Raw genomic sequence first — 113,746 nt, forward strand, 5'->3', positions numbered from 1 at the left:
TTGCTGGCTGGCATCCTGGCTTTACTGTTGCTGGCCCTGCGGGTCAGTGGCCTGTCGGCCAGCCCCACCGCCGACACTTATAAACTTTACGCGTACTTCGACAATATCGCCGGTTTGACGGTCAGAGCTAAAGTGACCATGGCTGGCGTAACCGTCGGCAAGGTCACGGCAATCGATCTGGATCGCGACAGCTTCACCGGGCGAGTGACGATGCAAGTGGACAAGAAGGTGGACAATCTGCCGACGGACTCCACCGCATCCATCCTCACTGCGGGTCTGCTGGGCGAGAAGTACATCGGTCTCAGCGTTGGCGGGGAAACAGCCCTGCTCAAGGATGGTTCGACAATCCACGACACACAGTCGTCGTTGGTACTTGAAGACTTGATCGGTAAATTCCTGCTCAACACGGTCAATAAAGACGCCAAATGAGGAATCTGTTCATGATCTCTACCTTGCGACGCGGCCTTCTGGTGCTGCTTGCAGCGCTGCCGTTGATGGCCAACGCAGCCGGTTCCGCCCACGAACTGGTGCAGGACACCACCAACAAAATGCTGGCTGACCTGTCGGCCAACAAGGAAAAGTACAAACAGGACCCGAGCCTGTTCTACAACGCGCTCAACAGCATTGTCGGTCCTGTGGTCGATGCCGAAGGCATCTCCCGCAGCATCATGACCGTCAAGTATTCGCGCAAGGCCACGCCTGCGCAGATGCAGCGTTTCCAGGAAAACTTCAAGCGCGGGCTGTTCCAGTTCTACGGCAACGCCTTGCTTGAATACAACAACCAGGGCATTACCGTGGCTCCGGCCGGGGATGAGTCGGGTGACCGCACCAGCGTCAACATGAGCGTCAAGGGCAACAATGGCGCCGTGTACCCTGTGCAGTACACCCTGGAGAAGGTCAAGGGCGAGTGGAAGCTGCGCAACGTGATCATCAACGGCATCAATATCGGCAAGCTGTTCCGTGATCAGTTCGCCGACGCGATGCAGCGCAATGGCAACGACCTGGACAAGACCATCGATGGTTGGGCCGGTGAAGTGGCCAAGGCCAAGGAAACTTCCGATAAGGAAGCCGGGAAGCCAGCGCAATGACCGAGTCGGCTGTTCGTATCGGCGACGCCGGCGAGCTGTTGCTCAGCGGCGTGCTCGATTACCGCACCGGGCCTGACCTGCGCAAGCAGGGCCAGGCACTGATCAAGGCCAGCAGCGCGCCTGCGCTGGTGGTCGATTGCTCGGCGGTGACCAAGTCCAGCAGCGTCGGGCTGTCGTTGCTGCTGTGCTTTATGCGTGATGCCGAAGCGGCAAAAAAGCCACTCAGTATCCGTGCATTGCCTGAAGACATGCGCGAGATTGCCGAGGTTTCCGGTCTGACCGAGCTGTTGGCACACCCTTAATACACATTTATCAAAAAAGCCCCCCGTCAGAGTCCTGCTATGCGGGGTTCGCAGGCGCGGGGCTTTTTTGTATGATGTGCGACCCGTGCGCACTGGGCGCCGATAGAGGTTGAGCATGCAGGCCCTAGAAGTTAAGAGCTTCCTTGAAGGAAAGCTGCCGGAAACGACTGTAGAAGTTGAAGGCGAAGGCTGCAATTTCCAGCTGAACGTGATTAGCGATGAACTGGCGGCATTGAGCCCGGTCAAGCGTCAGCAGCAGATCTATGCCCATTTGAACCCATGGATCACCGATGGCAGCATCCATGCGGTCACTATGAAATTTTTCAGCCGCGCGGCCTGGGCCGAGCGCACCTGAGCCCCCAAGGCGTCGAGATTCTTATGGATAAATTGATTATTACCGGTGGTGCCCGCCTTGATGGCGAAATCCGCATTTCCGGTGCGAAAAACTCTGCCTTGCCGATCCTGGCGGCGACCCTGCTGTGCGACGGCCCTGTGACTGTGGCCAACCTGCCGCACCTGCACGACATCACCACCATGATCGAGCTGTTCGGTCGCATGGGTATCGAGCCTGTGATCGACGAGAAATTGTCCGTCGAAATCGACCCTCGCACCATCAAGACCCTGATCGCGCCGTACGAACTGGTGAAAACCATGCGTGCGTCGATTCTGGTACTCGGCCCGATGGTCGCGCGTTTCGGTGAAGCCGAAGTGGCCCTGCCTGGCGGTTGCGCCATTGGCTCGCGTCCGGTCGACCTGCACATCCGTGGCCTGGAAGCCATGGGCGCGGTCATCGACGTCGAAGGCGGCTACATCAAGGCCAAGGCGCCGGAAGGCGGCCTGCGTGGCGCGAATTTCTTCTTTGATACCGTCAGCGTGACCGGTACCGAGAACATCATGATGGCCGCTGCCCTGGCCAACGGCCGCAGCGTCCTGCAAAACGCCGCGCGCGAGCCGGAGGTGGTCGACCTGGCCAACTTCCTCAACGCCATGGGCGCGAAGGTTTCCGGCGCCGGCACCGACACCATCACTATTGATGGTGTAAAGCGTCTGCACACCGCCACCTACAAAGTCATGCCTGACCGCATCGAGACCGGCACGTACCTGGTTGCCGCTGCCGTGACCGGTGGTCGCGTGAAGGTCAAGGACACCGATCCGACCATCCTCGAAGCCGTCCTGGAAAAACTCAAGGAAGCCGGCGCTGAAATCACCACCGGTGAAGACTGGATCGAGCTGAACATGCACGGCAAGCGGCCAAAAGCCGTCAATGTGCGTACGGCCCCGTACCCGGCATTCCCGACCGACATGCAGGCGCAGTTCATTTCCTTGAACGCGATCGCTGAAGGCACCGGCGCCGTGATCGAGACCATCTTCGAAAACCGCTTCATGCATGTGTACGAACTGCACCGCATGGGCGCCAAGATCCAGGTCGAGGGCAACACCGCCATCGTTACCGGCATCGACAAGCTCAAGGGCGCGCCAGTGATGGCCACCGACCTGCGTGCCTCGGCCAGCCTGGTGATTTCGGCACTGTGCGCTGACGGCGACACCCTGATCGACCGCATCTACCATATAGATCGCGGCTACGAATGCATCGAAGAAAAACTGCAGATGCTCGGCGCTAAAATTCGCCGCGTTCCGGGCTAGTCCCTGCTGCTCTGTAGGAGCGAGCTTGCTCGCGAAAAACGTCAACGATAACGCGTATATCCAGAATGAACGCGGTGTCCATGAGTTCTTCGCGAGCAAGCTCGCTCCTACACACACACTGGTTTGTTTCAAATCGAGGCTGTAACGGCCTCGATCTGTGTCTGGCGCCGTTTGCGACCGGACAGCAATAGCCTGATGAAGGACTGACATTTCCCATGTTGACCATCGCACTGTCCAAGGGCCGCATCCTTGACGACACGTTGCCGCTTCTGGCTGAAGCGGGCATCGTGCCGACCGAGAATCCGGACAAGAGCCGCAAGCTGATCATCCCCACGACCCAGGACGACGTGCGCCTGCTGATCGTGCGGGCTACCGACGTGCCGACCTATGTTGAACATGGCGCCGCCGACCTGGGTGTCGCCGGCAAGGATGTGCTGATGGAATACGGTGGCCAGGGTCTCTACGAGCCATTGGACCTGCGTATCGCCCTGTGCAAACTGATGACCGCCGGCCGTGTCGGCGATGTCGAACCCAAGGGCCGCCTGCGCGTGGCGACCAAGTTCGTCAACGTCGCCAAACGCTACTACGCCGAACAAGGCCGCCAAGTCGATATCATCAAGCTCTACGGCTCGATGGAGCTGGCGCCGCTGATTGGCCTGGCCGACAAGATCATCGACGTGGTCGACACCGGCAACACCCTGCGCGCCAACGGTCTCGAACCCCAGGATTTCATTGCCGACATCAGCTCGCGCCTGATCGTCAACAAAGCATCGATGAAGATGCAGCACGCCCGTATCCAGGCGTTGATCGACACCCTGCGCAAGGCAGTGGAGTCTCGACACCGCGGTTGACTCACCCGCGTAGCCCAAAGGCTGCGCCCGTCTATCCGCCTCATAGCCAGAATTCTCAGGTGCCCAAGCGGAGCGAACGGTAGTTTAGGGCGCCTGAGTTTTTTGCCAATCCTATGAGGCCCTCGCTATGACCACGTCCACTGCAATTGCCCGACTCAACGCTGCCGACCCGGATTTCGCCCATCATCTGGATCATCTGCTGAGCTGGGAAAGCGTGTCCGACGACTCGGTCAACCAGCGGGTGCTCGACATCATCAAAGCCGTGCGCGAGCGCGGCGATGCGGCACTGGTGGACTTCACCCGTCAGTTCGACGGCCTGGACGTCAAGTCCATGGCCGACCTGATCCTGCCCCGTGAACGCCTGGAACTGGCCCTGACGCGTATCACTGCGCCCCAGCGTGAAGCGCTGGAAGTGGCGGCGGCGCGGGTGCGCAGCTATCACGAAAAACAGAAGCAGGATTCCTGGAGCTACACCGAGGCCGATGGCACCGTGCTGGGCCAGAAGGTCACGCCGCTGGACCGCGCCGGCCTGTATGTGCCGGGCGGCAAAGCCTCGTACCCGTCGTCGGTTTTGATGAACGCGATCCCGGCCAAAGTGGCGGGGGTGACCGAGGTCGTCATGGTGGTGCCGACCCCGCGTGGCGAACTCAACGAACTGGTATTGGCCGCCGCCTGCATCGCCGGTGTCGACCGGGTGTTTACCATCGGCGGCGCCCAGGCAGTGGCTGCCCTGGCCTATGGCACTGAAAGCGTGCCGAAGGTCGACAAGGTGGTAGGCCCGGGCAATATCTACGTGGCCACCGCCAAGCGCCATGTATTCGGCCAGGTCGGTATCGACATGATCGCCGGGCCTTCGGAAATCCTCGTGGTGTGTGACGGCCAGACCGACCCGGACTGGATCGCCATGGACCTGTTCTCCCAGGCCGAGCACGACGAAGACGCCCAGGCGATCCTGGTCAGCCCCGACGCCGACTTCCTCGACCAGGTTGCCGCCAGCATCGACAAGCTGTTGCCGACCATGGAGCGCGCCGAGATCATCGAGAAATCGATCAATGGCCGCGGCGCGCTGATTCTGGTGAGCGACATGGAGCAAGCCATCGAAGTGGCCAACCGTATCGCGCCGGAGCACCTTGAGCTGTCCGTGGCGGACCCACAGGCCTGGCTGCCGTTGATTCGTCACGCCGGCGCGATCTTCATGGGGCGCCACACCAGTGAAGCCCTGGGCGACTACTGCGCAGGCCCGAACCACGTACTGCCGACCTCCGGCACCGCACGTTTTTCGTCGCCGCTGGGGGTGTATGACTTCCAGAAGCGCTCGTCGATCATCTTCTGTTCGCCCCAGGGCGCGTCCGAACTGGGCAAGACCGCGTCGGTGCTGGCCCGTGGCGAGTCGCTGAGCGCCCACGCGCGCAGTGCTGAATACCGCATTCTTGAAGAGGGGAAATAAGGCATGAGTAAATTCTGGAGCCCTTTCGTCAAGGATCTGGTGCCATACGTGCCCGGTGAACAGCCGAAGCTGACCAAACTGGTCAAGCTCAACACCAACGAAAACCCCTACGGCCCATCGCCCAAGGCGCTGGCGGCGATGCAGGCCGAGTTGAACGACAACTTGCGTCTGTACCCGGACCCCAACAGCGACCTGCTCAAGCAGGCCGTAGCCAGCCATTACGGGATCGATGCGGGCAAGGTCTTCCTCGGCAACGGTTCCGACGAAGTCCTGGCGCACATCTTTCACGGCTTGTTCCAGCACGACCTGCCGCTGCTGTTTCCGGATATCAGCTACAGCTTCTACCCGGTGTATTGCGGCCTGTATGGCATCACCTTCGACGCGGTGCCATTGGACGAGCAGTTCCAGATTCGCGTGGCCGACTATGCGCGGCCCAACGGCGGGATCATTTTCCCCAACCCGAACGCGCCGACCGGCTGCGTGCTGGCGCTGGACGCCGTGGAGCAGATCCTCAAGGCCAGCCCGGACTCGGTGGTGGTGGTCGATGAAGCCTATATCGACTTCGGCGGCGAGACGGCCATCAGCCTGGTGGACCGCTACCCCAACTTGCTGGTGACCCAGACACTGTCCAAATCGCGCTCACTGGCCGGTTTGCGGGTGGGCCTGGCCGTGGGCCACCCGGACCTCATCGAGGCGCTTGAGCGGGTCAAGAACAGCTTCAACTCCTATCCGCTGGATCGGCTGGCGATTGCAGGCGCGGCGGCGGCGTTCGAGGACCGTGAGTACTTCGAGAAGACGTGCCAATGGGTGATCGACAGCCGCAACAAGGTGGTCGCACAACTGGAAGATAAAGGCTTCGAAGTGCTGCCGTCAGCGGCCAACTTCATCTTCGCTCGTCACCCGCGACACGACGCTGCCGGCCTGGCGGCCAGGTTGCGTGAGCAGGGTGTGATCGTGCGGCACTTCAAGCAGGAACGGATTGCCCAGTTCCTGCGGATCAGCATCGGAACGCCGGAGCAGAACCAGGCGCTGATTGATGGCCTGGGCGAGCTCTAAGCCACACTGGAGATAAAAATGTGGGAGGGGGCTTGCCCCCGATGGCGGCCTCTGTGCCGACCAGGATGTTGGATCAGATCGAGTACATATCCGTTTCTGCGGTAACGGCCACTTAGGGTTCCGCCCTGACGGCGGCTCACTTTGGAAAAGCCCCAAAGTAAGCAAAGGGCTCTTGCCCCACCACTCGGCACCTCGCTTAGGCTCGGTGTGCCCTCACTCCGGCTTGAATCCGTGGGCCGCCGCAATGGGCCATCCATGGCCCAGTGCGGCTAACCCGGCGTCCTGCCGGGTTACCCACGGATTCAAGCCTGCGTTCGGCCAGCGTGGTTTAACGGGGCGCCTGAGATCAAGATCAAAAGCAGATCAAGATCAAGAGCGACTCGCTGCGCATCGTGGTTACGGTTGAGCGTTACAGAGTTGTGTAGATACCTAGGCCCCGATGGCAGTGTGTCAGTCAATAGATGTATTGACTGACACACTGCCATCGGGGGCAAGCCCCCTCCCGCATTTAGTTAGAGCAGCGGTTCGTCAGGTTTCTTGTTCTTCCAGCCATCGTTGCCCGGCAGCAGCAGGTTCAAACCAATCGCCACCACCGCACACAGGGCGATGCCCTTGAGGCCGAAATCGTCCGGGCCGGTGCCGGTGCCTACCAGCACACCACCAATCCCGAACACCAGGGTCACCGACACAATCACCAGATTGCGCGCTTCACCCAGGTCGATCCTGTGGCGGATCAACGTATTCATCCCCACCGCCGCAATCGAGCCGAACAGCAGGCACAGAATCCCGCCCATTACCGGCACCGGAATGCTTTGCAGCAGCGCGCCGAACTTGCCGATGAACGCCAGGCTGATCGCGAACACCGCGGCCCAGGTCATGATTTTCGGGTTGTAGTTCTTGGTCAGCATCACCGCGCCCGTCACTTCGGCGTAGGTGGTATTGGGCGGGCCGCCAAACAGGCCGGCGGCCGTCGTGGCAATCCCGTCACCCAGCAAGGTGCGATGCAGGCCGGGCTTCTTCAGGTAGTCGCGACCGGTCACGCTGCCTACCGCAATCACGCCACCGATATGTTCGATCGCAGGGGCCAGGGCCACCGGCACGATAAACAGGATCGCCTGCCAGTTGAACTCTGGCGCGGTGAAGTGGGGCAGGGCGAACCACGGTGCGGCGGCGATCTTCGCCGTGTCGACCACGCCGAAGTAGAACGACATGGCAAAACCCACCAGCACGCCGGAGATGATCGGCACCAGGCGGAAAATGCCCTTGCCGAACACGGCCACGATCAAGGTGGTCAGCAGGGCGGGCATCGAGATCAGCATGGCCGTCTGGTAGTGGATCAACTCGGCGCCGTCGCCGGACTTGCCCATGGCCATATTGGCGGCAATCGGCGCCATGGCCAGGCCGATGGAAATGATCACCGGGCCGATGACGACCGGCGGCAGCAGTCGGTCGATGAAACCGGTGCCTTTGACCTTCACGGCAAGGCCCAGGAAGGTATAGACGAAACCCGCCGCCATCACCCCGCCCATGGTCGCCGCCAGGCCGAACTGGCCCTTGGCGAGAATGATCGGGGTGATGAACGCAAAGCTCGATGCCAGGAACACCGGCACCTGCCGTCCCGTCACCACCTGGAACAACAACGTGCCCAGGCCTGCGGTGAACAGTGCGACGTTTGGATCAAGACCTGTGATCAGCGGCATCAACACCAGCGCGCCAAATGCTACGAAGAGCATCTGTGCGCCAGACAGGATCTGGCGCCAAAGCGGGTCGTTGAATTCATCCTGCATGGTCACGCGTCCTTCTGCTTGGTGCCGAAGATCTTGTCACCGGCATCGCCCAGGCCCGGGATGATGTAGCCGTGTTCATTCAGGCGTTCGTCGATGGAGGCGGTGTAGATCTGCACGTCAGGGTGCGCTTTCTCGACGGCGGCGATGCCTTCGGGGGCGGCCACCAGCACCATGGCGCGAATGTCGCGGCAACCGGCTTTTTTCAGCAGGTCGATGGTGGCGACCATGGAACTGCCGGTGGCGAGCATCGGGTCGATGATCATGGCCAGGCGCTCGTTGATTTCCGGGACGAGTTTTTCCAGGTAGGTGTGGGCCTGCAGGGTTTCTTCATTGCGGGCCACGCCCACGGCGCTGACCTTGGCGCCCGGGATCAGGCTGAGCACGCCTTCGAGCATGCCGATACCGGCGCGCAGGATCGGGACTACGGTGATTTTCTTACCGGCGATTTTCTCCACTTGTACGGGACCGGCCCAACCGGGGATCTCGTAGGTCTCCAGGGGCAAATCCTTGGTGGCTTCGTAAGTGAGCAGCGCTCCGACTTCCTGAGCAAGCTCACGGAAGTTCTTCGTGCTGATGTCGGCGCGGCGCATAAGGCCGAGTTTGTGTCGGATCAGCGGGTGGCGGATCTCGCGAGTGGGCATGGGAAAGGCTCCGGCGGCGGGCAAAAAAACCGGCCTAGATTAATCTATCCGAGGGTGTTGTCCTATAGACATCAAGTACGTTAGTCCATAAAGGCTTGATTGGAGCGCAGTAGAAGCGTACCTTCGCCCGCTTTTCTTGCCACAGCACCCCCTGGAGAGCGCCATGTCCGCTGATCTCGAGCATATCCGTCAAATCATGCACGAGGCTGACTGCCTGTACACCGAAGCGCAGGTCGAAGCAGCGATTGCCAAGGTCGGCGCGCACATCACCCGCGAAATGGCCGACACCAACCCAGTGGTTTTCTGCGTGATGAACGGTGGCCTGATCTTCGCCGGCAAATTGCTTACCCATCTGCAATTTCCGTTGGAAGCTTCTTACCTGCACGCCACCCGCTATCGCAACGAAACCAGTGGCGGCGATCTGTTCTGGAAAGCCAAGCCGGAAGTGTCGTTTATCGACCGTGATGTGCTGATCATCGACGACATCCTCGACGAAGGGCATACCCTGGGCGCGATCATCGACTTCTGCAAACATGCCGGCGCGCGTAAAGTGCACACCGCCGTGCTGATCGACAAAGACCACGATCGCAAGGCGCGCCCCGAGCTGAAAGCCGATTTCGTCGGGCTGCCGTGCATCGACCGCTATATCTTCGGTTATGGCATGGACTATAAGGGCTACTGGCGTAACGCCAATGGCATCTACGCCGTTAAAGGAATGTAATCGATGGCCCGTTTTCTTGATCAGACCTTATTTGCAGAGTTGGCCGAGAAAGCGGGCGACAGCCCCCGTGGCCGGCACCATCACAACTTCCACCAGATGGAAGAGCCGTGTCATCGCCTCGCCGTGGCCCTGCAACCGAGTACCTATGTGCCGCCTCATCGGCACCTGAGCGCGGACAAGGCGGAAACCTTGCTGGTGCTCAAGGGCCGCTTGGGTTTGCTGATATTCAGCGAAACCGGTGAAGTCCTCGCCAAGCGCGTCATGCAGGCGGGCGGCGAGTGCGCGGGCGTCGACCTGCCGCCCGGCGTATTCCATGGCCTGGCGGTGCTGGAACCCGATACGGTGATGTTCGAATGCAAGGCCGGGCCTTATCGGCCGGTGGGTGAGGGTGAGCTGGCCACCTGGGCACCGCGCGAAGGCGATGCCGGTGTGGCCGACTACCAACGCTGGATGCTCGCTCAGTTCGATTGAACTGACCAAAATCCAAATGTGGGAGGGGGCTCTTCAACGCTTTCGAAGCCTGTGCACCACAGGTAGACTTCAAACCCCGTGTCAATGTCTGCAGGCTGGAGTCGGTAATGCGTAAAGATAAAATACAGGTGATCGGTGACGAGATCGGCGACGACCAGATCAAGTTGTTCCTGAACTTCGAACCGATCGATGCGACTTCTCCGTCCCTGCACAAACTGATCAAGGCCTATCGCGGCCTGCGTATCGACGACTTCGAGCGCTTCCTGGGGTTCTTCAAGGAAGCTGGCCTGGACCTGGACGGCAAGGACGAGCAGGGCCAGACCTTTGTCGACCTGATCAAGGACCAGCGCCACGCCGCCGAGTACATCGCGCTGATCGACAACGCTCGCGGCTGATTAGCCGAAGCAATAAAAAACGCCCCGGCCTCATAAGAGTCCGGGGCGTTTCGCTTTTAACGGTAGGCGCGAGCTTGCTCGCGAAGAACCTGAGAGCGCCGCGTTAATCCACTTGCGCTGCGTTATCGTTGACGTTTTTCGCGAGCGAGCTCGCTCCTACAGGCTCCACCAGCTCAAGGCTGATGTTGTTCTGCGTATTGATCGTGCGATACAGCTCGGCATCCGTCTCCAGCACTTTTTCGCGTGCCGGGAAGATCTCGTGCAGCTTGGTCGCCCATTCACCGTTGGCTTTCTCCGGGAAGCAGCGCTCGATCAAATCCAGCATGATCGACACCGTCACCGAAGCGCCCGGCGAGGCGCCCAGCAGCGCCGCCAGCGAACCATCCGCGGCGGCAACCAGCTCGGTGCCGAATTGCAGCACGCCGCCTTTCTTCGGGTCCTTCTTGATGATCTGCACGCGTTGGCCGGCCACTTCCAGGCGCCAGTCTTCGGCTTTCGCTTCGGGGTAGAAGCGGCGCAGGGATTCCAGGCGCTGCTCCATGGACTGGCGCACTTCGCTGACCAAGTACTTGGTCAGGTCCATGTTGTCGCGAGCCACCGCCAGCATCGGGCCGATGTTGCCGGCGCGGATCGACATCGGCAGGTCCAGGAACGAGCCGTGCTTGAGGAACTTGGTGGTGAACCCCGCGTAGGGGCCGAACAACAGCGACTTCTGGCCATCCACCACGCGGGTGTCCAGGTGCGGCACGGACATCGGTGGCGAACCCACGGCCGCCTGGCTGTAAACCTTGGCCTGGTGCTGCTTGACCACTTCCGGGTTATCGCAGCGCAGCCACTGGCCGCTGACCGGGAAACCGCCGAAGCCTTTGCTTTCTTCGATGCCCGAAGCCTGCAGCAGCGGCAGGGCCGCGCCACCGGCGCCGAGGAACACGAAGCGGGCATCCACTTCGCGGCTGTTGCCGCTGTTGACGTCCTTGATGCTGACGGTCCAGCCCGCACCATTGCGCTTGAGGTCGGTGACGCGCTTGCAGTACTTGACCTGAGCGTCCGGCGAACTGGTCAGGTGGTTGAGCAGTTGGTTGGTCAGGGCGCCAAAGTTGACGTCGGTGCCATTGATCACGCGGGTGGCGGCGATTTTTTCGTCGAGCGGGCGGCCCGGCATCATCAGCGGCATCCACTCGGCCATCTCGCTGCGGTCTTCGGTGTAGTGCATGTCCGAAAACGCATGATGCTGGACGAGGGTTTCAAAACGCTTCTTGAGAAAGGCAACGCCGTTGTCGCCCTGCACGAAACTCAAGTGCGGGACCGGGCTGATAAAGGACTTGCACGAACCAAAGGTGCCCTTTTTGGCCAGGTACGCCCAGAACTGTTTTGACACCTCGAACTGGGTGTTGATGTGCACGGCTTTCTTGATGTCGATGGAACCATCGGCGGCCTGCGGCGTGTAGTTCAGCTCACAGAGCCCGGCATGGCCGGTACCGGCGTTGTTCCACGGGTTGGAACTCTCCGCGGCACCCGAGTCCATCAGCTCAACGACTTCCAGCTTGAGGCCGGGGTCGAGCTCCTTGAGCAGTACGGCCAGGGTGGCACTCATGATGCCGGCCCCTACCAGAACTACGTCGACTGCTTCGTTATGCGCCATTTAACGCGTCTCCAAAATCTGCAGCACCAAATTGACGGCATGGCTGCCAGGAGTGACGGGGCGGTTCACGTGTTGCCCCAGGTTACCCATGGCCAGGATCGCCATGTCCGTTTCGCAATTCTTTGCAACTTCAGCGCACGCTTCCTGCCCGGCTAATCTGCCTATGAACGCATTCATGGGCGCCTGTGGCAATTCGACTTATGGTCAAAGCGTGCGATTCGTGCAACCAATCCGTAGCGGACAGGCTCAAGCTCCGGTTATTGAGGAACGCTCGGTCCTGTGTTGGGCTGTTTCAGACGCTGATGGTGCTTGTACAAACGCCAAACTATTCATTTGCTCGCCACACTCTTGTGAAGTTGTGAAAACCCGTTTTTTTCACGCTCTTTTGAAGACGTGAACCTCAAAAAAGGGCTGCCCCAGCCTGGCACCTGGCCCGCAAAACGGGCAAACAACTCAAGTGGCCGAGCGCAATGGCAGCTCTGGCAGATTCGATAAAGACGGGTGGTTTGCACAGGAAACAGCAAGCACGCCAGCTTCACTCGATCTGTGTGGGCGGCTCTCTGTGGGCGATTTGGAGGTTAATGCCGAGGCAATAACGATGCTGCGGGGCCCGATCAGGAGACGTCCTTATAATCGGGGGGAGATTGTAGCGAAGAACGCCAGGGAAATGGGCGTGTTTTATGACTTTTATTAGTGCGCCGGTCAGGAGGCCAACGCTTGGTGCGATTGTGCGCGTACAAACTGAGGGCTGACCCTGGCACTGGCCGGCAGCGGGCGGTGCATCCAGCCCAGATGCGTCTCCGCGACTTCGACCCAGCCTTCACCGACGGGCGGCAGGCTGCATTGCTTGAACGCCAGGCAATGACCGTGGGCATCGAGCAGCGCAAAGTGGCGGTGGCGGCTGTGTGACAGGAACAGTGACTTGAGAAGGCGCATGGCTGTGTACCGGTTGCGTTACATGCTTGAAGGTTGTCAGTCTGGCATGACAGGGGAATGACGTTTTGATGGGAAATTGTAATTTGCCGATGTCTTCAGCTGCGGTTCAGGATCGCTGGTGGGTGATGCGCGTGCACCGTTATACTGGCGGCCTGTGTGCGCCTAGTCCTGGAGAAATGAGTATGTTGCAACGCCTGTTGTTCGGTTTGATCACTGTGACCAGTTTGGCTTTGGTTGGCTGCGCCAACAGCCCGCAACAACTCAGCCCGCAACCTAAAGTCACGGCGCAGTTGGCCCCGGTCGGTCACGGCCAGCCTGTATCGGTGCGTGTAGTGGACGGTCGCCCGTCACCGACCCTCGGTTCGCGTGGCGGCCTGTACCCGGAGACCGCGCTGATTTCGGTGACCGGCCAGGACGTGCTGCCCAAGCTGCAGGCCCAGGCTGAAGCCGCTGTGCGCCTGCTGGGCTTTACCCCGACCAATTCGCCCGGTGCGCCGCAACTGACCGTTACCCTGGCCGAACTGAAATACCAGTCGCCCAAGGAAGGCCTGTATGTGACCGAAGCGTCCATCGGCGCTACCTTCAAGTCCGACGTCAGCGCCGGTACCCGTCGCTACAGCGGCCGCTATGCCGCCTCCCTCAACCAGCGCTTCGGCATGTCGCCGAACCAGGAAACCAACACCAAGCTGGTCAGCGACGTGCTCAGCGATGCCTTGACCCGACTGTTCAAGGACCCAAGCATCGGCCAGTTGCTCAGTTCGCAATAAGCTGTTCACGCAAAACCGGGCTCATCGCTGAGCCCGGTTTTTTTATGCCTGTCGCTTTCAGGCGGCGGTATCGACGTAAAAATCCAGCATGCTCACGCCCGTGAGTAAGTCCAGCTCCGGCAAGTCGGCATGCGGGTGCCCGGCGAGGGCGCAATACACCAGCCAATGGCGGTCCTGGACATTGAAGGCAAGGCCGCCGATCAGGGCTTCCTGTTCATCGCTCGGGGCGATCAGATACAGCCGGTCCTGGTTTTGCGCGTGCAGCATGACAAGCTCCTCAAGCGTCGAAGGGCAACAGAGTGGCCTGTTAAGGTGACGTTCAGGTGACGCTGTAAATTACTGGATACATTAAACCGTCAACGGGGAGGGAGCATTAAAGGCGCAGGGAGCCACTATCGTTCAGGTTCGTATCTGGACCGATACCCGAATACTGTTTCGCCGAGGTTTTGCGATGGCGCTGCTGATCAATGCTGTTGCCCTGATGGTTGCCTGCTGCGGCGCCATACTGCTGTTCATCACTCGCCTGCGGGCGCAACGGGCGATGGCCGAACTCACCGCGCAAAGTGAAGAACGCGCCATTGACCAGCCGATGTTGTTTCTGGACACGCGCACCGAACGGGCGCATCGCCAGGCTTACCGTGTCGGCTTCGCTATGCTGGGGTTGGCGCTGGCCATTTCCTGGCTCAGTACCCACTTCTAGGAACACTTGGGATTCAAATGTGGGAGGGGCGGTGCGACGATTCGACTTGCTCCCTCCCACATTTTGATCGAAGTCTACAGAGGGATCCCGGCCTTGACCCGGTATTGATTACGCACCGGCGTCGCGTATTGCGTCACCAGGTACGGACGATGCTCGGACGGGCATTCATTCAAGCGCCGTTCCCACTCGGCCTTCGCCTTGGCCAGTTCATCGGCCGGGAATACGTCTTCGGCCTTGGGCACGTCCAGTTGCGGGTCGGCATCGTTCCATTGGGCGTAAGCCAGGTAGTGCACCGGGAACAGCCGATAACCGCCGAGAATCTGCCGGTCCATTTCGACCGCCAGCAACTTGGTGTCCTCGAAGCGCTCGGTAATCGGTGGCGCGAAATTCACGTGCACCCGGCCTTTGTAGCCGGTGATGCCCAGCGCAATGCTCACGTCATCCTCGCCCGGCGCCTTGCTGTAGGTGCCGGTGGTGGCGCGGATATACAACTCGCGCGCCTTGGCGGCGTCGCACGGATCATACTCATAGCTGATCGACACCGGCGTCAGGTTCAACGACTGGATGACTTCGGCGAACGGCTCGTCCTTGCGGCTGACGTGGAACATCTTGAGGATCGCCGATTCGGTGCGATCATCCCCATCCTTGGCCCGGCCTTCCGCCTGGGCGATCCAGATCGACTGGCAGTCGTTGCGGATCGAATGGTTGATGTAGGCCGACAGCAACTGGTAGGCCGCCATCTTTTCCTTTCGCCCGGTGATCGAGCGGTGCACGATGAAGCTCTTGTTCAAGCGCATCAGGTCGCTGACAAACGGTTTTTGCAGCAGGTTGTCGCCGATGGCGATGCGCGGCGTCGGCAGGCCGGCATGGTAGACGGCGTAGTTGACGAAGGCCGGGTCCATCACGATGTCACGGTGGTTGGCCAGGAACAGGTAGGCGGTGCCGGACTTCAATTGCTCGACGCCGGTGTAGGTCACGCCGTCGGTCGCGCGGTCGATAGTATGGTCGACGTAATACTCGACTTTATCCTGCAGCGTCGCCACGGTGGTGACGCCGGCGAACTCACGGCGCAGTTTGCGCGCGATCATCGGCTTGAGCAGCCAGCCCAGCGCGCCGGCAAAGCGCGGGAAGCGAAAGTGAGTCAGGATGTCCAGAAAGGCCTTGTCACTGAACAGTCGGTCCAGTACTGCGGGGACTTCGCTGTCGTTGTAAGGTCGGATGGTATCGAATTCGCCCATCATGCTCTCTTGTTAGAAACGGCTAGGGTAAGTAAAGGAAATACCAGGGGCGGCGTGAGTAAACGGGCTCAGCCGGCAATAGCCCTGTCAATAGACCGGCGATTATACGCACAAGTCACCTGGGAGACTGCGATGCTGGAAACTGCGCTGTACGATTGTCCTTATTGTGGGGAAACGGTCGAAACGACGGTGGATTTGTCCGGCGGTGATCAGGTTTATATCGAGGACTGCCAGGTGTGTTGCCGACCGATCACCTTCGACCTGCAGGTCCATGGTGAAGAGTGGATGCTCGAAACCCGCAGCGAGAATGACTGACAGGTATATCCATGCAGCGAATCTACGAACCGGAAAACCTCATGGAAGGCGAGCTGCTGCAACAGATGCTTGCCAGCGAAGGCATCGAGGCGCACCTGGTGGGCCGCCATTTGCTCGGTGGGACGGGTGAGCTGCCGATCTTCGGCTTGCTGGGACTGGAGGTCGATAATGATCAAGCCGCTTGCGCACGCGAGCTCATAACCGCCTATAACGGCGCGCAGCCCTTACCCTTTGATGACGCCGACAGCTTGCCCGACGTATTGGTCTGTTAGGCTGTCGGTCGGTTTACCCCAAGAGTCGTGTTGCCCCATGTGTGGACGTTATGCCCTGTTTCGCTGGAACCCCGCCTTTGCTGCCTTGCCGGGTTTCCCGGCCGACCAGCAGGCCCAGTGGAATATCTCCCCCAATGATTCGGTGCTGATCCAGCGTGCCATCGATGGCCAGCTCAGCCTGGCGCGTGCGCGCTGGGGGCTCACACCGCCGTGGCTCACCGACCTCTCCCGCACACCCGCCCACGCCCGCGCCGAAACCGTGGCCGAACAGCCGATGTTTCGCGAAGCGTTCCGCCAGCGCCGCTGCCTGCTGCCCGCCAACGGGTTTTACGAATGGCGCGGCACCCAGCGCAAGCGCCCGTACTGGCTGACACCGGGGGAAGGCTCCACGCTGTTTTTTGCGGCGATCTGGGAAGCGTACCCGGTGCAGGAGCAGGTGTGGTTGAGCACGGCGGTCATCACTCAAGCGGCGCAGGCCCAGCGCCGACCGTTGATCCTGGACGAGGCGGGGCAGGCTGCCTGGCTGGACCCCGAGACGCCGCTGCATGTGCTGCAAAGTCTGCTGGCCGCTGAGCCTGCCGCGTTGCGCGAGCGGGTGCTGGCCAATATGGTCAACGATCCCAAGCTCAACGGGCCGGAGTGCCTGACCCCGGCTTGAGCCTGAGCTTATCGGCCGGCACGTGGGATGGATCCGAAATACACCCGTTAAACGTCTGATGTATCTGGCGCGGATACAAATGTCCGCCTACGATACGCGCCATGTTTCCAGGGAGCGTGTTCATGAAGAAGTCATTGGCGGTAAGTGGGTTGGTTGCAGCGATGCTGCTGGCCGGGTGTCAGTCGGTCAACACTACCAGCGGCGGCGCGGTGGGGGTTGAGCGCAAGCAGTACATGTTCAGCATGCTGTCGAGCCAGGAAGTCGACCAGATGTACGCCCAGTCCTACCAGCAGACCCTGGGTGAGGCCAGTGGCAAAGGGATTCTGGACAAGACCAGCGCCAACGCCAAGCGTGTGCAGGCCATTGCCAATCGCCTGATTGCCCAGGCACCGACCTTCCGCCCGGATGCGGCGCAATGGAAGTGGGAAGTGAACCTGATCAAAAGCGACGAGATGAACGCCAACTGCGGGCCGGGTGGCAAGATCCTGGTGTACAGCGCATTGATCGATAATCTCAAGCTCACCGATGATGAACTCGCCGCCGTGATGGGCCATGAAATCGCCCACGCCTTGCGCGAACACGGCCGCGAAGCCATGTCCAAGGCTTACGGCATCGAGATGGCCAAACAGGGCGCCGGTGCAATATTCGGGCTCGGCCAGGACAGCCTGGCGCTGGCCGATACCGTGGCCAACTATGGCATGACCTTGCCCAACAGCCGCAGCAATGAGAACGAAGCCGACCTGATCGGCCTCGAACTGGCCGCCCGCGCCGGTTACAACCCGAACGCGGCCATCACGCTGTGGAACAAGATGGCCAAGGCCTCGGAAGGCGCGCCGCCGGAGTTCATGAGCACTCACCCGGCGTCTGACAGCCGCATTGCCTCGTTGCAGGCGGCGATTCCGAAGGTCATGCCGCTGTACCAACAGGCCAAAAAATCCTGATATTCCAAGCCTGGTAAAGATCCAAATGTGGGAGGGGGCTTGCCCCCGATAGCGGTGGGTCAGCTGAGGAATGCTTAGCTGAAGCACCGCTATCGGGAGCAAGTCGAATCGTCGCACCGCCCCTCCCACATTGGATTGGGTTTACAGCCCTGGTTCCTTAGATCCAGCCACTGCTCTGCATGGCCTTGTACACCGCCACAATCGCCAGTACAAAAAACGCCGTAGCCGCCAAACGCCGAATCAAGGTCAACGGCAGCTTCTCCGCCGCAAAATTCCCCGCCAGCACCACCGGTACGTTGGCAATCAACATGCCTAGGGTGGTCCCGATAATCACCAGCCACAACTCCGGATACTGGGCCGCCAGCATCACCGTGGCGATCTGGGTCTTATCACCGATTTCCGCGAGGAAGAATGCAATCAGCGTGGTCAGGAACGGCCCGAACTTGCGCGTGGTGCTGGCTTCGTCATCGTCGAGTTTGTCCGGCACCAGGGTCCACAGCGCCGTGGCGCAGAAGCTCGCCGCGAGAATCCAGTGCAGCACCGCGTCGGAGAAGAAACTTCCGAACCAGGCTCCCACTGCACCGGCAGCCGCATGGTTGGCCAGGGTCGCGGCGACGATGCCGGCAATGATGGGCCAGGGCTTGCGAAAGCGGGCAGCGAGAATGAGTGCGAGCAGTTGCGTCTTGTCGCCGATTTCGGCCAGGGCAACGATTGCGGTAGGTACGAGCAATGAATCCAGCATCAGTTAGGTTTCCAGGGGCGGGTCGACACGGCTATGACACGTACAGCCTTCCCGCCCCGGGTAAGGTGTGCGTGTCATAGGTCTTGTCAGACCCCGGTCCGTCTGTGCGGACTCCTGGGTCGCATACGCCATGGTCTGCTGACCAAGTATGTTGACGTATGCCGGACGAGCATGGCGCTCGTGGGAGACTACTCCCCTAGGACGCTGCGGATTCTGCCTAGGCAAAACCCTTTCGGCAAGCGTTCTTTTTCAAACCCTCGTCAGGGGCGCTTGGCCCGGTAGATGCGAAAACCATTGCCCTCGGCCTTGATCGCGCAGACGCCCAGATGCTCTTCGATCAGCGGCTGGTATTTCAGGAAGCTGTTGGCGACCAGGCGCAGTTCGCCGCCTTTTGCCAGATGTTTGCCTGCTTTTCGCAGCAGGTTTTCCGTGGCGAAGTAATCCGTGTGCACCCCGACATGGAACGGCGGGTTGCTTAAAATCGCATTCAAACCCATCGGTGCGGCGTCGATGCCGTCACCGGTCAGTACTTCGGCTTCCAGGTCATTGGCAGCCAGGGTCAGGCGGCTGCTGGCGGCGGCGAAGGCGTCCACATCAAGCAGGGTCACGGTGTTGTGCGGGTAGCGACGTTTCACCGCTGCTCCCAATACGCCGGCGCCGCAGCCGAAGTCGAGCAAATGCCCGCTGGGCAGCTTGTCGAGGTGTTCCAGCAACAGCTCGGTGCCCCGGTCCAGGCGACCATGGCTGAACACGCCCGGCAGGCTCACCACCTTGAGCGGCCCGTCGACCAGCGGTACCTCGAAGGTCTGCGCCAGGCTATCCAGGTCGGGCGCCTGCGGCGCGTTGCCCACCGTGACCTGCCAGAGCTGGCAGTGCCGCGCGTTATCCAGCTTGCGCGGTTTGCCGAAACGGGTCATCTGCTTGGCGGCGCTTTCGATGCCGGCCTTTTTTTCGCCCACCAGGAACAGCTCGGCGCCGGGCAGGCGCGCGGCCACGGCGTTGAGCAGGTAGTCGGTGAGGTCCTTGGACTTGGGCAGGAAAATCACCGCGGCATCAAATGCGCGTTCGGGCACCTTCACGCCGAATTGGCTGCGCTCGGGAAAACGCGCCTCCAACGCCGCCTGATCGCCGGCGTGCCAGCTCCAGCCGTGGGCGTTGGGCAGGCGGCCGAGCAAATCGTCGGCAGGCAAACCGACCAGCAGCAGGTTGCCTTGAAAAAGTTCGGCCTGGCGAAGCAGTACTTCACTGCGCGGATCCATGGTCTGCTCCTTGAAAAGGGGCGCAGTTTATCAAGCGACGACGCGCAGCGGGGCACCGTTGAAAAAGCCCAAGGCGTTTTCGCGCAATTGCGCGACGATCCGCTGCCGCGCTTCACGGCTGCCCCAGGCATTATGGGGCGTGACGATCAGCCGAGGAATATCACCGGCCAGCAGCGGGTTGCCGTTTACCGGAGGCTCGACACTCAACACATCGGTGGCCGCACCACCCAGGTGGCCGTTGCGCAATGCATCCGCCAGGGCCTGTTCGTTGATCAAGCCGCCGCGTGCGGTGTTGACGATAAAGGCGCCGGGCTTGAGCAAGGCCAGTTCGCGAGCCCCGATAAAATCGCGGGTGTGCTCGTTGAGCGGGCAGTGCAAGGTCAGCGCGTCCACCTGCCCCAGCAGTTCATCCAGCGGCATGCGGTCGGCGCGGGCAGGGCGCCCGGGAATCGCGCCCAGCACCACGCGCATGCCAAAGGCTTCGGCCAGACGTGCCACGGCACTGCCCAGTTCGCCATGGCCGAGCAGGCCCAGCGTCTTGCCTTCCAGCTCGACAATCGGGTAGTCCAGCAGGCAGAACTGCCTGGCCTGCTGCCATTTGCCGGCTGCCACATCGCGCTGATAGTCCTTCAAGCGCGTGGCCAGGTTGAGCAGCAGCATGATCGTGTGCTGGGCCACCGACGGCGTGCCGTAGCCCTGGCAGTTGCTCACGGTGATGCCCTGGGCGCGGGCGGCTTCAAGGTCGATGTTATTGGTGCCGGTGGCCGACACCAGGATCAGCTTGAGGTCGGGGCAGGCCGCCAGGATCTCGGCGCTGAGCGGGACTTTGTTAGTGATGGCGACTTGAGCACCCTGCAAGCGTTCGCGCACATTCTGCGGCGTGGTCTGCTCGCACAGCTGCAGCTCGCTGAAGCAGTCACGCAATCCGCTGAGGTCGAGGTCGCCGAGGTCCAGGGAGGGGTGATCGAGGAAAACGGCGCGGCGCTTGTTCATCATCAACTGTACCTTTTGCGGCGGAGTTCGAAGGCGTAATCTGCTGAGCCTATCAGATGAAATAATCCGTTACTTAATGGAGTGAGTATGTACGTCGCCGAGTTTTTGACCGTAGCTTTGATTCACTTGTTGGCGGTCGCCAGCCCCGGGCCTGACTTCGCCGTGGTGGTGCGTGAAAGCGTGACCCATGGCCGTCGCGCCGGCACATGGACTGCGCTGGGCGTCGGTTCGGCGATTTTCCTCCACGTTGGTTACTCGTTGCTGGGCATCGGCTTGATCGTGTCCCAGTCCATCGTGCTGTTCAATGCATTGAAATGGGCGGCGGCGGCGTACCTGCTGTATATCGGCTTCAAGGCGCTGCGCGCGCAACCGGCCAAGCCACCGGTGGAAGGCGAGCTGCATCGCGAGGTGGGCGAGCGCACCCCGCGTGGCGCGTTTACCGCAGGTTTTGTGACCAACGGTTTGAATCCCAAGGCCACGCTGTTTTTCCTCTCGCTGTTCACCGTGGTGATCAACCCGCACACACCGCTGGCGGTGCAGGCCGGTTATGGCGTGTACCTCGCGGTGGCGACAGCGCTGTGGTTTTGCCTGGTGGCCATGCTGTTCAGCCAGCAGCGCGTGCGCGCCGGGTTTGCGAAGATGGGGCATTGGTTCGATCGCACCATGGGCGCGGTGTTGATTGCGATTGGGGTGAAGTTGGCGTTCACGAGCATGAAGTAATCGCTGCCCTTGAGCGGGCACGGTAAAAAATGTGGGAGGGGGCTTGCCCCCGATAGCCATAGGTATCGACACACCTGCGTAGCACCCAACCGCAACCACGATGCGAAGCGAGCCGCTCTTGATCTTGATCTGCTTTTGATCTCAGGCGCCCCGTTAAACCACGCTGGCCGAACGCAGGCTTGAATCCGTGGGCAACCCGGCAGGACGCCGGGTTAGCCGCCCCGCGCCATGGATGGCGCGTGGCGGCGGCCCACGGATTCAAGCCGGAGAGAGGGCACACCGAGCCTAGGCGAGGTGCCGAGTGGTGGGGCAAGAGCCCTTTGGTTACTTTGGGGCTTTTCCAAAGTGACCCGCCGTCAGGGCGGAACCCTAAGCAGCCGTTACCGCAGAAACGGATATGTACTCGGTCCAATCCAACATCCTGGTCGGCTCTGAGGCCGCCATCGGGGGCAAGCCCCCTCCCACATTGGATCTGTATGCGTCCGAGATCATGGCTAAAAGCTAGCATTTATCGGACCCTGCAAATCATTCCTTTGGCTGATTTAGCTGCAACATAACCTCTCTACAGTGCAGGTCTTCACGCCAAGACCGCGCAGTCATAAAAGGGAGTCGTATGTTGCAGACCCGTGTTATCCCACCCGCCGAAGGCGCTTACCAATACCCGCTGTTGATCAAACGCCTGTTGATGTCCGGGGCGCGTTACGAGAAAACCCGGGAAATCATCTACCGCGACAAACTGCGCTACACCTACCCGACGCTGATCGAGCGCGTCGCGCGCCTGGCCAATGTGCTGACCGAAGCGGGGGTCAAGGCCGGTGATACGGTGGCGGTGATGGACTGGGACAGCCACCGTTACCTGGAGTGCATGTTCGCCATCCCGATGATCGGCGCGGTGATCCACACCATCAACGTGCGCCTGTCGCCGGAACAGATCCTCTACACCATGAACCACGCCAACGACCGCTTTGTGCTGGTCAACAGCGAGTTCGTGGGGCTTTACCAGGCGATCGCCGGGCAGCTCACCAGCGTCGACAAGACCGTGCTGATCACCGACGGCGACAGCAAGACGGCCGACCTGCCCAACCTGGTGGGCGAGTACGAAACCCTGCTGGCGGCGGCGAGCCCGACGTACCACTTCGAGGATTTCGACGAGAATTCCGTGGCCACCACCTTCTACACCACCGGCACCACCGGCAACCCCAAGGGCGTGTATTTCACCCATCGCCAACTGGTGCTGCACACCATCGGCGTGGCGACCATCATGGGCAGTGTCGACAGTGTGCGTTTGCTCGGCACCAACGACGTGTACATGCCCATCACACCGATGTTCCACGTGCACGCCTGGGGCCTGCCTTACGTGGCGACCATGCTAGGTTTGAAGCAGGTCTACCCCGGCCGCTACGACCCCGAATACCTGGTGGAGCTATGGCGCAAGGAAAAGGTCACCTTCTCCCATTGTGTGCCGACCATCCTGCAAATGGTGCTCAATGCCAAGGCCGCTCAGGACGTGGATTTCGGCGGTTGGAAAATCGTCATCGGCGGCAGCGCCCTCAACCGTTCGCTGTACGAAGCCGCCAAGGCCCGCGGCATCCAGTTGACGGCTGCGTACGGCATGTCCGAGACCGGGCCGCTGGTGTCCTGTGCTCATCTCAATGACGAGCTGATGGCCGGCAGCGAAGACGAACGCACCACCTATCGGATCAAGGCGGGTGTGCCCGGGCCGCTGGTGGAGGCGGCGATCATGGACACCGATGGCAACTTCTTGCCTGCCGACGGCGAATCCCAGGGCGAGCTGGTACTGCGCGCACCCTGGCTCACCGAGGGCTATTACAACGAGCCGCAAAAGGGCGCCGAGCTGTGGGCCGGTGGCTGGATGCACACCGGTGATGTCGCCACCCTGGATGCGTTCGGCGTGATCGATATCCGTGACCGCATCAAGGATGTGATCAAGACCGGTGGCGAGTGGGTCTCGTCCCTGGCCCTGGAAGACCTGGTCAGCCGCCACCCGGCGGTACGCGAAGTAGCGGTGGTGGGGATGGCCGACCCGCAGTGGGGCGAGCGCCCGTTTGCCCTGTTGGTGTTGCGTGATGGCCATGTGATAGGGGCTCGTGAGCTCAAGGAACACCTCAAACCGTTCGTTGAATTGGGCCACTTGAGCAAGTGGGCGATTCCGAGCCAGATCGCCGTTGTTACTGAAATTCCCAAGACCAGCGTCGGCAAGCTCGACAAAAAACGTATCCGTATCGACATCATCGAATGGCAGGCCAACAACAGCACGTTCCTGTCGACCCTCTGACGCCGCTTGCCGTCCCCGTTCGGGGGCGGCAATGCTCTATCTCAGGCCTTTACTTGTGATTTGTGGAATTTCAGCCATCCTTGCCGCGTCGACCTTCGTCGGCGTGGCGAAAGGGTCGGGGCAGACGGGTTGGTGATGCAAATCACACTTTAGAGGGATCAAGCACTACCCCCTGCTGGCTATAGTCCCTTCCAGAGTTTTTCGCGGATGTTGCGCTTCGGGTGAAGGTGGCCCGGTTGTCGCTCGGCATTGGAATCGTTGTATCCCGGCCGTTACATGCATCTTCCGAAAGAGCTCACTGCCATAACAATAAAATGCACATGGAGTAGCGTCGATGACCTCAGTAAACCAGTTCTGGCGCCGGGCACGTCTGCCCCTGGCCGTCAGTCTCGCTTCTACGCTCGCCGGGCCCGCATTCGGCGTCAGTTTCAACATTGGTGAAATCGAAGGGAGTTTTGACTCATCCCTGTCGGTAGGCGCCAGTTGGAGCACGTCCAAGGCCAATCGCGACCTGATCGGCGCCAACAACGGCGGCAGGGGCCTGTCCCAGACCTCCGATGACGGCCACCTGAACTTCAAGCGCGGAGAAACCTTTTCGAAGATCTTCAAGGGCATCCACGACCTGGAACTGAAGTACGGCGACACCGGTGTGTTTGTGCGTGGCAAGTACTGGTACGACTTTGAACTCAAGGACGAAAGCCGTCCGTTCAAGGACATCAGCGACAACAACCGCAAGGAAGGCGCCAAGTCTTCCGGCGGGCAGATCCTCGATGCGTTCGTCTACCACAACTATTCGATCGCCGACGCGCCGGGTTCCGTGCGTTTCGGCAAGCAGGTCGTGAGCTGGGGCGAGAGTACCTTCATTGGCGGCGGTATCAACTCGATCAACCCGATCGACGTGTCGGCGTTTCGTCGTCCGGGGGCCGAGATCAAGGAAGGCCTGATTCCGGTCAACATGTTCTACGTGTCGCAGACGCTGACCGATAACTTGTCGGCCGAGGCGTTTTACCAGTTGGAATGGGACCAGACCGTCACCGACAACTGCGGCACCTTCTTCTCGCAGCCGGACGTGATTTCCGACGGCTGCAGCAACAACCTGCGGGTACTGAACAAGCGCTCGACCATCCCTGCCGCAGCGCTGCCGACCCTGGGTGCGCTGGGTGTGGACGTCAACAGCGAAGGCGTACTCGTGCGCCGTGGCCCGGACCGTGATGCCCGCGACAGCGGCCAGTTCGGCGTGGCCATGCACTATAACTTCGAGCCGCTGGATACCGAATTCGGCGCCTACTTCATGAACTACCACAGCCGTGCGCCGATCTTCAGCGCACAGGGCGCGCCATCGGCAGCCTACACCCGTCCGCTGGGCCCGCTGGGGGCATTGCGTCCGCTGATCGTGGCGGGCAGTTCGAACTACTTCGTCGAGTATCCGGAAGATATCCGCCTCTACGGTCTGAGTTTCTCCACCACATTGCCCACCGGCACCGCGTGGAGCGGTGAGTTGAGCTACCGGCCGAATGCGCCGGTGCAGTTGAGCACCACCGACATTCTGTTCGCCGGTGTCACGCCGATCCCGGGCTTTGGCAATGCGTCCGTGCTCAAGGGCACGCCGGGCCAGGACCTGCACGGTTACAACCGCAAGGAAGTGACCCAGTTCCAGACCACCTTCACGCACTTCTTCGACCAGGTGATGGGCGCCAGCCGCCTGACCACTGTCGGTGAAATCGGCGTGACCCATGTGGGTGGCCTGGAAAGCAAATCCCAGGCCCGCTATGGCCGCGACCCGGTCTTTGGCCCTGGCAGCTTGCCAGGTGGGTTCTGCAACGCCCTCAACAATTCAACCGCAACCGGTGCGGGCCTGCCCAACGCAGCCGGCCTGAACACCAACTGCAACAACGACGGCTACACCACCGCAACGTCCTGGGGCTACCGCGCCCGTGCCATCTGGGAATACCCGGACGTGTTCGCCGGCGTCAACCTCAAGCCCAACGTGGCCTGGTCCCATGACGTCAAAGGTTACTCGCCAGGCCCCGGCGGCAACTTCGAAGAGGGGCGCAAGGCGGTCAGCCTGGGCCTGGATGCCGAATACCAGAACACCTACACCGCCAGCCTGGCCTACACCAACTTCTTTGGTGGCAAGTTCAGCACGGTGAATGACCGCGATTTCGTCGCCCTGAGCTTCGGCGCCAACTTCTAAGCACACTCTTTTCAAGTGGTATGTATTCAGGAAGTCCAGAACATGAAAATAACTAAAAGTCTGTTGCACGTGGGTGTGCTTGGGCTGTCGATCCTGGCGAGCAACGTCATGGCGGCGGTGTCGGCGGATGAAGCCGCCAAGCTGGGCACCAGCCTGACCCCGATGGGCGCCGAAATGGCCGGGAACGCAGCCGGTACCATCCCCAAATGGTCGCCGATGCCGGTGAACGCAGGAGCGGTGGATGCCAAGGGTTTCCTGGCCAACCCGTACGCCAGCGAACAACCGCAGTTCACCATCACCGCGCAGAACGTCGAGCAATACAAAGACAAACTGGCCCCCGGGCAGTACGCGATGTTCAAGCGTTACCCGGACAGCTTCAAGATGCCGGTGTACCCGACCCATCGCGGCGCCACGGTGCCGGCTGACGTGTTCGCCTCCATCAAGAAAAACGCCACCACGACCAACCTGGTGTCCGGCGGCAACGGCCTGGAAAACTTCGAGACGGCGGTGCCGTTCCCGATTCCGAAAAGCGGCGTCGAGGTGATCTGGAACCACATCACCCGTTATCGCGGCGGTAGCGTCACGCGCCTGGTGACCCAGGCCACCCCGCAAACCAACGGTTCCTACAGCCTGGTGTACTTCCGCGACCAATTCGTGTTCCGCGACAAAATGAAGGACTTCGACCCGAAAAACCCCGGCAACGTACTGTTCTACTTCAAGCAGCAAGTCACCGCGCCGGCGCGTCTGGCCGGTGGTGTGCTGCTGGTGCACGAGACCCTGGACCAGGTCAAGGAACCGCGTTCGGCGTGGGTCTACAACGCCGGGCAACGCCGCGTGCGCCGGGCGCCGCAGGTGTCCTATGACGGGCCGGGCACGGCCGCCGATGGCCTGCGCACCTCCGACAACCTCGACATGTACAACGGCGCGCCGGACCGCTACGACTGGAAACTGGAAGGCAAGAAGGAAATCTACATCGCCGCCAACAGCTACAAGATCGACGATCCGAAGTTGAAATACGCCGACATCATCAAGGCCGGCCACATCAACCAGGACCTGACGCGCTACGAGCTGCGCCGTGTCTGGCATGTGGTCGCGACCTTGAAGGAAGGCCAGCGCCACATCTATGCCAAACGTGACTTCTACATCGACGAGGACACCTGGCAAGCTGCGGTGATCGACCATTACGACGGCCGTGGCCAACTGTGGCGCGTCGCCGAAGCCCATGCCGAGAACTACTACGACAAGCAAGTGCCGTGGTATGCCCTGGAAACCCTCTACGACCTGCAATCGGGCCGCTACCTGGCCCTGGGCATGAAGAACGAAGAGAAGCAGGCGTATGACTTCGGCTTCACCGCCACCACCAGCGACTTCACCCCGGCAGCCCTGCGCCAGGACGGCGTTCGCTAACCTGCGCTGATCCTCAAATGTGGGAGGGGGCTTGCCCCCGATAGCGGCGCGACAGTCGATGCATGTATTGACTGACCCACCGCCATCGGGAGCAAGCTCCCTCCCACATTTTGTTTGGGGTGTCTGTAGGGATATTTTTTGTCGCAGTTCTTTTTCAGACATTTGTTGCAAAGATCTACAATCCCGCCGCTTTTACCGCTAGTCTGCGGACATCTGCAATGCCGACAACAGCCTTCTACAAGAGCCCGGCGATGACTGATCTGTCCCGAATCCAGGGGCCTGCCGGCGCGGTAATTCCGAGCCTGGAAGGCCGTTTCTACAGGCCGCCGTTGCCCGACGGTTACGTGCTGCGCCCACGCCTGTGCGAACGCCTGGGCGCCGGCCTTGAGGGGCGGCTGTTGCTGGTCAGCGCGCCGGCGGGGTTCGGCAAGAGTTCCCTGGCGGTCGAGTTCTGCCAGAGCCTGCCGGCCCACTGGCAAAACCTGTGGCTGGGCCTGAGCCCACGGGACAACGACCCTGGCCGTTTTCTCGAGCGCCTGCTCGAAGGCTTGCGCGCGTATTTCCCGCAACTGGGTGCCCAGTCCCTGGGCTTGCTGAAAATGCGTCAGCGTCACCAACCCTTCGCCTTTGAAGAATGGCTCGATGGCCTGCTCGATGAGCTGACGGTGCATTTGTCTGTCCACGCGCCGCTGCTGCTGGTGCTCGATGACTACCATTTGGCCCAGGGGCCGGTGCTGGACCGTTGCCTGCAATTTTTCCTCAATCATTTGCCCGATGGCCTGGTGATGCTGGTTACCAGCCGCCAGCGTCCGGACTGGCACCTGGCGCGCCTGCGCCTGTCGCGGCACCTGCTGGAACTGCATGAGCAGGACCTGCGCCTGACCCATGACGAATCCCTGGCCGTGCTGCACCGGCACAGCAGTTCGCTGCGCGGTGAGGCCCTGGAGAACCTGATCCGACGCAGTGAGGGCTGGGTCGCCGGCCTGCGCTTCTGGCTGCTGGCGGCCTCCGAAGCCGGCAGCGACGGTGCCTTGCCCCAGGGCCTGAACGGCGGCGAAGGACTGATTCGCGATTATTTGCTGGAAGAGGTCATCGACTGCCTGCCTGCGCAGGTGCAGGCGTTTCTGTATGACACCGCGTCCCAGGAGCGTTTCTGCAGCGAGCTGTGCGACGCGATCCGCGAGGCCCATGACAGCCCGGAAATCCTGCGCTACCTGCAGGCCCACCAGGTATTTCTGGTGCCGTTGGATGAACAGGGCCACTGGTACCGTTACCACCATTTGTTTTCCGACCTGCTGCGCGCGCGCCGCGAGAAGAGCGCCACCTTGCCCCTGGCCAGTCTGCACCTGCGGGCCTGTCGCTGGTTCAACGCCCAGGGGCTGATCGATGAGGCGGTGGAGCAGGCGCTGCGGGCCGGTCATCTGGATGTGGCGGCGAACCTGGTGCAGAACCTGTCCGAGGAGCAACTGCTGGCGGAACAGAATATCGGCATGTTGCTGCGCTGGAAAATGGACTTGCCCGACAGCCTGTTGATCAGCACGCCGCGCTTGATCGTGCTCTACAGTTGGGCGCTGGGGTTGGCGTGCCAGTTGGACGCGGCGCAGGAATTATCCAGCTACCTCAGTCGTTTCCTGCCGGCGCCGTCGGCCACCGCGCAGAAATCCATGCTGGCCCAATGGCTGGCACTGAGCGGGATCATCGCCCGCGGGCGAGGGGACCGTGAATTGACCCAGCGCTATTGCAGCGAAGCCCTGGAAAGCCTGCCCCACAAGCGTTATGGCCAGCGCCTGATGTGCCTGTCGACCTTGTCCAACCTGGCGATCGTCGATGCCGATCTCTGGCGTGCCCGTGGCCTGAATCGTGAGTCCCTTGAATTGGCGCAGCGTGTCGGTAACCCGCTGTTTGAAGCCCTGGCCCATTACGACCGCGCCCGGGTGCTGCAGGCGCGCGGCGAGGTCCTGCGTGCCCTGGACGAAGTGCGCCAGGGCCTGCAGCGCCTGCACGGGCTGGCGGCTCAGCGGCTGTATGCCGTGCGCGCGCGGTTGTCGCTCTATGAAGGTTTCCTGTTGCTGCTGCGTTACCAGCCCGAAGCCGGCCTTGCGCGGTTGCGCGCCGGCCTGACTGAAGCCCGCGCCTGCCGGGATATCAGCGTGCTGATCGGACATTGTGTGATCGCCAGCTTCGAAGGCCGGCGTGGCGATTTTTCCACGGCCTTTGCCGAACTGGCCGAGGCTGAACGCCTGATGCACATCTGGGACGTGCCGCCGATCTACTACCTGGCGATGATCACCCTGATCAAATGCGAGCTGTGGCTGGCCCAGGGCCGTACCGACCTGGCCGAGGCCTGGCTGGCCCGGCTGGGACAGACCTACACCGGTGAGCAGGCCGCCGCCGCACCGGAGTTTCACCCGCACTTGCCGCAACATGTGGAGCTGCAACAGGCCGCGCTGGATGCCATTCGCCAACAGCCCGACAAGGCGCTGCAACGGCTTGAGGACGTGGCGCAACAGGCGCTCAACAGCGGTCGCCAGATAATCGCCCTGATCGCCCTGGCCCAGCAGGCGCATTTGTTGCTGGCGTGTGGTCAGCAAACCAGGGCCGGGTTGGTGCTGGCCCGCGCCCTCGAAGCCGGCACCGGGGGCGCACTGCAACCGTTCCAGCGGTTGCTGGAGCAATACCCGCAGTGGATGCGCGAGCAGTTGGGCAAGCATCCACACGTTCTGCTGAACCAGGCCTTGCTGGCGTTGCTACCGGCAGTCACCTGTGTTGAAAGCGCGCCTCATCATGAAACCCTGAGCACACGTGAGCTGGCGGTACTGCAACTGATCGCCCAGGGCTGTTCCAACCAGGAGATCAGCAACCAGCTGTTCATTTCCCTGCACACCGTGAAAACCCACGCCAGCCATATCAACAGCAAGCTCGGCGTGGAGCGCCGTACCCAGGCGGTGGCGCGGGCCAAGTCGATGGGGCTGTTGGGCTGATGGCGCTGCGCATTGTGCATCGTTTAATTAAACGACCCACCGCTGTCGGGACCACGTACCTCCCGAACCTGAATGATCCATGGCCTGGCTCCGGTTTGCGCCTCGCTCACGGAATTTTTACCGCTTGTCGTGTTCCAAACCCGGCACAGGCCCGTTGCCCACGTCCTCTGCATCACCGAATGCAAAAAGTAGGAGCTTCCTTCATGTTCACTCCGCGTCGTCTGCTTGTTGTTGCTACCGCCGTAGCCCTTTTATCCGGCTGCGCTTCACCTAATCCTTATGATGGCAGCCAGGGACAGGCCGGCAATGGTTCCGAGAGCGGCATGAGCAAGACCGCCAAGTACGGCGGCCTCGGCGCGCTGGCCGGGGCATTGGCCGGTGCGGCCATCGACCATAACAACCGTGGCAAGGGCGCGCTGATTGGCGCAGTGGTCGCGGGCGCCGGCGCTGCAGGCTATGGCTACTACGCCGACCAGCAAGAGAAAAAACTGCGCGAAAGCATGGCCAATACCGGCGTTGAAGTGCAACGCCAGGGTGACCAGATCAAGTTGATCATGCCCGGCAATATCACCTTCGCCACCAACTCCGACGCTATCGCCAGCAGCTTCTACCAGCCGCTGAACAACCTGGCCAACTCCCTCAAGCAGTTCAACCAGAACACCATCCAGATCGTTGGCTACACCGACAGCACCGGCAGTCGCCAGTTGAATATGGACCTGTCCCAGCGCCGTGCGCAGAGCGTGGCCAACTACCTGACTTCCCAAGGCGTCAGTGCCGCCAACCTGAGCGCACGCGGTGCCGGCCCGGATAATCCGATTGCCAGTAACGCCGACGTCAATGGTCGTGCCCAGAACCGTCGTGTAGAAGTGAACCTTGGTCCGATCCCGGGCCAGCAGTACGGCCAGCCGGGCGCCCAGCAACAGGCGCCGCAGCAGAACAACCAGTTCCAGGGCAACCCGTACTCGCAATACCAGTAAACAACCGATACAAAAAAGGGCGCCGTGCAGTCAATGCACGGCGCCCTTTTTCATGGCTGACGATCACCTGGGCACTGACGGTTACATCAGTCGATGTATTCGAACACCTTCACGATTTTCTGCACACCCGACACGCCCTGTACCAGATTGGCCGCGCGAGTGGCTTCAGCCTGGGTCAGCAGGCCCATCATGTAGACGATGCCGTTGTCGGTGACGATCTTGATGCGCGAGCCCGGCACGGCGCTGTCGGTAAGCATCTGCGCTTTGATCTTGGTGGTCAGCAACGCATCGTTGCTGATCGCCAGCAGGGTGATCGGGTCCATGACCTGCAGTTCGTTGTGCACCTTCTTGACCCGCTGCACCGTCGAGGCAGCCTGTTCGGCCTGGGCCTTGAGCTCTTCGCGCGGAGTCTGGCCGGCCAGCAGCACGACGCCGTTGAAGCTGGTCACGACGATGCGCGATGCGCCATTACCCAGGTCCGTGGCCGCTTTGGCGACGTTGACCTTGACCTTGGTTTCGATCAGCGAGTCATCGATGGTGCTGCCGAATGTGCGTGTGCCCCGGTCGTCCTGGATGGGGGTGTCCCGTGTTGCGGTGATTGCCGTGCTGCAACCGCTGATGGCAAGGCACAGCGTGATGGCCAAAAGGCTAAGGCGGTTAACGGTCATTCTTCACTCCCGAACAGTTGGCTGTCGATCAGATCGCACAGGCAGTGGATCGCCAGCAGGTGGACTTCTTGAATGCGTGCAGTGACATTGGCCGGGACGCGAATCTCCACGTCCTCAGGCAGCAGCAATGAGGCCATGCCGCCGCCGTCGCGCCCGGTCAAGGCTACGACAATCATTTCGCGATCATGTGCGGCCTGGATCGCTTGAATGATGTTCGCCGAGTTGCCGCTGGTGGAAATCGCCAGCAACACATCGCCCGGCTGGCCGAGGGCGCGGATCTGTTTGGAGAAGATTTCGTTGTAGCTGTAGTCGTTGGCGATCGAGGTGATCGTCGACGTGTCGGTGGTCAGGGCGATCGCCGGCAGGCTCGGGCGCTCGCGCTCGAAGCGGTTGAGCAGCTCGGAGGAAAAATGCTGGGCGTCACCGGCCGAGCCGCCGTTACCGCACGAAAGCATTTTGCCTTCGTTGAGCAAGGCATTGACCATGACCTGACTGGCTTGCTCGATGTGCGGTGCAAGTACGTCCATCGCCTGTTGCTTGGTGTCGATGCTGGCCTGGAAAAGCTGGCGAATTCGGGATTGCATGTCCATCTGTGTGACCTTAATTAGCGCGGCTGTTTGACACGGAAATGTGCAGCCCGCAAAGCAAAGAGCAAAAGTGTGTGGTGAAGGTGCCGGGTGAGTCAGCTGTCGAAGGCATCTTTGAGCCAGTTCAGATCAGCAGGGCCCGACGGTGTGCTTTCTATGGCAACCACATCGAAACGGCAGGGGGAATTGGCCCAGCGATGCTCTTTTAACAGGAAAAACTGCGCGGCGAGTATCAGCTTCTGACGCTTGCGCCCATCGATACTGGCGAGCGCGCCACCCCATTGTGCGTGTTTTCTGTAGCGGACTTCGACGAATACTACTGTATCGCCGTCAAGCATGACCAGATCAAGCTCACCGCGTTTACATAACCAGTTCTGCGCCAGAAGACGCAGACCCTGTTGCTGCAGGTAGCTCAATGCTTGGTGTTCGGCATCCTTGCCGCTTTGTGCGCTGGACCGCTCGGGCATCAGCGCGGGGTGTCCGGCAGGCGTTGGATTTCGCCGCCGACAAACTTCGCCCAAGGCATCTGGCGGTCAACGCGCTGGTTGGCGCCGATGCCCAGGTTACCGGAGAGACCGTCGACCCGGGTGTCCGGCAGCGCCTTGAGCTGGCCCAGGCGTGGCGCCAGGCGATAGGCATCGACGCCCATCGCGTAGAGCCGGCCCAGGCTGCCATTGGCTTGCGGCCATTGTGCGGCAACCTGGTTGCGCAGCGGGTCGGTGGTGTTGAGCAACCAAGGGGTTTCGCAGAACATCACGTTGGTCATGTCCAGGTACTGGTTGCGGTCGCCGCTGGCGCTGAATACGTGGGAAGTCGCGTAGACAGGCACATCACCGGCGTATTGGAAGTTCAGGGTCGGCTTGATCTGCTGGGCCAGTTGCGGGGTCACGGCCAGGAAGATGAACTCGATGTCCTGGCGACGCGACGGCTGGGCGGCAACGTCAGTACCGACGGTGCTTTGCAGGCTCTTGGCGCGGCCTTCGCTCTTGCGCAGCTGGAACAGGTCAGCGATCTGCTGGGCCAAAGCCACCGGCTGATCGACGTACTCGACGCCCATGACGGTGCCGCCGTTGGCTTCCCAATCCTGACGGAACGCTTTGTACACACGCTCGCCCCATTCGCCACGGGGCACCATGGCGGCGGCGCGGTGCAGGCCGTCGGCCCGGGCGCGGCGCGACACTTCACGGGCTTCGTCTTCAGCGGCCAGGCCGAACTGGAACAGTTGCGCCGGGCCTTGATCGGTTTCGCTGTAGTTCAGCGCCAGGGTGGTGATGGGGAGTTGCGGGCGAGCACTGAGCTGTTTGACCAGCGGCTTTTCCAGTGGGCCGACCACCAGTTGCACGCCGGCGGCCTGGGCCTTGGCGTAGAAGTCGTCGATGGAGGTCAGGCGCGAGCTGTCGTAAAACTCAATCACGGGCGGTTTCTGCCCGGCCTGTTCGGCCTGGTAGTGCGCGGCCATGAAGCCTTCACGCAACGCCTTGCCGACGGCCGCCAGGGCGCCTTCCTGCGGCAGCAACAGGGCGATCTTGTTGAGCGGCTGGCTGGCCAGTTCCTTGAGTTTGGTCAGCGGCGTCGGCAATTGCACCGCCGCCGGATGGCCCGGGTTGCGCGCACGCCAGGTGTCGATGGCGGTTTGCTGTTGTTCCAGTGTGCCGGCGCCCTTGACCGCCTGGGCCAGGGTGATCCAGCCGTCCAGCGTCGGGTTGCCGGTCGCTTGCAACTGCTCGGACGGCAGTGCGGCAATCAGCGCCCAGATCGCTTCGTGATTGTTGTTGGCCGCGTCGCCGCTGAGCAGAGGCGCCATGGCGACACGCTCGCGCGCCGCAGCCAGGGTCTGGCCGTCGGCTTCATAGGCGCGGGCATGCACGGTGCCGGTGCGGACCTGCTGATCGGCCGGCAGCTCCTTCAGGCTTTGCAGGCTGGGATGGTCCAACGCCGTCAAGGCAGCCTTGGGCTGGTTGCGGGTCATCGCCAGTTCCGCTGCCAGGGTGCTGGCAAATATCTGCCCGGCTGGCTTCAGCACATTCAGGGGCACCTGGGCCAGGATCTGCGAGGAACGGCCAGCATTGTTCTGCCGGTAGGCCAGGTCAGCCGCACTCAGGCGCAGCAATGCGGCCTTTTCCGGCGTGCTGGCGGCCGTGGCCTGTTCAAGCAATTGCTCGATACTGGCATCCGGGGTGCGTGGAAGGTCGCCAAGACTCGACGAGGGCGAGCTGGCGCAAGCGGCCAGCAAGGCAGCGAGGCAGAGGGCGGAGAGCAGCCGCAGGCAAGCGATCATGTAAGTGTTCCTGATACCGATCAAATTAGCGTGGAAGTGTACCCAAGCACTGGCTCAGGCGCGATGTTCGTGGCGTGAAACCGTGGATTTAGGTCGTGCAATTGTTGCCGGTTGCTAACAATGGCTGAAACGACATCCGCCGTGACGGCATATTTTCAGCGCGTCGACGCGCTACAATGTGGCTTTTGCCAATCATCGAGGTGTGCGTTTTGACTGCTCCAGGTCCTTTGAATTCCACTGCAGGCTCGCTTTTTGTCGTGGCGACGCCGATTGGCAACCTGGACGACATCAGTGCGCGGGCATTGAAGGTGTTGCGCGAGGTCAAATTGATCGCGGCGGAAGACACGCGGCACTCCCAACGGTTGATGCAGCATTTTGGTATCAGCACGCCACTGGCGGCGTGCCATGAACACAACGAGCGCGAGGAGGGCAGCCGTTTTATCACCCGTTTGCTGGCGGGTGATGATGTTGCGCTGATCTCCGATGCGGGCACGCCGCTGATTTCCGACCCCGGGTACCATCTGGTCCGCCAGGCGCGCGCCGCAGGTATCAATGTAGTGCCTGTTCCGGGAGCGTGCGCGCTGATTGCTGCATTATCTGCAGCCGGCTTGCCGTCGGACCGTTTTATCTTCGAAGGCTTCCTGCCCGCCAAGACCGTAGGGCGTCGCGCCCGTCTCCAGGCGTTGAAGGAAGAGCCGCGCACCCTGATTTTCTACGAAGCCCCGCACCGCATCCTGGAATGCCTGCAGGATATGGAGCTGGTGTTCGGCGGCGAGCGCCTGGCGCTGCTGGCGCGTGAGTTGACCAAGACCTTCGAGACCCTCAAGGGCCTGCCCCTGGAAGAGCTGCGCGGGTTTGTCGAAGGCGACAGCAATCAGCAGCGTGGCGAGTGCGTCGTGCTGGTGGCCGGCTGGACGGCTCCCGAGAGTGAGGACGCAGTCGGTAGCGAAGCCATGCGCATCCTCGATTTGCTGTTAAAGGAAATGCCGCTCAAGCGCGCCGCTGCCCTGGCGGCGGAAATTACCGGGGTGCGCAAGAATGTGTTGTATCAAGCCGCGCTCGATAAACAGAAAGCCGAATAGTTCCGGGGCCGGGCCGGTGTTTCGTCCGAACGTGATGGCAATGCTGCACTTTTAATACTTGTCCTGAAGCCGTCGTGCCGTTAACCTGCGCGGCGGAGAGTCGATTGGACAGTCGCTGCCTTCTATGAAAATTAGGGGGGGGAGGAAAGTCCGGGCTCCATAGGGCGAAGTGCCAGGTAATGCCTGGGAGGCGTGAGCCTACGGAAAGTGCCACAGAAAATAACCGCCTAAGCACTTCGGTGCCGGTAAGGGTGAAAAGGTGCGGTAAGAGCGCACCGCACGACTGGCAACAGTTCGTGGCTAGGTAAACCCCACTTGGAGCAAGACCAAATAGGGTCCCAAGGCGTGGCCCGCGCTGGGACCGGGTAGGTTGCTAAAGATGTCCAGTGATGGCCATCGTAGACGAATGACTGTTCAAGACAGAACCCGGCTTACAGATCGACTCTCCACCTTTTTTCCTTCCATCCGTACCTCGGGTGGAAACCGGTAGTAACGCAAGAATCCCTCCCTGCCAAATCATTGGCAGATGCGTCTTCGTAATACCAAAAAAATCTTACTCTTAATAAATTACTTTAACTTTGAGCCTCAGCTCTTTGAGTTGGCTGCGCTTGTTGAGTCAAAAACAACGCTGAAGTCGGGTTTCTCCTCTCTTTACGCTCGTAAATCTCCGTTCTGTAAGGCTTTTCCTTCTATCCGCGCCTTGACGGTGTGGTGGGCGCATTCCTATAGTGTGCGCAAGTGGCGGAAAGTGGCACAAAGTGGGTTTTTTGAACGTAAAACGCTAAAATTTGGAGAAACGCATCTGTGTTTCGCGGAGCTAACGCTATCAGTCTCGATGCAAAAGGCCGTCTCGCTATGCCGAGCCGGTATCGTGACGAGCTCATTTCGCGAAGTTCAGGGCAGTTAATCATCACGATTGACGCTGTTGACCCTTGTTTATGTGTTTACCCCCTCGATGAGTGGGAGTTGATCGAAACCAAGTTGCGCGCGCTGCCTTCATTGCGTGAAGAAAACCGCCGCCTGCAGCGTTTGCTGATCGGTAATGCCGTCGACCTTGAACTCGATGGCAGCGGTCGTTTCCTGGTGCCTCCGCGGTTGCGCGAATACGCCAGGCTCGACAAGCGCGCGATGCTGGTAGGCCAATTGAACAAGTTCCAATTGTGGGACGAAGATGCCTGGGATGCTGTTTCTGCAGCTGACCTGGCTGCTATTCAACAACCGGGCGCCATGCCTGATGAACTGCGTGATTTGATCCTGTGACTATTGATAGCGGCTTTAACCACATCACCGTACTGCTTGACGAAGCCGTTGAGGCTCTCGCCGTACGCGCGGATGGCTGCTATCTGGATGGCACCTTCGGCAGGGGCGGGCACAGTCGGTTGATACTCAGCCAGCTCGGGCCCGACGGTAAACTCCTCGGGTTCGACAAAGACCCTCAAGCGATTGCCACCGGGCAAGCGCTAGCGGCCGAAGACGGCCGCTTTGTCGTTGTGCAGCGCAGCTTTGCCGAGCTTGGCGCCGAAGTCGCCGAGCGCGGCATGGCGGGCAAGGTGGCCGGGGTTCTGCTCGACCTGGGCGTGTCTTCGCCGCAGCTCGATGACCCGGAGCGCGGCTTCAGCTTCATGAACGACGGCCCCCTCGACATGCGCATGGACCCGACGCGTGGCGTCAGCGCCGCGCAGTTCATCGCCACCGCGCCAGTCGAAGAAATCGCCCGGGTGTTCAAGGAATACGGTGAAGAGCGCTTCGCCGGCCGCATGGCCCGCGCCGTGGTCGAGCGCCGCGAGATCCAGCCGTTCGAACGCACCGCCGACCTGGCCGAAGTGCTCAAGGTCGCCAATCCGGCCTGGGAGAAGGGCAAGAACCCGGCGACCCGTGCGTTCCAGGGCTTGCGCATTCACGTCAACAACGAATTGGGCGATCTGGAGGCCGGCCTCGAGGCTGCCCTCGAGGCGCTGGAAGTGGGCGGTCGCCTGGTGGTGATCAGTTTCCATTCCCTGGAAGACCGCATCGTCAAACTGTTCATGCGGCGTCTGGTCAAGGGCGAATCGGACAACCTGCCGCGCAACCTGCCGGTGCGTTTCGAAGCCTTTGTGCCGAAAATCAAAATCCATGGCAAAGCGCAGTTCGCCTCTGAAGCCGAACTCAAGGCCAACCCACGTTCCCGTAGCGCCGTCATGCGCGTCGCGGAGAAGTTGCGGTGAGCAAGCTTTTCGCCAAACCCCTGCCGGGCGGCAGCTTCTTTATGTTGCTGCTGTTTGTCGGCGTGCTGGTGTCCGCGATTGCGGTGTCCTACAGCGCGCATTGGAACCGTCAGTTGCTCAATACCCTCTACGGGGAATTGAGCGTGCGCGACAAGGCGCAGGCGGAATGGGGTCGGCTGATCCTGGAGCAGAGCACCTGGACGGCCCATAGCCGTATCGAAGTGCTGGCCACAGAACAACTGAAAATGCACATTCCGGGCGCTGCCGACGTTCGCATGGTGGCGCCATGATGAAGCTCGAGGGCGCACTCTACCCATGGCGCTTCCGTCTGATGCTCGGCTTGCTGGCGTTGATGGTAGGCGCGATCGTCTGGCGGATCTTCGACCTGCAGGTGGTCGACCGTGACTTCCTGATCGGCCAGGGCGACGCCCGTAGCTTGCGACATATCCCGATTCCCGCGCACCGCGGCCTGATCACCGACCGTAACGGCGAGCCCCTGGCCGTGAGTACGCCGGTGACCACCCTGTGGGCCAACGCCAAGGAATTGCAAGTGGCCAAGGACAAGTGGCCCGAACTCGCCGCTGCCCTGGGGCAGGATCGCAAAGCCCTGACCGAGCGCCTGGAAGCCCAGGCCAATAAAGAATTCATCTACCTGGTTCGCGGGCTCACCCCTGAGCAGGGTCAGCAAGTGCTCGACCTTAAAATTCCCGGTGTCTACGGCATCGAGGAATTTCGTCGTTTCTACCCGGCCGGGGAAACCACTGCGCACATGGTCGGTTTTACCGATATCGATGACCATGGCCGCGAAGGCGTCGAGTTGGCCTACGACGAATGGCTGGCCGGGGTTCCGGGCAAGCGCCAGGTCATCAAGGACCGGCGCGGCAGACTGATCAAGGATGTACAGGTCACCAAGAACGCCAAGGCCGGCAAGCCCTTGGCGTTGTCGATTGACTTGCGCCTGCAGTACCTGGCCAACCGTGAGCTGCGTAACGCGATCATCGAGAACGGCGCAAAAGCCGGCAGCCTGGTGATCATGGACGTGAAGACCGGCGAGATCCTCGCCATGGTCAACCAGCCGACGTACAACCCGAACAACCGTCGCAACCTGCAACCGGCGATGATGCGCAACCGCGCCATGATCGACGTGTTCGAGCCGGGTTCGACCATGAAAGCCATCTCCATGAGCGCCGCACTGGAAACCGGACGCTGGAAGCCCAGCGACAAGGTCGAGGTGTATCCAGGTACGTTGCAGTTGGGCAAATACACCATTCGTGACGTGTCCCGTACCGAGGGCCCGGTGCTGGACCTGACCGGCATCCTGATCAACTCCAGTAACGTGGGCATGAGCAAGGTCGCCTTTGATATCGGCGGCGAGACCATCTACCACCTGGCGCAAAAAATCGGCCTGGGTCAACCCACCGGGCTCGACTTCCCCGGTGAGCGCGTAGGCAACCTGCCGAACTACCGCGACTGGAAAAAAGCCGAGACCGCCACGCTATCCTACGGCTACGGCCTGTCGGTGACCGCGATCCAGCTGGCCCATGCTTTCTCTGTATTGGCCAATAACGGCCGCATGGTTCCGCTGAGCCTGATCCATGTCGACGAAGCGCCGAAAGCCACCCAGGTGATCCCGGAAAAAGTCGCCAAGACCATGCAAGGCATGCTGCAACAAGTGATCGAGGCGCCGCGTGGTGTATTCCGCGCCCAGGTGCCGGCTTATCACGTGGCCGGCAAGTCCGGTACCGCACGTAAAACCTCGGTTGGTACCAAGGGCTATGCGGAAAATTCCTATCGCTCGCTGTTCGCCGGTTTCGGCCCGATGAGCGACCCACGCTACGCCATCGTCGTGGTGATCGATGAACCGAGCAAGGCCGGTTACTTCGGTGGCCTGGTCTCGGCGCCGGTGTTCAGCAAAGTCATGTCCGGCACCCTGCGCCTGATGAACATCACGCCGGACAATCTGCCGCCGACCCAGCAAGCGAACGCCGCACCGCCGGTAGCCGCTGTAAAAGCCAATGGAGGGCGCGGCTGATGTCTCTTAGCCTGAACAAGATTTTTGCCCACGCCGGCCGCGATCTGTTGATCCGCGAGTTGAGCCTGGACAGCCGCACGGTACGCGCCGGTGACTTGTTCCTGGCGGTGCCTGGTGGCAAATTCGATGGCCGTGCGCACATCGCCGATGCCCTGCAGCGTGGCGCTGCCGCCGTGGCCTATGAAGTGGATGGCGCCACTGTGCTGCCAATCACCGATGTGCCGTTGATTCCGGTGAAGAACCTGGCCGCCCAGCTGTCCGACATCGCCGGGCGCTTCTATGGCGAGCCGAGCCGCCACCTCAACCTGGTGGGCGTAACCGGCACCAACGGCAAGACCAGCGTCACTCAGTTGGTCGCCCAGGCGCTTGACCTGCTGGGCCAGCATTGCGGCATCGTCGGTACCCTGGGCACCGGCTTTTATGGCGCGTTGCAAAGCGGCCTGCACACCACGCCGAACCCGATTGCCGTGCAGGCGACCCTGGCCGACCTGAAAAAGGCCGGTGCCAGGGCGGTTGCCATGGAAGTCTCGTCCCATGGCCTGGACCAGGGCCGCGTGACGGCGTTGGCGTTTGATGTGGCCGTGATGACCAACCTGTCCCGGGATCATCTGGACTACCACGGCACCATGGAGGCGTACGCCGCCGCCAAGGCCAAGCTGTTCGCCTGGAATGATCTGAAATGCCGGGTGGTCAACCTCGACGACGCGTTTGGCCGCCAGCTGGCTGCCCAAGACAGCGAAGCGCGCCTGATCAGCTACAGCCTGGAAGATTCCAGCGCCTACCTGTATTGCCGTGAGGCCCAATTCAATGACGAAGGCGTGCGCGCTACGTTGGTTACGCCTCAGGGCGAACACCATTTGCGCAGCACCTTGCTCGGTCGCTTCAACCTGAGCAACGTGCTCGCCGCTATCGGCGCGCTGCTCGGCCTGGATTACGCCCTCGACGAAATCCTCAAGGTGTTGCCGAAGCTGGAAGGCCCGGCCGGTCGCATGCAGCGCCTGGGTGGCGGCACACAACCGCTGGTGGTGGTCGACTACGCTCACACCCCTGACGCCCTGGAAAAAGTCCTGCTGGCGCTGCGCCCCCATGCCAAGGGCAAGCTGTTGTGCCTGTTCGGCTGCGGCGGCGACCGCGATCGCGGCAAGCGTCCGTTAATGGCCGAGATTGTCGAGCGCCTGGCTGACGGCGTGCTGGTGACCGACGACAACCCGCGCAGCGAAGAACCGGGGCGGATTTTCGACGATATCCGCCAAGGCTTCAAAGACACCGCCAACGTCACCTTCGTGGCCGGTCGCGGCACCGCCATCGCGCAATTGATCGCCAGCGCCAGCGCGGATGACGTGGTCGTGCTGGCCGGCAAGGGGCATGAGGATTACCAGGAGATCAACGGCGAGCGCCATGCCTTTTCCGATCTGGTCGAGGCGGATCGCGCCTTGACTGCCTGGGAGGTCGCCCATGCTTAAGGCGATGACATTCAGCGAACTGGCCCAGGCGTTGTCCGCCCGCGTGCTGTCCAGCGATTGCACGTTCGACGGCGTCAGTATCGACAGTCGCAACATCAAGCCGGGCCAGTTGTTCGTCGCCCTCGCAGGCCCGCGCTTCGATGGCCACGACTACCTTAACGAAGTCGCCGCCAAAGGCGCCGTGGGTGCCCTGGTGCAACGCGAAGTGGCACATGCCACCTTGCCGCAGCTGCTGGTCGCCGATACCCGCCTGGCCCTGGGCCAACTGGGCGCGCTGAACCGCGCCGCCTTCGACAAGCCGGTTGCCGCCGTCACCGGTTCCAGTGGCAAGACCACCGTCAAAGAGCTGTTGGCCGGTGTACTGCGCACGCGCGGGCCGGTGCTCGCTACCCGTGGCAACCTGAACAATGATTTCGGCGCACCGCTGACCCTGCTCGAACTGGCCCCGGAACACACGGCGGCGGTGATCGAGCTGGGCGCTTCACGCATCGGCGAGATTGCCTACACCGTGGCGCTGACCCAGCCTCACGTCGCCATTATCAATAACGCCGGCACCGCCCACGTCGGTGAGTTCGGTGGCCCGGAAAAAATCGTCGAAGCCAAGGGTGAAATCCTTGAAGGCCTCGACGCTTCGGGCACTGCTGTACTGAATCTGGATGACAAGGCTTTTGAGACCTGGCGTGCACGTGCCGCCGGTCGCAAGGTGCTGACGTTCGCCGTGCTGAACGCCGCGGCCGATTTCCACGCCTCCAACATTACCGTCGATGCACGGGGTTGCCCGTCCTTCACCTTGCACACGCCGCAAGGCAATGAGCACGTGCAACTGAACCTGCTGGGCAACCATAACGTCGCCAACGCCCTGGCCGCCGCCGCTGCCGCTTACGCCCTGGGCGTGTCGCTGTTCGGCATCGCCACAGGCCTGGGCGCGGTGCAGCCGGTCAAGGGGCGCACTGTTGCGCAATTGGCCAGTAACGGCATGCGCGTGATCGATGACACCTACAACGCCAACCCGTCTTCCATCAATGCCGCCGTGGACCTGCTCAACGGCTTCGATGGGCGCAAAGTGCTGGTACTGGGCGATATCGGCGAACTGGGCGACTGGGCCGAGCAAGGCCACCGCGAAGTCGGCGCCTATGCCGCCGGCAAAGTCGACGCGCTCTACGCAGTCGGCCCGAACATGGCTCACGCGGTAGACGCCTTCGGCCCCGGCGCGCGTCATTTCGCGACCCAGGCCGAATTGATCCAGGCGTTGACTGCGGCCGAGCACGATAAACACACAACCATTTTGATCAAGGGATCGCGCAGCGCGGTGATGGAAAACGTCGTCGCAGCCTTGTGTGGCTCAAGTACGGAGAAACATTAATGCTGCTGCTGCTGGCTGAGTATCTGCAACAGTTCCACAAAGGCTTCGCGGTCTTTCAGTACCTGACCCTGCGCGGGATCCTGGGTGTGCTGACCGCGCTGTGTTTGTCGCTGTTCCTGGGGCCGTGGATGATCCGCACCCTGCAGAACCTGCAAATTGGTCAATCGGTTCGCAATGACGGCCCGCAGTCGCACCTGTCCAAGTCCGGCACCCCGACCATGGGCGGTGCGTTGATTCTGTCGTCCATCGGCGTCAGCACCCTGCTCTGGGCGGACCTGCATAACCGCTATGTGTGGGTGGTGCTGCTGGTGACCCTGCTGTTCGGCGCCATCGGCTGGGTGGATGACTACCGCAAAGTGATCGAGAAAAACTCCAAGGGCCTGCCAAGCCGCTGGAAGTATTTCTGGCAATCGGTATTCGGCCTGGCGGCGGCGATCTTCCTCTACACCACCGCGCCTAGCGCTGTGGAAACCACCCTGATCATCCCGATGCTCAAGGACGCCAGCATTCCACTGGGCATCGGCTTCGTGGTGCTGACCTATTTCGTGATTGTCGGCTCCAGCAACGCGGTGAACCTGACCGACGGCCTCGACGGCCTGGCGATCATGCCGACGGTGATGGTGGGCGGCGCGCTCGGCATCTTCTGCTACCTGTCGGGTAACGTGAAATTCGCTGAATACCTGCTGATTCCCTATGTGCCGGGCGCGGGCGAGTTGATCGTGTTCTGCGGCGCGCTGATCGGTGCCGGCCTGGGGTTCCTGTGGTTCAACACCTACCCGGCGCAAGTGTTCATGGGCGACGTCGGCGCACTGGCGCTGGGCGCGGCACTGGGCACCATCGCGGTGATCGTGCGCCAGGAAATCGTGCTGTTCATCATGGGCGGTGTGTTCGTGATGGAAACCCTGTCGGTGGTCATCCAAGTGGCCTCCTTCAAATTGACCGGGCGCCGCGTATTTCGCATGGCGCCGATTCACCACCACTTTGAACTCAAGGGCTGGCCCGAGCCACGCGTGATCGTCCGTTTCTGGATCATCACCGTGATTCTGGTACTGGTCGGCCTTGCCACCCTGAAACTGAGGTAGAAACGAGTGTCCCTGATCGCTTCAGACCACTTCCGCATCGTTGTCGGCCTCGGCAAGAGCGGCATGTCCCTGGTTCGCTTCCTGGCGAACCGGGGCACGTCGTTCGCCGTGGCCGACACGCGGGAAAATCCACCGGAGCTGGTCACGCTGCGCCGTGACTACCCGCACGTGGAAGTGCGCTGTGGCGAACTGGATGTCGAGTTTCTGTGCCGCGCCGATGAGCTCTACGTGAGCCCCGGCCTGGCGCTGGCTACACCGGCCCTGCAAGCGGCTGCGGCGCGGGGCGTGAAGCTGTCCGGCGATATCGACCTGTTTGCGCGCAACGCCAAGGCGCCGATCGTGGCCATCAGCGGTTCCAACGCAAAAAGCACCGTGACCACCCTGGTCGGCGAGATGGCGGCTGCGGCCGGCAAGCGCGTGGCGGTGGGCGGCAACCTGGGGATGCCTGCGCTGGACCTGCTCAGCGACGACGTCGAGCTGTACGTGATGGAGCTGTCGAGTTTCCAGCTGGAAACCACTCACGAGCTGGGTGCCGAAGTCGCCACCGTGTTGAACGTCAGCGAAGACCACATGGACCGCTACAGCGGCCTGCCGGCTTATCACCTGGCCAAGCACCGGATCTTCCGCGGTGCCAGGCAGTTTGTGGTCAACCGCCAGGATGCCCTTAGCCGTCCACTGATCGGCGAGGGCATGCCGTGCTGGACCTTCGGCCTGAGCAAGCCCGACTTCAAGGCATTCGGCATTCGCGAAGAGAACGGCGAGAAATACCTGGCCTTCGAATTCCAGAACCTGATGCCGGTGCGCGAACTGAAAATCCGTGGCGCCCATAACCAATCCAATGCCCTGGCAGCCCTGGCGCTCGGCCATGCGGTTGGCTTGCCGTTCGACGCCATGCTCGCCGCCCTGCGCACGTTCGCGGGCCTCGAGCATCGCTGCCAGTGGGTGCGCGACCTCGATGGCGTCAGCTATTACAACGATTCCAAAGCCACCAATGTCGGCGCCGCCCTGGCGGCCATCGAAGGCCTGGGTGCCGATATCGACGGCAAGGTGGTGCTGATCGCCGGCGGCGACGGCAAGGGTGCCGACTTCAAGGACCTTAAAGGCCCGGTGGCTGCGCATTGCCGCGCCGTGGTGCTGATGGGCCGCGATTCGGACCTGATCGCCGCCGCCCTGGGTGACGCTGTGCCGCAGGTGCGCGCCACTTCCCTGGATGACGCCATTGCCCGGTGCAAGGCCCTGGCCCAGCCGGGTGATGCGGTACTGCTGTCGCCGGCCTGCGCCAGTTTCGACATGTTCAAGAACTATGAAGAGCGCGGCCAGCTGTTCGCCCGCGCCGTGGAGGCTTTGGCATGAGCCTCAACCTGAAGAACATTATCAAGCCGTACCCGTCGCCGATCATTACCGGGCGCGGCATCGACCTGGATTTCCCAATGCTCGCCGGTTGCCTGGCGCTGCTCGGCCTGGGCCTGGTGATGATCACCTCGGCATCTTCCGAAGTGGCCGCCGTGCAGTCGGGCAACACCCTGTACATGATGATCCGCCACCTGGTGTACCTGGTGATCGGCCTCGGCGCGTGCATCGTCACCATGATGATTCCGATCGCCACCTGGCAGCGCCTGGGTTGGCTGATGCTGATCGGCGCGTTCGGTTTGCTGGTCATGGTGATCCTGCCCGGCATCGGCCGCGAAGTGAACGGTTCGATGCGCTGGATCGGCTTCGGTGCGTTCAACGTACAGCCGTCGGAAATCGCCAAGGTGTTCGTGGTGATTTACCTGGCCGGCTACCTGGTACGCCGTCAGAAAGAAGTGCGCGAAAGCTGGATGGGCTTCTTCAAGCCATTCATCGTGCTGCTGCCCATGGCCGGCCTGCTGCTGATGGAACCCGACTTCGGTGCCACCGTGGTGATGATGGGGGCTGCCGCCGCGATGCTGTTCCTCGGCGGTGTCGGTCTGTTCCGCTTCACCTTGATGGTGGTGCTGGCCGTCGCGGCCGTGACGATCCTGGTGCAGGCGCAACCCTACCGGATGGCGCGCCTGATTACCTTTACCGACCCGTGGTCCGACCAGTTCGGTTCCGGCTATCAGCTGACCCAGGCGTTGATCGCGTTCGGGCGCGGCGAGTGGCTGGGCGTGGGCCTGGGCAACAGCGTGCAGAAGCAGTTCTACCTGCCGGAAGCGCACACCGACTTCGTGTTCTCGGTGCTCGCCGAGGAACTGGGCGTGGTCGGTTCGCTGTGCACCGTCGCGCTGTTCGTATTTGTGTGCGTGCGCGGCATGTACATCGGCTTGTGGGCCGAGAAAGCCAAACAGTATTTCGCCGCCTACGTGGCGTACGGCTTGTCGTTCCTGTGGATCGGCCAGTTCCTGATCAATATCGGCGTGAACGTCGGCTTGCTGCCGACCAAGGGCCTGACCCTGCCGTTCCTCAGTTACGGCGGCAGTTCGTTGGTGATTTGCTGCGCTTGCCTGGGCTTGTTGCTGCGCATCGAGTGGGAAAGTCGTACGCACCTGGGCAGCGAAGAGATGGAGTTCAGCGAAAGCGACTTCGCCGAGGAGCCGACCCATGGGCGCTAACGTGCTGATCATGGCCGGCGGCACCGGGGGCCATGTGTTCCCGGCCCTGGCCTGCGCGCGCGAATTCCAGAGCCGTGGCTACAGCGTGCACTGGCTGGGCACGCCGCGTGGCATCGAGAACGAGCTGGTGCCGAACGCCGGTTTGCCGCTGCACCTGATCAACGTCACCGGCCTGCGTGGCAAGGGCAAATTGTCCCTGCTCAAGGCGCCGTTCGTGTTGCTCAAGGCGGTCATGCAGGCACGCAAGATCATCCGCGAACTGAAGCCGGTGTGTGTGCTCGGCTTTGGCGGTTATGTGACCGGCCCCGGTGGCGTGGCGGCGAAACTCGCCGGCGTACCGGTGATTGTCCATGAACAGAACGCCGTCGCCGGTACCGCCAACCGTCTGTTGGTGCCGTTGGCCGCGCGGGTGTGTGAAGCCTTCCCGAAAACGTTCGCGGCTTCGGACAAGCTTCGCACCACTGGCAACCCGGTGCGTACCGAGCTGTTCATGGCCATCGCACGTGAAGCGCTGGCCGGACGCAAGGCACACCTGCTGATCCTGGGCGGAAGCCTGGGCGCCGAGCCGCTGAACAAATTGCTGCCTGAAGCCGTTGCGCAACTGCCCGAAGCACTGCGTCCGGAAATCTTCCATCAGGCCGGCAAAAACCACGATGAAGTCACCGCCACGCGCTATCGCGAAGCCGGTGTCGAGGCGAACGTACAGCCCTTCATCAAAGACATGGCCCAAGCCTATGGCTGGGCCGACCTGGTGGTCTGTCGCGCTGGTGCGCTGACCGTCAGTGAACTGGCTGCCGCCGGTCTGCCGTCATTGCTGGTGCCTCTGCCCCATGCAATCGACGATCACCAGACCCGCAACGCCGAATATTTGGCCGGGGAGGGCGCTGCCTTCCTGCTGCCGCAAAGAACGACTGGCGCCGCCGATTTGGCCGCACGCCTGACCGAGGTTTTGATGCAACCGGAACGACTCAACAGCATGGCGAGCACCGCAAGCCGCCTGGCCAAACCTGACGCAACCCGCACCGTGGTCGATATCTGCCTGGAGGTGGCCCATGGTTGAGAATCAGAAAGCCATGCCGCAACCGGAAATGCGCCGCATCCGTCGCATCCACTTCGTCGGTATCGGCGGCGTGGGCATGTGCGGCATTGCCGAAGTATTGCTGAACCTGGGCTATCAGGTGTCCGGCTCCGATTTGAAAGAGTCGCCGGTCACCGAGCGCCTGAAGTCCTTTGGCGCGCAGATCTTTATCGGCCACCGTGCCGAGAACGCCGCCGAGGCCGACGTGCTGGTAGTGTCCAGCGCCGTGAACACGTCCAACCCGGAAGTGGCCACCGCCCTCGAACGCCGTATCCCCGTGGTGCCGCGCGCCGAGATGCTCGCCGAGCTGATGCGCTACCGCCACGGCATCGCCGTCGCCGGTACTCACGGCAAGACCACCACCACCAGCCTGATCGCCTCGGTGTTCGCCGCCGGTGGCCTGGACCCGACCTTCGTCATCGGTGGCCGCCTGAATGCAGCCGGCACCAATGCCCAGCTCGGCACCAGCCGCTACCTGATCGCCGAAGCCGATGAAAGTGACGCGAGCTTCCTGCACCTGCAACCGCTGGTCGCCGTCGTCACCAACATCGACGAAGACCACATGGCGACCTACGACGGTGACTTCAACAAGTTGAAGAAAACCTTCGTCGACTTCCTGCACAACCTGCCGTTCTACGGGTTGGCGGTGGTGTGCCTGGACGATCCGGTGGTGCGCGAAATCCTGCCGCAGGTCAAGCGCCCGACCGTGACCTACGGCTTCAGCGAAGACGCCGACGTGCGCGCGATCAATGTACGCCAGCAAGGCATGCAGACCTTCTTCACCGTGCTGCGCCCCGACCGCGAGCCGCTGGATGTCTCGGTGAATATGCCGGGCAACCACAACGTACTGAACTCCCTGGCGACCATCTGCATTGCCACCGACGAGGGCGTCAGCGATGAAGCCATTGTCGAAGGCCTGTCGCGCTTTGCCGGTGTCGGCCGGCGCTTCCAGGTCTACGGCCAACTGCCGGTCGAAGGCGGTGACGTGATGCTGGTGGACGACTACGGTCACCACCCGACCGAAGTCGCCGCCGTGATCAAGGCCGTGCGCGGTGGCTGGCCGGAGCGCCGCCTGGTGATGGTCTATCAGCCGCACCGCTACAGCCGCACCCGCGACCTGTACGACGACTTCGTCAATGTATTGGCCGATGCCAACGTGCTGCTGCTGATGGAAGTCTACCCGGCCGGTGAAGAACCGATCCCGGGCGCCGACAGCCGCAAGCTGTGCAACAGCATCCGTCAGCGCGGGCAGTTGGACCCGATCTACATCGAGCGTGGTGTGGACCTGGCGCCGATCGTCAAGCCGCTGCTGCGCGCCGGCGACATCCTGCTGTGCCAGGGTGCCGGTGATATCGCTGGTCTTGCGCCTAAATTGTTGGCCAGCCCGCTGTTTGCCGCCCAGAAGGGGACGTCGAAATGATCACTGATTACGCCTCCCTGTTCTCCACGGTCGCGCCTGCCGACTTCGGCCGCGTCGCGGTGCTGTTCGGCGGCAAGAGCGCCGAGCGCGAAGTGTCGCTCAAGTCCGGCAATGCCGTGCTGCAAGCCCTGCAAAGCGCCGGCGTGAATGCGTTCGGCATCGACGTGGGCGATGACTTCCTCGCCCGCCTGCAGGCCGAAAAGATCGACCGCGCCTTCATCATTCTGCATGGCCGTGGCGGTGAAGACGGCAGCATGCAGGGCCTGCTCGAGTGCGCCGGCATTCCCTATACCGGCAGCGGCATTTTGGCGTCGGCGCTGGCGATGGACAAGTTGCGCACCAAGCAGGTGTGGCACAGCCTGGGGATTCCAACCCCGCGTCATGCCGTGCTGTGCAGCGAAGACGATTGTATTTCTGCGGCCAAGGAACTGGGGCTGCCTTTGATCGTCAAACCAGCCCATGAAGGCTCCAGTATCGGCATGGCCAAAGTGAACTCGGCCGCCGAATTGATCGACGCATGGAAAGCGGCAAGCACCTACGATTCGCAAGTGATGGTGGAACAGTGGATCCAGGGTCCCGAGTACACCATCGCCACCCTGCGTGGCCAGGTATTGCCGCCCATCGCATTGGGCACGCCCCACACTTTTTACGATTACGACGCCAAGTACGTGGCTTCCGATACCCAGTACCGGATTCCCTGCGGTCTTGACGCAACCAAGGAACAACACTTGATGGACCTCACGGCGAAAGCCTGTGAGGCGCTGGGTATCGCCGGCTGGGCGCGGGCAGACGTGATGCAGGATGACCAGGGTAATTTCTGGTTCCTGGAAGTCAACACCGCGCCGGGCATGACCGACCACAGCCTGGTCCCCATGGCCGCCCGTGCCGCCGGCCTGGATTTCCAGCAGTTGGTGCTGGCGATCCTGGCCGCCAGCATCGAGCCAAGAGGCTAAGACATGAAAGGCGCATCGCTTCGTCATCAGCCCCCACAAGCACCGAGCCGCAAGCCGGTGCCACGGGGTGCCAGCCGCATGGTGGCCAAAGAGCCGATGTCGGCGCGCCTGCCCAAAGCCAACTTTGGTTTCATCAAGGCGCTGTTCTGGCCGGTGTTGCTGGTGGTGCTGGGTTTTGGCACCTACGAGGGCGCGCAGCGTCTGTTGCCGTATGCCGACCGGCCGATCACCAAGATCAGCGTGCAGGGCGACTTGAGCTACATCAGCCAGCAAGCGGTGCAGCAGCGCATCAGCCCGTTCCTGGCGGCGAGCTTCTTCACCATCGACCTGGCCGGCATGCGCGCCGAGCTGGAACAGATGCCGTGGATCGCCCACGCCGAAGTCCGTCGCGTATGGCCGGACCAGGTCACGATCCGCCTGGAAGAACAACTGCCCGTGGCCCGCTGGGGCGATGGTGCACTGTTGAACAACCAGGGGCAGGCGTTTGCGCCGCGTGAAGTGGCGAACTATGAGCACCTGCCGCAGCTGTTCGGGCCGCAGCGGGCGCAACAGCAAGTGATGCAGCAGTACCAGGCCTTGAGCCAGATGCTGCGGCCACTGGGCTTCTCCATTGCACGCCTGGAATTGCGTGAGCGGGGCAGCTGGTTTCTGACGACCGGGGCAGGCAGTTCCGGCCCGGGCATCGAGTTGTTGCTGGGACGCGACCGCTTGGTGGAAAAGATGCGCCGCTTTATTGCCATCTATGAAAAAACCTTGAAAGAACAGATCACGAACATTGCGAGCGTCGACCTGCGTTACGCCAACGGCCTGGCCGTCGGTTGGCGTGTACCGGCGGCGCCCACGGCAGCACAACCCGCTGTCGCGAAGAATTAAGAAGAGGCAGGACCCATGGCAAACGTGCAAAGCGGCAAAATGATCGTCGGTCTCGATATCGGCACCTCCAAGGTGGTGGCGCTGGTCGGCGAGGTCGGTGAAGACGGCACGATCGAAATCGTCGGTATTGGCACGCATCCGTCCCGGGGCCTGAAGAAGGGCGTGGTGGTGAACATCGAGTCCACCGTGCAATCGATCCAGCGCGCCATCGAAGAAGCGCAGCTGATGGCCGGTTGCCGGATTCACTCGGCGTTCGTCGGCGTGGCCGGCAACCATATCCGCAGCCTGAACTCCCACGGCATCGTGGCGATCCGCGACCGTGAGGTCAGCGCGGCCGACCTCGAGCGCGTCCTCGACGCCGCCCAGGCCGTGGCGATCCCGGCTGACCAGCGTGTGCTGCACACCTTGCCGCAGGACTACGTGATCGATAACCAGGAAGGCGTGCGCGAGCCGCTGGGCATGTCCGGCGTGCGCCTGGAAGCCAAGGTCCACGTGGTGACCTGCGCCGTCAACGCTGCACAGAACATTGAAAAATGCGTGCGCCGTTGTGGCCTGGAAATCGACGACATCATTCTCGAGCAGTTGGCGTCCGCGTATTCGGTACTGACCGACGACGAAAAAGAACTGGGCGTGTGCCTGGTGGACATCGGCGGCGGCACCACCGACATCGCGATCTTCACCGAGGGTGCGATCCGTCACACCGCCGTGATCCCGATCGCCGGCGACCAGGTCACCAACGACATCGCCATGGCCTTGCGTACACCGACCCAGTACGCCGAGGAAATCAAGATCCGCTACGCCTGCGCCCTGGCCAAGCTGGCCGGTGCCGGTGAAACCATCAAGGTGCCGAGCGTCGGCGACCGTCCGCCGCGCGAACTGTCGCGCCAGGCCCTGGCCGAAGTGGTCGAGCCGCGCTATGACGAGCTGTTCACCCTGATCCAGGCCGAGCTGCGTCGCAGCGGCTACGAAGATTTGATCCCGGCCGGCATCGTGCTGACCGGTGGCACCTCGAAGATGGAAGGCGCGGTCGAACTGGCCGAGGAAATCTTCCACATGCCGGTGCGCCTGGGCGTGCCCCATGGCGTCAAGGGCCTGGGCGACGTAGTGCGCAACCCGATTTATTCCACCGGTGTGGGCTTGCTGTTGTACGGACTGCAAAAGCAGACCGACGGCATTTCCCTGTCGGGCCCGAGTATCCGTGACAGCTACCGCAGCGATGACGAAGCCAAAGCGCCGTTGTTCGAGCGGCTGCAGGCGTGGGTCAAAGGCAATTTCTAAAGACTTACCGTGACACCGCAACACCCGTAACAAGCAGTAGGCGAAAAAACTAGAGAAAATGAAAGGAGAGGGAACATGTTTGAACTCGTAGACAACATCCCCGCTAGCCCGGTTATCAAAGTAATCGGTGTCGGCGGTGGCGGCGGCAACGCTGTCAACCATATGGTCAAGAGCAACATTGAAGGCGTTGAATTCATCTGCGCCAACACTGATGCCCAGGCGCTGAAAAGCATCGGCGCGCGGACCATCCTGCAATTGGGCACAGCCGTGACCAAGGGCCTCGGCGCTGGCGCCAACCCGGAAGTCGGCCGTCAAGCCGCTCTGGAAGACCGCGAGCGTATTGCCGAAGTGCTGCAAGGCACCAACATGGTGTTCATCACTACCGGCATGGGCGGCGGTACCGGTACCGGTGCAGCGCCGATCATTGCCGAAGTGGCCAAGGAAATGGGGATCCTGACGGTTGCTGTCGTGACCCGTCCGTTCCCGTTCGAAGGCCGCAAGCGCATGCAGATCGCCGACGAAGGTATCCGTCTGCTGTCTGAAAGCGTCGACTCGTTGATCACCATTCCCAACGAGAAACTGCTGACCATCCTGGGCAAGGACGCAAGCCTTTTGTCCGCGTTCGCCAAGGCTGACGATGTACTGGCCGGTGCCGTTCGCGGTATCTCCGACATCATCAAGCGCCCGGGCATGATCAACGTCGACTTTGCCGACGTGCGTACCGTCATGAGCGAAATGGGCATGGCGATGATGGGCACCGGCTGCGCCAGCGGTCCGAACCGTGCACGCGAAGCCACCGAAGCGGCCATCCGCAACCCGCTGCTCGAAGACGTGAACCTGCAAGGTGCACGCGGCATCCTGGTGAATATCACCGCCGGCCCTGACCTGTCCCTGGGTGAGTACTCCGACGTGGGTAGCATCATCGAAGCCTTCGCTTCCGAGCACGCCATGGTCAAGGTCGGTACCGTTATCGATCCGGACATGCGCGACGAGCTGCACGTGACCGTGGTTGCGACCGGCCTGGGTGCGAAAATCGAGAAGCCTGTGAAGGTCATCGACAACACCCTGCACAACAGCCAGGCCAGCCAGGCCAGCCAGTCGGCTGCCGCTCCAGCGCCTTCGCGCCAGGAACTGCCGTCGGTGAACTACCGTGACCTGGACCGTCCGACCGTGATGCGCAACCAGGCTCAGGCCGGTGCTGCGGCGTCCCGTAGCCCGAATCCGCAAGACGATCTGGACTACCTGGATATCCCGGCATTCCTGCGTCGTCAGGCCGATTAATGGAATGTATCAGGGCTATGAAGGTGATTGGTGTTCAGCAAAGGTCTGGTCTGCTATTATCGCCAGCCTTTGTTGATACCAGTTCGCAATTTGCGCTGAAGCGGTCCAAGCCATGATTAAACAACGCACCCTGAAGAATATTATTCGTGCCACAGGTGTAGGTCTGCACTCCGGGGAGAAGGTATACCTGACCCTCAAGCCTGCACCTGTCGACACCGGCATCGTGTTTGTGCGTGCCGACCTGGACCCTGTGGTGCAGATTCCTGCTCGCGCGGAAAACGTTGGCGAAACCACGATGTCGACCACACTGGTCAACGGTGACGTCAAAGTGGATACGGTGGAGCACTTGCTCTCGGCCATGGCTGGCCTGGGCATCGATAACGCCTACGTCGAGCTCTCCGCGTCCGAAGTCCCGATCATGGATGGCAGCGCTGGACCCTTCGTATTCCTGATTCAATCTGCCGGCCTGGAAGAACAGGACGCAGCCAAGAAGTTCATTCGCATTCTGCGGGAAGTGACAGTAGAAGACGGCGACAAGCGCGCCACCTTCGTCCCGTTCGAAGGCTTTAAAGTGAGCTTTGAGATCGATTTCGATCACCCGGTATTCCGTGACCGCACCCAGAGTGCAAGCGTGGATTTTTCCAGCACTTCGTTCGTAAAAGAAGTCAGTCGCGCCCGTACCTTTGGTTTCATGAGTGACATCGAGTACCTGCGCAAGCACAACCTCGCACTCGGCGGCAGCGTTGAAAACGCCATTGTGGTCGACGCGGATGGTGTACTGAACGAAGACGGCCTTCGCTACGAAGACGAATTCGTCAAGCACAAGATCCTCGATGCAATCGGTGACCTCTACCTGCTGGGCAATAGCCTGATAGGCGAGTTCAAAGGCTTCAAGTCGGGCCACGCCCTTAACAACCAGCTGCTGCGCAAGTTGATTGAGCAGACAGACGCTTGGGAAGTCGTGACGTTCGAAGATGCCAGCACCGCACCGATCTCTTACATGCGTCCCGTTGCGGCGGTGTAAGTAACAACTCTCTTTCTTTAGTTTTTAAAGGCTGCCTTCGGGTGGCCTTTTTTTATGCGCTGATAGATCGTTCCCACGCTCCGCGTGGGAACGCATCCAGTGATGCTCCGCGTCACCATTACGCAGGTGCCGGACTCTGCGCTGAAAGCAGGACGCGGAGCGTCCCGGGCGGCATTCCCACGCGGAGCGTGGGAACGATCGCTCGTAGATCGGTCCTACACAGGCAGGGTTGCCGCGTCCAACGTCCGATTGCGCCCGCTGTGCTTGGCCTCGTACAACGCCTGGTCGGCCTTGAACAGCAGATCCTCAAGGGTGTTACGGCTGTGTTTGTGCCAGGTGCTCATGCCAATGCTCACCGTGATCGGCTGCTCATCCCCAGCCATCCGTGGCAAGTACTGGACGCTCTGGCGGATACGCTCGGCAATCACCCACGCGCCCTTGGCATCGGTATGGGGCAGCACCACCGCGAATTCTTCACCGCCATAACGCGCCGCCAGGTCGGCCGGGCGGCGGATATTGCTGTCTATCACCTGCGCCACGGCGCGCAGCGCATCATCTCCGCCCTGGTGACCATGGCGGTCGTTGAAAGCCTTGAAGTGGTCGACATCGATCATCAGCACCGTCAGCGGCTCGGTCGAGCGTTGTGCGCGGTCCCATTCCAGGCGCAGGCGCTGGTCCAGGGTGCGGCGGTTGGCCAGGCCGGTAAGGGCATCGGTACCTGCCAGTTCTTACAGCACCTGCTCGACCCGGTGGCGCCGGCGCAGCTCCTTGCTCAGCGCCCAGGTCAGCCATAACAGGCCAATGCACAACACCCCCGTTGCGAGGCCGACCAACCACGCTGCGCGTCGCCAGGGCGCGAATACCTCATCGCTGGCCAGGGCCACCGCGACGATCAACGGCAAATTGCCGACACTCGAGAAACTGTAGAGCCGCCCCCGATGGTCGACACTGGATACGCTGCGAAAATTGCCGTCCCGCTCGCGCAGCATGCGTGCCACATTGGGCCGCGCACTCAGGTCCTTGTTGATCATGTCCGCTTCCAGCAAAGGCTCCTGCGCCAACAGGATGCCTTGATGGTTGAGCAGAGTGATGGTGCTGCCGGCGCCGATATTCAGGCTGCTGAACAGCTGGTGGAAGTACGAAAGACGCATGGAGGCGACGGCCACCCCTTGAAAGCGCCCGTCCGCCGATGAAAGGCGGCGGCTGAATGCAATGCGCCATGGGTCTTCGCATTCACAGCGGGCCATGAACGGGCGACTGATATACAGCCCGATGTCGGAACTGCCACGGTGAATCTGGAAATAGTCGCGGTCGGCGAAGTTGCCGGACTTGGGTGTGAGCAGGGATGAGTCGGCGATCACCTCGCCGCCTGGACCCAGCAGCAGGATGTCGCCCTTGTAGGGCGCTGCGTTGGAGCGGTCGAACAGCACCAGGTGCCGGATGCTGGCGGGCAGGTCCTGCAGGTCGGTGCGCGCGGTCGCGGCGATCAGGCCTTCCAGCGCCATGTCATACAGCTCGACGTTGCGTAGCACATCGGCGTCGATCAATTGAGTGATGGTGTTGGCGGTGCGCTTGGCGGTCTGCAAGGTATTGGCGTGTTCACGAATCAACAAGGCGGTGACGATGCCTACGATCAGCAATACCGTGAGGGTGCTGCCCAGGATCAGCAAGCGCTCCGGGCGGCGGGTAGGGCGGGCAGGGCTTGGGCTCATCGGACGTACTTCTGCGTTGAGATGCCCTTAGCGTAGTAGCAACTCCGGAATATGGCGCAGATCCAAATGTGGGAGGGGGCAAGCCTCCTCCCACATTGGATCTTCACCGTCAGCACGATCGTGCTCAGAACACGTTGATCGGATAGTCCACAATCACCCGGTACTCATCCACATCCCGGTCCACCGCCGAATAGCCATTGCCACCCCGATGGGTCGCCCATTGCAGGCGCACCGCCAGGTCCTTGGCCTTGCCATCTTGCACCACGTACTTGAGGTCGATGTCCCGCTCCCAGTGCCTGGCATTCTTGCCGTCGGCGCTGTACCAACTGCCGTAGCCGCGGCTGTTGGGGTCGACGCGGGTCAGGTCGGTCTTGCCGCTGATATAGGACACGGCGGACGTCAGGCCCGGCAGGCCGACACCGGCAAAATCGTAGGCGTATTTGAGCTTCCACGAACGCTCGTTGGGGCCGTTGAAGTCCGAATATTGCTGGGAGTTGTCCAGGTACACGCTGTCGCCCTGGGTGATGTAGTCGAACGGCGTGTTGCCGTTGACCCGCTGGTACGCGGCGGTGACGCTGTGGTTGCCCACGCCCACGGTGACATGCAGGCTGTAGGTGTTGTTGTCGATATCGCCGAGCAGCGCCTGGCCGGTGTCCTGGGTGTGGTAGTAGTGCAGGCCGGGGGTCAGGCTGACCAGGTCGTTCAGTGCGTAGGTGTATTCAAGGTCGTAGTAGTACTGGTGCCATACGTCCTTGAGTTCGGCGGCGTACAGGTTGCTGGTCAGCGCCGGGATTGCGCTGAACGATACACCGGCCCAGTTCAGGTGCCGGCTGTCGGCGTTGGCCGGCAACGCGCCGTAGCTGGTGCCGATGCGCCGGTGGCCGCTCTGGTTGTAGAGCTTGGTAAAGCTGGCCTGGCCGCCTTCGAACATCCAGCCATCGAGACTGTGGTTGCTCAGGCTCACACCGCGAAACGTCTGGGGCAGCATGCGCGTCATGCCGCCGGCGATCACCGGGTTGTTGAGGAACAGGTCGCCGGCCTTCAACTCGGTATCGAACGCACGCATTTTCAAGGTGCCGCCAGCGGTGGAAAACGCACCGGGCGCCTTGCCGTTACCGCTGCCGTACGGAAGGATGGTGGAGCCGTCCGTGCCGCCACCGCCGTCGAGCTTGAGGCCGAGCATGGCGTTGAGGTCCAGGCCGAAACCGACCGCGCCCTGGGTGTAGCCGGATTCGAAGGTACCGATAAAGCCCTGGCCCCACTCCTTGCTGTCATCGGTGTGAAGGTCGCGGCGGTCGCGGTTCATGTAGTAGTTGCGGGTGTTGACCGTGAGGTGCGAACCCTCGATGAAACCTTCGGCGGGTGTCGTGTCTGCCGCGTGGGCAAGGGGCGTGATCGTTGCTGCGATTGCGAGGAATAACGGGGTCAGCGTCAGCGAGTTCTTCACCGGTGGAGCTCCTTTGGTCAAGCATGAACGGCCAGTGTCGTGGGGGTGTGCCCGGCCTTTTTTTACGGCAAAAAAAAGCCGCTGAAGTCAGCGGCTTTAAGACAGATTCCCAGTGTAGAGCCCTGGAAATAAGTCGAGGGAAATTCGGGTGAGGGTCAGCTGCCTTTGCCGGCGCGCTCATCGATGCGTCAAAGTAACGCAGGTGAGCGCTGTGATACAGAGTGTAACAAGATAATGACTGTTGCCCAAATTGCAACAGTTTGTACGGGTATGGATATTCTAACTGTGGGAGGTGGCTTGCCCCCGATGGCGGTGGATCAGCCGATTCATCTGTAGCTGGCATACCGCAATCGGGGGCAAGCCCCCTCCCACATTTGATTGAGGTGTTCTAGACAGGCAGGGTCATGCCGAAAGTATTGCCGCCACCCTCGCTGCGCACAAACACATCCCCGCCATGCATCAACGCAATCGCCTTGACGATGGCCAGTCCCAGCCCGTGATTCGCGCCGCTGTTGCTGCGCGACGCGTCCACTCGATAAAACCGTTCGAACAGGCGCGGCAGGTGTTCGTCGGCAATCGCCTCACCGGGATTGGTCACGCCGATCATTACCTGTTGGCCCTGCACTTCTATATGTACGTCGATGACCTGCCCCGGCGCGGTGTGTTGCACGGCATTGCTCAGCAGGTTGATCAGTGCGCGTCGCAGGTGGGCCTTTTCGATCTGCACCCGAGCATCGCCGTGCACACGTACGGTTACCTGGGCGTCTTCCAGGATGAAGTCCAGGTAGTCGAGGGTGGTGGCGACTTCATCGGCCAGGGCGCTTTCGATCAGCTTGGTGGCCTTGCTGCCCTGGTCGGCACTGGCGAGGAACAGCATGTCGTTGATGATCGAGCGCAGCCGCTCCAGTTCTTCCAGGTTCGATTGCAGCACCTCGAAATAATGCTCGGCCGAGCGCCCGCGGGTCAGTGCGACCTGGGTCTGGCCGATCAGGTTGGTCAGCGGCGAGCGCAGTTCATGGGCCACGTCGGCGTTGAAGGATTCCAGGCGTGAGTAGGCGAGTTCGACGCGGTCGAGGGTGGCGTTGAACGAGTTGACGAACTGGCTCAGTTCCGGCGGCAGCGGTGACAGTTGCAGGCGCCCGGAGAGTTTGGGCGGCGCAAGTTTGCGCGCTTCGGCCGAAAGTTTTTCCAGGGGTTTGAGGCCGATGCGCGACACCCAGAAACCCAGCAGCGAGGCCATGATCACGCCGACCAGCGCCAGGCTGACCAGCGCCACCAGCAGATGGTGCTGGGTGGCGCGGAAATTCTCGGTGTCGATGGCGATCATGAAGCGCAGCGGTGGGCGTTGCTCCTTGGCGGCAAACTGGCTGACCAGCACTTTGAACGGATAATCATGGCCGGGCAGGCGCAGGTCGCGTTTACCCGTCGGGCCCTGGGCAAACGCACGAATCTGCGCATCGGGCTCGCCGTATTCGTAACCCGGGTCGCTGCTGACCACCCAGAAGCGAATGCGCTTGTCTTCTTCGCCCAGCAGCTTGAGCTTGGCCTTTATTTTGACCCAATGCTCGGGCGTACCGAAGCGGTTCACCGAGGATTCCAGCACGCTGTAGCGCGCATCCAGTTCGGCCCCCGGCAACAGTCCCAGGCCGCGGTCCACTTGCTGGTAGAGCGCGCCGCCGATCAGCACGAAGATCAGCAGCGCCACCAGGCTGAACATGCCGCTCAGGCGCAGGGCGATGGAGTTAGCCGACACTGCGGTTCTCCAGCACGTAGCCCATGCCACGGATGGTGTGCAGCAGCTTGTGCTCGAAGGGCCCGTCGAGTTTGGCGCGCAGGCGTTTGATTGCCACTTCGACGACGTTGGCGTCGCTGTCGAAATTGATGTCCCAGACCATCTCGGCAATCGCGGTCTTGGACAGGATTTCGCCCTGGCGTCGCGCCAATACGCTGAGCAGCGAGAACTCCTTGGCGGTCAGGTCCAGGCGCACGCCGTTGCGGCTGGCCTTGCGGCTGATCAGGTCGATCCACAGGTCGGCCACTGTTACCTGCACCGGCTCATGGCCGCCGCTGCGTCGGGTCAGTGCTTGCAGGCGCGCCACCAGTTCCAGGAAGGAAAACGGCTTGCCCAGGTAGTCGTCGGCGCCTTCGCGCAGGCCACGGATGCGATCTTCCACGCGTTCGCGGGCAGTGAGCATGATCACCGGGGTCTGTTTGCGCGCACGCAAGGCGCGCAACACGCCGAAGCCGTCGAGCGCCGGCAGCATCACGTCCAGCACGATCACTGCGTAATCGTTCTCCAGCGCCAGGTGCAAACCCTCGACGCCTTCGCGCGCCACGTCGACGGTGTAGCCTTGCTCCGTCAGGCCGCGGTGCAGGTAGTCCGCGGTTTTTTCTTCATCTTCAATAATCAGGACGCGCATCAGCCTTTTGTTCCAGGGCGGGGCCTTGGCCTCAGTGTGTGGTCGCCAGCGCGAGCGCCGGTTTGGGCCTGTGGAAAAAACGTTCAAGGTACAAGTATATGACTGGCGTGGTGAACAGCGTCAGCGCCTGGCTCACCAGCAAGCCACCGACCACCGCGATGCCCAGCGGTTGGCGCAGCTCCGCGCCGGGGCCCGAACCGAGCATCAACGGCACCGCGCCCAGCAAGGCGGCGAGGGTGGTCATGATGATCGGCCGGAACCGCGTGACACAGGCTTCGTAGATCGCATCCTCAGGTGGCAGGCCCCGCACGCGCTGGGCCTCCAGGGCAAAGTCGATCATCAGGATGCCGTTTTTCTTGACGATACCGATCAGCAGCACCAGGCCGATCAGAGCCATGATCGAAAAGTCCTGGCCCAACAGCCACAGCATGATCAACGCGCCCAGGCCTGCCGAGGGCAGGGTGGAAATGATTGTCAGCGGGTGCACGAAACTCTCGTACAGCACGCCCAGGATAATGTAGACCGCCACCAGTGCCGCGAGGATCAGCCACGGCTGGCTGGCCAGCGAACTCTGGAACGCCTGGGCCGCGCCCTGGAAATTACCGATGATCGCAGCGGGCATGCCGATATCGTTCTTGGCCTGGTTGAGCATGATCACCGCGTCGCCCAGCGCCACTCCGGGGGCCAGGTTGAACGACAGGTTGGCGGCGGGGAACATGCCGTCATGGCTGATGGACAGCGGCCCCACGGTCGGCGGGTCGACCTTGGCCAGCGCCGACAGGGGCACCATCTCGTTGGTCAGTGGCGAGCGCAGGTAAAAATAGTTCAGGCTCTCGGCCTTGCCGCGCTGTTGGCGGTCCAGCTCCAGCACCACCTGGTACTGGTTGATTTCGGTCTGGTACTCGTTGATCTGGCGCTGGCCGAAGGCATCGTACAGCGCCTGGTCGACATCGGTGGCGCTCAGGCCGAAACGCGCGGCGGCCTGGCGGTCGATCGTGATGTGGGTGATGCTGCCGCCCAGTTGCAGGTCGTTGGACAGGTCACGAAACGCCGGGTTGGTGCGCAGTTTTTCGGTGAGTCGCTGGGTCCAGGTGTTGAGTGTCGGACCGTCGTTGCTCTTGAGTACGTATTGGTACTGGGCGCGGCTGGGGCCGGAGCTCAAGTTGATGTCCTGGCCGGCGCGCAGGTACAGGACGATGCCCGGCACCTTCGCCAGCTGCGGGCGGATGCGGTCGATGAACTGGCTGGCGGACACGTCGCGGTCGGCGCGGTCTTTCAAGGCAATCCAGAAGCGGCCGTTGGCGATGGTCTGGTTGCTGCCGGTCACCCCCACCGAGTGGGAGAACGCTTGCACCGCAGGGTCGGCCTTGACGATCTCGGCCAGGGCCTTGTGCTTGGCGACCATGTCCGGGTACGACACATCGGCCGCCGCCTCGCTGGTGCCGAGCACAAAACCGGTGTCCTGCACCGGGAAGAATCCCTTGGGGATAAACACGTAGCCGACCACGGCCAGGGCCAGGGTCACCACGAAGATCGCCGCCATGCTGCGTTGATGGGCCAGGGCGCGGCGCAGGTTGCGCGCATAACCGGCCAGCAGGCGCTCGCTGAACGTGGGTTTGGCATGGGCGGGATGGGTCGGCGCACCCATGAACAGTGCCGCGAGGGTGGGCGCCAGGGTCAGCGAGACCACCACCGAAATCAGGATGGTCGAGGTGGCGGTCAGCGCAAACTCCTTGAACAGCCGCCCGACCACACCGCCCATGAACAGCAGCGGAATGAATGCCGCCACCAGCGAGAAGCTGATGGACACCACGGTAAAGCCGATTTCGCCCGAGCCTTTGATCGCGGCCTCGCGCTTGCCCAGCCCGGCCTCCAGGTGCCGATGGATGTTTTCCACCACCACAATCGCATCGTCCACCACAAAGCCCACGGCAATCACGATGGCGACCAGGGTCAGGTTGTTCAGGCTGAAGCCCATCACATACATCAGCGCGAAAGTGGCCACCAGCGAAACACCGAGCACGGCCGACACAATCAACGTCGCCGACAGTTGGCGCAGGAACAGCGCCATCACCGCCACCACCAGCAGGATAGCGATCAGCAGGGTCATTTCCACTTCATGCAGGGAGGCGCGGATGGTCTTGGTGCGGTCGGTCAATACGCTGACCTGCACCGAGGCCGGCAGCATCGCTTCCAGGCGTGGCAGTGCTTGCTGGATGCGGTCGACCGTGTCGACGATATTCGCGCCCGGCTGGCGCGAGATTACCAGGTTGACCCCCGGGGTATCGCCGGACCAGGCCTGCACGTAGGCGTTTTCCGCACCATTGACGACCCTGGCGATATCACGCAACTGCACCGGCGCGCCATTTTTGTAGGACACAATCAACTGGCCGTATTCGTCGGGGTGAAACAGTTGATCGTTGGTCGACAGGGTCGACACGCTGTCGGCGCCGTAGATCGCGCCCTTGGCCAGGTTCAGGCTGGACTGCTGGATGGCCAGGCGGATGTCCGCGAGCGTCAGGCCGACCGCCGCGAGTTTGTCGGGGGAGGCCTGCACGCGAATCGCCGGGCGTTGCTGGCCGGTGATGTTGATCTGGCCGACACCGTCGATCTGGCTGATCTGGCGCGCCAGTAGGGTTTCCACGTAGTCGCTCAGTTCGGTGCCGGGCATGCTGGCGGAGCTGACGCTGAGGATCAGCACCGGGCTGTCGGCCGGGTTGACCTTCTTCCAGGTCGGCAGGCTTGGCATATCGCCGGGCAGCTTGCCGGAGGCGGTGTTGATCGCGGCCTGCACTTCCTGGGCGGCGGTGTCGATGCTTTTGTCCAGGGTGAATTGCAGGGTCAACAGGCTCGAGCCCAAGGCGCTGCTGGAGGTCATCTGGGTCATGCCGGGGATGGCGCTGAATTGCACCTCAAGCGGCGTCGCCACCGAGGAGGCCATGGTGTCCGGGCTGGCACCGGGTAACTGGGCCGTGACCTGGATCGTCGGAAATTCCGCTTCCGGCAGTGGCGCGACGGCCAGGCGCGGGAAGGCAATGATGCCCAGCAGCACCAGGGCAAATGTCAGCAGCAGGGTGGCGACCGGGTGATCAACGCACCAGGCCGAGGGCGAGCGACTGCCGCTCATGGCTGCGCCCTGGCATCGGCGGTCTGGATGATTTGCGGCGGCTCCTTGAGCACTTCCACCTCGGCGCCGGCCTTGAGCCGCGACTGGCCGTCGCTGACCAGCACATCCCCGGCCCGCACGCCCTCGATGATATTCACCTCGCTGTTCTGGTAGCTGACCCGCACCGGCACCACTTCAACGTAGTCACCCTTGAGCCGGTACACGAAATGCGAATCCAGGCCACGCTGCACCACGGTCGGCGGCACCACCAGGGCGTTCCTGTCGAGCGCGGTCTGGATCTTGATGGTCACCAGTTGTCCCGGCCACAGCTTCTGCGCGCCGTTCGCGAACTCGGCCTTGGCGCGCAGGGTGCCGGTGCTGGAACTGATCTGGTTGTCGATCACGCTCAAGTGGCCTTCGCCGAGCAAGTCGCCGGTCTGGCCGTCGGTGTCGGCGCCCAGGTAGGCATTCACGCTGGCTTTCTCGGGCGCGGCGATCAGGCCTTGCAGGCTCGGCAGCATCTGCTGCGGCAGGGAAAACTCGACAGCAATCGGGTCGATCTGGGTGACCGAGAACAACCCCTGGGTATCGCTCATGCGCAGGAAGTTTCCTTCATCCACCGTGCGAATGCCCACGCGGCCACTGACGGGGGAGCGAATCTGCGTGTAGGAAAGTTGAACTTGAGCCGCATCAATCGCTGCCTGGTTACCCTGGACGCTGGCCTTGAGCTGATTGACCAGTGCTTGTTGCTGGTCGTAGGTCTGCTTCGACACACCGTCGTCGATACTCAGGGCCTTGTAGCGCTTGAGGTTGACCAATGCCACTTGCAGCTGCGCCTGGCTTTCCCCCCGTTGCGCCCTGGCCTGGTCGAGGCTGGCGCGGATCGAGCGGTCATCGATGGTTGCCAGCAAGTCCCCGGCCTTCACACGCTGGCCTTCCTTGACCAGCAACCGAGTGAGGATGCCGTCGATCTGCGGACGGATCACCACGCTGTGCAAGGACAACACCGAGCCGATGCCGCTGACGAAGCGGGGCACATCCTGTTGCGCCACGCTCACCACGCGTACCGGAATCGCGCTGGGGGCCGCCAGCCGGGTCTTGGCGGGGCGAGTCAGCGTCCAGGCCGTCACTGCCAGAACCAGAAGGGCGCCCACCAGCAGGGCCGTGTTTCGTTTCAGGTGCATAGGATGAACGCCGCAGGCGCAGTTGCAAGTTTCAAGCTGCAAGCTGCAAGTTTGTGTGAGTGCCTTATAACTCGCTAAGCCGGTCAGCAAGGTGACTGCAAACTGACAGCAGCGACAGCTGAGCTTTTTAACTTGCGGCTTGAAGCTTACCGCTGAAAGCTGCGGCCCCGTATACTCTGGCCTTTACACACATTGCTGCGCCGGAGCCCTTATGACTTCCCCGATCCAACCCCCCGTTGAAGCGGTCGACGCCGACGGCGTTGAAAAAGCCGAAATCCCGGCGTTCAAGTTTCCCTTCAAACCGGGAGAACTGGCCGGTGGCAAGCAGGCCGGCCAGCCCTGGTACAAAGGTGGCGCCAAAAACGGCCATACCAAGACGCCAGGCATGGCGCCGCCGGGTACACGCCGTTCGATGGGTAAACGTTGAGAGTAATACCGGCGTGTACGTTATAGGCATTTGCCTACAACTAGCGTCGATATTTCTGCTTGTAGGTCCGCGACCGTTTCTTGAAAGCTTGCCCGGCATCGCCATGCCCTGATCAGCTGTATCGGGACATGGCGATGCCGCTCTCTCTGGAAAAGGACGTTTCCCGTGGCCCTGATACACCTTTGTGTGGCGCTTGCCCTCCTGCTGTCGGTGGCGGCGGTGGTCGCCGTCGAGCCGCCGCGACGCGAAATCCGCTTCGCCGTCGCGGCACATTTCCCGCCTTTTCAAAGCCGCAACCCGCAAGGGCAATTGGTGGGGCTCAATATCGAATTGGGTAACGCCTTGTGCGTGCAGCTCAATGTGCAGTGCACCTGGGTCGACCAGGTCGTCATGGAAAATTTTCCCGCCCTCGACGCCCGGCAGTTTGACGCGATCATGGGGATGGCGCCGACCTCGAGCCGACAGCAATGGGTCAATTTCAGCGATGACCTTTACCCGATCACCACGCGCTTGGTGGCACGCAAGGATTCAGGCTTGAGCCCGGACAGGCAGTCACTCAAGGGCAAGCGTGTCGGGGTTCTGTTAAGGAGCAACCGGGAAGCCTTTGCCCTGTCACGCTGGGCGCCTTCGGGCGTGTATATCAAGAGTTTCTGGCTCAATGACCAACTGGTGGGCAGCCTCCTCGCAGGCGAGATCGATGCCACCCTGCAAGGCGCGGTGGAAATCCGCGAAGCCCTGCTCGACAAGCCCGAAGGTATGGATTTCGCTTTCATGGGCTCCCCGGTGTTATCCAAGCTGTTGGGCAGCAGTGTCGCGATTGCGTTACGCAAGACCGATACCGTCCTGCGTACCGAGCTCAACCGCGCCCTGGAGCAACTCAAGCAAAACGGCGAATACCAGCGCATTCTCCAGCCCTACCGCCTCGACACAACCCCTATTGATCCAGCGACGCTCAGGCCGCCCGCAACGGGATAAACGCGTAATTGGCCGGCACCTCGGTGGCAATCTGCGCGCCGGCGTCCAGCAGTTGTTCGGCAATGTCCATGCCGGACACATGAAACACCCACTGATTGGCCGGCACCGGCTGGGCAGTCGCCGCGTCAATGGCCTGGGCGAACGCCTGCATATCCGGGAGGTACGCGGTGAAACCGTCGCCCTTGAGCGCCGCGGTACGAATGCCCAGCAAGGCGCACACGGACTCCTTGGTGTGCACATCGTCACGGTCGGCCTGGCGCGAACGGCGGATCAGTTCAGCCAGTTCAGCATCCATCAACTCACCACCAACGATCAACGCCGGGCCCTGTTCCCACGACTCCGGTGGGCAATCCTTGGCGCTCGGGTTCAACGGGATATGCGGATTGATCTCCATCGGATAGATCCGGCACACCAGCGGGCGTCGTTCGTAGATGCTGCAGCGATTGTCTTCGTCAAGATTCCGGCAGCGTCCGGCGTTGTACGCGGCGAAGGTGATTGCCACGAAGGCCTCGGTATTGCCGCTGGGGACCACCACTGAACGGCGCTCGGCATGTTCACGTTGCTGCTGGGGCAAGCCCAGGCCGCTGGCCAGAAAACCCTCGACCAGCACGATCACGTTACCGCCGTCCGCCGCCCAGTGACGGGCCTCTTCGAGGGTCAGGGGGACGTGGTGATCGGAGCAGCATTTGCCGCAACCTACGCAGGAAAAGTGAGTGTTCATGGCGTGATCTGTCACCAGGCAAGGTCAGAAGGCAAGCGTGAGCGGTGACGGGTTTTGACCTCTGTTCACCGCTTGGCCTATCTGGAAGCAAGTTATGCGCCAGTGAACGTCAGTCCTCGGCAACCAGGTCGCGCAGGACCAGGCCCATGCCTGCGCTTTCATACAATTGCCGCGCGCGCAGATTACGCTCCAGCACCTTGAGATCCACGTAAGGTTCGCCACGCTGCTTGAACACGTGGAAGGCATGCAGCAACAACGCCCGGCCCAGCCCCTGGCCTTGCGCGCAGGGGTGGACCGAGAGGTTCTTGATAAAGGCGCTGGTCCAGCAGACGGCCACGCCGAGCATGCCATCGGCATTGCTGGCCACCAGGCACAGCCTGGGGTTGAACTCGGCATCGGTGACGAATTGCCGGCGCCACGGCTCAAGGCTCACCACACGGCCACCGCCCTGATCCTGGGTCATGCGCAATACCGCGTGAATGGCCGGGGCCAATTCATCGCGGTAGTGATCCAGTTGCGTACCGGCCGGCCACTGCGGGGCGGGCAGGCTACCGGTGAGATCGCGACGCAGCAGCTGGAAATACTCCGCCAAGGCTTACAAACCCTTTTGCGCCACGGTTTGCGCAGCGACGACCAGGCACTTGGTCAGCTCAGGGGAGGAAAACTTGGTCAGCACCGCATCGGCACCGGCCAGGCGCGCTTTCTCACTGTTCATCGCGCTGTCCAGGGAGGTGTGCAGCAATATGTAGAGATGCTGGAAGTCCGGGGTTTCGCGCAAAGTGCGGGTGAGGGCATAACCGTCCATCTCGGACATTTCGATGTCCGACACCACCACATTGATCTGCTCGCCGGTGCCTTGCAGCTCCAGCAGCACATCGATGGCTTCCTTGGCGCTGCGCGCGGTGTGACAGGTCAGGCCGAGGTTACGCAAGGTGTGCACCGATTGCTGCAGCGCCACTTGGCTGTCATCGACCACCAGAATGCGCGCGTTGCCGAGGACTTCGGCTTCTTCCATGGTCAGGTCGGTCGGCGCGACTTCGATCGGCGCCGGGGCGATGCCATGGATGACTTTTTCGATATCCAGCACTTGCACCAGGCCACCTTCCACCTGGGTGACCCCGGTAATGAACGCGCGATTGCCGCCGGAGCCATAGGGCGGCGGACGAATGTCGGTGGTCAGGCAATGCACGATCTTGCTCACCGCCTGCACATGCAAGCCCTGCTTGGAGCGGCTGACATCGGTGACGATCAGGCAGCCGCCGTTCGGGTCCAGCAACGGCATCTCGCCCAGGGCGCGGCTCAGGTCGATCACGGCCAACGAGTTACCGCGCAACGTGGCAATGCCTTTGACGTGGGGGTGCGACTCCGGCAGTTTGGTCAGCGGAGGGCAGGGGATGATTTCGCTGACTTTCAGCAGATTGATCGCCATCAGCTTGCCGCTGCGCAAGGTAAAGAGCAGAAGCGAGAGTGAATCTGCGCGGGCTTTGGTGGTGGACATAAAAACCTTCTGGGGATCAGGGATGACGATCTATACACCGTTATCGGCCCTGACCCCGAAAACTGTAGGAGCGAGCTTGCTCGCGAAGAGCGTCAACGATAACGCCGCGAATCTGGTTTAACGCGGCGTTCTCAGGTTTTTCGCGAGCAAGCTCGCTCCTACAGTGGGGGGTGTCAGCCCTTCCACACCTGCGGGTTCACCAGGTCCTGGGGGCGCTGTCCGAGCAAGGCGCTGCGCAGGTTGTCCAGCGCGCGGTTGGCCATGGCTTCGCGGGTTTCGCCGGTGGCCGAACCAATGTGCGGCAGGGTCACCGCATTGCTCAGTTGGAACAGTGGCGACTCGGTCAGCGGTTCCTTTTCATACACATCCAGCCCGGCGCCACGAATGCGCTGGGTTTGCAGGGCTTCGATCAGCGCCGGCTCATCCACCACCGGGCCACGGGAGATGTTGATCAGGATGGCACCGGGCTTCATCAGCGCCAGTTCCCGGCGACTGATCAGGTGACGGGTCTTGTCGCTCAAGGGCACCACCAGGCAGACGAAATCCGCCTCGGCCAGCAATTGATCGAGGCTGCGAAACTGTGCGCCCAGCTCCTGTTCCAGCGCGCTCTTGCGGCTGTTGCCGCTGTACAGGATCGGCATATTGAAGCCCAGGCGCCCCCGCCGGGCCACGGCCGCGCCGATATTGCCCATGCCGACGATGCCCAGGGTCTTGCCGTGCACATCGCAGCCGAACAACGGTGCGCCAACGCTGGCTTTCCACTGGCCGGCCTTGGTCCAGGCATCCAGTTCGGCCACCCGGCGTGCACTGCTCATCAACAGCGCGAAGGCCAGGTCGGCGGTGCTTTCGGTGAGCACGTCAGGAGTATTGGTGAGCATGATCCCGCGCTCATTGAAGTACGCGACATCGTAGTTGTCGTAGCCCACCGACACGCTGGACACCACCTCCAGCTGGCGCGCGCCTTCAAGCTGTTCGCGGCCCAGCTTGCGGCCCACACCGATCAAGCCATGGGCATGGGGCAGGGCTTCGTTGAATTGCGCGTTGATGTCGCCCAGCTTGGGATTGGGCGCGATCACCTCGAAATCCTGTTGCAGGCGCTCGATCATCTGCGGCGTGACACGGCTGAAGGCGAGGACAGTCTTTTTCATGGCTGGCGGGCTCATCGACGACGAAAGAATGCCTGGCACGCTAACATTTATCCCCTCATCACAAAACCTGTAGGAGCGAGCTTGCTCGCGAAAAACGTCAACGATAACGCGTTCATCCAGATTGAATGCGGTGCCCTCAGGTTTTTCGCGAGCAAGCTCGCTCCTACATAGGTTGTCAGTTCGCCATCCGCACGCCACCCAAACCACCGCTCAACTCATACGCCACCAGCTCCGCCTGGTGCGCCGCGAGGATTTCCGGCAGCGAACCGCGCAGGTATTCCACCCAGGTCTTGATCTTCGCATCCAGGTATTGGCGCGACGGGTAGATGGCGTACAGGTTCAACTCCTGGGAACGGTAGGTCGGCATCACGCGCACCAGCGTGCCGTTGCGCAGCCCTTCGATGGCGGCGTACACCGGCAGCAGGCCGACGCCCATGCCGCTGGTGATGGCGGTTTTCATCGCATCGGCCGAATTCACCAGGAACGGCGAGCTGTTGATCGCCACACTTTCCTGGCCTTCAGGGCCGTTGAAGGTCCATTTGTCCAACTGGATCACCGGACTGACCAGGCGCAGGCAGGCATGGTTGAGCAAATCCTGGGGCCGTTGTGCGCAGCCCTTGGCCTTGACGTACTCCGGCGAGGCGCAGGCGATGCTGTAGGTGATGCCCAGGCGTTGCGAGACGAAACCCGAATCCGGCAGTTCGCTGGCCAGGACGATGGACACGTCGTAGCCCTCATCGAGCAAGTCCGGCACGCGGTTGGCCAGGGTCAGGTCGAAGGTCACATCGGGGTGGGTGCGGCGGTAGCGGGCGATGGCGTCGATCACGAAATGCTGGCCGATACCGGTCATGGTGTGCACTTTCAATTGCCCGGCGGGGCGCGCGTGGGCGTCGCTGGCTTCTGCTTCGGCTTCCTCGACGTAGGCGAGGATCTGCTCACAGCGCAGCAGATAGCGTTTGCCGGCCTCGGTCAACGCAATGCGGCGGGTGGTGCGGTTGAGCAAGCGGGTTTGCAGGTGGGCCTCAAGGTTTGAGACCGCGCGCGAGACGTTGGCAGTGGTGGTGTCCAGTTGCGCGGCGGCGGCGGTGAAGCTGCCGGCCTCTGCAACACAACTGAACGCGCGCATGTTTTGCAGGGTGTCCATGGGGTGTTCTCAAGGGAGATGGCAAATTGTGACATGAAGTAGCGCACAGGTGTGTATCCGCTCGGCCTGGCGCTTCAGGACAGCGTCCAGGCCTCACTGACTTTCGCCTCATAGTGCGGCAGGTAGCCCGCTAGCACGGCATTGAACGCCGCCAGCGCCTGGCTGCGGTTTTCGGCAGTGGGGGCCGCAGCCGCGGTGCGCGCCTGCCGGGTGAGTGTGTCAACCGCCGAGGCGAGCGCCGGAGTGATGCGCTTGAGCGCGTCGAGTTCGCTGCTCAGCACCGTGCCAGGGTGTTGCTCGCCGATCCTGTCGAGCAGTGCCTGAACGTCATCGGCGTGCTGCTGCAGGTAAGCGTCCCAGGCATGTGATTGTTTGGAGGATTGCAGGCAGTGTCGGGCTACCGGCAGCAGATGGTCCAGGGATTGGTCGCCCACGTGCTCCTGGCGCAAGGTCTTCCGGGTGCGCAGGGACTGCAGGTCAAGGCCGCTGTGCTGCTCGGCCGGATGCGGCAGCGTCAGGTCACGCGCCTTGCTCAGCGTATGACGGGTGAGCAGCACCACCGGCTCCCCGTGCTTGATTTTAACCAGCACCTGAGTGTGCGACGGCTTGGCGGGGTTGAGCAGCGATTCGCTGATCGAGTGGATCAGGTGGTCCCACTCGAAGGTCTGCTCGCCAATCGCCGACAACGCCTGGCGCAGGCTTTTTTTCAGCGCATCGGCTGGTTTGAGCGGGGCAATGTCGATCGTCAGGTAATCGCCGCTCAGATGCGGGTCATCCCGTTTGCGGTGGCTGATTTCAATCGTCACTCCTTTGCCGCTGCCTGCCTGTGACGACGCCGTGATGCCGGACGAGCCGCTCAGCGTCCGGGAGGGGGCTGTGAGCGTGTACACCTTCAACGAATTGGGTCGAAGCAATACGCGATGTTGATCGATCAGGGCCCGAATGGCGTTGTCCTGCTCGGGATCGATACGCGAGTTGGCCTTGAGCCGCACATAGCGTTCCAGCAGCGCGCAGGCGTGTCGGTGGTCTGCGCTCAGGCAGCGGTTCAATGCGGATGCCGGCAGGCGCGCACTGGCCCGCAGGGTGAACCGCCGGCTGCTGTCGGCCACGTGGGTGTTCATCGCATTGAGCAGCGTCACTGCGTCGTCATCCTGGCGTTTGGAGCCGGCCATGTGTTGCAGCGCCAGGGCCGGCGCCATGTCGTGCAGGCCGAGGATATCCAGCACTTTGCTCAGGCGGGTGCGTTGCAGGGTCAGCGTCAGGGTGGAATTCACGTTCAATACGCTGAAAAAATCCATCGCCACCTTGCTGTGTAGAGTCAGTGCGATGCCTTTTTCGCGGATGATCGGCGCCGAGGGCGGGTGCAGGACGGGTAATTCCACTGCGGCCAGGCCTGCACGCTTCAGTGCCTGGCGAACGTAGGGCTGGCTCAGCGCCGAATAGGCCCGGTGTCGATGCAGGTGGCGATGGTCGCTCACCAGCTCGCGCAATTGCCCGAGCGTACGCCCGATGCTTTCGCTCAGCGACGTGCGTAGCGAGCCGCTGCGGCTGTCGGCGTAATGCTCCAGGCTGGCATACGTGCGGGACATCACATGTCCCAGGCTGAGGTGCTGCTCAGACCGGCCCTCACTCAGTTCCGTCAGCGTGGACTTGAGCTTGCCTTGCAGGGCGATCACACGGGTGCTGTGCACCCGCTGGTCCGGGCCGGTGTGCAGGTGCGAGTCGATGGCCAGGCGCGGGCCTGCACTGAGCTGGCGCGTTGACTCCAATGGGTAGTCGATGCCGATATGACGATGGTTGCTGCGTTCTCCACCCTTGCGCACGTAGGCCAGCGACGTCAGTAACCGTTGCGTCAGGCGTTGATGCCGGCCGTCGCTGATCGCTGCGCGAAACTGCCACTTCAGGGCGCGGCACAGTGTGTAGTCCGCCTCGATATCCGGGTCTCGGCGGGTGCGATGTTGCTTGAGCAGGTGTTCGGCCTTTTTGAAGAAGGCGTAGAAACCCGGTAGCTCATCGACCGACAGTTCCAGCCGCTGTTGGCTGTTGCACAGTCGCTGGTGAAGCGCCTCGATGGCGAGCCGGTGGCGTTGATCGCCGCCAAGCGGTTCCAGCTGTTGCACGATGTGGTCGGCGATCCAGCGCACATCTCTTTGCAGCGGCAGCGTGCCGGGGCTTGCAGGCCCCGGCTGCATATGCAGCTGCCTTTGCAGCACTGCGGCGGTGTCATACAGGGGCGGCTGAGTCGACACTGGGCTGGGGACGCGAAGCATCGGATGTTCCTGAGGCCGGACGGGCTCAGGATTGTGAAGGCTGGTAATGCCGGGCGATGTAGGAGGAGTTCTTGGGTCTCTGGAAAACCGTCTGAACCGTGCAGGCCCCGCCTGGATTATCGTCGGAACGGTAATAAAGATTCACAGGAATGCCCGCTTATCGTTCCCGGTCGTGCCCCCTAGAATTGCGCCACTTTCCCCGCGTCAACCACCTCAGGAATTCGCAAGCCGTGCCGCGTCGCATCAGCAGAGAGCTGAAGACTCTCAGTGTTTGGGCCTTATCGTTAGCAATAAGCGGCTGCATCGGAACCTCTGGTATCGGCCCCCAGGGCCAGGCCTTGGACGCCAATCATCTGGCCACCGACGAAGCGATCCAGAGCGCCGCCAGCGACGCCCATTGGCCCACCGCGCAATGGTGGCGAGCCTACGGCGATGCACAGCTCAACCATTGGGTTGAACTCGCCACGCAAGACAGCCCCAGTATGGCCATGGCCGCCGCACGGGTGCGTGAAGCGCGGGCGCTGGCCGGAGTGGCCGAATCGGCAGAGTCCCTGCAGATCAACAGCGACACCACCCTCAAGCGCCACAACTGGCCGAAGGATCAGTTCTATGGCCCCGGTGAGTTGAGCGGTGCGAACACTTGGGACAACAACGCGTCCCTGGGGTTGAGCTACGCCCTTGACCTGTGGGGGCGCGAGCGCAATGCCAGCGAGCGTGCCGTCGACCTCGCCCACATGCGCGTCGCCCAGGCGCGCCAGGCCCAGCTCGAGCTGCAGAACAACATGGTGCGCGCCTATATCCAGTTGTCCTTGCACTACGCCGAACGCGATATCGTCGCGGCCACCCTGGCCCAGCAGGAGCAGATCCTGGACCTGGCCAACAAGCGCCTGAGCGCCGGGATCGGCACGCACCTGGACGTCAGCCAGGCCCAGACCCCGCTGCCGGAAACCCACCGGCAGTTGGACGCGCTGGATGAGCAAATCGCCCTGAGCCGCAACCAGCTGGCGGCGTTGGCCGGCAAAGGGCCGGGGGAGGGCGCGCAGTTGCGACGCCCGAGCCTGTCGCTTGCCGCTGCGTTGAGGCTGCCCTCGACCTTGCCCGCGCAGTTGCTCGGCCAGCGTCCCGATGTCGTCGCCAGTCGCTGGCAGGTGGCGGCCCAGGCGCGGGGTATCGATGTCGCCCACGCGGGCTTTTATCCCAACGTCGACCTGGTCGGCAGCCTCGGTTACATGGCCACCGGTGGCGGCGTGCTGGCGTTTGTCGCGGGCAAGAAATTCAACTACAACGTCGGCCCGGCAATCACCCTGCCGATCTTCGACGGTGGGCGTCTGCGTGCCGAGCTGGGTGAAGCCAGCGCCGGTTATGACAGCGCCGTGGCGCACTACAACCAGACCCTGGTCAATGCGCTCAAGGGCATCAGTGACCAGTTGATCCGCCGCGAGTCCATGGACAAGCAGGCGTCGTTTGCCGCGCAATCGGTGGCGTCGGCGCAGAAAACCTACGACATCGCCACCATCGCCTATCAACGTGGCCTGACTGACTACCTCACTGTGCTGAACGCCCAGACCCTGCTGTTTCGCCAGCAGCAGCTGGAGCAACAGGTACAGGCCGCGCGCCTGAGCGCCCACGCCGAACTGGTGACCGCCCTGGGCGGTGGCCTGGGTGCCGGCGACGATGTGCCGCGTAACGACAAAACCCTCCCCAGCAAGACTCCGGCGGCGCTGGCCGTGTTCGATCACTGAGTAGATGGCGATGACTCCCTTGCCTGCACCACTGCGCTGGCTGCACTCCCTTGAGTGGCGTCGTGGTTTTTTCGACTGGGCACGCAGCGATGGCGTGACCTGGGTGTATATCTTCAAGGTGCTGCTCGCCGCATTCCTCACCCTGTGGCTGGCGATGCGCCTGGAACTGCCGCAGCCGCGCACCGCAATGATCACGGTGTTTATCGTGATGCAACCGCAGAGCGGCCAGGTGTTTGCCAAGAGCTTTTACCGCTTCCTCGGCACGCTGGCGGGGTCTGCGGTGATGGTGCTGCTGATCGCATTGTTTGCGCAGAACACCGAACTGTTCCTCGGCGCCCTGGCCATCTGGGTGGGCATCTGCACCGCCGGCGCCACGCGTAATCGCAATTTTCGCGCCTACGGGTTTGTGCTCGCCGGCTACACGGCGGCGATGGTCGGTTTGCCGGCCCTGGCCCACCCGGACGGCGCCTTTATGGCGGCGGTGTGGCGGGTGTTGGAAATCTCCCTGGGGATTCTCTGCTCGACGCTGGTCAGCGCCGCGATCCTGCCGCAAACCTCCAGCGCCGCGATGCGCAATGCGCTCTATCAACGTTTCGGGGTGTTCGCGCTGTTTGTCACCGACGGCCTGCGCGGACGCAGCCAACGTGAAGTCTTTGAAAGCGCCAACGTGCGCTTTATCGCCGAAGCGGTTGGCCTGGAGGGCCTGCGCAGCGTCACTGTTTTCGAAGACCCGCATATGCGCCGGCGCAACGGTCGGCTCAGTCGCCTCAACAGCGAGTTCATGGGCATCACCACACGCTTCAACGCCTTGCATCAGTTGCTGGCGCGACTGCGCGCCGACGCCGCCGATCATGTGGCGGCGGCGATCAAGCCCGGCCTGCAGGACCTGGCCGAAGTGCTCGACGGTTTTTCCGCGCGCGCCCTGACCAGCCCCGACGCGGCGCGCCTGGTCAACGTGCTCAGCGCCTACCGGGACAGCCTGCCCGCCAAGGTGCGCAACCTGCGCGCGACCTTTCAGGAAGGCGAGCCCAGCGAAGCCGAGCAACTGGATTTTCATACCGCCTACGAGCTGCTGTACCGCTTTGTCGACGACCTGCACAACTATGCGCAAACCCACGCGTCCCTGGCCGATCACCGTCACGCACGGGAAGACTGGAACGAGGTCTATACGCCGAAAACCAACTGGCTGGCCTGCGCTGCCGCCGGCATACGCGCCTCGTTCATCCTGATCGTGCTCGGCAGCTACTGGGTGGCCACTGCCTGGCCCAGTGGGGCAACCATGACCCTGATCGCAGCCGCCACGGTCGGCCTGTCCGCTGCGACGCCCAACCCCAAGCGCATGGCCTTCCAGATGGCCTGCGGCACCTTGATCGGTGCGCTGGTGGGCTTTGTCGAAATGTTCTTCGTGTTTCCCTTGATCGATGGCTTCCCGCTGCTGTGCGTGATGCTCGCGCCGGTGATCATCTTCGGCGCCTTCCTTGCCTCCCGCCCGCAGTACGCCGGGGTCGGCGTGGGCTTGCTGATCTTCTTCAGCACCGGCTCGGTGCCGGATAACCTGACGGTCTATAACCCCTACCTCTTTATCAACGACTACATCGCCATGGTCATCGGCATGCTGGTGTGCGCGGCAGCCGGGGCGATCATCCTGCCGCCCAACAGCCGCTGGCTGTGGCAGCGCCTGGAGCAGGACCTGCGCGAGCAAGTGGTGTACGCGATCAGCGGCAAGCTCAAGGGCCTGGCGTCGAGCTTTGAAAGCCGCACCCGTGACCTGCTGCACCAGGCCTATGGCCTCGCCGCCGGCCAGCCGCAGGTGCAGCGCGACCTGCTGCGCTGGATGTTCGTGGTGCTGGAGGTCGGTCACGCGATCATCGAGTTGCGCAAGGAACAGGCGATCCTGCCGGTGCATCCGGCGTACGCGCAGTCCCAGCCGTGGCGCCAGGCCATCCGCGTCATGGGGCGCTCGCTGGTGCGGCTGTTCCTGCAACCCAGCGCCAGCAACCTGGAGCGCGGCTTGATCGCCGTCGACCATGCGCTCAGCCGCGTGCAGGCCACCGACGAACCGTTCGCCCCGTACTTCGACACTTCGGCCCTGCGCCGGGTGAAAAGCTACCTGCACTTTATCCGCACCTCATTGATGGACCCGCAATCGCCGTTGGCGGCGCTGAAAGGATCTGCAAATGCCTCGTGAAATCGCCTTCCACGGCCTTTACATGCCGACCATGACCCTGATGTTCCTGGTCGCGGCCGTCCTGGCCTGGGCCCTGGACCGCTTCCTGGCCGGGTTCGACCTGTACCGGTTTTTCTGGCACCCGGCGTTGCTGCGCCTGAGCCTGTTCGTTTGCCTGTTCGGCGCCCTGGCGCTGAGCGTCTACCGTTGAGAATGCCCCGATGAAAAAATTTTTCAGCCTGCTCGCGACCCTGCTGGTGCTGGCGTTGGCGATCTGGATTGGCCGCACGTTGTGGGTGCATTATATGCAGACGCCCTGGACCCGCGACGGCCGTGTGCGCGCAGACATCATCAACGTCGCGGCCGATGTGACGGGCGAGGTGGTGGACGTGCCGGTACGCGATAACCAGTGGGTGAAAAAAGGCGACCTGCTGATGCAGATCGACCCCGAGCACTACCGCATCGCGGTCAAGCAGGCGCAGTCGCTGGTGGCTTCACGCAAAGCCACCTGGGAGATGCGCAAGCTCAATGCCCACCGCCGCGCCGACCTGGATGCCCTGGTGATCTCCCGGGAAAATCGCGACGACGCCAGCAACATCGCCGATGCGGCCCTCGCCGATTACCAGCACGCCCTGGCGCAACTGGAAGCCGCTGAACTGAACTTGAAACGCACCCACGTCGTGGCGGCGGTGGACGGTTATGTCACCAACCTCAATGTGCATCGCGGCGACTATGCGCGCATCGGCGAAGCGAAAATGGCCGTGGTGGATATGAACTCGTTCTGGGTCTATGGCTTCTTTGAGGAAACCAAGCTGCCCCATGTGAAAGTCGGAGATAAAGCCGATATGCAATTGATGAGCGGCGAGACGCTCAAGGGCCATGTGGAAAGCATCTCGCGCGGCATCTACGACCGCGACAACCCCGAGAGCCGCGAGCTGATTGCCGATGTGAACCCGACGTTCAACTGGGTGCGTTTGGCCCAGCGTGTGCCGGTGCGGATTCATATTGATGAAGTGCCCGAAGGCGTGTTGTTGGCGGCGGGGATTACCTGCACAGTCATCGTAAACTCAACACAAAACTGAAAAATGTGGGAGGTGCGTGAGTATCTACACGACTTTTAGGTACCACGCGGGACCCTGTGGGAGGGGGCTTGCCCCCGATGGCGGCCTCTGGGCTGGCCAGGATGTTGGATTGGATCGAGTACATATCCGTTTCTGCGGTCACGGCCACTTAGGGTTCCGCCCTGACGGCGGGTCACTTTGGAAAAGCCCCAAAGTAACCAAAGGGCTCTTGCCCCACCACTCGGCACCTCGCTTGGGCTCGGTGTGCCCGAACGAAGGCTTGAATCCGTGGGCCGCCGCAATGGGCCATCCATGGCCCAGTGCGGCTAACCCTGCGTCCTGCCGGGTTGCCCACGGATTCAAGCCTGCGTTCGGCCAGCGTGGTTTAACGGGGCGCCTAAGATCAAAAGCAGATCAAGAGCGGCTCGCTTCGCATCGTGGTTACGGTTGAGCGCTACAGAGTTGTGTAATTGGGGGCAAGCCCCCTCCCACATTTAGACCCGCGTTAAGCTTTGATAAACGTCTCGTGCAAGTGTCGCCACAACAGCGCGCCACTCGCCTGCTTCTCAAACACCACGGTCGCGCGACGATCCGTCCGGGTGCCGCTGTTGTCCACCTGATGCTCCCGATACGTCACCGTCGCACCGCGCGCATGCCGGTCAATCCCGGCCATTTCACTCAAGGTGATTTTCAGCCCAGGACGCATGCCGCCCAGGCGAGTAAACAGCGCGTTGACCCCGGCTGCATTGACGCGTGTGCCGGTGGCGGGGGCGATCATGCTGAATTCGGGAGAGAAGCGCGCGAGCAGGTTCTGCAAAGTGCCCTCAGGGGCGACGCCGGCGAACCATTGCTCGATTTCGACGTGGGTCTGGATGACTTCTTCAAAAAAATCGCTGTAGTCGATCATTTACAAATTCCCCTTCAAACCAAAGCGTTTCTTCAGTACGGCTTCCAACAACCCCTTGGGCAACAACGCCGCCATCAACGGCAACGCGCGGCTGCCATTGCCCGAACGCAACAGGCGCGGTGGTCGTGCTTGCTGCACGGCCTTGAGCACATCCGCCGCGAACTCGTTGGCTGGGGTGGGTTTGTCCTGGGACGCCTGACTGCGCGCACGAATACCTTCGCGCAACGGCCACCACGGCGATTGTTCGTTGATCAGCAATTCGGCCTGGGCGCCGGCGTTTTTTGCAAAGCTTGTATTGATTGCGCCGGGCTGTACTTCCATGACCCGTACACCGAACGGCGCCAGCTCCATGCGCAACGCATCGCTCAAGGCATGCACGGCGGCTTTGGAAGCGCAGTAGGCGCCGGCGAACGGCGTGACCAGTACACCGGAAACGCTGCCTATATTCACCACCAGGCCCTTGCGCTTGCGTAGCGCGGGGAACAGCGCCTGGGTGACGCCGACGATGGAGAACACATTGGTTTCGAACTGACGTTGCATGGCGTCGGTGCCGCCATCGAGCAGCGGGCCCATAGCCCCGTAGCCGGCGTTGTTGACCAGCACGTCCAGCTCGCCCAACTGTGCGGCCAGTTGCTGCAAGGCGGCGCTGTCGTTGACGTCCAGTTGCACGGCGTTGAAGCCAGCGGCGGCGAGGGCGGCGACGTCGTCCGGGCGGCGGGCGCTGGCCCAAACGTTAAAGCCGGCGGTTTTGAAGCTGTCGGCCAGGGCACGGCCAATGCCGCTGGAACAACCGGTGATGAGTACGGTGGGCATGGATCAATCCTTTGTCAGTCCGAGAAACTGCCTTGCAGGTGCTCGGCGCGAAATTCCAGGGTTTGCGGGCGATAGCCGGGGCGCAGTGGCGGGGTGGGCAGGCAGTCTTCCCAGGTGGCGCCGGCCTGCAGTTCCCCGGGGCCACGATAACGGGGGGCGGCGTAGACGTTGTCGGCCAGGTTCACCGTGTCGCCCGGTGCATAGGCCGCGACGCGCCAACGCAATTCGGTGAGGGGCACGTCGTTGCCATTGTTCAAGACCAGCTTCAACGGGCGGTCGGCAGGGCATTCCTGCGGGGCGTAGGTGATGCGCAGTTCCAGGCGGGCCAGTTGCGCGGCTTCGCGGTTTTCCAGCCACACCACCCACACCGCCACCAAACCCAGGCCGACGGCAGCGGCCAGCGATACCGGCAAGGCCTTGGCCGGGTAGCGCAGCAGCAGGATCAGCCAAGTGATGATCAGCAGCACACCGAAGAACATAACGATAACCTCACAAGGGATCAAACATCCTACTCGTGGGGCGCCCCGATTGCCTATTGCGCTCGATGCTTTTCCCAGGTGCACAGGTCTCTGGCCCGAGGGCATGGGAACCGCATCGAGCTTTTTTGCCACAACATATTTAAATGGAATGATCTGACGCCAGGGAGGTAACCAACCGATAAGTCAGGTGCCTTTATGACCGTATCAAACATTGCTACACCCGTGCTGACCTCCCTTACCGCACCGATGGCTCCGCCCCCGTCCGCCGCGGCGGCAGCAATCATTCATGCGCCTGACCAGGAGGTCGGATCAACGTCATTGCCACGTATGCAGAACCTGGGGCTGACGAACTTGCGGCAGACTGTCATGCAAGGCCTCAATGACCAGGTCAGTTCGCGCTTTCCCACTGCCCTCAACAACAACGACACCAAAGATAAAGCCGCAGGGGCAGCCCTTACCGTGGGTGGCGCGATGTTGCAAGGGGTCGGAAAGCAGCTCGCCAGGTCGGGTGGTTTTGGTGCGAAAGTTGCGGGTGCGGCAGCCACATGGATGGGCAGGGGCGCCGAGGAAATCGGCAAGGATAAATACAGCAATGCGGGTAGCAGCTCTAACGGGAGCGGGGGCTATAACGCCTACTCCCCATCGAACTGGAAGCGTTCAAGTGATCAGAGGCCATAGGTTCAGAAGCTCACTGAGCTGAAAAACCCCCGCCCAACCGACTGCGGATAGGGAACGCAGTTGGCTGGACGGGGGTTTCTGTTACGACTCGTTTATTGCGCAATAGTTTTCACTGACACGCCACGTTCAATCGGCGTGGAGCGACCGTAGATATCTTCGAAACGCTCGATATCGTCTTCGCCCAGGTAGCTGCCCGATTGCACCTCGATGATCTCCAGCGGGATCTTGCCCGGGTTGCGCAGACGGTGCACCGAAGCGATAGGGATGTAGGTGGACTGGTTCTCGCAGAGCAGGAACACGTTGTCGTCACAGGTGACTTCAGCGGTGCCGCTGACCACGATCCAGTGCTCGGCGCGGTGGTGGTGCATCTGCAGCGACAGGCAGGCGCCCGGCTTGACCGAGATGTGCTTGACCTGGAAACGCCCGCCCATGTCCACCGAGTCGTAGGAGCCCCACGGACGATAGACTTCACAGTGATTCTGGGTCTCGCTGCGGCCTTGCTCGTTAAGGGTGTTGACCATCTGCTTGACGCCCTGGACCTTGTCCTTGTGAGCAATCATCATCGCGTCCTTGGTTTCCACCACCACGATGTTGTCCAGGCCGATCACCGAGACCAGCTTGCCGTTGCCATGCACCATGCAGTTGCGGCTGTCCTGGATCACCACGTCGCCTTTGCTCACGTTGCCGTTGGCGTCTTTGTCATTGACCGCCCACAGCGAGGCCCAGCAGCCCACGTCGCTCCAGCCGGCGCTCAACGGCACCACACAGGCGCGCTGGGTTTTTTCCATCACGGCGTAGTCGATGGAGTTGTCCGGGCAGCAGGCGAAGGTGGCTTCGTCGAAGGTCACGGTGTCGGCGGTCTGCTCGCTGCGTTCGAGGGTCAGCACGCAGGTGTCGTAGATGTCCGGGTCGTGCTTTTTCAGCTCTTCCAGAAAACGACTGGCGCGGAACAGGAACATGCCGCTGTTCCAGAAATAGCCGCCGCTTTTGACGAACTCGACGGCGCGTTTTTCATCGGGTTTTTCCACGAACTGCTGCACGCGGCTTACGCCTTCAGGCAGCAGTGAATCGTTGCTGGACTTGATGTAGCCGTAACCGGTTTCCGGACGGGTTGCCGGCACGCCGAACAGCACCATCTCGCCGCGCTCGGCGGCCACGGTGGCCAGGGCCAGGGCGCGTTGCAGGGCTTTCTGGTCGTCGATCACGTGGTCGGCAGGCAGCACCAGCATCAGCTCGTCACGGCCTTCATTGACCAGCATCATCGCGGTCAGGGCCACGGCCGGCGCGGTGTTGCGGCCGAACGGCTCCATCAGGATGCGCTGGCACTCAAGCTTGCGCGCGCTCAGTTGCTCGTTGACGATAAAACGGTGGTCCTTGTTGCAGACCACGATGGGGGAGTCCATGCCTTCGAACACCAGGCGTTCCAGGGTTTGCTGGAACAACGTGTGCTCGCCGGTCAAGGCCAGGAATTGCTTGGGGAACTGTTTACGCGAAAGCGGCCAAAGACGTGAGCCGCTACCACCGGAAAGGATGACTGGAATCATGGGTGTTTCTCCTTGAATCAGTTTGGGTCAGAGCTACGAAGGTTTGTCGTTTCACTCTTGTTTTTGTCTCGGTCCGAACCGGCGCCTCGATCCCCTGTAGGAGCGAGCTTGCTCGCGAAAAACCTGAGAGCAGCGCGATAACCAAAGGCGCTGCGTCATCGTTGACGTTCTTCGCGGGCAAGCCTGCTCCTGCAGTAGATTGCGTTCAGTTCGGGAAATAATCAGCGGGTCGACACTGGGCGTTTCACCCAGACCGGCGACAGGCTTGAACCGGAACCGGTGACGTACAGCACCGCTGCCTCACCGCGCTCCAGGGCAACCGGCTTCACATCGCCGACTTTCTTGTCACCGTCATACAACGCCAGGCTCACCTTCACCGGGTTGATTTCACGTTCGCCACGGCCCTTGGCCGCCACCGACTTGACCACGTCGGTCTTGCCGTCGGCAGTCTTCAAGGTCAGGGCCTTGTCGCTGAGGTTCTGCACGCGCACCAGGGATTTCTGCTTGTTCTTGAACGGTGGTTCCTCGATCAACTGAGGCTGGCCGCTGCCGCTGTTGACCAGGGTGTAGTAGTGATCGGCGGCGAGCTTGACCGGTACGGTCTGGCTGCCGACCTTGGCGCTGTAGTCGCCGCCCGGCATGAAGCTGAAGTCGCTGCTGGCCAGTGGCGCAACGTCGCTGAGGTTGGTGGCGCCGACCGTGGCGCTGACTTCCTGGTTGCTGGCGTTGTAGATGCGCACGAAGCTCGAGCCTTTCGGCGCCGTTGGGCCGTAGAGCGCGGCATCACCACCGGCGAAGGCGGACATGGATACGAAGCTCAGGCCGGCGGCGATAGCCAGGGTCTTGGCGAGACGACGAGGAGTTGTAGTGAAAGTCATGTGAGTTACCTCTCTTTCAGTTTTGCGCCCGGTCGGGCGTCTCGGATTTCTGATTTTTAAAAGCAGGGGTGTTGCTTGCCATGTTCTGTTGGCGCGAACCGGCTTGTTTAAGCTGCGCAACCCACGCGGGGTCGGCATCACCGATTTCGTTGTTGACGGGCAGATAGCGTTCAGGGAACTCCCAGATCAGCACCTGGGGCGGGTTGTTCTTGAAGTCGTCGCTTTTCAGGTAGCTGAGCATCGGCAGGATCGGGCCGTGGCCGTCTTCGGCGTAGCTGACCACGTCGCTGCCCAGGGCTTGCTTGAGGGCGCCGACGAAGTTCCAGTTGGGGTTGGCGCTGTAGCTGGTGCCCACCAGGGCCACCGGGGTTTCGCTGTCGCTGAACAGCGCGTCATCACCTTTCTCTTCGGTCAGGTGGGTGACGCGTTTTTGCAGCGGCTCCTTGGGCGGCATCAGGTTTTCGAACAGCGGGTCCAGGGGCAGGAACAGACGCAGGTCGCCTTTATGCGGTTCGGTCTTCTCGGCTTCGGTGACAAAGCGCTGCGGCTCGCCGCTCAGCGGAGTCTTGTCGGCAATCGCCTTGGCCAGTTGCTTGGCGGCGATTTCCGCGCCGTCCGGGGTCCAGTGGGTATCGGTGCGCAGGAACACCTGCTTGCCGGCGAGCTTGGCCTGTTGCAGTGGGCCGAGCAGGTCCGGGGCAGGGATGTTGTCTGCCGCCACACGGGCGTGGAAATCCTGGTACAGGTTGGCGTGGATGCTCGCCGGTTTCACTTCGCCCAGGTGTTCCGGGTACAGGCGCACCTTGGCCGGCACGATCGCCATCACCAGTTGGATGCCCTGGGCCTTGAGCTTCTGGCGCACGCCTTCGACCAGTGCGTAGTTGCCTTGCAGGTTCTGGTCTTCATTGACGGCGGGGTTGAATTCCTCGTCGCTGTACAGCCAGTGATCGCGGCCCAGCACCACACCAGGGCGACCTTCGTTGAACAGCTTGTAGTCCAGCGCCGCCCACAGGTTGGTGCCCAGGCGCTTGATCGGGAACGCCTCGTCGTAATGGGTCTCGACGGCCTTGGTCCAGCGCCCGTTGAGCACCGTGGCATCGGCGTTGGTGCTGAAGCCCAGGAAACTGCGCATTGACCAGACGCCCAGCGCCAGCAGCAGCACCAGGAACAGGCTGATATAGAGGATGCGTAATGAACGGGTCATGGTCGGCTCCCTCAGAATTGGAAGTAAAGGAACGGCGAGAAACTCTGCGCCGACAGTTTCAGGATCGAGGCCACGAACAGCAGCAGCACCGCCGCACGCATCGCGTAGCGTGGCCAGTCAGCGGTCCAGTAGGCCGGTTGCACGGCGGCGTCACGGCCCACGCTGAAGCCGGGCTCGTGGATGCTGCCGGGGTTGTCGCCGGGTACGGCCTTGATCAGGCTCGGATCGCTCGGCTTGGATTTCTCGGCAGGGCGGTTGCGGTAGAAATCGCGCAGGCCAAAGAACGCCAGCGTTGCGTAGGCCACCACCAGGGTCGCCACTTGCAGGCCGGTGAGGTTGGCGCGGTTGAGTTCCGACAGCGACCACTCGCTGAAGCTGAACATGGCACCGTACATACGCCCGGCGACGTGCAGGTTTTCGGCACGGAAGATCACCCAGCCCATCACCACCAGCAGGAAGGTGAAGGCCCAGCGCAGCACGTTGAAGCTGCGTGGCGCCGTATTGAGGCCGATGGCTTTTTCAATCGCCAGCCACATGCCGTGCCAGGCGCCCCACACGATGTAGGTGATGTTGGCGCCGTGCCACAGGCCACCGAGCAGCATGGTCAGGAACAGGTTGCGGTAGGTGGTCAGCGTGCCTTTGCGGTTGCCGCCCAGGGTGATGTACAGGTAGTCACGCAGCCAGGTGGAGAGGCTGATGTGCCAGCGCCGCCAGAACTCGGTGATCGACTGGCTGATGTACGGCTGCTTGAAGTTTTCCATGAAGCGGAAACCCATCATCAAGCCCAGGCCGATGGCCATGTCGCTGTAGCCGGAGAAGTCGAAGTACAGCTGCGCGGTGTAGGCCAGCGCGCCGAGCCAGGCGTCACCCGTGGTCGGGTTTTGCAGGGCGAAGCAGTGGTCGGCCACCACCGCCAGGGTATCGGCGATGAAGACTTTCTTGATGAAACCCTGCATGAACCGCGTGCAGCCTTCGGAGAACTTGTCGAGAGTGTGGGTGCGGTTGTTGAACTGGTCGGCCAGGTCGCGAAAGCGCAACACGGGGCCGGCGATCAGGTGCGGGAAGATCGCCACGAACGCCGCGAAGTCGATCAGGTTGCGGGTTGCCGGGGTGTCGCCGCGATACACGTCGATGATGTAGCTGATGGACTCGAAGATGTAGAACGAGATCCCGATCGGCAACAGCACGTGGGTGAGGATAAACGGCTCCAGGCCCGCCGACTTCATCATCACATTGATGCTGTCGACGCCGAAGTTGGCGTACTTGAAGTAGCCGAGGATGCACAGGTCGACGGCCACGCCGAGCAGCAGCCAGCGCTGCGCCGGTTGGGTGCGCACGCCGGCGGCACCGACCTTGAGGCCGATCCAGTAATTCCACAGCGTCACGGCGGCGAACAGCGCCAGGAAGTCCACTCGCCACCAGGCGTAGAACACGTAGCTGGCAATCAGCAGCAGCAGGTTGCGATAGCGTTGCCCGCTCAAGTAGTACAAGCCGAGAAAGATCGGCAAGAACAGAAACAGGAACACGTTGGACGAGAAAACCATCCCGATCTCTCCATGTTTAAACCAACAGTCAAGGGCCGCAGCCCCCCCAAACCCCCCCGCGAAATTCGGGGGAGGCTTTGATCGTTCCCACGCTCTGCGTGGGAATGCCTCTTGTGACGCTCTGCGTCACGCTTTGGGACGCGGAGCGTCCCGTGCTGCATTCCCACGCAGAGCGTGGGAACGATCAGCGACTAGCTGCCTTTGTTGCCTTTTTCATGCGTCGGGTCGTAGACCTTGGTCAGGTCGCCGCCCAGGCGGAAGGTCTTGAACGGTTGCATGCCATGCTTGCGCTCGATCACCTCCGGGGCACAGGTGTAGAGGGTGCAGAAAGGCTCGAGCCAGGCGAATTTCATGTCCTGCTTCAAGTCCTTCATGTCCTGCTCCTTGCCGTTCTTCTGTTCGAAGATGTCCGGGTCCTTGACCCCGGCCAGCACCTTGTCGCCCAGGCGCTTGAGCGCGCTGTTGTTTTCCTGGCGCAGGTCCACGCCGTTGACCAGGGCAAAACTGGCGATCATCGACAGCGGCGGCAGGGCGTAGTTGTGGTACGACAGGGCGCGTTGCTGACGCTTCAGTTCGTTCGGCAGGAAGCCCTGGTCGTCGACCTGGTTCACACCGACCTTGTATTCCTTGACGGCCCAGTCAAACAGGTCGCGGCGGTTGGTGGCGATGGAGGTCGCCATCACCGACCAGGCGGCCCAGTAGGAATGGTTGTTGGTTTTTTCCAGCGGCAGGTTGTCCCAGTCGCTCACCACCTGATCGGCCAGTTTGTTGAACCAGGCTTCGATCAGTTGCGATTCCTGCTGGTGGTTGGCCAGCGGGTGCGACTCGGAGAACTTCAGGCGCACATAGGCCGAGGCCATGCTGCCCAGTGCCCATTTGCGCATGGACTTGCCGGTGTGGTTGAAGTCCTTGGACATCAAGGCATCGGCCTTGGCCCACGACACCAGCCAGTTCAGCGTGCATTCGAGCTGCTCTGGGCGGCCGTCACGCATGAACTGCATCACGCGTTTGCTGGTGTCTTTCTCCAGCTTGGTGATGTCGGCGGTGCTGTCGCGAAAGGCTTTTTCCGACTGCACATTCAGTGTCGAGCGAGCCTTGTCCGAGCCTTCGTACTTGCTGCGAAACTGCAACGGCCCGGTGTAGGGCGTCGGCATGGTGTCGCAGTTTTCCTTGAAGTCGCCGGTCTTGAACGCTTCGATCGGGGCGAAATAGCCCTGGGGCGGACGCAGTGGCGCGGCCGCATTCACGGCGCCGGCAAACATGGCCAGGCCCAGCAGGGTGGGGAGCAGTAACTTTTGCATAGGTAACCTCACTTCCCGAGTTGGGCGGTCTGCTGACCACCGCTTGGGAATACGTTGCGTGTGCAAATTTTCGCTTCGACTTTCTGCGCGGCAGCGCCCTTTTCCGGGCCCTGCACTTCCACGGCCAGCAAGTTCTGCGAGGCCCAGTCTTCATCGGTGCGCAGTTCAAAGGCGAAACGCCCGTCTGTATCGGATGTTTCGGGTTTCTCGATCTTGATGTCCTCGTGGCGCCCGTTCATGTACCAGAGGGTGGCTTGCAAGGTTTTCACCGACGGATCGGCGAAGCGGATATCGACCTGATGGGTGGCATTGCGCAGGTCTTTGTTCGCGCTGTTGACCATCAGTTCGTTTTTGCCCGGTTTCAATGTGGTGCTGGCCGACATCTGCGCGGCCTTGCCTTCGCAGCCGTTGTCGAGCAGCGCCATCATCTGGCGGTAGATGGTTTCCTGGTCGAGACGGTACAGCGGCGAGAATTCCCAGATGAGGATCTTCGGCGGGTTTTTCTGGAACTCTTCGCTGCCCAGGTACTGGATCATCGAGCCTTCCAGGCCACCGCCAGGGAAGGCGACATTGAGGATGTCGGCACCGATTTCTTCCTGCAGGAAACCGGCGAAGTTGTAGTTCTTGCCGCTGTGGCTGGTGCCCACCAGGGTGATCTGCGGGTCGCCCGAATCGCCGAACAGGTCGCCGTCACCGGCTTCACCCTTGGGTTCGGTGGTGAACTGGTCCATGTACTGGATCGCGTAGCTGGTGCCGCACAGTTGCCCGGCCATGTTGTGCAGGGTGCCGGTCTTGCCCATGCGGCCCGAACGCTTGGTCTCGAATTCGCGCTTGGGGATTTCCGCGTACTGCGGCATCTGCTTGACCTTGGCCGCGACGATTTTTGCGGTGCGCTGGGCGCCGTACGGGGTCCAGTGCTGGTCGCCACGGAAGTAGAAATCATGGGCCGGCAATTCGTCGGGCAGTTGCTCGTTGGTGAGCGGCGACAGGTCCGGCACCACATAGCCCATCTTGGCGAAACGGCCGAGCATGGTTTTGTAGTTGCCCAGGGCCTTGTCGAAATCGAACGCGGCTTTTTCTTCGGGGTTGAGCTTGTTGCGGTTCACCAGGCCACGGGTCGGCTGGTAGACCACCACCAGTTCCACGCCCTTGCTCTTGAACGCATCGTGCAACTGCTGCATGCGCTTGTAGCCGGCCGGCGTGGTGTCGAATTCGGTGCGCAGGTCTTCCTGGGTACGGAACAGCCAGTCGCCCTGGGCTTGCACCAGGGTGGTGAAGTTCTGCTGGTAGCGCGTGGTGTAATTCTTCGCGTCGTGGGCGGCCGGGCACAGGCTGCAGCACGGTTCGGCGGTGAAGGTCGGTGCCTTCACTTCATCGGCGCGCACGCCCTGGCTGGCCGCGAGCAGGCCGAGGGTCAGACCCGAGAGGCTCAGCAGTTTGATCATGTGTGGGTGCATAAGGGTCATCCTCAGTCCTGCAGTTCGGTCTGGCGTTCGACGGGGTCGATCAGCACGGCTTTCTGCTGGCGCACCAGCAGGTCGAGAATTTCTTCCTGGCGCTCGCCCAGAATGCCGGAGAAGCTGATGCCGCTGGATTTGGTCGGCGCCAGCATCGATACGCGGTACAGCTCGATACTCAACGGCGAGTCGATGGACAGCGGTCCGCTGCCGTTACCCGCCAGCTCACCGCCGACCACGATCAGCGAGACCTTGGCGTCGAACGGGTCGAGGGCGATGTCACGATCGGTGTCGGTCAAGTCCTTGATGTGGCCGTACACGCCGGTCAGGCCGTTGGCCATGGCGGTGTTTTCGTAGAGCTTGATGTTCACGCTGTTACGCACGCGTATGCCGTGGCGACGGTTGCTGATCACCTTGTTGCCCCAGAGCAGGTTGTCACCGCTCTCATAGAGGGTGATGCCGTCGGTGTGGTTGCGGTAGATCTCGTTGTCGACGATCAGGTTGTTCACGCTGTTACGGTCGATCACCAGGCCCGACAGTTTGTTGTCGTAGCTGCGGTTGTTGAAGATGAAGCTGTCGTTCACTTCCCGGGAAATGATGATGCCGTGCTTCTTCTTCGTGCCGTACACGGTGTTGTCGGCGATGATCAGGCCGTGGGAACGGTCATGGGGGTCAATGCCGTAGACGATGTTGTCCTTGTAGGTATTACCCTTGATCACAAAGCCTGTGGTCTCGTAGCAGTAGAAGCCGTACCACATGTCCGAGAACTCGGAATCAATGATCCAGCCGGTCGGCTCTGGACGCTTGAGCACCTTGGCCATGTTCGGCGTGTACTGGGAAATACTCACCCCGTACGACTTACTGTTGGCATAGCCGAAGCTGGCCATCTTGGTCTTGGAGATATAAGTCTCGGTGCCGCCCCAGGCCAGCAGGAACGGGCGGAACTCCTTGGGCGACTTGAACAGCGCCGGGCCGTTGGTTTTTTCATCCCAACCGGTGACCTTGGTGTCACGCACGAACAGTTGGCCGTCGTTGATCAGGAACGAACCGGCTTGCTGGGACAGGCGCAGTTCCTGGGTGTTCTTGTCGATATCGAGGATGCCTTTACGACCGACCACGATGGGCAACTTGGCCAGGAACACGCCAGGCGATGTCTCGCTGAAGTACTGCTTGGGCACCTTGCCCAGCAGGTCCTTGAGGTTCATGTAGCCGTCGTCGACAAAGATTGCCTGGGGAATGCCATGCTGGCGCACCACCCATTCGGCCATCTTGTTGTCGCCGCCGATAAAGTCCTTGAGCGCGTCTTCCTGCATCATGCGGCGGATGCTGATCTTGCCCGGTTTGCTTCTGACGATCTTTTTTTCCATGGCCGCAGCGGTGTAGCCCGACAGGTCGGGCAGCGTCGGCTTGGCCATTTCCAGCGGCGCGGTGGGCGGGCTGGAAATGGTGTAGGTCTTGGCCTGTTGCAGTTCCTTGGCGATGGTCGGCGCCTTGGCCGCCGTGTCGGCAAACGCTGGGGCACTGGCCACCAGCATTGCCGCGACGAGTAGGCTTTGAGCATTCATTGCGCAGGCTCCCATCAGAATTTCCAGACCACGTCGACAAAGGCGCGGTGCATGTAGGAGTCGACCTGGCTGCCATAGGCGTCGCCCGGCTTGAACACGCCGGCACGCAAGCGCACCAGGGCCGAGGGCTCGTCGATCGACTGGCTCAGCGCGGCGGGCAGCAAGCCTTTCTTGAAGTACTTGGTGACGACCAGGTCCATCTCCTGGCCAAGGTCCTTCTTGCCGTCTTCAAGGGGCAGGGAGGTGCTGGAGAGGATTGCGCCGGTCACGTCGTCGGTGTTGTTCTGCACCGCATCGATGCCGTTGCTGCCCACCGGCTTGTTGCCGTCGACGCGCCAGAACTTGTGGTACACCAGGCTGGCGTCGTAGTCCTCGCGCAGTTGCCAGGAACCGAACAGGCTCATGGACTGCATGTTGTTCATCTCGCCGCGAAACGCCTCGCCGAAGCGGTGCACGCGGGACTGGGTGCCGGTCCAGTTTGAACGGTTGCTTTGCAGGCCGTTCTGTTCGTATTCGGCGCTGGCGCGCGAATAGGCCGCGCCCACTTGCCACTGCGGATCGAGGCGCAGGCGCACGCCGATATCGGTGGCCCAGCCGCTGACGTCATCACTGCGCTTGGCATTGGTCGGGCGGCTGCCATCGGCGTTCAAGGCGTTGACCGTGTCGCGGTCGCCCTTCATGCCGGTGATGCTGGCCCAGTAGTTGACCGTGTTGGTGTTGCGCCAGTTATAGGCGTCGCTGTTGGCTTCGATGCCGAGCCAGGTCAGGTCGCCGTTTTCGCGCTTGTCCAATGGGTCGCTGGCCACGCCCGGTTCGGCGTAGTCGAGCTTGCCGTCGTCATGGGTATGGTGCCCGCGCAGGCCGATCCACTGGCCCGGCGTCCATTGGTAGGCGGCGTCGGCGTAGAAGTGCTGGCGGTCCTTGTCGACCGGCGACAGTTCCTTGAGGTCGGTGCGGTATTCGCTGAAGCGTTCGGCGGCGCCGACGTTGGCCTTGAGCAGGGTGGTGTCGAAGGTCCAGTTCAGCGCTTCGATGTTGGTGTCGCGCCATTGACCGTCGTCATTGCGCAGGCGCTGGCGACCGAACTTGAGGATCTCGCCGGGGTAGGGCGTGAAGCCGCTGTAGCCGACCCAGAACTCGCGCAGGGCCAGATAGTTTTTCTTCGCCTTGCGGTCGTCGTTGCTCGATTGTTCGGTCGTGTCATCCGCCGACTGTTGCAGGGTGTCGGTCTCGATAATGTCGCTGGAGGCCACCGCCTGGCCCATGGCGTAGGCGCTCCACGCGCCGCTTTCGCCGTAGATCCACGGGCGCAGGTCGAGGCCGATACCGTTGACGTCGCCGCCTTTCTGAGTGCCCAGGTCGCGGTCGTCTTCGGACTGCGCGGTGGCTTTGACTTCCAGGCCGAAGTTCTTGGCTTCGGTCAGCGCGGCCAGGGTCGGGCACGACCACAGCAGGGCGAAGGACAGGCCGATGCCGGCCTTGACGAATGGATTGAGCTTCATAGGGATTCCTCGCCGTCTTCTTCTTGCAGGGCGTGCAGTTGCAGCGTGCTTTGGGCCAGGGTGCCGCGGGCGGCCAGCTCCTGTTGCACCAGGCGTTGGCCTTCGGCGCGTTGCTCAGGCGTCAGCGGGGCTTCGAGCTGGGTGGCCAGCTCATTGGCTTCCGGCGTGTCCTGGGCCTTGGCCAGTTGGCTGAAAACATAGGCGTTGAGCGGGTCGGGCTTGGTGCCCTTGCCCTGGGAAAACAGTTGGGCAATGGCGAAATCGGCGCTGTTCTGGCCGTTGCGCGCTGCGGTCAGCAGGTGGTCCAGGGCTTTTTGCGAGTAGACCTTGCCCAGGTAGCCACGGCGGTAGATCTGGCCGAGGTAGTAATCGGCGGCCACTTCACGGCCCACGGCTTTCTCGAAATGCGCCTCGGCAGCCTTGGCGTCGGCCGGCACCCATTTGCCCTCGTAGTAAAGCTTGCCCAGCAACAGCTCGGCGCGTGGCTGGTCGGCGGCGCGGCCGTTGTCCAGGTACTTCATCATCTGGTCGACGTCGCCCAGTTCGGGGAAGTCGTAGAGCAGTTGCGCCAGGCTGACCCAGGACGCGGGGTAACCCGGGGCGATTTTTTCCAGCAACGCCTGGGCGGTTTTCTCGTCCGGCGTGCCGAGGGTGGCATCGCCGAGTACGCGGGCGACGCTGTCGACGCGCTGGGCGGTGACGGTGCCACGGCTGTAGCCTGCTTCCATCTGCTTGAGCAGCTCGGCCTGTTTTTCCGGCTCGGCTTTTTTCTGGTAGACGGTGGCCAGCTCGACGTAGCAGATATCGGTGGTGTTGAGCGCCGCCTTGCAGATGCGCTCGACATCATCCAGATGCTGGTCGTAGGTGTTCTGGGTGCGGTACAGCAGCACCTGGGCCAGGCCGGCTTCCGGGTAACCGGCGGCCTGCCATTGGCTGATCTGTTGCTGGGCGTTTACGTCGGGGAAGCTGTGCGGGTATTGCAGGTACAGCATCGCCAGCGGAATCAGGGTATTGCCTTCGCCATTGGCAAAGGCTTTTTTCAGCAACGTTTGGGCTTCATGGTGTTCAGCTTCGGTGGCGCCGGGCTTGGCCACCAGCAGGCGACCCAGGCGCGCCTGGGCCCGGGGCGAAGTGTCCGCCGCTGCGCGGTAAGTGGCTTCGGCCTGTTTGATTTGCGCCGGATCGCGGGTACCGACCTGGATATCGGCCAGGCCCACCTGGGCCTCGCTGTAGCCCAGGTCTGCCAGTTGCTGGTAATTCTGCTGGGCGGTGACGGTGTCGCCACGCTTGAGCGCTTCATTGGCCAGGCGTTGGTCGGGCAGGCCGGCACAACCGGCCAGGCTCACCGCAACCGCCAGCAACGCCACCGAACCCATGTGGGAGGGTTTTTTGTGGCAAGCCCGCTCCCACAGGGATTGTGTTGTTCTTGAAATAGGGTTCACAGGCATGTCCTCGCTTACAGACCGTGAGCCATGGCTTTATCGATCAGCCAGTTCAGCGAAGGGCCGCGGTCACTGGTGACTTCCACCGGGCGGCCGGCGTAGGTGCTGTCCAGCGGGGCATCCGGCTTGATCTGCACGCGGATGTCGGAGGACAGGTCGGCGCTGTTCAGGCTGGTGCTGCTGACGATGGTGCCGGTGCGCACCTGCTCTTCGTCGGCGACCTGGAAGCTCACCGGCGTACCTGGACGTACATCGCCAAACTGGCGGTAGGTGAAGCGGGCTTCGACGTTAGCCTGACTGCCACGCGGCACCAGTTGGAAGATCACATCGCCCTTGCTGGCGTACTGGCCGTCGGCGACCAGTTGCTGGGCGACCACGCAATCGCACGGCGAGGTCAGGGTGCCGGTCATTTGCTTGCCGAACAGTTCTTCAACCTTGGCCGGTTGCAGTTGGTCTTCGTCCAGGTGGCCCTTGAGCACATCGAGCATGCTGGTGCTGAAGGTCGCCAGCGGCGCGCCTTTGGCCGCTACCGCGTCACCCTTGAGCAGGCTTTGCACGGTGCCGTCACGCGGCATGGTCACGTTCATGCCCGGTACGCTGACGATACCTGCCTGGGCGTGGCTGACGAAGTACATGCCGTAAAGGGACTTGAAGACGAAACCGAACGCGGCGAGGCCGACCAGGAAGATCGCCAGGCTGAAGGTCACGGCGCGCAAGCGGCCAAAGGCGCTCATGTTGCTGCCGCCGTCCTTGACCTTGCGGGCCTTGGTGAAGTTGTCGCGTTGCAAGGTGGCCAGCACGTCGCCCATGGTCACGATGTCACCGGACAAGTGCGAGGTGATCAGGTGGCGCAGGGTGGAAATATCCTGGGCATCGAGGTTCTGGAACTGGCAGCCGGTGCGGCCGGTCTGGCGGTCGTAGGAGCGAATCTGCAGCTCCACATCCATCGCCAGACCGAGGTTGTCGATCACGAACTGCAGGCGACCCTTGTGCACCTCACCGATGGTCAGCGGCTGGGTGGCGGTGAACGCCAGGCCGCCCGCGGACAAGTCGATCACCCGTGCTTCGGTCTGCGTGCGGTCGGTGTTGAAGAAGCGCAGCTTGGCCGGGATTTTGACCCGGGCGTGCTGGCGCTGGGCTTCGGATTCGTGGACTACGTTGGCGTTTACTTGGCTGTTCATCAGGGCATTCCTTAAGTTAATTCAGGCTTGGCAGGGTCAGACCATCATCAGCAACACGGCGACGAAAATGCTGCCGGCGGAGAAGGTCATGGTCCGAGACGACCAGGTGTTGAACCAACGTTGAAAGCTGGCCAAATCGCGGGTCAGTTTGGTGTCCTGGCGGGTCCAGGACTGTTGATCAAGGCGGAAGAACACGTAGATCTTCACCAGCGCGCCCATGATCTGGTTGTAATAGAGAATCAGCGGATAGGCCGGGCCGATCTTGTGGCCGGAGCACGACAGCAGCAGCGTAAGGATCAGGCGGGTGATGCCGATCCACAGCAGGTACGCGAGGATGAACGCGCCGCCGTATTTGAAGGTGGCGATGATTGCCACGGTCAGGCCGAGCAGGGAGGTCCACATCGACACGCGCTGGTCGAACAGCACCACACTGGTGAACACACCGAGGCGGCGCACACCCAGGCCCAGGGCGCGGGAGTTCTGGCGCAGGTTGTTGCCGTACCAGCGGAACATCAGCTTACGGCTGGCCTTGATAAAGCTCTTTTCCGGCGGGTGTTCCACGGTGTTGATCGCGGCATCCGGCACGTAGAAGGTGTCGTAGCCCAGGCGCATCAGGCTGAACCAGCTGGACTTGTCATCACCGGTGAGGAACTTGAAGCGGCCCAGGCGCCAGTGTTGCAGCGAGTCGCTTTCCACGTCGGCGATAAAGCCCGGGTCAGTCACCACGCTGGCGCGGAACACCGACATACGCCCGGTCATGGTCAGCACGCGCTTGGACAGGGCCATGGAGCACATGTTGATGTGGCGCTGGGCGAAGCGCAGCTTGTGCCACTCGCTCATGATGTAGCCGCCGCGCACTTCGCAGAATTCGTTGGTGGTCAGGCCACCGACATTGCCGAACAGCTGGAACCACGGCACGGTCTTGCGCACCACGCCTTCGGCCAGCACGGTGTCGCCATCGATCACGGCCACCACGGCGCGGTCATCCGGCAGGTGGCGCGAGATGGCGCGGAAACCGAAAGCCAGGCCGTCGCGCTTGCCGGTACCGGCGATGCGCACGAAGTCGAGCTTGACGTGAGCCGGTGGGTTCATTTTTTCCCAGAGGCTCTTGACCAGCAGCTCATCGGACATTTCCACCAGCGAGCAGACCACGGTGGTGGGGAAGCCGCATTCGATGGCTTCGCGAATCACCGAGCTGTAGACCTGCGCAGTGGTCAGCGCATCGATCCTGAAGCTGGTGACCATCAGGAACACATGGGATGGGTCGGCGGCCTTGCCCAGCTTGCGCACTTTGCGGCGCAGGTGCGGGTACACCACGTACAGGAACAGCATGCCGCGAAAGAAATGCGTTGCGCCCATCGAGTAGCGCCAGATACCGACGGCGCCAATCAGGAAAATAAAATTCTTCGATTGCGAATCGAAGGTGCTCGCCGGCAACAGCAGGGCGAGTCCCATCAGCAGGCTGAGAAACAACAGCCAGCCGGCGGCTTGCAGAAATACATGTTTTAACTTGGACATAAGCGTCATCCGGAAGGGGAGGAGGCTTCAGGCTGCAAGCGCTGGGGATTAAGCCACTGGCAGCCTGAAACTTGCCGTTGCTGTTACCAGCAAATACCTTCAGTACGGCCGCTTACGCTGGTGGCCTTGGACATGAAGCCCACCAGGTCGACCACTTGCTTGCCTTCCGGAGCGTTATGCGCCAGGGCACGGAACTTCTCGTCACGGTTACCGAGGATGATCACGTCGGAGTTGTTGATCACATCATCGAAGTCCGAGTTGAGCAGGGACGACACGTGGGGGATCTTGCCTTCGATGTAGTCCTTGTTCGCACCGTGCACGCGGGCGTACTCGACGTTGCTGTCGTAGATGCTCAGGTCGTAGCCCTTACCGATCAGCATTTCCGCCAGTTCTACCAACGGGCTTTCACGCAGGTCATCGGTACCGGCCTTGAAGCTCAGGCCCAGCAGGGCGACTTTGCGCTTGTCGTGGCTGGAAACGATGTCGAAGGCGTTCTGCACCTGGGATTCGTTGCTGCGCATCAGCGAGTTGAGCAGCGGCGCTTCCACGTCCAGGGAGCCGGCGCGGTAGGTCAGGGCGCGCACGTCTTTGGGCAGGCACGAGCCGCCGAAAGCGAAGCCCGGGCGCATGTAGTACTGGGACAGGTTGAGCGTCTTGTCCTGGCAGACCACGTCCATCACTTCACGGCCATCGACGCCGACGGCCTTGGCGATGTTGCCGATCTCGTTGGCGAAGGTGACTTTGGTGGCGTGCCACACGTTGCAGGTGTACTTGATCATCTCGGCAACGGCGATGTCCTTGCGGATGATCGGTGCGTCGAGTTCTTCGTAGAGCGACTGCAGGACATCGCCGGAAGCGGTGTCGAACTCGCCGATGACGGTCATCGGTGGGAGGTCGTAGTCGGCGATGGCGGTGGATTCGCGCAGGAATTCCGGGTTGACCGCAACGCCGAAATCGACGCCGGCTTTCTTGCCGGAGCAGTCTTCGAGGATCGGGATCACCACGTTGGCGACGGTGCCCGGCAGTACGGTGCTGCGCACCACGATGGTATGGCGGGTGGTCTTGTCACGCAGGACAAAACCGATCTCGCGGCATACCGATTCGATGTAGTTGAGTTCCAGGTCGCCGTTTTTCTTGCTCGGCGTGCCCACGCAAATCATCGACAGGTCGGTATCGCGGATGGCTTCGGCGAAGTTGGTGGTGCCACGCAGTCGGCCTGTCTGGATACCCTGGCTCAACAGCTCGCCCAGACCCGGCTCAACGATCGGCGATTTACCCGCATTGATCAGGTCGATTTTTTCCTTGGAGATGTCTACGCCGACCACTTCGTGGCCACGGGCAGACAGGCAGCCGGCACATACTGCGCCAACGTAACCCAAACCGAATATGCTGATGCGCATCGCAATTACCTCAATATTTAAATCATGCCATTAGATGGCCGGAGTTCATGTTTACAAGCGTCACTGATGCCGCAAAAGTTAGGCGAATAGACGCCGACTTATCGCGTGCAGGCATGTTGAATAAACGAGTGACTCACTAGTGCACTCAAGTTGTGCGCAGCCAGGCCTTATTATTGGGGCTTGCCCTGAAATGCAGCCGTGCTTCCCTGGAGGAAGACTTCGGCGCCGGTGCGGCAAGGTATCGATGCAGGCAAATTGCCTTTTTTCTCAATGCCTTGGGTGGTTGCACGGGCTCATTTAGGTCAGCGCTGCCTTGGCCTGTAGGGGATAGCAATGCGTACTTATCGCCACCCTTAACTCGATCAGTTGATGGTGTGACCATAGAGTCAAAGTGTTTTAAGACAACTTGACTACTTCCATTGGTCGTTATGTAAGTCATCTCTTACAGCAGCAGAGAATTTCGTTACCGGTGGTATGAGCGGTGCTTCAGGACGAAGTTCCTGGCCGCTCATCCTGTTTCCGGAAATTTCTTGAAATATTAGGAAAGATGGCACTGGTAGTATATTGATAGCACTTGCTATTTAGACCAGTAGTTGTGGGGAGTTGGCGCGAGGGGATAGTTTTGTGCCACTACTGAATAAAAAAAGTGGTGCCACTACGAAAAAAAACGATGAATGTCGAGTGAATAAATCGTTAGGGTTGTGTCTGAGTGTTTTTCTGGCGTCAAATAAGTGACGTTTCGCTGATTTGGAATACCATCAAAATGTGGGAGGGGTTTGCCCCCGATAGCCATAGGTATCTACACAATTTTGGTGCGACACCGCACCTGTGGCGAGGGGATAACGCGTATCTACCTGACGCTCCGAGATCCAAATGTGGGAGGGGGCTTGCCCCCGATGGGGGCCTCAGGGCCGACCAGGATGCTGGATCAGACCGAGTACATATCCGTTTCTGCGGTAACGGCTTCTATTGGTTCCGCTTTTACAGCGGGTCACTTTTGGAAAAGAGCCCCAAAAGTAACCAAAAGGGCTCTTGCCCCACCACTCGGCACCTCGCCCAGGCTCGGTGTGCCCGAACGCAGGCTTGAATCCGTGGGCCGCCGCAATGGGCCATCCATGGCCCAGTGCGGCTAACCCGGCGTCCTGCCGGGTTGCCCACGGATTCAAGCCTGCGTTCGGCCAGCGTGGTTTAACGGGGCGCCTGAGATCAAGATCAAAAGCAGATCAAGATCAAGAGCGACTCGCTTCGCATCGTGGTTACGTTTGGGGGCTACAGAGTGGTGTAGATACCTATGCCCCGATAGCGGTCTTTTAGCCAGCTTGTTTGTAGCTGAACCACCGCCATCGGGGGCAAGCCCCCTCCCACATTTGATCGTCAGTCTCCGTACGGCCTTATTCCGGTGCGTGATCGCGCAAGAACACCAGGTTATCCGGCTTGGACTGCTCTGCATTGAAGCGATAGCCCTGCACATCGAACTGCTTGAGCTTGGCCGGATCGTTGATGCGTTCTTCAATCACAAACCGGCTCATCATGCCCCGGGCTTTTTTTGCGTAGAAGCTGATGATCTTGTACTGACCGTTTTTCAGGTCCTTGAACTCGGTGTTGATGATTCGCGCGTTCAGGGCCGTGCGCTTGACCGCCGAGAAGTATTCGTTGGAGGCCAGGTTGAGCAGCACGTCGTCGCCTTGCGCGGCCAGCGCTTCATTCAACCATTCGCTGATGCGCGTGCCCCAGAACGCGTAGAGGTCCTTGCCACGGGCGTTGGCCAGCTTGGTGCCCATCTCCAGGCGGTACGGCATCATCAAATCCAGCGGGCGCAACAGGCCGTAGAGGCCGGAGAGCATGCGCAGGTGGTCCTGGGCGTAGCTGAAATCGGCATCGCTGAAGGTTTCGGCGTTAAGGCCGGTGTATACATCGCCCTTGAACGCCAGCAGGGCCTGCTTGGCATTGGCCGGGGTGAAAGCGGGCGTCCAGCTGCCGAAGCGGGCGGCATTGAGGCCGCCGATCTTGTCGGAGACGTGCATCAACTCGCTGATCTGCGCCGGGCTCAGTTCGCGCAGTTGCTCGATCAGTTCCTGGGAATGGTCCAGGTACTGCGGCTGGGTGAAGCGCGCAGTGACCGGCTTGGACTCGAAGTCGAGGGTTTTGGCGGGGGAAATCACCATCAGCATGAAGTTGGCTCCTGGAATCGTGTGCGCGATTCTAGGGGGTTGGAGCGTTCGACTCCACCTATCAAGCCAATAGGCCCCGGTTTTTGTATAGGCGCGAGCTTGCTCGCGAAAGTCGTCAACGATAATGCTGGCAGGCTGAATAAACGCGGTGCCCAGACGTTTTTCGCGAGCAAGCTCGCGCCTACACAAAAAGGGCGGGGCAGTCCGCTATGATGGGCGGTAACTCTGGAGAGGGAGACCCCGTGTGCGATTAGCGCTTTTATTATCGGCTTGCCTGCTCTGCCTGAATGCCCAGGCCGCGCCGGTTGATGTCGCCAGCCTCGACCGCGCCACCTGGCCGGAAAAACTCGCCAGCCCGGCGCTGTTCGATGTGGCCTCGCGGGCGGAAATCCTGATGTTTGCCCACGGCCTGTTGGTCAGCGAAGCCTTGGACGAAACCGCGCTCAAGCAGCGCCTGGGCCTGAAGATCATCAACCTGGCCGCAATCGACGACCTGCGCCGCCAACTCTGGCAGCGGCTGTTGGAGAACTACACGTTCGCCCAGCAAAGCTGCGAAGAGGACGCTTCGTTCTGTTATCTGGTGGAAAACATGGACGACCTGCGCGAGCAGGCCGGCAAGTTCGCCGTCAGTGACGACTCGTTCTATATAGGCTGGGCCGCGCCCAGCCGGCACTTTCATGAGCGCTATCTCGATGAACTGCTGCGCAAGGCCGCGCTGATGCCGCAGATCAGCAGCGAAGTGGCGCGCTTTGGCGACCACGAGCGCAATGGCGATGAGCTTAACGATCGCATGTTCCTGCTGACCTTCGATGGCGGCCCGGCAACGGTCGGCGGCAATACCGACTGGCTCGCCGATTACCTGCGCAAGCAAAAGATCAACGCCACGTTCTTCGCCCTCGGCAGCAGCCTGCAAACCCGTGTGGAGCGCAGTTCCGCTGCGGATGTGCAGGCGTTGTACCAGGGGCAGTGCGTGGGTATCCAGGGTTGGCAGTATCGCTCTCACAGCCACTGGGTCGATTGGCAGGACTCCATCACCCGCAGTGCATCACTGGTGCAAAACCTGCTGCCGGAAAACTATGTGCCGCTGTTTCGGCCGCCTTACGGGCAACGGCGCGCGGACAGCCAGGGCTTCTTTCAGGCCCAGGGTCTGCAAGTGGCGCTATGGGACATCGATTCCCAGGACGATCCGGGCAAGCTCAAGGCCGAAGAGTCGGCGCAGCGGGTGCTGACGCTGATGCTGCTGTGGCGCAAAGGCGTGATTGTGTTCCATGATCCCCAGGACAAGGCGCGGGTGGCATTGCCAATGTTGTTGCAGTCGACGGCGCAGAGTGGCCTGGGTTGGCAGGACTGTCGTGAAGCATTTCGATGAAATGCCCGGCCCTGTTGGTCGAGGGGGATTTTCGGGGTGATTTGCCGCGACATTTCGATGCAGGCGGACTTCCGACTTTAACGGGGTGTATGGCACTCGGCTAGTGCTATTCGTCATCCTGAAAAATAAACTTCAAAAAAGCGTCAAAGTGCTTTTTCCTGTCATGGGTTTTGCGGTATTACGAAGTCAGACCGCCGAAACCTGCAGCACAGGTGGCGTCTTCCAAGACTCCTAATGTGGGCACTGCACTTGACGTCACACCAGGTGCAGTCGGTGGTCGAATCGAGGCGCAGCACCGCCCAGGTATTGCGTCGACTGGCTCCCACAAAGGTGACCGAGTATGGATGATCATGGACGCACCCCTTCTTCCGACCAGCCAATCCTTTATGTGCTTGATACCAACGTATTGATTCACGATCCAAACGCACTGCTTAACTTTGAAGAACACCACGTCGCCATCCCCATGATCGTGCTGGAGGAACTGGACAAACTCAAAAGCGGCCACCACAGCGTCGCTGCCGAATGCCGCCAGGCCATCCGCCTGATCGACAAGACCCTGGGCGAAGCCTCGCCCGAGGACGTTGAAGTCGGCGTGCCGATCCAGCGTGGCAAGAGCGGGCCCAAGGGGTTGCTGTCGATCCTGATGAACAAACGCAGCGAGCCCAGCAGCCTGCTGCCGGAAAACCTCAACGACAACAAAATCATCAACCAATTGATCGACCTGCACGCGCGCGACAAGGACCTGCGCCTGGTGCTGGTGACCAAAGACATCAATATGCGCCTCAAGGCACGAGCGTGTGGGATCGCTGCCGAGGACTACAGTACCGACCAGTTGGTGGACGACGTGTCGATGCTGTCCCGTGGTTATCACATGATGACCGGCTCGTTCTGGGACCGCGTCAGCAAGGTCGAAACCCGCCAGGACCACGGCCGCACCTGGCATCAGGTGCAACTGACCGACAACCTGCCGGCAGTGCATATCAACGAATTCATCGTCGACGAGCAGGGCTTCGTGGGCTGGATCAAGGAGATTCAGGTCGACAAGCTGCTGATCCTCGACCTGCATCAGGAACCCCTGTTGCATCAGGAAGCCTGGGGCCTGAAACCGCGTGACATCTATCAGAGCCTGGCGCTGTATGCGCTGCTCGACCCGGACATTCATCTGGTCAACCTGACGGGCGCCGCAGGTTCGGGGAAAACCATCCTCGCCCTGGCCGCCGCCATCGAACAGACCATGGTGACCAAGCGCTATCGCCGCATCATCGCCACCCGCAGCGTGCAGGGCCTGGACCAGGAAATCGGCTTTTTGCCCGGCACCGAGGCGGAAAAAATGGAGCCGTGGCTGGGGGCGATCACCGACAACCTCGAAGCCTTGCACATGGATGACGAAAACACCCATGGCAGCGTCGACTACATCCTCAGCAAAGTGCCGTTGCAGTTCAAATCCCTCAACTACATTCGAGGTCGCAGCTTCCAGCAGAGCCTGATTTTGATCGACGAATGCCAGAACCTTACCCCGCACCAGATGAAAACCATCATCACCCGTGCCGGCGCCGGTTCCAAAGTGGTGTGCCTGGGCAACCTGGCACAGATCGACACCCCTTACCTGTCCGCGACCAGCTCCGGGCTGACTTACCTGACGGAACGCTTCAAGGACTTCCCGAACGGCGTGCACATCGCGCTGCAGGGCGTACCACGTTCGATTCTGGCCGAGTACGCCGAGTCTCATTTGTAAACGCGATCAATGTGGGAGGGGGCTTGCCCCCGATAGCGGTGGCACATTCAACATCTCTGTTGACTGACCCACCGCAATCGGGGGCAAGCCCCCTCCCACATTTTGTTCTGTGTTGGGTTTACAATCGCTGCTCCTGATCAGGAGTATCGCTGTGCTGACTCATCTCGATTCCCAAGGTCGCGCCCACATGGTCGACGTCACCGACAAAGCCGTGACGTTCCGTGAAGCCGTGGCCGAAGCGCGGGTGCGCATGTTGCCCGACACCCTGAAAATGATTGTCGACGGCGCCCATCCCAAGGGCGACGTGTTTGCCGTGGCCCGCATTGCCGGGATCCAGGCGGCGAAAAAAACCAGTGACTTGATCCCCCTGTGTCACCCGCTGATGCTCACTGGCGTCAAGGTGGAACTGCGCGCCGATGGCGTGGATGCCGTGCATATCCTGGCGCGCTGCAAGCTTTCCGGGCAGACCGGTGTAGAGATGGAAGCGCTGACGGCGGCGAGTGTCGCGGCACTGACCATCTACGACATGTGCAAGGCCGTGGATCGCGGCATGACCATCGAAAGTATTCGCCTGCTGGAAAAGCTGGGCGGTAAAAGCGGGCATTTCAAGGCGGACCAGGCATGAGCATCAACGTATTGTTTTTTGCGCGTTACGCCGAAGCGGTGGGCTTTGATTCGCTGGAGATGGAAGGCGAGTTTGCTACGGTCGATGCTGTGCGCCTGGCGCTGGCCGGTGATCCGGAGTTTGCAGTGCTCAACGAGAGCAGCCTGATGTGCGCACGCAATGAGGAACTGTGCGGCCTTGATGAACCGGTGCAGGCTGGTGACGACATCGCGTTTTTCCCGCCCGTGACCGGAGGCTGAGCATGGCCATTCGTGTGCAGGTCGAGGCCTTTGATCCCGGTGCCGAAGTCAACGCCATGCACGCAGCCAATGTGGGCGTGGGCGCGGTGGTGAGTTTTGTCGGCTATGTACGCGATTTCAATGACGGCCGCGACGTGTCGGGGATGTTTCTGGAACACTACCCGGGCATGACCGAAAAAGCCCTGGCCAAGATCGCCGTAGAGGCCGAGCAGCGCTGGCCGCTGCTCAAGCTGGAGGTGCTGCATCGCATCGGCGCGCTGGAGCCGGGTGAGCCGATTGTGTTTGTGGCGGCTGCCAGTGCGCATCGTCAGGCGGCATTCGATGCCTGTGCGTTTGTGATGGATTACTTGAAAACGCGTGCGCCGTTCTGGAAGAAAGAGAACACGCCGGAAGGTGCGCGTTGGGTTGAAGGGCGGGCCAGTGATCACTCGGCAGCAGATCGCTGGAAATAGCCAGCCGGGACAGATCTCAAAACCAGCAGAGATCAAAATGTGGGAGGGGGCTTGCCCCCGATGACAGTGGATCAGCCAGCTTATGTCTAGCTGACCCACCGCTATCGGGGGCAAGCCCCCTCCCAGACTTTTATTGCATTTCAGCTTAAGGGCGTTTGCGCTCAACAGCCCGCAGCAAGTGCGTCGGCGGCGTCTCACAGCTGATCTTGCGCCCCAGCAGCGTCTCGATCGACGGCAACTGATACGAGTCATCTTCCCCGGCAAAGCTGATCGACACGCCCGCAGCCCCGGCACGCCCGGTACGACCGATACGGTGTACGTAGTCATCCGGCACTTCCGGCAGGGTGAAGTTGATCACGTGGCTGATGCCGTCGATGTGAATCCCGCGCCCGGCCACGTCAGTGGCCACCAGCACGCGGATCTTGCCTTCGCGAAAGCCTTCCAGGGTCTTGATGCGCTTGTGCTGCGGCACGTCGCCGGACAGTTGCGCGGCGTTGACGCCATCGCGCACCAGGCGTTCTTCGATGCGGCGCACTTCGTCCTTGCGGTTGGCGAAGACCATCACGCGTTCCCAACCGTTGTCGTTGATCAGGTTGTAGAGCAATTTGTACTTGTCGGCACCGGCCACGGCATAGATGTGCTGCTCGACGTTTTCGCTGGCGACGTTCAGCGCCTCGATCTCGACGATGGACGGGTCGGTGGTCCACTGCTTGGCGAGGTTCATCACGTCTTCGGTGAAGGTCGCAGAGAACAGCAGGGTCTGGCGCTCGGCTTTTGGCGGGGTCTGGCGAATGATCTGGCGCACTTGCGGGATAAAACCCATGTCGAGCATGCGGTCGGCTTCGTCCAGCACCATCACTTCGACCATGTCCAGGTGCACGTCGCCACGCTGGTTGAAGTCGAGCAGACGGCCTGGGGTGGCAACCAGGATGTCGCAGTGACGCGCCTCGAGGTGCTTGAGCTGCTTGTCGAAGTCCATGCCGCCGACGAACGTCATGACGTTGAGGCCGGTGTACTTGGTCAGGTCGGCGGCGTCCTTGGCGATCTGCACCACCAGCTCCCGGGTAGGGGCGATGATCAGCGCGCGCGGTTCGCCCATGTAGCGTTCCTTGGGCGGTGGCGTTTGCAGCAGTTGGGTGATGATCGAGATCAGGAACGCGGCGGTCTTGCCGGTGCCGGTCTGGGCGCGGCCGATGGCGTCTTTGCCGGCCAGGGTGAAGCCCAGCACCTGCGCCTGGATCGGCGTGCAGTACGGGAAGCCCAGGTCCTGGATGGCGTGCATCAGTTCCGGGGCCAGGTCGAAGTCGTGGAAGCGGGTCTTGCCTTCCTGTGGCTCGACGACGAAATCTTCGAGTTTCCACGGGATGACGACCGGCTTTGGGGCGTGCTCGCGGCGAGGCTTTGGCGCGACCGGCGCGGCAGCGACCTCAACCGGTCTTGTCTGTTCAGGCGCTGTCACGTTTGGCTGGGCAACAGGTGCCGTGCGGGCGGGCTGCCTGCCGTCATTGCGGCTGCCGGTTGGCGGGACGGGAGCACTGGGAACAGGCGCGAGCGGCTCAGCCTCGCTTTTGCCGAACATCTTCTTGAGTGCTTTGAGCACGGTCATCTCATTAATTGGTTAAGGAATGTACGCCGGCCAGTGTAATGCAAGAATCGGGCGCGGCGTAGTGCGTCTGTCATACAACTACATAAACGCGCGAGTCAGCGCAGGCGCTCAGCCAGCCAAGTGCCGATATCGCGTATCTCCTCGGGTAACACTTCGTGGCCCATTGGGTATTCCTGCCATGTCACGGTGACACTACGGGTCTTCAGATGCTCATAGGCGCTGCGGCCCATGGCGTTCTGTACCACCTCGTCGCACTGGCCGTGCAGGCACAGGGCCGGAATGCGTTGCTGGCTGGCGGATAATTCCAGCTCATCGTCGAACGTCGGCGCGTAAGTGGAGAGGGCGATCACGCCACCCAGCGGGCCCTGCCATTTTTTAAAGGCTGTGTGGAAAACCACCGCACCCCCTTGGGAAAAGCCAGCCAGGAAAACACGCGAAGCGTCTACCCCGGTTCTTTTCTGCGCTTCGATCAAATCCGTGACCGTATCGGTCGACGCTTCCAGTTCTTCCAGGCTGATCGAACGGGCCGGGCTCATGGCCTTGATGTCGTACCAGCTCGGCATCTCGTAGCCACCGTTGATCGTCACCGGGCGGCTGGGTGCCTGGGGCAAAACGAAGCGGGTGGTCAGTAACGTTTCCTGCAGCATTTCGGCTACCGGCAGAAAGTCATAGCGATCGGCGCCCAGGCCATGCAGCCAGATTACGCAGGCGTCTGCGGGCTTGGCGGGCTCTAGAATCAAGGGTTCGGTCATGTTTGCTCCATAGATGTGCAGGCGCTCCGATTGGGTGCGTCGCAACGGTGCGCGACAGGTTGATCTGTTAAGAGAATGTCGCAAGGTTGAATCTTTTGCTATTGAACCGGGTACTCAGCGACTCAGCCGGCACTCTGGTACGGGCCTTGCTATGTGTAGGTCGATGTCAGAACTCTCCCAGGGCGGTAACACTATCAGTGACTGCCGCTTGTGGGGAAGCAACTGGAATTACCGCAAAGATCTCATGCTGCTTGACCCCAAAAAAAGCCAACACGGGTCGATATCGCCTCATAAGGGTGCGCTGAGGTTGGAGCTCCGACACAACAAGAGCAACTGGAGGTTTGAATGAAGGTATTGAAATCCACCCTGGCCATCGTGACCGCGGCCGCCGTATTGGGTGTCAGTGGTTTTGCCCAGGCTGGCGCCACCCTGGACGCCGTGCAGAAGAAAGGCTTTGTACAGTGTGGCGTGAGTGACGGCCTGCCGGGTTTCTCGGTGCCGGATGCCAGCGGCAAGATCCTCGGGATCGACGCTGACGTGTGCCGTGCCGTCGCCGCCGCCGTTTTCGGCGACGCGACCAAGGTCAAGTTCAGCCAGTTGAACGCCAAGGAGCGTTTCACCGCGCTGCAGTCCGGCGAAGTCGACATCCTGTCGCGCAACACCACCATGACCAGCTCCCGCGATGCGGGCATGGGCCTGAAATTCCCGGGCTTCATCACCTACTACGACGGCATCGGCTTCCTGGTTAACAACAAGCTGGGCGTGAAAAGCGCCAAGGAACTGGACGGTGCAACCATCTGCATCCAGGCCGGTACCACCACCGAGCTGAACGTTTCCGACTACTTCCGTGGCAACAACCTCAAATACACCCCGATCACCTTCGACACCTCCGATGAAAGCGCCAAGTCGCTGGAATCCGGGCGTTGCGACGTGCTGACCTCCGACAAGTCCCAACTGTTCGCCCAGCGCAGCAAGCTGGCCGCGCCGAAGGACTACGTGGTGCTGCCGGAAACCATTTCCAAGGAGCCCCTGGGCCCGGTCGTGCGTAACGGCGACGACGAGTGGCTGGCCATCGTGCGCTGGGTTGGCTACGCCATGCTCAATGCTGAAGAAGCCGGTATCACCTCCAAAAACGTTGAAGCTGAAGCCAAGTCCACCAAGAACCCGGACGTCGCCCGTCTGCTCGGTGCTGACGGCGAATACGGCAAAGACCTGAAAGTGAAGAAAGACTGGGTCGTGCAGATCGTCAAGCAAGTTGGTAACTACGGCGAAGTGTTCGAGCGCAACCTGGGCAAGAGCACCCCGCTGGAAATCGACCGTGGCCTGAACGCGCTGTGGAACAACGGCGGCATTCAATACGCACCGCCTGTGCGCTGATCGCTGATGGTTCTGTCACCCGGTGGGCCAACCGCCGGGTGATGTTCTGTTCCATTCTTTTCGGGGCACTTCATGCAAAATCAAATCGGCGCACCCAAGCAGAAGCTCAGCTTCAGCGATCCCAAAGTGCGTGCGTGGCTCTTCCAGATCATCACGATTGTGGCGGTGGTCTCGCTGGGCTGGTACCTCTTCAATAACACCCAGACCAACCTGCAGCACCGGGGCATTACCTCGGGTTTCGACTTTCTCGAGCGCAGTGCCGGCTTCGGCATCGCGCAGCACTTGATCGATTACACCGAGTCGGACAGCTATGCCCGGGTGTTTGTGATCGGTTTGCTCAACACCTTGCTGGTGACCGTGATCGGTGTGGTCCTGGCGACCCTGCTCGGCTTCATCATCGGCGTGGCGCGGCTGTCGCCGAACTGGATGATCAATAAGCTGGCGACCGTGTATGTGGAAGTATTCCGCAACATTCCGCCGCTGCTGCAAATCCTGTTCTGGTACTTTGCGGTGTTCCTGACCATGCCGGGGCCGCGCAACAGTCACAATTTCGGCGACACCTTCTTTGTCAGCAGCCGTGGCCTGAACATGCCGGCTGCGATTGCCGCTGATGGTTTCTGGCCGTTCGTGGCCAGCGTCGTGGTTGCCATCGTGGCAATCGTGCTGATGGCACGCTGGGCCAACAAGCGCTTTGAAGCCACCGGTGTTCCGTTCCATAAATTCTGGGCGGGGCTGGCGTTGTTCATCGTGATCCCGGCGTTGTGCGCGTTGCTCTTCGGCGCGCCGCTGCACTGGGAAATGCCCGAGCTCAAAGGCTTCAACTTCGTCGGCGGCTGGGTACTGATCCCTGAACTGCTGGCACTGACCCTGGCGCTGACCGTCTATACCGCTGCGTTTATCGCCGAGATCGTGCGTTCGGGCATCAAGTCGGTCAGCCATGGCCAGACCGAAGCGGCACGTTCCCTGGGCCTGCGCCCCGGGCCGACGCTGCGCAAGGTCATCATCCCGCAGGCCCTGCGGGTGATCATTCCGCCGCTGACCAGCCAATACCTGAACCTGGCGAAAAACTCGTCACTGGCCGCCGGTATCGGTTACCCGGAAATGGTTTCGCTGTTTGCCGGCACGGTGCTCAACCAGACCGGCCAGGCCATCGAAGTCATTGCCATCACCATGAGCGTGTACCTGGCGATCAGCATCAGCATTTCCCTGCTGATGAACTGGTACAACAAGCGCATTGCGCTGATCGAGCGGTGAGGAAACGCCCATGAGTTCACATACGTTCAAACCTGATATGCCGCCGCCGAACAAAGTCTTCGGGCCGATGGCATGGATGCGCGCCAACCTGTTCTCCAGCTGGCTCAACACGCTGCTGACATTGCTGGCGTTCTACCTGATCTACCTGGTAGTGCCGCCGATCCTCAGCTGGGCGATCATCGATGCCAACTGGGTCGGCACCACGCGCGCCGATTGCACCAAGGAAGGCGCCTGCTGGGTATTCATCCAACAGCGCTTCGGCCAGTTCATGTACGGCTACTACCCCGGCGATCTGCGCTGGCGCGTAGACCTCACCGTCTGGCTGGCGATTGTCGGCGTGGCGCCGTTGTTCATCTCGCGCTTTCAACGCAAGGCGGTCTATGGCCTGAGCTTTCTGGTGCTGTACCCGATCATCGCGTTCTTCCTGCTGCACGGCGGTGCGTTCGGGCTGACCAACGTGGCCACCAGCCAGTGGGGCGGCTTGATGCTGACCCTGGTCATCGCCACCGTGGGCATTGCCGGCGCGTTGCCGCTGGGCATCATGCTGGCGTTGGGACGGCGTTCGAACATGCCGGCGATTCGGGTGGTCTGCGTGACCTTCATCGAATTCTGGCGCGGCGTGCCGTTGATCACCGTGCTGTTCATGTCCTCGGTGATGCTGCCGCTGTTCCTGCCTGAAGGCATGGGCATCGACAAGCTGCTGCGCGCATTGATCGGCGTGATCCTGTTCCAGTCGGCCTACGTGGCCGAGGTGGTGCGCGGCGGCTTGCAGGCGATTCCCAAGGGCCAGTACGAAGCGGCTGCGGCGATGGGCCTGGGTTACTGGCGCAGCATGGGCCTGGTGATACTGCCGCAAGCCCTGAAGATGGTGATCCCCGGCATCGTCAACACGTTCATCGCGTTGTTCAAGGACACCAGCCTTGTGATCATCATCGGCCTGTTCGACCTGCTCAACAGCGTCAAGCAAGCCGCCGCTGACCCCAAATGGCTGGGCATGGCCACCGAAGGCTACGTGTTCGCCGCCCTGGTGTTCTGGATTTTCTGTTTTGGTATGTCGCGCTATTCCATTCATTTGGAACACAAGCTCGACACAGGCCACAAGCGTTAGGAGTTGTTGTTATGAGCGAAGCGATCAAACAGCCTGTGAGCCCTGAAGGCATTATCCAGATGCAGGGCGTCAACAAGTGGTACGGCCAGTTCCACGTGTTGAAAGACATCAACCTCAACGTCAAGCAGGGCGAGCGTATCGTGCTGTGCGGCCCGTCGGGTTCGGGCAAGTCCACCACCATCCGCTGCCTCAACCGTCTGGAAGAGCACCAGCAGGGCCGCATCGTGGTCGATGGCGTGGAACTGACCAACGACCTCAAGCAGATCGAAGCGATCCGCCGCGAGGTCGGCATGGTGTTCCAGCACTTCAATCTGTTCCCGCACCTGACCATCCTGCAGAACTGCACGCTGGCGCCGATGTGGGTGCGCAAGATGCCCAAGCGCAAGGCCGAGGAAATCGCCATGCATTACCTTGAGCGCGTGCGCATCCCGGAGCAGGCCCACAAGTTTCCGGGGCAGCTTTCAGGTGGCCAGCAACAGCGTGTGGCGATTGCCCGCGCGCTGTGCATGAAGCCCAAGATCATGTTGTTCGACGAGCCGACCTCGGCACTCGACCCGGAAATGGTCAAGGAGGTGTTGGACACCATGATCGGCCTGGCCGAAGACGGCATGACCATGTTGTGCGTGACCCATGAGATGGGGTTTGCGCGCACCGTGGCCAACCGCGTGATCTTCATGGACAAGGGCGAGATCGTTGAGCAGGCGGCGCCGAATGACTTCTTCGACAATCCGCAGAATGATCGGACCAAGTTGTTCCTGAGCCAGATTTTGCATTGATCGATGGGTGAAAAATAAACCCGGCCTGGTGCCGGGTTTATTGCTTGAAGGCTATGAAATTTTCGCCTCATGCTCTGTGTTGACGGTATGGGTGAACCCCCGCATGTCAGCACCCTCGGCCAATACCTTGGCATCAGCTAGCAGGTGCGGGTAGCGATCCAATAACCGCATCAGTAGCACCAGGGGTTTGGGTGGCAGGAGCTCACCGCGTTCGTAGCGTGAAAACGCGTTGTGGCCACCGCCTGACAAAAGCTCCACCGTTTCTTTTTGTGTGAGATGCAGCTTACGGCGGATGCGTTTCATCTCGGTGCCGATCATTTTTCGTGCAGCGTGGATGAGTTCATCACCTGCTTTCGCGTGGCGCGCTGAGCTATCGGGGTCATACATGCCGTCCCGGCATACATGGCATTCCCAGCCAGAAAGGTCATCAACACGACGCTCCATCCCTTTGACGCTAAGGGTTTCGCTGCGCCCCTCGAAGCGTGTCATTCCTTCGGGCGCACCGCATATACAGCATTGTTGGGTTTTCATGAGTTGCACTCCTTGAAGGAGATTACCGGTGGGGTGCCGCCTATGCAGTAAGTGACCTTTATGTAAATCTCCATGCCGTGTGAACTGATGTGGTACACGTCCTGCCAGACCCTATGGTCGGCATAGGAAGTCATTGATTTGTACAACATCCTTGCTTGCAATTGACAAACGATCTCTCGCATTTCATGGATTGTGAAACCGAGTTTCCTTCCTGTGGTCCTGGCAGTTGCGGTAAATGCCTGGTCTCCAAGCCGCCTGACATCCGCCTTTATCACCGCCAAATCGTAATGAGGTGTGTACTTTTCCATAAGACACCTGAGGCCAATAATTACCCTCTAAGGGTAATTTTACCAATCGAAAATACTGCTCCTTTTCCTGCCTAAGAACCCTAGTGCGTTGCCTTTGTAGGCAGCTCCGAATAGCCTGTGGGAAAATTCATCCCATGATTGGCCGTACTGCAGGCGAGCTGCAGGCACTGCGCTCGGCAAGATCCGCAACGCGCCAAATCCCTCTGCCGGCAGTTGATCAATGACCCCTGAAACGCAACGCAAGACTGAACTTGAAGAGCTGCTGATTGACGCCGAGGCCGACGATGAGGGTGTGCAACGCGCGCAGCCGAGCGTGGCGCGACCCTGGTTGCTGTTGCTCGGCCTGGTTCTGGTGGCGCTGAACCTGCGCCCGGCGCTGTCGAGCCTGTCGCCGCTGCTGGCTGAAGTCTCCAGCAGCCTGGGTTTGTCGGCCGCCAAGGCCGGCTTGCTGACCACCTTGCCGGTGCTGTGCCTGGGCCTGTTCGCGCCGACCGCGCCGATGCTGGCGCGACGTTTTGGCGCCGAGCGCGTGGTGCTGGGCATTCTATTGACCCTGGCCGCCGGGATCATCCTGCGCAGTTCGTTCGGCGAAGTGGGCCTGTTCGTCGGCAGCCTGATTGCCGGTGCGAGCATCGGCATCATCGGCGTGCTGTTGCCGGGCATCGTCAAGCGTGATTTCGCCAGGCAGGCCGGGACCATGACCGGGGTCTACACCATGGCGTTGTGCCTGGGCGCCGCCATGGCAGCGGGCGCTACCGTGCCGTTGAGTCACTACTTTGGTGACCGTTGGACCATTGGCCTGGGCTTCTGGATACTGCCGGCGCTGGCGGCGGCATTGGTCTGGTTGCCGCAGGTCGGCCAACAGCACGGCAGCCACCGCGTTGCTTATCGTGTAAAGGGTCTGCTGCGCGACCCACTGGCCTGGCAGGTCACGCTCTACATGGGCTTGCAGTCGTCGCTGGCCTACATCGTGTTCGGCTGGTTGCCGTCGATCCTGATCGGTCGCGGCCTGAGCGCCACCGAGGCCGGGTTGGCATTATCCGGCTCGATCATCGTGCAACTGCTCAGCTCCCTTGCCGCCCCCTGGCTCGCCACCCGTGGCAAGGATCAGCGCCTGGCAATCGTGGTGGTGATGCTGCTGACCCTGGGCGGTTTGTTCGGTTGTCTTTACGCACCGCTGGAGGGCTTATGGGGGTGGGCGATTGTGCTGGGCCTGGGGCAGGGCGGTACCTTCAGCCTGGCGCTGACCTTGATCGTGTTGCGTTCACGCGATTCCCACGTGGCGGCCAACCTGTCGAGCATGGCCCAGGGCATCGGTTACACCCTGGCGTCTCTCGGCCCTTTCGCGGTCGGCCTGGTGCATGACTGGACCGGCGGCTGGACAGCCATCGGCTGGATTTTCGCCGTGATCGGCCTGGGGGCTATCGTCGCGGGCCTCGGTGCCGGGCGTGCGCGCTACGTGCAAGTCACCAGCGAGCAAGTCTAGAGGTACACCACTTCCAGCGTGGCCGATCCATCAAGCGCGGTCTCCACGCTCAAGTCCAGGTTCTGCCGGGCATTGATCACGGTCTGCACCGTGACAATGCCGTCCAGGAGACTGATGGCCGTGGGCCCGCTGACGCTGCCTTCGACAGCGGTAAAGCCCAGGTAGCTTCTGGAACCGATGTCGATGGGGTTGAGATTGGACGTGCGCCACGCCAGGCCACCGGTGGTGGATTCGGTGCCATAGACCTGCGCGGTGTTGCCGGCCTGGGTTTGCCTTGGGTCGAAGGTCATGGAGTAAACCCCCAGGCGATTGCCGCTGTTATCGAACCCCAGGCCGTAATAAATCTCGCTGTTGACCATGGCTGAACCGTCACGGTTGTCGCGCATGCGCAAGGCATAGCGCACGGGGCCATTGCAGGCGATGCCAATATGCAGGGTCTTTGGCGGCAGGCGCGTGGCGGTCTCCAGGTTCAGGTCCTGCCGGGCGATCTTGCCGTAGTCGATCAGGCCGCCGCTGGACAGCTGCGGTGAGCAGGCGGCGGGAGTGATCAGGCCATGGACACTCAGGTCCACAGTCGAGGCGGCCAGTACCGAGGGGGTGCTGGCCAGTAGCAACAGGCTGGAAAAGAGACGGGTTTTCATGGGACGGACTCCTCACAGTGATGGCTCAGGGGTAGACGATTTCGAGCGTGCCGGAACCGTTGATCCGCACGACCTCGCGCAGGTCCAGGGTTTGCATGGGCGCAAGATAAGTCTTGATGCGCATCGTGCCGGTCAGGGTCTGCAGGGCCACTGGCCCGCTGGTGACGCCGGTTTTGTCGGTAAACCCCATGATGCTGTTGG

The 113,746-nt window shown here is 61.5% G+C and carries 103 protein-coding genes, 1 other RNA gene, 1 pseudogene and 1 riboswitch (2 of these 106 running past the window's edge); of the genes and pseudogenes, 58 read left to right on the plus strand and 47 right to left on the minus strand.

Annotation, left to right across the window (positions count from 1 at the left end):
• The 8 genes from mlaD to hisC form a co-directional block, all read left to right on the plus strand.
• Window positions 1-429, plus strand: partial view of an outer membrane lipid asymmetry maintenance protein MlaD gene (gene mlaD, locus J1G34_RS04665; RefSeq protein ID WP_065885792.1) — the 3' portion only. It extends 39 nt beyond the left edge of the window; 429 of the gene's 468 nt are visible here — the last part of the coding sequence; the start codon falls outside the window, past its left edge; its stop codon occupies window positions 427-429.
• An 11-nt stretch (window positions 430-440) separates the two neighbouring features.
• On the plus strand, window positions 441-1,088 hold the full coding sequence (locus J1G34_RS04670; protein ID WP_065897290.1) for an MlaC/ttg2D family ABC transporter substrate-binding protein: 648 nt from the start codon (window positions 441-443) through the stop codon (window positions 1,086-1,088).
• Window positions 1,085-1,390, plus strand: coding sequence for an STAS domain-containing protein (locus J1G34_RS04675; RefSeq protein ID WP_065885794.1), 306 nt, complete (start codon window positions 1,085-1,087; stop codon window positions 1,388-1,390). The genes J1G34_RS04670 and J1G34_RS04675 overlap by 4 nt, the downstream gene beginning before the upstream one ends.
• A 115-nt stretch (window positions 1,391-1,505) precedes the next feature.
• Window positions 1,506-1,745 carry a BolA family protein gene (locus tag J1G34_RS04680; protein ID WP_003188597.1) on the plus strand — a complete coding sequence of 80 codons (240 nt, stop codon included), beginning with the start codon at window positions 1,506-1,508 and terminating at the stop codon, window positions 1,743-1,745.
• Window positions 1,746-1,768: 23 nt separating this feature from the next.
• On the plus strand, window positions 1,769-3,034 hold the full coding sequence (murA, locus tag J1G34_RS04685) for a UDP-N-acetylglucosamine 1-carboxyvinyltransferase (RefSeq protein WP_065892636.1): 1,266 nt from the start codon (window positions 1,769-1,771) through the stop codon (window positions 3,032-3,034).
• Window positions 3,035-3,249: 215 nt separating this feature from the next.
• Window positions 3,250-3,885: an ATP phosphoribosyltransferase gene (hisG, locus tag J1G34_RS04690; RefSeq protein WP_003188599.1), complete on the plus strand. Its 636-nt coding sequence runs from the start codon at window positions 3,250-3,252 to the stop codon at window positions 3,883-3,885.
• 127 nt (window positions 3,886-4,012) lie between these two features.
• A complete protein-coding gene (hisD, locus tag J1G34_RS04695; RefSeq protein WP_065892635.1) occupies window positions 4,013-5,332 on the plus strand; it encodes a histidinol dehydrogenase in 1,320 nt (439 codons plus the stop codon).
• A gap of 3 nt (window positions 5,333-5,335) precedes the next feature.
• Window positions 5,336-6,388, plus strand: a complete 1,053-nt coding sequence (hisC, locus tag J1G34_RS04700; RefSeq protein WP_065892634.1) for a histidinol-phosphate transaminase — start codon at window positions 5,336-5,338, stop codon at window positions 6,386-6,388.
• A gap of 512 nt (window positions 6,389-6,900) precedes the next feature.
• Here hisC and J1G34_RS04705 read toward each other — a convergent pair.
• Both J1G34_RS04705 and upp read right to left on the minus strand, forming a co-directional pair.
• The gene (locus J1G34_RS04705) at window positions 6,901-8,175 is read right to left on the minus strand and encodes a uracil-xanthine permease family protein (RefSeq protein WP_065885798.1); all 1,275 of its coding nucleotides are present in this window, start codon (window positions 8,173-8,175) and stop codon (window positions 6,901-6,903) included.
• A 2-nt stretch (window positions 8,176-8,177) separates the two neighbouring features.
• The gene (gene upp, locus J1G34_RS04710) at window positions 8,178-8,816 is read right to left on the minus strand and encodes a uracil phosphoribosyltransferase (protein WP_003188608.1); all 639 of its coding nucleotides are present in this window, start codon (window positions 8,814-8,816) and stop codon (window positions 8,178-8,180) included.
• 163 nt (window positions 8,817-8,979) lie between these two features.
• Between upp and J1G34_RS04715 the strand changes: the two genes are divergently transcribed.
• From J1G34_RS04715 to J1G34_RS04725, 3 genes are all read left to right on the plus strand, one after another.
• Entirely contained in the window at window positions 8,980-9,537 is a 558-nt protein-coding gene (locus J1G34_RS04715) for a hypoxanthine-guanine phosphoribosyltransferase (RefSeq protein ID WP_065885799.1), read from the plus strand.
• Window positions 9,538-9,540: 3 nt separating this feature from the next.
• Window positions 9,541-10,008 carry a WbuC family cupin fold metalloprotein gene (locus J1G34_RS04720; RefSeq protein WP_065892633.1) on the plus strand — a complete coding sequence of 156 codons (468 nt, stop codon included), beginning with the start codon at window positions 9,541-9,543 and terminating at the stop codon, window positions 10,006-10,008.
• 107 nt (window positions 10,009-10,115) lie between these two features.
• On the plus strand, window positions 10,116-10,403 hold the full coding sequence (locus tag J1G34_RS04725; RefSeq protein ID WP_128875773.1) for a PA4642 family protein: 288 nt from the start codon (window positions 10,116-10,118) through the stop codon (window positions 10,401-10,403).
• Window positions 10,404-10,506: 103 nt separating this feature from the next.
• Here J1G34_RS04725 and mqo read toward each other — a convergent pair whose 3' ends face one another.
• The gene (gene mqo / locus J1G34_RS04730; RefSeq protein WP_065885802.1) at window positions 10,507-12,045 is read right to left on the minus strand and encodes a malate dehydrogenase (quinone); all 1,539 of its coding nucleotides are present in this window, start codon (window positions 12,043-12,045) and stop codon (window positions 10,507-10,509) included.
• Between the two features lie 702 nt (window positions 12,046-12,747).
• A complete protein-coding gene (locus tag J1G34_RS04735; protein ID WP_065885803.1) occupies window positions 12,748-12,981 on the minus strand; it encodes a hypothetical protein in 234 nt (77 codons plus the stop codon).
• A 182-nt stretch (window positions 12,982-13,163) separates the two neighbouring features.
• Here J1G34_RS04735 and J1G34_RS04740 point away from each other — a divergent pair, with 182 nt between their 5' ends.
• Window positions 13,164-13,748: a YajG family lipoprotein gene (locus J1G34_RS04740; RefSeq protein ID WP_057724591.1), complete on the plus strand. Its 585-nt coding sequence runs from the start codon at window positions 13,164-13,166 to the stop codon at window positions 13,746-13,748.
• A gap of 57 nt (window positions 13,749-13,805) precedes the next feature.
• Here the strand turns inward: J1G34_RS04740 and J1G34_RS04745 are convergent, their stop codons facing one another.
• The gene (locus J1G34_RS04745) at window positions 13,806-14,015 is read right to left on the minus strand and encodes a hypothetical protein (RefSeq protein ID WP_065885804.1); all 210 of its coding nucleotides are present in this window, start codon (window positions 14,013-14,015) and stop codon (window positions 13,806-13,808) included.
• 184 nt (window positions 14,016-14,199) lie between these two features.
• Here J1G34_RS04745 and J1G34_RS04750 point away from each other — a divergent pair, with 184 nt between their 5' ends.
• Complete coding sequence (locus J1G34_RS04750) at window positions 14,200-14,448, plus strand: hypothetical protein (protein ID WP_122560659.1); 249 nt, start codon at window positions 14,200-14,202, stop codon at window positions 14,446-14,448.
• A 74-nt stretch (window positions 14,449-14,522) separates the two neighbouring features.
• On the opposite strand, the gene J1G34_RS04755 is transcribed toward J1G34_RS04750, so the two are convergent.
• Entirely contained in the window at window positions 14,523-15,686 is a 1,164-nt protein-coding gene (locus J1G34_RS04755) for a 1-acyl-sn-glycerol-3-phosphate acyltransferase (protein ID WP_170876029.1), read from the minus strand.
• 132 nt (window positions 15,687-15,818) lie between these two features.
• On the opposite strand from J1G34_RS04755, the gene J1G34_RS04760 reads away from it, so the two are divergent.
• The 4 genes from J1G34_RS04760 (at window position 15,819) to J1G34_RS04775 (ending at window position 17,872) form a co-directional block, all read left to right on the plus strand.
• On the plus strand, window positions 15,819-16,001 hold the full coding sequence (locus J1G34_RS04760; protein WP_065885807.1) for a CPXCG motif-containing cysteine-rich protein: 183 nt from the start codon (window positions 15,819-15,821) through the stop codon (window positions 15,999-16,001).
• Between the two features lie 11 nt (window positions 16,002-16,012).
• Window positions 16,013-16,273: a putative signal transducing protein gene (locus tag J1G34_RS04765; RefSeq protein WP_065936821.1), complete on the plus strand. Its 261-nt coding sequence runs from the start codon at window positions 16,013-16,015 to the stop codon at window positions 16,271-16,273.
• A 37-nt stretch (window positions 16,274-16,310) separates the two neighbouring features.
• Window positions 16,311-16,931: an SOS response-associated peptidase gene (locus J1G34_RS04770; RefSeq protein ID WP_065892629.1), complete on the plus strand. Its 621-nt coding sequence runs from the start codon at window positions 16,311-16,313 to the stop codon at window positions 16,929-16,931.
• 122 nt (window positions 16,932-17,053) lie between these two features.
• Window positions 17,054-17,872 carry a M48 family metallopeptidase gene (locus J1G34_RS04775; protein WP_065885810.1) on the plus strand — a complete coding sequence of 273 codons (819 nt, stop codon included), beginning with the start codon at window positions 17,054-17,056 and terminating at the stop codon, window positions 17,870-17,872.
• A gap of 157 nt (window positions 17,873-18,029) precedes the next feature.
• On the opposite strand, the gene J1G34_RS04780 is transcribed toward J1G34_RS04775, so the two are convergent.
• The 3 genes from J1G34_RS04780 to J1G34_RS04790 all read right to left on the minus strand — a co-directional run bounded on the left by J1G34_RS04780 (window position 18,030) and on the right by J1G34_RS04790 (window position 20,869).
• Window positions 18,030-18,614: a TMEM165/GDT1 family protein gene (locus J1G34_RS04780; protein ID WP_005784895.1), complete on the minus strand. Its 585-nt coding sequence runs from the start codon at window positions 18,612-18,614 to the stop codon at window positions 18,030-18,032.
• An 88-nt stretch (window positions 18,615-18,702) separates the two neighbouring features.
• Window positions 18,703-18,824: riboswitch (yybP-ykoY riboswitch) on the minus strand.
• A gap of 50 nt (window positions 18,825-18,874) precedes the next feature.
• Window positions 18,875-19,873: a class I SAM-dependent methyltransferase gene (locus J1G34_RS04785; RefSeq protein WP_222993448.1), complete on the minus strand. Its 999-nt coding sequence runs from the start codon at window positions 19,871-19,873 to the stop codon at window positions 18,875-18,877.
• Between the two features lie 30 nt (window positions 19,874-19,903).
• The gene (locus tag J1G34_RS04790) at window positions 19,904-20,869 is read right to left on the minus strand and encodes a 2-hydroxyacid dehydrogenase (protein ID WP_130138650.1); all 966 of its coding nucleotides are present in this window, start codon (window positions 20,867-20,869) and stop codon (window positions 19,904-19,906) included.
• A gap of 84 nt (window positions 20,870-20,953) precedes the next feature.
• On the opposite strand from J1G34_RS04790, the gene J1G34_RS04795 reads away from it, so the two are divergent.
• From J1G34_RS04795 to J1G34_RS04820, 6 genes are all read left to right on the plus strand, one after another.
• Window positions 20,954-21,586 carry a LysE family translocator gene (locus J1G34_RS04795; RefSeq protein WP_065892626.1) on the plus strand — a complete coding sequence of 211 codons (633 nt, stop codon included), beginning with the start codon at window positions 20,954-20,956 and terminating at the stop codon, window positions 21,584-21,586.
• Window positions 21,587-22,199: 613 nt separating this feature from the next.
• Window positions 22,200-23,882 (plus strand): fatty acid--CoA ligase, encoded by a 1,683-nt coding sequence (locus J1G34_RS04800; RefSeq protein WP_122560380.1) that lies wholly within the window; start codon window positions 22,200-22,202, stop codon window positions 23,880-23,882.
• Window positions 23,883-24,216: 334 nt separating this feature from the next.
• A complete protein-coding gene (locus J1G34_RS04805; RefSeq protein WP_065892624.1) occupies window positions 24,217-26,076 on the plus strand; it encodes a DUF1302 domain-containing protein in 1,860 nt (619 codons plus the stop codon).
• A 42-nt stretch (window positions 26,077-26,118) separates the two neighbouring features.
• Window positions 26,119-27,483, plus strand: coding sequence for a DUF1329 domain-containing protein (locus tag J1G34_RS04810; protein ID WP_065885816.1), 1,365 nt, complete (start codon window positions 26,119-26,121; stop codon window positions 27,481-27,483).
• Window positions 27,484-27,734: 251 nt separating this feature from the next.
• Window positions 27,735-30,464: a LuxR C-terminal-related transcriptional regulator gene (locus J1G34_RS04815; protein WP_222993450.1), complete on the plus strand. Its 2,730-nt coding sequence runs from the start codon at window positions 27,735-27,737 to the stop codon at window positions 30,462-30,464.
• A 203-nt stretch (window positions 30,465-30,667) separates the two neighbouring features.
• On the plus strand, window positions 30,668-31,441 hold the full coding sequence (locus J1G34_RS04820; protein ID WP_065885818.1) for an OmpA family protein: 774 nt from the start codon (window positions 30,668-30,670) through the stop codon (window positions 31,439-31,441).
• 86 nt (window positions 31,442-31,527) lie between these two features.
• On the opposite strand, the gene J1G34_RS04825 is transcribed toward J1G34_RS04820, so the two are convergent.
• The 4 genes from J1G34_RS04825 to J1G34_RS04840 form a co-directional block, all read right to left on the minus strand.
• Window positions 31,528-32,109 (minus strand): BON domain-containing protein, encoded by a 582-nt coding sequence (locus tag J1G34_RS04825; protein ID WP_065885819.1) that lies wholly within the window; start codon window positions 32,107-32,109, stop codon window positions 31,528-31,530.
• On the minus strand, window positions 32,106-32,699 hold the full coding sequence (locus J1G34_RS04830) for a phosphoheptose isomerase (protein WP_003216190.1): 594 nt from the start codon (window positions 32,697-32,699) through the stop codon (window positions 32,106-32,108). The genes J1G34_RS04825 and J1G34_RS04830 overlap by 4 nt, the downstream gene beginning before the upstream one ends.
• A gap of 92 nt (window positions 32,700-32,791) precedes the next feature.
• On the minus strand, window positions 32,792-33,163 hold the full coding sequence (locus J1G34_RS04835) for a YraN family protein (protein ID WP_065892622.1): 372 nt from the start codon (window positions 33,161-33,163) through the stop codon (window positions 32,792-32,794).
• Window positions 33,163-34,974 (minus strand): penicillin-binding protein activator, encoded by a 1,812-nt coding sequence (locus J1G34_RS04840; RefSeq protein ID WP_065892621.1) that lies wholly within the window; start codon window positions 34,972-34,974, stop codon window positions 33,163-33,165. Before J1G34_RS04840 ends, J1G34_RS04835 begins: the two co-directional genes overlap by 1 nt.
• A gap of 176 nt (window positions 34,975-35,150) precedes the next feature.
• Between J1G34_RS04840 and rsmI the strand changes: the two genes are divergently transcribed.
• The 18 genes from rsmI to lpxC all read left to right on the plus strand — a co-directional run bounded on the left by rsmI (window position 35,151) and on the right by lpxC (window position 54,680).
• Window positions 35,151-36,056: a 16S rRNA (cytidine(1402)-2'-O)-methyltransferase gene (gene rsmI, locus J1G34_RS04845; protein ID WP_163001701.1), complete on the plus strand. Its 906-nt coding sequence runs from the start codon at window positions 35,151-35,153 to the stop codon at window positions 36,054-36,056.
• Between the two features lie 96 nt (window positions 36,057-36,152).
• An RNA gene (gene rnpB, locus J1G34_RS04850) (RNase P RNA component class A) lies at window positions 36,153-36,506 on the plus strand.
• Between the two features lie 354 nt (window positions 36,507-36,860).
• Window positions 36,861-37,316, plus strand: a complete 456-nt coding sequence (gene mraZ / locus J1G34_RS04855; RefSeq protein WP_004371993.1) for a division/cell wall cluster transcriptional repressor MraZ — start codon at window positions 36,861-36,863, stop codon at window positions 37,314-37,316.
• Entirely contained in the window at window positions 37,313-38,260 is a 948-nt protein-coding gene (rsmH, locus tag J1G34_RS04860) for a 16S rRNA (cytosine(1402)-N(4))-methyltransferase RsmH (RefSeq protein ID WP_010213048.1), read from the plus strand. The genes mraZ and rsmH overlap by 4 nt, the downstream gene beginning before the upstream one ends.
• Complete coding sequence (ftsL, locus tag J1G34_RS04865; protein ID WP_057724615.1) at window positions 38,257-38,550, plus strand: cell division protein FtsL; 294 nt, start codon at window positions 38,257-38,259, stop codon at window positions 38,548-38,550. The genes rsmH and ftsL overlap by 4 nt, the downstream gene beginning before the upstream one ends.
• The gene (locus J1G34_RS04870) at window positions 38,550-40,292 is read left to right on the plus strand and encodes a peptidoglycan D,D-transpeptidase FtsI family protein (protein ID WP_163001703.1); all 1,743 of its coding nucleotides are present in this window, start codon (window positions 38,550-38,552) and stop codon (window positions 40,290-40,292) included. Before ftsL ends, J1G34_RS04870 begins: the two co-directional genes overlap by 1 nt.
• On the plus strand, window positions 40,292-41,755 hold the full coding sequence (locus J1G34_RS04875; RefSeq protein WP_065892619.1) for a UDP-N-acetylmuramoyl-L-alanyl-D-glutamate--2,6-diaminopimelate ligase: 1,464 nt from the start codon (window positions 40,292-40,294) through the stop codon (window positions 41,753-41,755). The genes J1G34_RS04870 and J1G34_RS04875 overlap by 1 nt, the downstream gene beginning before the upstream one ends.
• The gene (locus tag J1G34_RS04880) at window positions 41,748-43,118 is read left to right on the plus strand and encodes a UDP-N-acetylmuramoyl-tripeptide--D-alanyl-D-alanine ligase (RefSeq protein ID WP_065897309.1); all 1,371 of its coding nucleotides are present in this window, start codon (window positions 41,748-41,750) and stop codon (window positions 43,116-43,118) included. Before J1G34_RS04875 ends, J1G34_RS04880 begins: the two co-directional genes overlap by 8 nt.
• On the plus strand, window positions 43,118-44,200 hold the full coding sequence (mraY, locus tag J1G34_RS04885) for a phospho-N-acetylmuramoyl-pentapeptide-transferase (RefSeq protein WP_057724619.1): 1,083 nt from the start codon (window positions 43,118-43,120) through the stop codon (window positions 44,198-44,200). The genes J1G34_RS04880 and mraY overlap by 1 nt, the downstream gene beginning before the upstream one ends.
• A 6-nt stretch (window positions 44,201-44,206) precedes the next feature.
• Entirely contained in the window at window positions 44,207-45,553 is a 1,347-nt protein-coding gene (murD, locus tag J1G34_RS04890) for a UDP-N-acetylmuramoyl-L-alanine--D-glutamate ligase (protein ID WP_065897311.1), read from the plus strand.
• A complete protein-coding gene (ftsW, locus tag J1G34_RS04895; RefSeq protein WP_065885825.1) occupies window positions 45,550-46,773 on the plus strand; it encodes a putative lipid II flippase FtsW in 1,224 nt (407 codons plus the stop codon). The genes murD and ftsW overlap by 4 nt, the downstream gene beginning before the upstream one ends.
• The gene (gene murG / locus J1G34_RS04900) at window positions 46,763-47,833 is read left to right on the plus strand and encodes an undecaprenyldiphospho-muramoylpentapeptide beta-N-acetylglucosaminyltransferase (protein ID WP_065892616.1); all 1,071 of its coding nucleotides are present in this window, start codon (window positions 46,763-46,765) and stop codon (window positions 47,831-47,833) included. Before ftsW ends, murG begins: the two co-directional genes overlap by 11 nt.
• Window positions 47,826-49,271, plus strand: coding sequence for a UDP-N-acetylmuramate--L-alanine ligase (gene murC / locus J1G34_RS04905; RefSeq protein ID WP_222993452.1), 1,446 nt, complete (start codon window positions 47,826-47,828; stop codon window positions 49,269-49,271). The genes murG and murC overlap by 8 nt, the downstream gene beginning before the upstream one ends.
• The gene (locus J1G34_RS04910; protein ID WP_065885828.1) at window positions 49,268-50,224 is read left to right on the plus strand and encodes a D-alanine--D-alanine ligase; all 957 of its coding nucleotides are present in this window, start codon (window positions 49,268-49,270) and stop codon (window positions 50,222-50,224) included. The genes murC and J1G34_RS04910 overlap by 4 nt, the downstream gene beginning before the upstream one ends.
• A gap of 3 nt (window positions 50,225-50,227) precedes the next feature.
• A complete protein-coding gene (locus J1G34_RS04915; RefSeq protein WP_065885829.1) occupies window positions 50,228-51,097 on the plus strand; it encodes a cell division protein FtsQ/DivIB in 870 nt (289 codons plus the stop codon).
• Window positions 51,098-51,112: 15 nt separating this feature from the next.
• A complete protein-coding gene (gene ftsA, locus J1G34_RS04920; RefSeq protein ID WP_057724626.1) occupies window positions 51,113-52,375 on the plus strand; it encodes a cell division protein FtsA in 1,263 nt (420 codons plus the stop codon).
• A 75-nt stretch (window positions 52,376-52,450) separates the two neighbouring features.
• A complete protein-coding gene (gene ftsZ, locus J1G34_RS04925; RefSeq protein WP_222993454.1) occupies window positions 52,451-53,656 on the plus strand; it encodes a cell division protein FtsZ in 1,206 nt (401 codons plus the stop codon).
• 112 nt (window positions 53,657-53,768) lie between these two features.
• Entirely contained in the window at window positions 53,769-54,680 is a 912-nt protein-coding gene (lpxC, locus tag J1G34_RS04930; protein WP_003171886.1) for a UDP-3-O-acyl-N-acetylglucosamine deacetylase, read from the plus strand.
• Between the two features lie 215 nt (window positions 54,681-54,895).
• Here lpxC and J1G34_RS04935 read toward each other — a convergent pair.
• From J1G34_RS04935 to J1G34_RS04960, 6 genes and pseudogenes are all read right to left on the minus strand, one after another.
• Window positions 54,896-56,392, minus strand: a pseudogene (locus J1G34_RS04935) (diguanylate cyclase).
• Between the two features lie 124 nt (window positions 56,393-56,516).
• Window positions 56,517-57,839, minus strand: coding sequence for an OprD family porin (locus tag J1G34_RS04940; RefSeq protein ID WP_065936813.1), 1,323 nt, complete (start codon window positions 57,837-57,839; stop codon window positions 56,517-56,519).
• Window positions 57,840-58,227: 388 nt separating this feature from the next.
• Window positions 58,228-59,592: a heavy metal sensor histidine kinase gene (locus J1G34_RS04945; RefSeq protein ID WP_128875766.1), complete on the minus strand. Its 1,365-nt coding sequence runs from the start codon at window positions 59,590-59,592 to the stop codon at window positions 58,228-58,230.
• Window positions 59,582-60,259 carry a heavy metal response regulator transcription factor gene (locus J1G34_RS04950; RefSeq protein WP_065892611.1) on the minus strand — a complete coding sequence of 226 codons (678 nt, stop codon included), beginning with the start codon at window positions 60,257-60,259 and terminating at the stop codon, window positions 59,582-59,584. The genes J1G34_RS04945 and J1G34_RS04950 overlap by 11 nt, the downstream gene beginning before the upstream one ends.
• Before the next feature lie 31 nt (window positions 60,260-60,290).
• Window positions 60,291-63,386 carry a multidrug efflux RND transporter permease subunit gene (locus J1G34_RS04955; protein ID WP_222993456.1) on the minus strand — a complete coding sequence of 1,032 codons (3,096 nt, stop codon included), beginning with the start codon at window positions 63,384-63,386 and terminating at the stop codon, window positions 60,291-60,293.
• Window positions 63,383-64,549: an efflux RND transporter periplasmic adaptor subunit gene (locus J1G34_RS04960; protein WP_222993458.1), complete on the minus strand. Its 1,167-nt coding sequence runs from the start codon at window positions 64,547-64,549 to the stop codon at window positions 63,383-63,385. Before J1G34_RS04960 ends, J1G34_RS04955 begins: the two co-directional genes overlap by 4 nt.
• A 211-nt stretch (window positions 64,550-64,760) precedes the next feature.
• Between J1G34_RS04960 and J1G34_RS04965 the strand changes: the two genes are divergently transcribed.
• Window positions 64,761-64,976, plus strand: coding sequence for a hypothetical protein (locus J1G34_RS04965; RefSeq protein ID WP_065885836.1), 216 nt, complete (start codon window positions 64,761-64,763; stop codon window positions 64,974-64,976).
• Between the two features lie 165 nt (window positions 64,977-65,141).
• Window positions 65,142-65,951: a transporter substrate-binding domain-containing protein gene (locus J1G34_RS04970; RefSeq protein ID WP_065897323.1), complete on the plus strand. Its 810-nt coding sequence runs from the start codon at window positions 65,142-65,144 to the stop codon at window positions 65,949-65,951.
• Here J1G34_RS04970 and J1G34_RS04975 read toward each other — a convergent pair.
• The 6 genes from J1G34_RS04975 to J1G34_RS05000 all read right to left on the minus strand — a co-directional run bounded on the left by J1G34_RS04975 (window position 65,929) and on the right by J1G34_RS05000 (window position 72,732).
• A complete protein-coding gene (locus tag J1G34_RS04975; RefSeq protein WP_222993460.1) occupies window positions 65,929-66,672 on the minus strand; it encodes a YkgJ family cysteine cluster protein in 744 nt (247 codons plus the stop codon). The genes J1G34_RS04970 and J1G34_RS04975 overlap by 23 nt on opposite strands.
• A gap of 109 nt (window positions 66,673-66,781) precedes the next feature.
• Entirely contained in the window at window positions 66,782-67,264 is a 483-nt protein-coding gene (locus J1G34_RS04980; protein WP_222993462.1) for a GNAT family N-acetyltransferase, read from the minus strand.
• 3 nt (window positions 67,265-67,267) lie between these two features.
• Complete coding sequence (locus tag J1G34_RS04985) at window positions 67,268-68,170, minus strand: chemotaxis protein CheV (protein ID WP_065885840.1); 903 nt, start codon at window positions 68,168-68,170, stop codon at window positions 67,268-67,270.
• A 173-nt stretch (window positions 68,171-68,343) separates the two neighbouring features.
• Complete coding sequence (locus tag J1G34_RS04990) at window positions 68,344-69,318, minus strand: 2-hydroxyacid dehydrogenase (protein WP_065892604.1); 975 nt, start codon at window positions 69,316-69,318, stop codon at window positions 68,344-68,346.
• A 175-nt stretch (window positions 69,319-69,493) separates the two neighbouring features.
• Window positions 69,494-70,462: a LysR family transcriptional regulator gene (locus tag J1G34_RS04995; protein WP_065885842.1), complete on the minus strand. Its 969-nt coding sequence runs from the start codon at window positions 70,460-70,462 to the stop codon at window positions 69,494-69,496.
• Between the two features lie 74 nt (window positions 70,463-70,536).
• Window positions 70,537-72,732 (minus strand): hypothetical protein, encoded by a 2,196-nt coding sequence (locus J1G34_RS05000; protein ID WP_222993464.1) that lies wholly within the window; start codon window positions 72,730-72,732, stop codon window positions 70,537-70,539.
• Window positions 72,733-72,962: 230 nt separating this feature from the next.
• Here J1G34_RS05000 and J1G34_RS05005 point away from each other — a divergent pair, with 230 nt between their 5' ends.
• From J1G34_RS05005 to J1G34_RS05020, 4 genes are read left to right on the plus strand one after another with little or no spacing between them, the layout of a single operon-like run.
• The gene (locus J1G34_RS05005; RefSeq protein ID WP_222993466.1) at window positions 72,963-74,474 is read left to right on the plus strand and encodes an efflux transporter outer membrane subunit; all 1,512 of its coding nucleotides are present in this window, start codon (window positions 72,963-72,965) and stop codon (window positions 74,472-74,474) included.
• A 10-nt stretch (window positions 74,475-74,484) separates the two neighbouring features.
• A complete protein-coding gene (locus J1G34_RS05010; protein ID WP_222993467.1) occupies window positions 74,485-76,662 on the plus strand; it encodes an FUSC family protein in 2,178 nt (725 codons plus the stop codon).
• Window positions 76,652-76,852 (plus strand): DUF1656 domain-containing protein, encoded by a 201-nt coding sequence (locus J1G34_RS05015; RefSeq protein ID WP_057724643.1) that lies wholly within the window; start codon window positions 76,652-76,654, stop codon window positions 76,850-76,852. The genes J1G34_RS05010 and J1G34_RS05015 overlap by 11 nt, the downstream gene beginning before the upstream one ends.
• A 10-nt stretch (window positions 76,853-76,862) precedes the next feature.
• A complete protein-coding gene (locus J1G34_RS05020) occupies window positions 76,863-77,723 on the plus strand; it encodes an efflux RND transporter periplasmic adaptor subunit (protein ID WP_065897335.1) in 861 nt (286 codons plus the stop codon).
• 484 nt (window positions 77,724-78,207) lie between these two features.
• On the opposite strand, the gene J1G34_RS05025 is transcribed toward J1G34_RS05020, so the two are convergent.
• From J1G34_RS05025 to J1G34_RS05035, 3 genes are read right to left on the minus strand one after another with little or no spacing between them, the layout of a single operon-like run.
• On the minus strand, window positions 78,208-78,609 hold the full coding sequence (locus J1G34_RS05025; protein ID WP_065936804.1) for a DUF4440 domain-containing protein: 402 nt from the start codon (window positions 78,607-78,609) through the stop codon (window positions 78,208-78,210).
• Window positions 78,610-79,422 (minus strand): SDR family oxidoreductase, encoded by an 813-nt coding sequence (locus tag J1G34_RS05030; protein ID WP_065895308.1) that lies wholly within the window; start codon window positions 79,420-79,422, stop codon window positions 78,610-78,612.
• A gap of 14 nt (window positions 79,423-79,436) precedes the next feature.
• Window positions 79,437-79,901 (minus strand): multidrug transporter, encoded by a 465-nt coding sequence (locus tag J1G34_RS05035; protein WP_122560593.1) that lies wholly within the window; start codon window positions 79,899-79,901, stop codon window positions 79,437-79,439.
• A gap of 195 nt (window positions 79,902-80,096) precedes the next feature.
• Here J1G34_RS05035 and J1G34_RS05040 point away from each other — a divergent pair, with 195 nt between their 5' ends.
• Complete coding sequence (locus J1G34_RS05040) at window positions 80,097-80,579, plus strand: hypothetical protein (protein ID WP_128875760.1); 483 nt, start codon at window positions 80,097-80,099, stop codon at window positions 80,577-80,579.
• Between the two features lie 92 nt (window positions 80,580-80,671).
• Here the strand turns inward: J1G34_RS05040 and J1G34_RS05045 are convergent, their stop codons facing one another.
• The 13 genes from J1G34_RS05045 to yaaA all read right to left on the minus strand — a co-directional run bounded on the left by J1G34_RS05045 (window position 80,672) and on the right by yaaA (window position 99,286).
• Window positions 80,672-82,123 (minus strand): mannose-1-phosphate guanylyltransferase/mannose-6-phosphate isomerase, encoded by a 1,452-nt coding sequence (locus tag J1G34_RS05045; RefSeq protein ID WP_065895311.1) that lies wholly within the window; start codon window positions 82,121-82,123, stop codon window positions 80,672-80,674.
• A gap of 221 nt (window positions 82,124-82,344) precedes the next feature.
• Entirely contained in the window at window positions 82,345-83,001 is a 657-nt protein-coding gene (locus tag J1G34_RS05050; RefSeq protein WP_016978194.1) for an alginate O-acetyltransferase AlgF, read from the minus strand.
• A 16-nt stretch (window positions 83,002-83,017) separates the two neighbouring features.
• Window positions 83,018-84,205 (minus strand): alginate O-acetyltransferase, encoded by a 1,188-nt coding sequence (locus tag J1G34_RS05055; RefSeq protein ID WP_222993469.1) that lies wholly within the window; start codon window positions 84,203-84,205, stop codon window positions 83,018-83,020.
• Window positions 84,206-84,216: 11 nt separating this feature from the next.
• A complete protein-coding gene (locus tag J1G34_RS05060) occupies window positions 84,217-85,749 on the minus strand; it encodes an MBOAT family O-acyltransferase (RefSeq protein WP_065895313.1) in 1,533 nt (510 codons plus the stop codon).
• A gap of 191 nt (window positions 85,750-85,940) precedes the next feature.
• Window positions 85,941-87,050, minus strand: a complete 1,110-nt coding sequence (locus tag J1G34_RS05065) for a mannuronate-specific alginate lyase (protein ID WP_065895314.1) — start codon at window positions 87,048-87,050, stop codon at window positions 85,941-85,943.
• A gap of 8 nt (window positions 87,051-87,058) precedes the next feature.
• Window positions 87,059-88,507, minus strand: coding sequence for an alginate O-acetyltransferase (locus J1G34_RS05070; RefSeq protein WP_065897371.1), 1,449 nt, complete (start codon window positions 88,505-88,507; stop codon window positions 87,059-87,061).
• An 11-nt stretch (window positions 88,508-88,518) separates the two neighbouring features.
• A complete protein-coding gene (gene algG, locus J1G34_RS05075; RefSeq protein WP_222993471.1) occupies window positions 88,519-90,087 on the minus strand; it encodes a mannuronan 5-epimerase AlgG in 1,569 nt (522 codons plus the stop codon).
• The gene (locus J1G34_RS05080; RefSeq protein WP_065885859.1) at window positions 90,087-91,574 is read right to left on the minus strand and encodes an alginate export family protein; all 1,488 of its coding nucleotides are present in this window, start codon (window positions 91,572-91,574) and stop codon (window positions 90,087-90,089) included. The genes algG and J1G34_RS05080 overlap by 1 nt, the downstream gene beginning before the upstream one ends.
• Entirely contained in the window at window positions 91,571-92,950 is a 1,380-nt protein-coding gene (gene algK / locus J1G34_RS05085; protein ID WP_065885860.1) for an alginate biosynthesis TPR repeat lipoprotein AlgK, read from the minus strand. The genes J1G34_RS05080 and algK overlap by 4 nt, the downstream gene beginning before the upstream one ends.
• A gap of 80 nt (window positions 92,951-93,030) precedes the next feature.
• Window positions 93,031-94,197: an alginate biosynthesis protein Alg44 gene (locus tag J1G34_RS05090; protein WP_065895316.1), complete on the minus strand. Its 1,167-nt coding sequence runs from the start codon at window positions 94,195-94,197 to the stop codon at window positions 93,031-93,033.
• Between the two features lie 36 nt (window positions 94,198-94,233).
• Window positions 94,234-95,715 (minus strand): mannuronan synthase, encoded by a 1,482-nt coding sequence (gene alg8, locus J1G34_RS05095; protein WP_163001686.1) that lies wholly within the window; start codon window positions 95,713-95,715, stop codon window positions 94,234-94,236.
• Between the two features lie 83 nt (window positions 95,716-95,798).
• Window positions 95,799-97,115 carry a nucleotide sugar dehydrogenase gene (locus J1G34_RS05100; protein WP_057724657.1) on the minus strand — a complete coding sequence of 439 codons (1,317 nt, stop codon included), beginning with the start codon at window positions 97,113-97,115 and terminating at the stop codon, window positions 95,799-95,801.
• 1,391 nt (window positions 97,116-98,506) lie between these two features.
• Complete coding sequence (gene yaaA, locus J1G34_RS05105) at window positions 98,507-99,286, minus strand: peroxide stress protein YaaA (protein WP_005785021.1); 780 nt, start codon at window positions 99,284-99,286, stop codon at window positions 98,507-98,509.
• Between the two features lie 244 nt (window positions 99,287-99,530).
• Here yaaA and J1G34_RS05110 point away from each other — a divergent pair, with 244 nt between their 5' ends.
• The 5 genes from J1G34_RS05110 to moaE all read left to right on the plus strand — a co-directional run bounded on the left by J1G34_RS05110 (window position 99,531) and on the right by moaE (window position 103,706).
• On the plus strand, window positions 99,531-100,655 hold the full coding sequence (locus J1G34_RS05110; protein WP_222993473.1) for a polysaccharide deacetylase family protein: 1,125 nt from the start codon (window positions 99,531-99,533) through the stop codon (window positions 100,653-100,655).
• 340 nt (window positions 100,656-100,995) lie between these two features.
• Window positions 100,996-102,390, plus strand: a complete 1,395-nt coding sequence (locus tag J1G34_RS05115; RefSeq protein ID WP_065885865.1) for a PhoH family protein — start codon at window positions 100,996-100,998, stop codon at window positions 102,388-102,390.
• Window positions 102,391-102,541: 151 nt separating this feature from the next.
• Entirely contained in the window at window positions 102,542-103,015 is a 474-nt protein-coding gene (gene moaC / locus J1G34_RS05120) for a cyclic pyranopterin monophosphate synthase MoaC (RefSeq protein WP_056858942.1), read from the plus strand.
• Complete coding sequence (locus tag J1G34_RS05125; protein WP_065895319.1) at window positions 103,012-103,254, plus strand: MoaD/ThiS family protein; 243 nt, start codon at window positions 103,012-103,014, stop codon at window positions 103,252-103,254. The genes moaC and J1G34_RS05125 overlap by 4 nt, the downstream gene beginning before the upstream one ends.
• A gap of 2 nt (window positions 103,255-103,256) precedes the next feature.
• Window positions 103,257-103,706 carry a molybdopterin synthase catalytic subunit MoaE gene (gene moaE, locus J1G34_RS05130; protein ID WP_065897346.1) on the plus strand — a complete coding sequence of 150 codons (450 nt, stop codon included), beginning with the start codon at window positions 103,257-103,259 and terminating at the stop codon, window positions 103,704-103,706.
• A 145-nt stretch (window positions 103,707-103,851) separates the two neighbouring features.
• On the opposite strand, the gene rhlB is transcribed toward moaE, so the two are convergent.
• Window positions 103,852-105,312, minus strand: coding sequence for an ATP-dependent RNA helicase RhlB (rhlB, locus tag J1G34_RS05135; protein ID WP_065885869.1), 1,461 nt, complete (start codon window positions 105,310-105,312; stop codon window positions 103,852-103,854).
• 95 nt (window positions 105,313-105,407) lie between these two features.
• Window positions 105,408-106,064, minus strand: a complete 657-nt coding sequence (locus J1G34_RS05140; RefSeq protein WP_065895321.1) for an alpha/beta hydrolase — start codon at window positions 106,062-106,064, stop codon at window positions 105,408-105,410.
• A 345-nt stretch (window positions 106,065-106,409) separates the two neighbouring features.
• Between J1G34_RS05140 and J1G34_RS05145 the strand changes: the two genes are divergently transcribed.
• From J1G34_RS05145 to J1G34_RS05160, 4 genes are all read left to right on the plus strand, one after another.
• Window positions 106,410-107,441: an amino acid ABC transporter substrate-binding protein gene (locus J1G34_RS05145; protein WP_016978213.1), complete on the plus strand. Its 1,032-nt coding sequence runs from the start codon at window positions 106,410-106,412 to the stop codon at window positions 107,439-107,441.
• Window positions 107,442-107,513: 72 nt separating this feature from the next.
• Window positions 107,514-108,695 carry an amino acid ABC transporter permease gene (locus J1G34_RS05150; protein WP_065897350.1) on the plus strand — a complete coding sequence of 394 codons (1,182 nt, stop codon included), beginning with the start codon at window positions 107,514-107,516 and terminating at the stop codon, window positions 108,693-108,695.
• Between the two features lie 10 nt (window positions 108,696-108,705).
• Window positions 108,706-109,803 carry an amino acid ABC transporter permease gene (locus tag J1G34_RS05155; RefSeq protein WP_016978216.1) on the plus strand — a complete coding sequence of 366 codons (1,098 nt, stop codon included), beginning with the start codon at window positions 108,706-108,708 and terminating at the stop codon, window positions 109,801-109,803.
• A gap of 11 nt (window positions 109,804-109,814) precedes the next feature.
• Window positions 109,815-110,579 carry an amino acid ABC transporter ATP-binding protein gene (locus J1G34_RS05160; RefSeq protein ID WP_003171943.1) on the plus strand — a complete coding sequence of 255 codons (765 nt, stop codon included), beginning with the start codon at window positions 109,815-109,817 and terminating at the stop codon, window positions 110,577-110,579.
• 51 nt (window positions 110,580-110,630) lie between these two features.
• Here J1G34_RS05160 and J1G34_RS05165 read toward each other — a convergent pair whose 3' ends face one another.
• Together J1G34_RS05165 and J1G34_RS05170 are read right to left on the minus strand one after the other, a co-directional pair.
• Entirely contained in the window at window positions 110,631-111,110 is a 480-nt protein-coding gene (locus J1G34_RS05165) for a type II toxin-antitoxin system MqsA family antitoxin (protein WP_065897352.1), read from the minus strand.
• On the minus strand, window positions 111,107-111,418 hold the full coding sequence (locus tag J1G34_RS05170; RefSeq protein ID WP_065895324.1) for a type II toxin-antitoxin system MqsR family toxin: 312 nt from the start codon (window positions 111,416-111,418) through the stop codon (window positions 111,107-111,109). The genes J1G34_RS05165 and J1G34_RS05170 overlap by 4 nt, the downstream gene beginning before the upstream one ends.
• A gap of 220 nt (window positions 111,419-111,638) precedes the next feature.
• On the opposite strand from J1G34_RS05170, the gene J1G34_RS05175 reads away from it, so the two are divergent.
• Window positions 111,639-112,904, plus strand: a complete 1,266-nt coding sequence (locus J1G34_RS05175) for a CynX/NimT family MFS transporter (protein ID WP_065895325.1) — start codon at window positions 111,639-111,641, stop codon at window positions 112,902-112,904.
• Here J1G34_RS05175 and J1G34_RS05180 read toward each other — a convergent pair.
• Both J1G34_RS05180 and J1G34_RS05185 read right to left on the minus strand, forming a co-directional pair.
• The gene (locus J1G34_RS05180; protein WP_065895326.1) at window positions 112,901-113,545 is read right to left on the minus strand and encodes a DUF1120 domain-containing protein; all 645 of its coding nucleotides are present in this window, start codon (window positions 113,543-113,545) and stop codon (window positions 112,901-112,903) included. The two genes, J1G34_RS05175 and J1G34_RS05180, sit on opposite strands and share 4 nt — an antisense overlap.
• Window positions 113,546-113,570: 25 nt before the next feature.
• On the minus strand, window positions 113,571-113,746 hold the 3' portion of the coding sequence (locus J1G34_RS05185) for a DUF1120 domain-containing protein (RefSeq protein ID WP_065897357.1). Its footprint extends 964 nt past the window's final position; only the last 176 of its 1,140 coding nucleotides appear in the window; its start codon lies beyond the right edge, outside the window — the gene reads right to left on this strand; its stop codon occupies window positions 113,571-113,573.

It is taken from the genome of Pseudomonas sp. Wu6 (genome assembly GCF_019891515.1).
In the GTDB taxonomy this organism is placed as follows: Bacteria; Pseudomonadota; Gammaproteobacteria; order Pseudomonadales; family Pseudomonadaceae; genus Aquipseudomonas; species Aquipseudomonas orientalis_A.

Bases quoted from the DNA above. Each gene is read 5' to 3' on its own strand.
- J1G34_RS05045 (WP_065895311.1), bottom strand. From the start codon at position 82,123: ATGATTCCAGTCATCCTTTCCGGTGGTAGCGGCTCACGTCTTTGGCCG.
- ftsW (WP_065885825.1), top strand. From the start codon at position 45,550: ATGAGCCTCAACCTGAAGAACATTATCAAGCCGTACCCGTCGCCGATC.
- J1G34_RS05180 (WP_065895326.1), bottom strand. From the start codon at position 113,545: ATGAAAACCCGTCTCTTTTCCAGCCTGTTGCTACTGGCCAGCACCCCC.
- J1G34_RS05065 (WP_065895314.1), bottom strand. From the start codon at position 87,050: ATGCAAAAGTTACTGCTCCCCACCCTGCTGGGCCTGGCCATGTTTGCC.
- J1G34_RS04990 (WP_065892604.1), bottom strand. From the start codon at position 69,318: ATGAAAAAGACTGTCCTCGCCTTCAGCCGTGTCACGCCGCAGATGATC.
- J1G34_RS04950 (WP_065892611.1), bottom strand. From the start codon at position 60,259: ATGCGCGTCCTGATTATTGAAGATGAAGAAAAAACCGCGGACTACCTG.
- J1G34_RS04735 (WP_065885803.1), bottom strand. From the start codon at position 12,981: ATGCGCCTTCTCAAGTCACTGTTCCTGTCACACAGCCGCCACCGCCAC.
- J1G34_RS04910 (WP_065885828.1), top strand. From the start codon at position 49,268: ATGATCACTGATTACGCCTCCCTGTTCTCCACGGTCGCGCCTGCCGAC.
- J1G34_RS04775 (WP_065885810.1), top strand. From the start codon at position 17,054: ATGAAGAAGTCATTGGCGGTAAGTGGGTTGGTTGCAGCGATGCTGCTG.
- J1G34_RS05145 (WP_016978213.1), top strand. From the start codon at position 106,410: ATGAAGGTATTGAAATCCACCCTGGCCATCGTGACCGCGGCCGCCGTA.
- J1G34_RS05055 (WP_222993469.1), bottom strand. From the start codon at position 84,205: ATGACCCGTTCATTACGCATCCTCTATATCAGCCTGTTCCTGGTGCTG.
- J1G34_RS04675 (WP_065885794.1), top strand. From the start codon at position 1,085: ATGACCGAGTCGGCTGTTCGTATCGGCGACGCCGGCGAGCTGTTGCTC.
- J1G34_RS04755 (WP_170876029.1), bottom strand. From the start codon at position 15,686: ATGGGCGAATTCGATACCATCCGACCTTACAACGACAGCGAAGTCCCC.
- J1G34_RS04965 (WP_065885836.1), top strand. From the start codon at position 64,761: ATGACTTCCCCGATCCAACCCCCCGTTGAAGCGGTCGACGCCGACGGC.
- J1G34_RS04820 (WP_065885818.1), top strand. From the start codon at position 30,668: ATGTTCACTCCGCGTCGTCTGCTTGTTGTTGCTACCGCCGTAGCCCTT.
- hisD (WP_065892635.1), top strand. From the start codon at position 4,013: ATGACCACGTCCACTGCAATTGCCCGACTCAACGCTGCCGACCCGGAT.
- J1G34_RS04785 (WP_222993448.1), bottom strand. From the start codon at position 19,873: ATGGATCCGCGCAGTGAAGTACTGCTTCGCCAGGCCGAACTTTTTCAA.
- J1G34_RS05015 (WP_057724643.1), top strand. From the start codon at position 76,652: ATGCCTCGTGAAATCGCCTTCCACGGCCTTTACATGCCGACCATGACC.
- J1G34_RS04795 (WP_065892626.1), top strand. From the start codon at position 20,954: ATGTACGTCGCCGAGTTTTTGACCGTAGCTTTGATTCACTTGTTGGCG.
- J1G34_RS04975 (WP_222993460.1), bottom strand. From the start codon at position 66,672: ATGAACACTCACTTTTCCTGCGTAGGTTGCGGCAAATGCTGCTCCGAT.
- rhlB (WP_065885869.1), bottom strand. From the start codon at position 105,312: ATGACCGTGCTCAAAGCACTCAAGAAGATGTTCGGCAAAAGCGAGGCT.
- alg8 (WP_163001686.1), bottom strand. From the start codon at position 95,715: ATGTCCAAGTTAAAACATGTATTTCTGCAAGCCGCCGGCTGGCTGTTG.
- J1G34_RS04875 (WP_065892619.1), top strand. From the start codon at position 40,292: ATGTCTCTTAGCCTGAACAAGATTTTTGCCCACGCCGGCCGCGATCTG.
- algG (WP_222993471.1), bottom strand. From the start codon at position 90,087: ATGGGAGCCTGCGCAATGAATGCTCAAAGCCTACTCGTCGCGGCAATG.
- J1G34_RS04960 (WP_222993458.1), bottom strand. From the start codon at position 64,549: ATGCACCTGAAACGAAACACGGCCCTGCTGGTGGGCGCCCTTCTGGTT.
- J1G34_RS04680 (WP_003188597.1), top strand. From the start codon at position 1,506: ATGCAGGCCCTAGAAGTTAAGAGCTTCCTTGAAGGAAAGCTGCCGGAA.
- J1G34_RS04810 (WP_065885816.1), top strand. From the start codon at position 26,119: ATGAAAATAACTAAAAGTCTGTTGCACGTGGGTGTGCTTGGGCTGTCG.
- J1G34_RS05170 (WP_065895324.1), bottom strand. From the start codon at position 111,418: ATGGAAAAGTACACACCTCATTACGATTTGGCGGTGATAAAGGCGGAT.
- J1G34_RS05115 (WP_065885865.1), top strand. From the start codon at position 100,996: ATGGATGATCATGGACGCACCCCTTCTTCCGACCAGCCAATCCTTTAT.
- J1G34_RS04670 (WP_065897290.1), top strand. From the start codon at position 441: ATGATCTCTACCTTGCGACGCGGCCTTCTGGTGCTGCTTGCAGCGCTG.
- J1G34_RS04780 (WP_005784895.1), bottom strand. From the start codon at position 18,614: ATGCTGGATTCATTGCTCGTACCTACCGCAATCGTTGCCCTGGCCGAA.
- J1G34_RS05155 (WP_016978216.1), top strand. From the start codon at position 108,706: ATGAGTTCACATACGTTCAAACCTGATATGCCGCCGCCGAACAAAGTC.
- J1G34_RS04750 (WP_122560659.1), top strand. From the start codon at position 14,200: ATGGCGCTGCTGATCAATGCTGTTGCCCTGATGGTTGCCTGCTGCGGC.
- J1G34_RS05000 (WP_222993464.1), bottom strand. From the start codon at position 72,732: ATGCTTCGCGTCCCCAGCCCAGTGTCGACTCAGCCGCCCCTGTATGAC.
- J1G34_RS05160 (WP_003171943.1), top strand. From the start codon at position 109,815: ATGAGCGAAGCGATCAAACAGCCTGTGAGCCCTGAAGGCATTATCCAG.
- J1G34_RS04995 (WP_065885842.1), bottom strand. From the start codon at position 70,462: ATGGACACCCTGCAAAACATGCGCGCGTTCAGTTGTGTTGCAGAGGCC.
- algK (WP_065885860.1), bottom strand. From the start codon at position 92,950: ATGGGTTCGGTGGCGTTGCTGGCGGTTGCGGTGAGCCTGGCCGGTTGT.
- murA (WP_065892636.1), top strand. From the start codon at position 1,769: ATGGATAAATTGATTATTACCGGTGGTGCCCGCCTTGATGGCGAAATC.
- J1G34_RS05040 (WP_128875760.1), top strand. From the start codon at position 80,097: ATGACCGTATCAAACATTGCTACACCCGTGCTGACCTCCCTTACCGCA.
- J1G34_RS04705 (WP_065885798.1), bottom strand. From the start codon at position 8,175: ATGCAGGATGAATTCAACGACCCGCTTTGGCGCCAGATCCTGTCTGGC.
- J1G34_RS04825 (WP_065885819.1), bottom strand. From the start codon at position 32,109: ATGACCGTTAACCGCCTTAGCCTTTTGGCCATCACGCTGTGCCTTGCC.
- J1G34_RS04715 (WP_065885799.1), top strand. From the start codon at position 8,980: ATGTCCGCTGATCTCGAGCATATCCGTCAAATCATGCACGAGGCTGAC.
- J1G34_RS04915 (WP_065885829.1), top strand. From the start codon at position 50,228: ATGAAAGGCGCATCGCTTCGTCATCAGCCCCCACAAGCACCGAGCCGC.
- J1G34_RS04790 (WP_130138650.1), bottom strand. From the start codon at position 20,869: ATGATGAACAAGCGCCGCGCCGTTTTCCTCGATCACCCCTCCCTGGAC.
- J1G34_RS04870 (WP_163001703.1), top strand. From the start codon at position 38,550: ATGAAGCTCGAGGGCGCACTCTACCCATGGCGCTTCCGTCTGATGCTC.
- J1G34_RS05150 (WP_065897350.1), top strand. From the start codon at position 107,514: ATGCAAAATCAAATCGGCGCACCCAAGCAGAAGCTCAGCTTCAGCGAT.
- mraY (WP_057724619.1), top strand. From the start codon at position 43,118: ATGCTGCTGCTGCTGGCTGAGTATCTGCAACAGTTCCACAAAGGCTTC.
- J1G34_RS04740 (WP_057724591.1), top strand. From the start codon at position 13,164: ATGTTGCAACGCCTGTTGTTCGGTTTGATCACTGTGACCAGTTTGGCT.
- yaaA (WP_005785021.1), bottom strand. From the start codon at position 99,286: ATGCTGATGGTGATTTCCCCCGCCAAAACCCTCGACTTCGAGTCCAAG.
- J1G34_RS04830 (WP_003216190.1), bottom strand. From the start codon at position 32,699: ATGGACATGCAATCCCGAATTCGCCAGCTTTTCCAGGCCAGCATCGAC.
- J1G34_RS04835 (WP_065892622.1), bottom strand. From the start codon at position 33,163: ATGCCCGAGCGGTCCAGCGCACAAAGCGGCAAGGATGCCGAACACCAA.
- murG (WP_065892616.1), top strand. From the start codon at position 46,763: ATGGGCGCTAACGTGCTGATCATGGCCGGCGGCACCGGGGGCCATGTG.
- moaE (WP_065897346.1), top strand. From the start codon at position 103,257: ATGGCCATTCGTGTGCAGGTCGAGGCCTTTGATCCCGGTGCCGAAGTC.
- J1G34_RS05165 (WP_065897352.1), bottom strand. From the start codon at position 111,110: ATGAAAACCCAACAATGCTGTATATGCGGTGCGCCCGAAGGAATGACA.
- J1G34_RS05125 (WP_065895319.1), top strand. From the start codon at position 103,012: ATGAGCATCAACGTATTGTTTTTTGCGCGTTACGCCGAAGCGGTGGGC.
- J1G34_RS04765 (WP_065936821.1), top strand. From the start codon at position 16,013: ATGCAGCGAATCTACGAACCGGAAAACCTCATGGAAGGCGAGCTGCTG.
- J1G34_RS04760 (WP_065885807.1), top strand. From the start codon at position 15,819: ATGCTGGAAACTGCGCTGTACGATTGTCCTTATTGTGGGGAAACGGTC.
- mqo (WP_065885802.1), bottom strand. From the start codon at position 12,045: ATGGCGCATAACGAAGCAGTCGACGTAGTTCTGGTAGGGGCCGGCATC.
- J1G34_RS04985 (WP_065885840.1), bottom strand. From the start codon at position 68,170: ATGTCCACCACCAAAGCCCGCGCAGATTCACTCTCGCTTCTGCTCTTT.
- J1G34_RS05175 (WP_065895325.1), top strand. From the start codon at position 111,639: ATGACCCCTGAAACGCAACGCAAGACTGAACTTGAAGAGCTGCTGATT.
- upp (WP_003188608.1), bottom strand. From the start codon at position 8,816: ATGCCCACTCGCGAGATCCGCCACCCGCTGATCCGACACAAACTCGGC.
- J1G34_RS05010 (WP_222993467.1), top strand. From the start codon at position 74,485: ATGACTCCCTTGCCTGCACCACTGCGCTGGCTGCACTCCCTTGAGTGG.
- J1G34_RS04955 (WP_222993456.1), bottom strand. From the start codon at position 63,386: ATGAGCGGCAGTCGCTCGCCCTCGGCCTGGTGCGTTGATCACCCGGTC.
- J1G34_RS04720 (WP_065892633.1), top strand. From the start codon at position 9,541: ATGGCCCGTTTTCTTGATCAGACCTTATTTGCAGAGTTGGCCGAGAAA.
- J1G34_RS05100 (WP_057724657.1), bottom strand. From the start codon at position 97,115: ATGCGCATCAGCATATTCGGTTTGGGTTACGTTGGCGCAGTATGTGCC.
- J1G34_RS04815 (WP_222993450.1), top strand. From the start codon at position 27,735: ATGACTGATCTGTCCCGAATCCAGGGGCCTGCCGGCGCGGTAATTCCG.
- J1G34_RS05070 (WP_065897371.1), bottom strand. From the start codon at position 88,507: ATGCACCCACACATGATCAAACTGCTGAGCCTCTCGGGTCTGACCCTC.
- lpxC (WP_003171886.1), top strand. From the start codon at position 53,769: ATGATTAAACAACGCACCCTGAAGAATATTATTCGTGCCACAGGTGTA.
- hisG (WP_003188599.1), top strand. From the start codon at position 3,250: ATGTTGACCATCGCACTGTCCAAGGGCCGCATCCTTGACGACACGTTG.
- J1G34_RS05090 (WP_065895316.1), bottom strand. From the start codon at position 94,197: ATGAACAGCCAAGTAAACGCCAACGTAGTCCACGAATCCGAAGCCCAG.
- ftsZ (WP_222993454.1), top strand. From the start codon at position 52,451: ATGTTTGAACTCGTAGACAACATCCCCGCTAGCCCGGTTATCAAAGTA.
- J1G34_RS04840 (WP_065892621.1), bottom strand. From the start codon at position 34,974: ATGATCGCTTGCCTGCGGCTGCTCTCCGCCCTCTGCCTCGCTGCCTTG.
- J1G34_RS04745 (WP_065885804.1), bottom strand. From the start codon at position 14,015: ATGCTGCACGCGCAAAACCAGGACCGGCTGTATCTGATCGCCCCGAGC.
- J1G34_RS05030 (WP_065895308.1), bottom strand. From the start codon at position 79,422: ATGCCCACCGTACTCATCACCGGTTGTTCCAGCGGCATTGGCCGTGCC.
- J1G34_RS05025 (WP_065936804.1), bottom strand. From the start codon at position 78,609: ATGATCGACTACAGCGATTTTTTTGAAGAAGTCATCCAGACCCACGTC.
- murC (WP_222993452.1), top strand. From the start codon at position 47,826: ATGGTTGAGAATCAGAAAGCCATGCCGCAACCGGAAATGCGCCGCATC.
- J1G34_RS05020 (WP_065897335.1), top strand. From the start codon at position 76,863: ATGAAAAAATTTTTCAGCCTGCTCGCGACCCTGCTGGTGCTGGCGTTG.
- J1G34_RS04770 (WP_065892629.1), top strand. From the start codon at position 16,311: ATGTGTGGACGTTATGCCCTGTTTCGCTGGAACCCCGCCTTTGCTGCC.
- rsmI (WP_163001701.1), top strand. From the start codon at position 35,151: ATGTGGCTTTTGCCAATCATCGAGGTGTGCGTTTTGACTGCTCCAGGT.
- J1G34_RS05080 (WP_065885859.1), bottom strand. From the start codon at position 91,574: ATGAAGCTCAATCCATTCGTCAAGGCCGGCATCGGCCTGTCCTTCGCC.
- hisC (WP_065892634.1), top strand. From the start codon at position 5,336: ATGAGTAAATTCTGGAGCCCTTTCGTCAAGGATCTGGTGCCATACGTG.
- J1G34_RS04805 (WP_065892624.1), top strand. From the start codon at position 24,217: ATGACCTCAGTAAACCAGTTCTGGCGCCGGGCACGTCTGCCCCTGGCC.
- ftsA (WP_057724626.1), top strand. From the start codon at position 51,113: ATGGCAAACGTGCAAAGCGGCAAAATGATCGTCGGTCTCGATATCGGC.
- J1G34_RS05050 (WP_016978194.1), bottom strand. From the start codon at position 83,001: ATGACTTTCACTACAACTCCTCGTCGTCTCGCCAAGACCCTGGCTATC.
- J1G34_RS05035 (WP_122560593.1), bottom strand. From the start codon at position 79,901: ATGTTCTTCGGTGTGCTGCTGATCATCACTTGGCTGATCCTGCTGCTG.
- J1G34_RS05140 (WP_065895321.1), bottom strand. From the start codon at position 106,064: ATGACCGAACCCTTGATTCTAGAGCCCGCCAAGCCCGCAGACGCCTGC.
- J1G34_RS05060 (WP_065895313.1), bottom strand. From the start codon at position 85,749: ATGGTTTTCTCGTCCAACGTGTTCCTGTTTCTGTTCTTGCCGATCTTT.
- J1G34_RS04725 (WP_128875773.1), top strand. From the start codon at position 10,116: ATGCGTAAAGATAAAATACAGGTGATCGGTGACGAGATCGGCGACGAC.
- J1G34_RS04800 (WP_122560380.1), top strand. From the start codon at position 22,200: ATGTTGCAGACCCGTGTTATCCCACCCGCCGAAGGCGCTTACCAATAC.
- J1G34_RS04880 (WP_065897309.1), top strand. From the start codon at position 41,748: ATGCTTAAGGCGATGACATTCAGCGAACTGGCCCAGGCGTTGTCCGCC.